We start from the raw sequence: 114,810 nt of genomic DNA, 5'->3' as shown, positions 1-114,810 counted from the left end.
AGATGTCCATCAGCCCCGCGGCCTGACGCACGGTACGCATTTCGGCAACATAGGCCTCGTTCACGTCGCGGCCCGACTGCCGGTAGAAATAGGGCCGCATCCAGAGCCCGACCTCGAGCATCTCGGCGCCATTCGCCATGTGCCAGTCGTGCATCGGCGTGCGGCGGATCGGCTTGAAATGATGGCCGACGGCGCGTCCGGCAAGCGCGCCGATCGCCACCGGCGTATAGGGCGGGCGGAAGGTCGTGGTGCCGGTCTCGGGAATCGTTGCGCCGCGCAGCGCTGCCATGGCGGCAAGTGCGGGAAAATTGCTGGTCTTGCCCTGATCGGTGCCCATGCCGAGCGTGGTGTAGCGCTTCAGATGCTCGACCGATTCATAGCCCTCACGATGGGCGAGCTCGATATCCCCGGTCGTCACGTCCATCTGGAAATCGACGAAGGCCTTTCCGCGTCCAGCGGGCAGGGCTTCGCGAAGCACGGTCGAGGCGGTCTCATCGAGATCGAGTTTCGATGGAGCGGGCACCGGCGCCGACTTGCCGCAGGAGGCTGCCGCTTCGATGCCGGCCCGATGGCCGTGCTCGACGGCAGCGGCGGTCGCATAAGCTCCTATCATTGCGCCGGCGCCGAACTGGCTGGCTGAAAAGACGCCCGGCACGAAGCCGTCAATGTCGTCGCGATAGACAGGTTTGACACCGAGGTGGGAGGTGAGATGCACGGTTGGCGACCAGCCGCCGGAGATGCAGACCAGGTCGCAGGCGGCCGAGGATTGTCCCTCCGGTCCATTGAGCGTTACGCGCCTGACGGTATGGCGGCCGTGCAGGTCGACGATGCGCGTTGCGGCCCGCACCACCACGCCGAGCCGTGCGGCTTCCGCGGCAAGTGCTGCGGGCGGGACGGCGCGCAGATCAGCAACCGTCACCTCCGCGCCGGCTGCGGCATAGTCGAAGGCGGTGCGCCAGGCACCGTCATTGCTAGTGGCGACGACGATTTTCCTGCCCGGCAGGACGGCGAAACGGTTGAGATAGGTCCGGGCGGCCGAGGCAAGCATCACGCCGGGCCGGTCATTGTTCGAGAACACGATCGGCCGCTCGATGGCGCCGGTGGCGAAAACAATCGAGCGGGCGCGCAGCATAGTGACCGTTTGCCGGGCCTCGCCGGCCGGCTTCGGATCGGTCGGATCGCGCTGTTCGACCAGTCCAAGGACATTGCCGTCATAGCTGCCGAAAGCCGTCGTCCGCTTCATCAGCGTGATGGTTTCGAAGCCCTCCAACTCGGCCGCGGCCTGCCTCAGCCATGCGGCCGCTGCGCTGTCGGACGGTTCCGCCAGAAGCTGGCCGCCAAGCAGGAAATCCTGCTCGATCAGCGCGACCCGCGCGCCGGCCGCGGCGGCCGCCCGCGCCGCCGACAATCCCGCCGGGCCGCCGCCGACGATAGCGACATCGGCGAAGGCATGATGAACCTCGTAGCGGTCGGGATCGGGGCCGGTGGCGGCTCTGCCCAGGCCGGCCGCCTTGCGGATGAAATGTTCGTAAAACATCCAGGCGCGGCGCGTCGGGCCCATGAAGGTCTTGTAGTAGAAGCCGGCGGACAGAAACGGCGCGAAAAGGCCGTTGACGCTTTGCACGTCGAAGGCAAGCGACGGCCAGCGGTTCTGGCTCTCCACGACCATGCCGTCGGCGAGTTCCAGCGTCGCCGCCGGCAGGTTCGGCTCGCGCCTGCCGGCGCTCCCGAGCGTAACCAGCGCATTCGGCTCTTCGGGCCCGGCGGAAAAAATGCCGCGCGGGCGATGATATTTGAAGCTGCGACCGACCAGGGTGACGCCATTGGCGAGCAGCGCGGAGGCGAGCGTGTCGCCGCGATACCCAATCAGCTTGCGGCCATCGAAGGTGAAATCTACCGGCACCTCGCGACTGATGCGGCCACCCGCTGGCAGGCGTTTGCGGTTCGAACTCATGCCGGTTGTTTCCTGACAGTCGATTTCCTGGCGAAGTCGACGGATGCGATCGCGTGGTTGCGGGTGTCGCGTTCGACCACCAGCCATTGCCGGCAGCCGGTCACGTGCTGCCAGAATTCACGGTGCGGGCCGGCCGGGTTTGTCCTGATATAGACGTAGCGGTACCAGGCCTCCGGATCGGCATCGTCATGGGTTGGACGCGTGACCGAGGCATCGCCGCCATAGCGGAACTCGTCATGGTCGCGCGGGCCGCAGCAGGGGCATTCGATGCGCAGCATTTTGTCCCGCCTCCTATTGCAGCCAGGCGGAAGGGCCGACACCGGCCTCATCGAGCGTGTGGCCGGTGCGGAAACGATCGAGTCCGTAGGCCGCGATCAGGGGATGCGGCTTGCCGGTGGCGATCGTGTGGGCGAAGCACCAGCCGGAAGCCGGCGTCGCCTTGAAGCCGCCATAGCACCAGCCGCCATTGAGATAGAGGCCGTCGATCGGCGTCGGGCAGATGATCGGGCTGGCATCGGGAGTCATGTCCATGACGCCGCCCCAGTGGCGCAGCAGACGGACGCGTGAAATGCACGGCATCAAAGCAATCGCCGCCTCCGCCACCTCGCGCACGACGCCGAGATTGCCGCGCTGGGCGTATGAATTGTAGCCGTCGAGATTGCCGCCGAAGACCAGTCCGCCCTTGTCGGACTGGCTGACGTAGAAATGGTCGGCGCCGTAAGCGACGACGTGATCTACCAGCGGCTTCAGCGGCTCGGTGACAAAGGCTTGCAGGACGTGGCTTTCGATCGGCAGGTCAAGGCCGGCCTTGGCACCGAGCACGGATGTATGACCGGCAACAGCGAGGCCGACCTTGCCGGCGCCGATCCGGCCTTTCGTCGTTTCGACGCCGACGATACTGTCGCGGTCGCGGAGGAAGCCTGTCACTTCGCAGTTCTGGATTATGTCGACGCCATGGCTGTCGGCGGCGCGCGCATAGCCCCAGGCGACGGCGTCGTGGCGCGCCGTGCCCGCCCGGCCCTGGAAGATGGCACCATGGATCGGAAAGCGGGCGGTGTCGGAAAAATCGAGATAGGGCACGAGACGGCGCACCTCGTCGCGGTCGAGGATATCGGCATCAATGCCATTCAGCCGCATGACATTGGCGCGGTGGCTGAAGCCGTCGAGCTGATCGGCCGAATGCGCCGTGACGAGCTGGCCGCGCTGCGAGAACATGACGTTGAAGTTCAGCGCGCGCGACATGCCCTCCCAGAGCTTCATCGAGAATTCGTAGAACTGGGTGTTGCCGTCGAGCAGGTAGTTGGAGCGGATGACGGTGGTGTTGCGGCCGACATTGCCGCCGCCGACATAGCCCTTTTCGAGTACGGCGACGTTACGGATGCCGTGGTTCTCGGCGAGGTAAAAGGCGGTGGCGAGGCCGTGTCCGCCGCCGCCGATGACGATCACATCATAGGACGGTTTTGGCTCCGCCGCACGCCAGGCGCGCTGCCAATTCTTCTGGCCGGCGAGCGCGTTGCGGAAAATCGAGAGTGCCGAGTAGCGCGCCATGCGTGCGGGCCTATCGAACGATCGGGCCGGCCGGCGTGCGGGTGAGCACTTCGGCGCCCGCGTCGGTCAAAAGCACCGTGTTGGAGACGAAGTCATTGCCGTGACCCGTTCCCATCAGCCATGACAGGATGTGGAAGCTCATCCCCGTTTCGATCTCGAGGTCGGAATCGTGTCGCAAGCCGGTCACCGAATTGCCGCCGGTCCATGACGGCGGCTGGCCGGCGCCGACAAGGTAGCCGCAGTGATGGCGGCGATAGTGGGAAAGGCCGGCCTCGTCGGCGACGGCCTGCCAGGCGGCGTAAACATCACGCGCCTTGGCGCCCGGGCGCAGCGCCTCGACGACCGCGTTGAAGGCCTTGGCGGTCACCTCCGCCATTGCGGCGTCTTCATCGCTGATGTGGCCGATGCGAACGAGCCGGCCGAGCGGGGCATGGTAGCGCGAGATGCACCCGGACAGTTCGACAAAGACCGGCTCGCCCTTGCGGTAGATTCCGTCGCCCCAGGTCGTGTGCTCTTCACCCAGGCGCGCGGCCGGGCGGATGAACGGTCCGAAGCCCGGCGCATGACCGCCGGCGCGGATCATTGCCGAAACACATTGGGCGGCGACCTCCTGTTCGGAAGCGCCATCGGAGATCGCGGCGATCGCGGCACCGGCGGCGGCGTCCGTCACCTTTGCGGCACGCCGCATCAGCGCCTGTTCTTCGGCGCTCTTCACCCGCCGCATCTCGTCGATCAGACCGGAGACATCGCTCCACGTTGCATCGGCTTGCGTCTGGAGCGCCACGGCAAGTCCATGGCTAAGGCCGGCCGTCCAGTATTCGAGGCCGATCCGCTTGCCCGACAGGCCGAGCTCCGCAAGCACCCGCGCGGCAAGGTCGGCCGCCGTTTCGCTGTCGGAGTGGCCGCGGAATTCCGCTGCCTTCACCTGCTTCTCGATCGTCACCTTCTCCATCGAGCGGGTGACCAGGACGGGGTTTCCCTGGAGTGGAACGATCAGCAGGTGAGGGGCAAAATACCCCCAGTGATCAAGCCCGGTGAGATAGAAGACGTTCTCCGGCGAGGCAAACACCGCCGCGTCGAGCTCCCGCTCGATCAGTGCAGTACGGACCTTTGCCAGGCGGCCGGCGATTTCGGCTTCGGAAAACGGATTGCGGTCCATCGGGCGTCCTCGTGCTTGTTGCCGGCTTGCTGGCGGGCATGGTCTTTTCGGCAGCCGGTTTCCCGGCCGCCATGTCAGTCGATGACGATGAGGTCGCGCGCCACGTCGCAGAGGCGTTCGCCGCCGCGTTCCGTGACGACGAACGACTCCGAGATGGCGATGCCGAAATCGTCGAGCCAGACGCCGGCCATGAAATGGAAGCACATCCCGGACTGCATCTCGGTAGTATCGCCGGGACGAAGGCTTGCGGTGCGTTCACCCCAATCGGGCGGGTATGCGAGCCCGACCGGATAGCCGACCCGGCTTTCCTTCTTCAGCCCGTTCCGTCGCAGGACTGCCTGCCAGGCGGCTTCCACCTGTTCGGCGGTGTAGCCGGGGCGCGCCTTCTCGAGGCCGGCGTCGACACCCTCGACGATTGCCTTGGCCATGTCGAGGATGGCTAGCGGCGGCTTGCCGAAATGTATGGTCCGCGTCAGCGCCGCGTGATAGCGGCGCCTCACGCCGGCAATCTCCAGAATGGCGGGGCCGCTGTCCGGCAGCGGCGCGTCGGACCACGTCAGATGCGGCGTGCTGGTGCCCTCGCCGACGGGCATCAGCGGACAGATCGCGGCATAGTCGCCGCCCGCTCCGGGCACCCCCATGATCTGCGCGTGATAGATTTCCGCAATGACATGGTTCTGAGGCACACCGGGCCGCATTTTCCCGATGGCGCGGTTCATGGCATGCGTGCAGATCGCACCCGCCTCGCGGATCAGCACCAGCTCGGCTTCGGATTTGACCAGCCGCGCCCAGTTAACGAGATCGTGGTTGTTGGCGAAATGCGCGTCGGGCAGCCCCTCGACAAGGTGGGCGTGGCAGCGCGCAGTGTAATAATGCGCGTCCATCTCGACGCCGATACGGGCCTTTCCCCAGCCGCGCGACCGGATCAGTTGGGCGAGTTCGTCATAAGGGTGTTCGACGGGCTGCTGCACCAGCCGTTCCGAGAACGGCACGATGTTTGTCTCGGGCAGGCCGGTGGTCAGGCGTGCGCTCTTGGCATCCTGCGCCCTGCCGAACCAGATCGGCCGGTCCTCCTCCAGATGGACGAGCACGCACTGCGGAACGTAGAACGACCATCCGTCATAGCCGGTCAGCCAGCACATGTTGGCTGGATCCTGACAGACGATGAGATCGAAGCCGGCTTGTTGCATGCGTGTCTTCACGCCGGCGAGGCGCTGCCCATACTCCGCTTGCGTGAATGTCCCGAAGCCCTTCGCGGTCGCCACCGAAATCCTGCCTTCCAGTACGCCGCTTGCCCTTTGATAAAATATGGGCAAGCAGGCCCAAATTGTGCACAACTCGACGTCAATTTGTTGGCTAACTACGAATTATCGCCGAATTTCCATGGTTTCTATATCTCTGCTTGCGAAATGTCTAGGGCAGTTGTATACGTCTGATCAAGCAGGCGCCGACCTCGAAGAAGGCCGCGCCCTGGGAACCATCCACAGTTGTCCAATGGGAGAAAAGCATGTTCAATTCATCGATATCGCGCCGCATGGTCGTGAAAGCGGCTGCCTGCATCGCGCTCGCCGCGACGTCATTGACCTCGCTGTCCGCTCACGCGGAAACCACCCTCGAACGGGCCAAGAAGGACGGCTACATCCGCGTCGGTTTCGCCAACGAGGCGCCGTTCGGTTACGCCACGCCAGACGGCAAGCTGACCGGCGAGGCGCCGGAAGTCGCCAAGGCGGTGCTCGCCAAGATGGGCATACCGCAGGTCGACGGTGTTTTGACCGAATTCGGCTCGCTCATTCCAGGTCTCAAGGCCGGCCGCTTCGATATCATCGCCGCCGGCATGTTCATCACCCCGAAGCGCTGCGCCGAGATCAACTACTCCGAGCCGTCCTACGGCATCGGCGAGGCTATGCTGGTGGCAAAAGGCAATCCGAAAGGCATCAAGGATTTTTCCAGCATCAAGGACAATCCGGATCTCAAGCTTGCCGTGATGGCCGGCGCCGTCGAAGGCGGCTTCGCCAAGGAAGCGGGCGTTGCCGATGGGCAGATCGTCTCCTTGCCCGACCAGTCCAGCCTGGTCGCCGCCGTCCAGTCGGGCCGCGCCGATGCTGCCGCGCTTACCGCCCTTTCGATCGCCGACATGGCCAAGAAGGCCGACGGTGTCGAATCGACCAAGCCCTTCGGCGAGGTCGCCGGCAAGTCGGTGAAAGGCCATGGCGGCTTCGGCTTCCGCAAGGAAGACACCGACCTGCAGCAGGCTTTCAACGCCGAGCTGAAGAAGTTCATCGGTTCGCCGGAGCATATCGCGCTGGTCGAGCCACTCGGCTTCGGCAAGGATTATCTGCCCAACAAGACCACCGCAGAGCTCTGCGCTGGCAAATAGGTTCCCAACTGCTGGCGGCGCGAAAGCGCCGCCCTTTTTTCCCGGGGGAATCGCATGGGAATCCGTACGCTCATTGCCATGCTGGTCATCGCGCTAGTCGTGATCGGCGCGTTGGCAACACAGGAAAGCTATAGAGTGTTCATGCCGGGGCTGCTGCAAGGCGCGGTCCTGACGGTCGAGATCGCCGTCCTCGGCAGCCTGCTGGCAATTATCATGGGCGTGCTTGCGGCACTTGCAAGGATGTATGGCCCGACGCCGCTCAGATGGCTGGCCACGGTTTACGTCGAGATCTTCCGCGGAACGTCGGCACTGGTGCAATTGTTCTGGCTGTTTTTCGTGCTCCCGCAATTCGGCGTCACGATCAACGCATTCGTTGTGGCGGTGCTGGCGCTCGGCCTCAATGTCGGCGCTTACGGATCGGAGTGCGTGCGCGGCGCGATCCAGTCCGTCGCCCGCGGCCAGTGGGAAGCGTGTACTGCATTGAACATGAGCCGCCCGCAGATGCTGCGCCGGATCATCCTGCCGCAGGCCTTTGTCGCGATGATCCCGCCCTGGGGCAATCTGTTCATCGAGCTTCTGAAATCGACGGCGCTGGTCTCGCTGATCACGCTTTCGGATCTCGCCTTCAAGGCGCAGCAAATGAACCAGAACACGTTCAAGACCATTCCGATCTTCACCCTCGTTCTTTTGATGTACCTGGCAATGTCGCTGGTTGTGACCATCGGCATGCGGCTTCTTGAAAGGCGAGCGTCGCTCGGACTGGCGCGGGGGAAGGCGGCATGATCTGGGATTGGGGATTTGCCCTGGAAATCCTGCCGGTGCTTGCCCGCGCCGCCGTCATTTCCATCGAAGCGACGCTGATCGGCTTTGCGCTTGCCGCCTCGCTCGGCCTGGTGCTGGCCGTTGTCCGCATCGCCGTGCCATGGACCAGCTGGACGATTTCGGTGCTGGTCGAGCTGATCCGCTCGACCCCGCTGCTCATCCAGATATTCTTTCTCTATTTCGTCTTTCCGAAATTCGGTGTCGTGCTCGACGCTTTCACCGCCGGGGTGCTGGCCATCGGCATCCACTACGCCGCCTATTGCTCCGAGGTCTATCGCGCCGGTTTCGACAACATCCATCGCGGCCAGTGGGAAGCTTCGATCGCGCTCAATCTCTCGTCCTGGACGACGTTCCGCGACATCATCATTCCGCAGGCGATCCCGCCGATCGTTCCGGCGCTCGGCAATTATCTGGTGGCCTTGTTCAAGGAAACGCCGTTGCTTTCCGCAATCGCCGTGATGGAACTGATGCAGACCGCCAAGATCATCGGCTCCGAAACGTTCCGCTACACCGAGCCGATCACGCTGGTCGGCCTGTTTTTCCTTGCCATGAGCCTGGTTTCGGCGGCGCTCATCCGCTCCCTCGAAGGGCTGCTCAACCGGAGGACCACCCGATGACTGAACAACCGATGGTCCGCTTCGACAATGTATCGAAACGCTACGGCACGTTAACCGTTCTCGACGGGCTCAATCTCGAAATAGCGCGCGGCGAAAAAGTCTCCGTCATCGGTCCGTCGGGTTCGGGCAAGACGACGGTGCTGCGCATGCTGATGACGCTGGAGACGATCAATGACGGCGTCATCTGGGTCGAAGGCGAGCCGCTGACCCATATGGAGAGGAACGGCAAGCTTGTTCCCGCCGATCTCGCCCACATCCGCAAGATCCGCGCCAAAATCGGCATGGTGTTCCAGTCGTTCAACCTGTTTCCGCATATGACAGCGATGCAGAACTGCATCGAGGCGCCGATAACGGTGCTCGGAATGAAGCGGGCGGACGCCGAGGCAAGAGCGGCCGAACTGCTGGAGCTGGTCGGTCTGGCCCAGAAGAAGGACCACTATCCGTCACAGCTTTCTGGCGGCCAGCAGCAGCGCGTCGCCATCGCCAGGGCGCTGGCAATGCGGCCCAAGATCATGCTGTTCGACGAGGTGACGTCGGCGCTCGACCCGGAGCTTGTCGGCGAAGTGCTGCAGGTGATAAGGCAAATCGGGCGCGAGCATGATCTCACCATGCTGATGGTCACCCATCAGATGGGCTTCGCCAAGGAGTTTTCCGACCGCGTTTGTTTCTTCTATCAAGGCAAGATCTGCGAGCAGGGGCCGCCAAGCGAACTGTTTGGTGCTCCCAAGAACGAGCGGACACGGCAATTCCTGCATGCTGTCCTGGAGGCTGGGTGACGATCGAGACAGAGGCCAAGCCGCCCACGACGGTGACCGCCGCGCCGCCGCGCCCGCTCTCCGCGCGGGAGCGGTTCGAGCGCATCTACCGGATATTGCGCGACCGCATCTGCCTGCTCGATTATGCGCCGGGAAGCCACCTGTCCGAGGAAGAACTTGCCCAGGAATTCCAGATCAGCCGCACGCCGGTCCGGCGCGTGCTGGCGCGCCTTGAATCCGAGGGTCTGGTTCAATCCGTCCACGGCGTCGGCACGATCGTCACCGACGTCGACATCGAGGAATTGCAGCAGGTCTATCATTTGCGCCTGGAGCTGGCGCTCCTCGTCGGCAAGCTTTCGCCGATTCCGCGCACGGCGGACGATCTTGACCGGATACGGGCGCTCATCGCGCGCTGCGATGCCGATATACTCAATCCCGACCAGCGCGCTTTCCTGCGCCTCAACATGGATTTTTTCTACGAGCTCACGGCGATGACCGGCAACCAGCCACTGCGCGAGATCAGCGAGCGCCTGTATTTTCAGGTCGCGCGCGTCGTCCTGAAGCTGATGCCGCAATTGGGCCTCGTCGAGGAATTCACCGCATTCCGCCGCGAAATGGAAGAGGTCCTTGCCGCGGCCGAAATCGGCGACTGGGAGTCCATCGGGCACATAAGGCGGGCGCATATCTCAATGAGCTTCCGCCGCATGATGCGCCATGCAGGCGAGGCGAATCTGGATAGAGCTACATAATCAGCCCCGTAAGATTATGCTGGTGGACTGCCGTCGAACTGGCTTCGTTTGCCAGGGAAAGCAGGCCGCCCGCCCCGATGCCGATAGAATTTGCCAGCACCGGGAATGACCGGAACGGCCCGATCCTACAGGGCCATACCTGCCCTCAGAGAGCGTCCTCATTCGGTATGTTGGCGGGGTTCCAGACGACCTCCCACAGGTGTCCGTTCGGATCGCGGAAGTATCCGGCATATCCGCCAAAGAACGTGTCCCGGGCAGGCTTGATGATCTCGGCTCCGGCGCGAGCGGCCTCATCCATCACTTGATCGACTTCTTCGCGGCGCACAACGTTGTGTCCGACTGTGAACGAGGTCGAGCTGATCGGCGCCTTGGGCAGGCCAGTGTCGTAGGCGAGGTCGTCCTGCGCCCAGATCGCGAGCTTCAACCCGCCGGACAGCGTGAAGAACGCGACGGCGCCATGCTCGAACTCGCGGCCGATGATCCCTTCCGTCGGCAAGCCGAGACCGTCGCGGTAGAACGCCAGAGAACTCTCGAGGTTGGCGACAGCGATAGTCAAAACCGAAATGCGCGGTTTCATGGCGATCTCCTCTGGTTGTCGGAGACACCAGGATAAAGTCGGGCGACAGTGACGAATTGAACAAAACGGCCAATGAAGAGCGCGACGTGGTTTCACCCGTTCTGCAGCAGGTGATGAATCTGTCGCGGGGTGCTTCCCGTCAGGCGTCGGCTCTCGCGGACAAGATGCGCCTGATCGGAATAGCCCGCCTCGGCTGCCAGGATGGCCGTGGCGCTGTTTGATTGGCTCGAAAGCCGCAGAAAGCGCTGGTAGCGGAGGATACGGTCAAGCGTCTTGGGGCCATAGCCGAAGCTCTCGTCGAAGCGCCGGCGCAACGTCCTTTCGCTCATCTCGAGTGCGCGCATCAACCAAGGGACGAGCGGCGCGTCGGGTGGCGGCCCGCGCTCGATCAGGCGATATGCCGCCTGCATGGGAACGTCTGGCGCGCGGGAGGCCGCCTCCTCGGCGACGACCTGTTCGAGCGAACAGGCCAGATCCTCGAGATTGTCGCCTGCGCGCACGCGGCTGGCGAGGCGCCGGGCTCGCGCGCCCCATAAATCGTCGAGCAACAGCCTCTGGCCGACAAGCTCGATTTGTGGCACGCCGAGCCATGCCGCCGCCGTGGCAGGATGAAAGCGCAAGCCGATCACGATCTCGCCTGCCGCCAGGACCTCGGTCTGCGGCTCCTTGTCGGGGCCGGCAATTCGGAAGCTGCCTCCGATCCATTGCAGGTCGATCGTTGCATCGGGCATGACGACGATTGGCGGTGCGCCCGCCGGGTCCATTCGATGCGCCCACACCGAAGCAAAGCTCCCGTGAAGCCGCGCCGACGCTGGACGTTGCTGAAATGAACCCGTTGCCTGCGCTGGGACGGGATCGCTCATCTCGCTCCTCTTCGGATTACCGGCGGTGAACCGACGCAGTGGCTGCGCCCGCCGTCGCTCGAGACAACAATCTGCACGACCGACAACGTCTGCCAATCGAAAACGGTTGCAAGAATCGGTTGTTTCTTCCGGCCGGAAGGAAGAGGGTAGGTGAATAATCATGTCAGATGCATCGCCTCGGCGGCGCCGTGTGAAGCCATACGTCGATGGCCGTTTTGTTCAATCCGGCAGGCGAGATGCGTGCTTATCTTTCGCCGTCGTACACCACACGAGAGGTATGCATCATGAGCAACAACAACGATCAACGGATCGACTACGTCGAATTCAACGTGAAAGACATTCAGCGGTCACGCGACTTCTACGGAAAGGCCTTCGGCTGGACCTTCACTGACTACGGCACGCAATATTGCGAGTTCAACGACGGGCGCTTGTCAGGTGGCTTCGCCGCTGGCCCAGCGAGGTCCGGAGGAGGCCCGCTCGTCATTCTCTATGCCGATGATTTGCCGGCAACGGTCAAGCGGGTCGAGGAAGCGGGAGGCACGATCGTCAGGCCGATTTATGGGTTCCCCGGCGGCCGGCGCTTTCATTTCGCGGATCCGGATGGTTACGAGCTAGCGGTTTACACCGAGGACGGCAGCAAGGAATGATCGCGTTCCTCCACCACCTTGGATTGGTTTTGCTCGGCGGCGTCTTTATCTGGGCGGGCGCCGAGCATTTCCTCAGGTTCCGGGCAGTTACAGCGTCCCTGGCCGAGCGGGGCTTTCCTGCTCCCAGGCCTCTTCTCGCGGCCGGATCGGTGCTGGAGATCGCAGGCGGCTTTTGCCTAGCAGCGGGCCTTGGTGGACCCTTTCCCGCCGCGACCTTGGCCGTATTCACCATTGCGGCGTCGTTCATGGCGCTCAACTTCTGGCGCTACAGCGGCGATGAACGCGAAGCGCTTCGTACCGGCTTCACCATCAATGTCGCCGTCTTGGGCGGGTTGATTGTCGCCGCGACCACTAGCCTGTGATCATCGTTTCGAGGCGGCGGGCCACTGGACCACGACAGAGCCATTCCACGACGCTGCGCTGCTTGGGCATTTCGTTGATGGCTTCCGCAAGGCCGATCTTCCGGCGTGACCTCCTAAACGGCCAGCTTTGAACGCGGCGCTCTGTACAAAGCCTGCGTCAGGATCGCGACGATGAATCCCATCCCCTGCGATCCTCCTCTAAGGTCCGGCGCCTTGGCTGTCACGGGTCGCCTTAGGCGCTCACGAATGCCCATGGGGCAATGTGGATGAAGGCAGCGCACCTTGTAAGCATGCAAGTTCACATTTTAGCGGCGTGAGCAGGCGGCCTGTGAAAATCCATGTTCTGATGTCGTTGCCTCCTCGGCACCGTTCCTGCGACCTATTCCTCAAAGCGACCCGTGGCGTCACGATCGCGCTCGTACCGTCTGGTGAGCGGAAACGGCGGCAACCAGGACTCGCGTCGGATGATCCAGCTTTCGTAGGTTGGCATCAGCTGGTCAGGCGCATCCAGGGACCCCAGGTTTACTTCGATTTCGTCTGCGGTGCGTCCGAAAACGGAGGAGCCGCAGCGGGGACAGAAAAACCGCCCGGCGTAGTCGCGTGTTTCGCCGTCGATCGTCACCGCATCCTCAGGAAAAATCGCGGAAGCGTGAAAAAGGGCGCCATGATGCTTGCGGCAGTCGAGACAGTGACAAAGGCCGACCCGGTATGGGCGCCCTGACGCGACAATTCGGACGTTGCCGCACAGGCAACCGCCGGTGAATCGGTCCATGCTGCGTCTCCTCCAATATCAAGCGGCCGGAATGGTTACAACGACCGGCACTGTTGTTGCAATCGCCGCGCCGCGGGCGGGGACACGTCGTTCTTCCGTGGCGATGACATTGCAGCCGCCTCTCTATGTCTTGCGCGAGCTTGCCGCCGAAAATAGGCTTTGGTTTGTCATATGGAACGAAACGGCGCGTTCCATTGAGCCGCCAACTCGGCGGCCGAGGCGATCTTGACGCCGCAGTCGGCGAGTATGCGTGCGACGGTCGCTACCAGTTCGGCGTTGGACGAGGCTATGCTGCCGTCCGGAAGGAAAAGATTGTTTTCGAAGCCGACCCGGACATGGCCGCCAAGCAACGCGGCGGCGGTCACGCACGCCGCTTCGTTGCGGCCGAAGGCGCAGACGCTCCAATGGTCGAAGCGCGGCATGTTCGCCGCGAGGAATGGCAGGAGATCGGCAGGAACGGACGCCTGTCCCGGCGTGTATCGGCCCAGCACGTAGAGAACCGGTATGCTTGCCCAGGGGATCAGTCCGCGCTGCTGCATGTCCGAAAGCCTGACGGCCTCCTCGGGCGAATAGAGGATGATCTGCGGCGCAACCCCCTCGGTGTGCAGCCAGGCCATGAAGCGCACACAGGCGAGTTCCGATCCGGCATCAGGAACGATTTCGCGAAGCGCCAACGAGACAGCTTGCGGCTTCACATCTTGTACGACGGCCATCTGTTGGGCCGGCGAATAGATACCGAGCGCTTCGGAGGTGATCTGAATTATCAAGCGGTCGCCGGCAGCACCGCGGATGGCGGCGATCGTCTGGCGGTAGGCGTCGGGGTCGAGCAGATGATTGCCGCTTCTGTCGCGGACATGGACGTGGATCATAGCCGCACCGGCATCGGCGCATTCCGCGGCCGTCCTCGCAAGTTCGGCTGGTGTCAGTGGAATCGCCGGATGGTCGGCCTTGCTGCGACGTCCCCCATTCGGGGCGACGGCTATGGCGATGCGGTCGAGACCAGTGGCCGGCTTCATGGGGACGTTCTGTGAGCGACAAGATTCATATGAATCAATCTTTGATCACACTGAAACAGACGTTGCAATCGCTGGGCTGGCGAGCTAGCAATATCCATGGACCAGGGAGAGCTTGCTGGACAGATCGTCACTGCCTTCGACGGCATGTCGGCGCAGCTTCGGTCCGCTGCGCGCTATGTCCTTGACAAGCCGTATGATGTCGCGCTGTTGTCCATGCGCGAGCAGGCCCGGCACGCAGGAGTGCAGCCGGCGACGATGACGCGGCTGGCCCAGCATCTCGGCCTTGATGGCTACGAGGCGGTACGCGATATCTACGCCGCCGCGATCCGGGACGGCGAAATCGGTTTCGCCGGCAAGGCGGGCCTTCAGGTGGCCAGCCAAAAGCTCAAGGGCGACCACGCGCTGGCGGCCGATATTCTGGATTCGATTTCCAGCCAGCTTGCCCATCTCGCCGAAAGCAGGTCGATCCACCGTCTGGTCGAGACGGCCAGGGCGCTGAGTGCGGCAAGGCGCGTCTATTGCCTCGGCCTGCGCTCGAGCCATGCGGTGGCCTGGCATCTGCATTACATCCTGTCGCTGATCGGCGAGAAGTCGGTGCTGTTGCACGGCATCGGCGGAACCGATGGCGACGCTCTGGCCCATGCGACCAAGGACGACGTGCTGATCGCCGCCAGCGTCCTGCCCTACACGCGCTTCACCATCGAGCTTGTCGAGTATGCTGCCGGCCGCGGCGTACCGGTCATTGCGATCACCGACAGCGGGGTAGCCCCCTTGGCGCTGCTTGCCGATCACCTGGTCGTCGTGCCGACCGGCAGCCCGTCCTTTTTCCACACCATGACGCCAGCTTTCATCGTTGCTGAGATCCTCGGTGCTCTTGTCGCAGGACAGGCAGGCGAGGGCGCCGTTGAATCGCTGCGACGCTTCGATGAGCAGGGCGCCGCCCTCAAGACCCACCTGAACCAGCGTGCGCCGAAGAAAATGCCCCTGAGGGACCGTCGATGACACACATTCTTCATCGAACCATCCACTCGACGCTGCCGGTCGCCGTTCGCGGCCAAGGCATCGAACTGTTCGACGCAGAGGGCAAGTCCTACATCGACGCATCGGGCGGCGCGGCCGTGTCCTGTCTCGGCCACGGCCATCCCGACGTGATTGCCGCGCTGCACGCCCAGCTTGACCGCATCGCCTACGCCCATACCAGCTTCTTCACCACCGAGGTGGCGGAGCGCTTGGCGGACCGGCTGGTCGAGGACGCGCCGAAAGGGTTGGACCACGTCTATCTGGTCAGCGGCGGCTCGGAGGCGGTCGAGGCCGCGCTCAAGATGGCCAGGCAATATTTTGTCGAGAAAGGCGAGCCGCAACGGCGCCATCTCATCGCACGCCGGCAGAGCTATCACGGCAATACGCTCGGCGCTCTCGCCACCGGCGGCAACGAATGGCGGCGCGCCCAGTTCAGGCCGTTGCTGATCGAGACCCACCATATCGACCCCTGTTACGCCTATCGCTATCAAAAGCATGGCGAAAGCGACGAAGCCTATGCGGCGCGCGCCGCCCAGCAGCTCGAAGACAAGATCCTCGAACTCGGCCCGGACGAGGTCATCGCCTTTGTCGCCGAGCCGGTGGTGGGTGCCACGCTCGGCGCGGTGCCGCCGGTCGCGGACTACTTCAAGCACATTCGCGCGATTTGCGACCGCTACGGCGTGCTGCTCATTCTCGACGAGGTGATGTGCGGCATGGGCCGTACCGGCACGCTGCATGCGTGCGAGCAGGACGGCATCGCTCCCGACCTGCTGACCATCGCCAAGGGACTCGGCGGTGGCTACCAGCCGATTGGCGCGGTGCTGCTCGGCCGGCATATATTCGATGCCTTTGCCCAAGGCTCGGGCTTCTTCCAGCATGGACATACCTATATGGGCCATCCAATGGCAGCGGCGGCCGGCCTTGCCGTGCAGGAGGTCATCCGGCGTGACGGTTTGCTCGACAACGTCAGCGCAATGGGCGCGCAGCTGGACGAACGCCTGCACCAACGCTTCGATAACCACCATCACGTCGGCGACATTCGCGGGCGGGGTCTATTCAGGGGAATCGAGCTGGTGGTTGATCGCGCCAGCAAGGAACCATTCGACCAGAGGCTTGAACTCAACGCCCGCATCAAGCGCGAAGCAATGGCCCGCGGCCTGATGATTTATCCGATGGCCGGGACGATTGATGGTGTGCGGGGCGTTCATGTGCTTGTGGCGCCGCCATTCATCATTTCCAAACAGGATATCGATCGGATCGTCGAACGGCTCGGTGAGGCGATCGACGCTGCGATCGCTTCAGCGGCCTGAGCCGCACGACGCGGACCGCCTCAACCAGTTCCAACGCGTCATCGGCGACGGGCCGGGACACCCACCAGAGAGGTAGCAACCATGTACAGTTCAATGAAAACCCTGATCGGCGCGGCGGCCTGCATGCTGCTGGCGCTGCCATCCGTCGGAGCCGAGCAGCGCTTCGTCACGGTCGGCACCGGCGGGGTCACCGGCGTCTACTACGCCGTCGGCGGCGCCATTTGCCGACTGATGAACAAGGACCGGCAGAAAACCGGCATCCGATGCTCGACGGAGTCGACCGGCGGTTCGGTCTTCAACGTCAACTCCATCCAGACGGGCGACCTCGATTTCGGCTTGACCCAATCGGACGTTCAGTACCAGGCCTATGAGGGGACCGGAAATTTCGACGGCAAGCCGTTCAAGGATCTGCGGGCCGTGTTCTCTGTCCATCCCGAGCCGTTTACCGTGCTGGCGCGGCCAGACGCCGGCGTCACCAAATTCGAGGACTTCAAAGGCAAACGCTTCAACGTCGGCAATCCCGGGTCAGGCACCCGCTCGTCCATGGAGGAGTTGCTCAAGCAGATGGGCTGGACGCTCGGCGATTTCTCGCTTGCCGCGGAGCTGAAGGCGGACGAGCAGGGCAGCGCGCTGTGCGACAACAAGATCGACGGTTTCTTCTATGGCGTTGGTCATCCTTCCGCGGCGATCCAGGATCCGACCACGGCCTGTGGTGCCAAACTCATCGCGCTGACCGGTCCGGCAGTGGACGCGCTGCTGGCAGCTCATCCGTACTATTCAGTCGCCACCATCAAGGGCGGCATGTACGCCAACAATCCGGACGACGTGACGACATTCGGCGTCCGCGCGACCGTGGTGACGAATGCCAGCACGCCCGATGAGGTGGTCTACGAACTGGTGAAGTCGGTCTTCGAAAATTTCGACGACTTCAAGAAACTGCATCCGGCTTTCGCCAATCTCGATCCCAAGGAGATGATCAAGACCGGTCTGTCGGCGCCAATGCATCCGGGCGCGGAGCGCTATTACAAGGAGAAGGGGTGGCTCTAGGCCTTCAATGCGAGGCGCCACAGGCGCCTCGCATTGCAAATAATTGTGGGGAACGATGACAGATCAAAGCCAGCGGGCGGCAGGGCCTGACCAACCCGTTATCGACATTGACAAGCTTAGCGAGATCGTCGCCGAGGCCGACACCGGTGGGCGCAAGCCGACCGGCCGCACCGCGAAGCTGATCCTCGGCGTATCGCTGGCATGGTCGCTGTTCCAGCTCTGGTATGCCTCGCCCCTTCCGTTCATGCTCAATTTTGGTGTCGTCAGCGACGGCATCGCCCGCTCCATCCATCTGGCCTTCGCCCTGTTTCTGGCGATGCTGACGTTTCCGGCCTTCAAGACCTCGTCGCGCAGCCGGGTGCCGCTGTCCGACTGGGTGCTAGGCATCGCCGGGGCGGCGTCCGCCCTCTATCTGTTGGTCTTTTACAGCGATATCGCCCATCGGCCGGGTCTTCCTACTACGGCTGACCTGGTCGTCTCGATCGCCGGCGTCCTCATCCTGCTCGAGGCCGCCCGTCGCGCCGTCGGGCCTGCCATCACCGTCATCGCGGCGAGCATGCTGATCTATATCTTTGCCGGGCCTCACCTACCTGGCCTGCTCGGCCATAAGGGCGCGACGTTATCGCGCGCAGCCTCGCAGATGTGGCTGACGTCGGAGGGGGTCTTCGGTGTTGCCCTCGGTGTGTCCACCAACGTCGTCTTCATGTTCGTTCTGTTCGGAACATTGCTGGAGCGCGCCGGCGCCGGCGGCTTTTTCATCCAGCTTGCCTTCTCGCTGCTCGGCAGATACCGCGGCGGTCCGGCCAAGGCCGGTGTCGTGGCTTCCGGCCTGACCGGCATGATTTCCGGGTCGTCGATCGCTAATGTCGTGACCACCGGAACCTTCACCATCCCGCTGATGCGCCGGGTCGGATATTCTGCGGTGAAGGCGGGCGCCATCGAATGCGCGGCCGGCGTCAATGGTCAGCTGATGCCTCCGGTGATGGGCGCCGCCGCGTTCTTGATCGCGGAATATGTCGGCATTTCCTATGCCGAGGTGGTCAAGCACGCCTTCTATCCGGCGCTGCTGACCTACGGCTCGTTGTTCTACATCGTCGATATCGAGGCGATGAAGACCGGGATGAAGGGCCTGCCGTCACGCAGCACGCACTCCGCATTTCAGGGCGCGCTGCGCGGGCTGATGGGCGTATGCGGTTTCATCATCCTCGCAGGGCTTGTCTATTACGGCATTGGCTGGACGAAGATCGTTTTCGGCACGGCCGCGACCTGGATGATCACTGCCGCGCTGATCGCCGTTTACATCGGCCTTGTCGCCTACCGGGCGCGTTATCCCGACCTGCCGCTGGAGGATCTGGAGGGCGAGATCGTCAGGATTCCCCACTTCGGCGAGACGGCACGCACCGGCCTGCATTTTCTGCTGCCTGTGATCCTGCTGATCTGGTGCCTGATGGTGGAGGAGTTGTCGCCCGGCCTGTCGGCATTCTGGGGCGCTGTCGCCCTTATGGCGCTGATCGTCACGCAGCGGCCGCTCACCGCCTTTTTCCGCAAGGACCGCGCGCTGGCGCAGCATTGGCTTCACGGTTTCGACGATCTGGTCGGTGGTCTGTCCGCCGCCGCACGCAACATGACGACGGTCGGCATTGCCACTGCGACGGCCGGCATCATCGTCGGCACGGTTCTGCTCACGGGCATCGGGCTGGTAATGACCGAGCTGGTCGAATTCATCTCGGGCGGCAGCTTCATCGTCATGCTTTTGTTCACCGCGGTGATCTGCATCATTCTCGGCATGGGCATGCCGACCACTGCAAGCTATGTCGTCGTCGCCACCTTGATGGCGCCGGTCATCGTCGATTTGGCGGCGCAGAACGATCTTGCCGTGCCGCTGGTCGCCGTCCACATGTTCGTTTTCTATTTCGGGCTGATGGCGGACGTGACGCCGCCAGTGGGCCTGGCGGCTTATGCAGCTGCGGCAATTTCCGGCGCCGATCCGGTGAAGACCGGCATTCAGGGCTTCAAGTACGAGATCCGTACCGGCCTGCTGCCGTTCATCTTCATCTTCAACACCGGACTGCTGATGATCGATCTCGAAGGTCCGTTCGATTTCGTCGCGATGGTGGTGACATCGACGCTGGCCATGGTCTCGTTTGTAGCAGCGACGCAGAATTGGATGCTCGTGCGCAACCGCTGGTACGAGACGATTGCGTTGCTTGTGGCCTGTTTCATCTTGTTCAGGCCGGGATTGTTGCTCGATCAGATGAGTGAACCGTATCGGGCAGTACCCGCCACCGAACTCAGCCGTATCGTCGACGAGACGGCCGAGGGAGGCGCGGTTCGCTTGCGCCTGACGACACTGAACCTCAACGGCGATGAGATATCGAAGCTGGTTCGGCTGCAGCTCGGGCCTGCAAATTCATCGGCCGAACGCCTGAAGGCTGCGGGCCTGGACGTCAGTGCGCTTGGCGATAGCGTGACGGTCGGCGTGGTGCGACTGGGCAGTCAGGCGGCCAAATTCGGCCTGCAGCCCGGCGACGAGATCAACCAGGTGCTAGTCCCTGCGGAACGGCCATCGCGCTATTGGTTTACCATCCCGGCCCTGTTGTTGGTCGGTCTCGTCTTCTGGGTTCAGAAGCGGCGAAGGAGGACAATCGCTCCGTAAGCGTCTTGTGAGCGGAAGAGTCTTGGCCAGCATGTCAGTAACAAGAGAACCAAACGGCGCCGCGGAACCGGCTAGCGTGGAAATGCGCTTGACGACGCACGACCGCCCCTTCGAACCGGTCGACTACGGGCTTTACGCGCTGACGGTCATTGCCTGGAGCGCATCGTGGTTCGCGATCGAACTTCAGGTCGGCAGCGGCGTGTCGAACGAGGTCAATCTGGTCTGGCGCTTCGCCATCGCCACGCTGCTGATGTTTGCCTGGGCGGGCTTTTCCGGTCGGCGGCTCCGCTTTCCGATCACCGATCATTTGCGCTTTGCTGTGCTCGGCATCCTCATCTTCTCGTCGAACTTCCTGTTTTTCTATTACGGCGCCGGCTATCTCGTCAGCGGCTTGCTCTCGGTCGTCTTCTCGCTCGCCTCGGTCATCAACATGCTGCTCGCTGCCTTGGTCGTCGGCGAGCGCCCGGCGCCGCGCATTCTCGCCGGCGGCCTCATCGGCTTCGCCGGCATAGCGCTGATGTTCTTTCCCGAAATCGCCGCCAACGGGCTTTCCGGCGGCACGTTGGTAGGCCTTCTTCTGTGCCTCTGTGGCACGCTGAGCTTCTGCGCCGGCAATCTCGTCTCCGTCGCAAACCAGCGCCGCGGCCTGCCGCTCGTTTCAACGAGCGCCTGGGGCATGCTTTATGGCACTCTGTGGTCGACGTTCCTGGCCTTCCTGCTTGGTGAGCCGTTCGTGTTCGCGACGACCGCCTCTTATATTGGCTCGCTGGTCTTCCTCGCCGTCATATCGACCGTCGTCGCTTTCGCCGCCTACCTGACGCTGCTCGGACGCATTGGCGGCGCCCGCGCCGGCTATGCGACCGTCATATTTCCCGTCTTTGCGCTTTTGATCTCCACGGCGCTGGAAGGCTATGCCTGGACCGCTTACGCGGTTGCCGGGCTCGCCCTCGTCGCCGCCGGGAACGTCCTGGTCATTCGCGGGGGACGGCGCTGACGCATGGAATGCTTGCGCAATGCCGCCGCGTTCCGGTTGTGCGGGCCGCGGTTCCATCGAGCTTGACTCTCCGCGTCCTCTGTCTAAGCTGCGGTCAATGGGTCAGACCAATGTACCAGGGTTGGCCCGGGAGGGAACTAAACGCACATGCCGATCCAGGCCGTTGAACCACGCCGGCTTTACCGACAGGTCGCCGATCAGCTCAGGCAGCTGATCGATGCCGGCGAGTTTTCCGTCGGCGACCGCCTGCCGACCGAGCGGGATCTGGCCGACCAGCTCGGAATTTCCCGCCCGACAGTCCGTGAAGCGCTGATAGCGCTGGAGGTCGAAGGCCGCATACGCATCCGCGTCGGCTCGGGTATCTACGTCACCGATCCGCCGAGCGCCGCCGCCTCCGAACCCGAAGTCGAGGAAGGCCCGTTCGAGCTGTTGCGCGCGCGCGAATTTGTCGAAGGCGCGATCGCCGCCGAAGCGGCCCTCCATGTCCGGCCTGCAGATATCGAACGGCTCGACGACGTGCTGCGACGGATGGAGGCCATGCGTCACCCCAAAAAGATGACCATTGCGCTCGACCGGGAATTTCACACCGCTGTCGCCGGCATTCTCGAGAACGCGGTGCTGGTGCGCTTCATCGGCGAGCTTTTCGACCAGCGCATGAACCCGTACTTCGAACGCCTGTCGATCCATTTCGAGACCAGCGATTCCTGGCAGGTCGCGGCAAAGGAACATCGTGCTGTGCGCGATGCAATTGCCGCGCGCGACCCCGAGCGGGCCAAGGCCGCCATGCAACAGCATCTGCGCCAGTCGCAAATCAGATTCTCACGCAATTTCGATGAGAGAGCCGCGGCCAAGGAGGTTGCGGAATAGCAGTTGGCCGGGGGGAGATCCGGCCGTCAAGTTCAACCAGGGAGGAATTAGATGCTGAGAAAATACGCAGTTCTGCTCGGTGCGATCGCCGCAATTGCCATACCCATGGCGTCGGCCTCGGCGGAAACGGTCCTGAAATGGGCGCATGTCTACGAGACGACGGAGCCCTTCCACACCGAATCCGTGTGGGCGGCCGACGAAATCAAGAAGCGCACCCAGGGCCGCTACGCCATCGACGTCTATCCGGCCTCGCAGCTTGGCAAGGAAGCAGACATCAACCAGGGCCTGATGCTCGGTACCGTCGATATCATCATTTCCGGATCGAGCTTCGCGGCGCGCGAATATCCACCGATCGGCGTCACCTATTTCCCATACACTTTCCGCGATGCCGACCATTTGCTGAAATACACCAAGAGCGACGTCTACAAGGCCCTGACCAAGGGCTATGAGGACAAGACCGGCAATCACATCGCCGCCACCACCTATTACGGGACGCGGCAGACCACCTCGAACCGTCCGATCGCCAAGTGCTCCGACATGCAGGGCCTGAAGATGCGGGTTCCCGACGTGCCGGCCTATCTGGCCATGCCGCGTGCCTGCGGCGCCAACACCGCGCCGATTGCCTTCGCCGAGGTGTATCTGGCCCTGCAGAACGGCACGGTCGAGGCCCAGGAGAATCCGCTGACCACCATCGAGGCGAAGAAATTCTACGAGGTGCAGAAGAACATCGTGCTCACTGGCCATATCGTCGATCATCTCAACACCATCATATCGGCGTCGCGCTGGGCCTCGCTTTCCGACGAAGACAAGAAGATCTTCACCGAGGTGATGCAGGAGGCTGCCGCCCGCGCCACGGCAAAGATCGTCGCCCGCGAAAAGGAACTGGTGCAGGTATTCAAGGACCGCGGCATCAGCGTAACCGATGTCGACCGTGCCGACTTCGAGAAGAATGTGCTGGAGAAGGTCACCTTCGAGGAGTTCGGCTACAACAAGGCCGATTGGGAAGCGATCCGCGCCATCAAGTAGGCCATCGGCAAATCGAATGCTTAATCAAGAGGATAGAGCGGCAATCGGATTTGCTGCTTTAACCTGCTCTTCGGTCCGGCTCCAAATTGCGCCGGACGGCCTTTTCAATCCTTGACGACCCACCAGCTTCGGGAGCCCGCGCCGATGGCCGAGGAACACCACATCGAGATCACCGTCGGAGAGATCGCGCACGCCTTCGAGGAGGTGCCGGTACACGTCGACCTGTCGGACCACGGCATCGAGGACTGGATCACGCTTGCCGTATTCTGGGGCATGGTCGTGTGTGTCTTCCTGCAGTTTTTCACCCGCTATGCGCTGAACAACAGCCTTGCGTGGACCGAGGAGATCGCCATCAACGCGCTCGTCGTCGTCGTTTTTCTGGGCGCCGCCATGTGCGTGCGCCTTTCGCGCCATATCCATGTCGACGTGCTTTACCACTATCTGCCGGAGCGCGTCGGCCGCTGGCTGGCGCTCGCCGTCGATGTTATCCGCATTGCATTCTTCGGCTACGGGTCCTGGCTGATGTGGCGCTACGTCACGATCGTGGCGCATGAGCGCATGGTCACCGTCAACCTGCCGCGGCGCTGGTTTTTCTACGCCGTACTGGCCGGGTTCGTGCTGATGCTACTGCGCTCGATCCAGGTCTTCATCGGCAATTACAGGCGCGGCTATTCGGTGCTCGAGCGTCCTGGCGCGTTCGAGACGGCGGGGGTCTGAGCGATGCTGCTTCTGGTCGGGGGCTTTCTTGTCCTGATGCTCATCGGCGTGCCGGTCGCCGTTTCGATGGCGGCCGCGTCGATCCTTTACCTCGTCATCTACGGCGTCGCGCCCGATATCATCGCGGCCCAGCGCATGATCGCCGGGGTGGAGAGCTTTCCGCTGCTCGCCGTTCCGTTCTTCATCCTGGCCGGCAACCTCATGAACATCGCCGGCGTGACCGGGCGCATCTATTCCTTCGCCCTTGCCCTGGTCGGCTGGATGAAAGGCGGCCTGGCGCAGGTCAACATCATCGGATCGGTGATCTTTTCCGGCATGTCGGGCACCGCTCTCGCCGACGCCGCCGGCATCGGCACCATCGAGATCAAGGCGATGAAGGACCACGGCTATCCTATCGACGCCGCGGTCGGGGTTACCGCCGCTTCCGCCACGCTCGGGCCGATCTTTCCGCCCTCGCTGCCCTTCGTCATCTACGGCATGATGGCCAATGTCTCGATTGGCGCGCTGTTCATGGCCGGCATCCTGCCCGGCGTGGTCATGACCGTGCTGATGATGATCACGGTCGCCATCTTCGCCCACAGGCGCGGCTGGGGCTCCGACACATCCTTCGAGCTTCGGCGGCTGGCCGAAGCTGCGGGCGAGGTGCTGGTGGTGGCTGCCTTTCCGATTGGCTGCTATGTGCTGGTGCAGCTTGGCCTGTCGATCAATATCGCGGTCGGCATAGCGCTGCTGGTGCTGATCGTGGCGGACTGGTATTTCGATTTCTCCGCGGTCATGGCGCTGATGACGCCGGTTATCCTGATCGGCGGCATGACGATGGGCTGGTTCACGCCGACCGAGGCGGCGATGGCGGCTGTGATCTGGTCGCTTTTCCTCGGGCTGGTGCGCTACCGCACGATGACGCTGCGTTTGCTTGCCAAGGCCAGCTTTGACACGATCGAGACGACCGCCTCGGTGCTTTTCATCGTCACCGCCGCATCGATCTTCGCCTGGCTGCTCACCGTCAGCCAGGCAGCACAGCTGTTCTCGAACTTCATTTTCGCGCTCACCGAAAACAAGTGGGTCTTCCTGATCCTGGTCAACATCCTGATGCTGGTGGTCGGCTGCTTCCTCGATACGATCGCCGCGATCACGATTCTGGTGCCGATCCTGCTGCCGGTCGCCGCCGTCTACGGCATCAACCCTGTGCATTTCGGGCTGATCATGACGCTCAACCTGATGATCGGGCTTTTGCACCCGCCGCTCGGCATGGTGCTCTTTGTGTTGTCGCGCGTTGCCAAGCTCTCGGTTGAGCGCACCACCATGGCGATCCTGCCGTGGCTGGTGCCGCTTATCGTGGCGCTGCTTCTGATCACCTTCATACCCGCCATCACGCTTTGGCTGCCGACCGAGATGGGCTTGATCCGGTGAGTGGCCAGGCGATTGCCGCGACGCTGTTCGGCCCGCAGGACCTGCGCGTCGTGGAGCGTCCGCTTGAACCGCTGGCACCAGGTATGGTGCGGGTGCGCTTTGGGGCAGGGGGCATCTGCGGCTCCGACCTGCATTATTTCCGCCATGCCCGTACCGGCGACTTCGTCGTCACTTCGCCGCTTGTCCTCGGCCACGAAATCTCAGGCGAAATCGTCGAGATCAACGGCGCCGCGCCCGGCCTCGGCATCGGCGACCATGTCGCGGTCAATCCGTCGCGCTGGTGCGGGCGTTGCGCGCGATGCCTGGAAGGCCGCGCCAATCTCTGCGAGAACATCTATTTCATGGGCTCGGCATCGAAGACGCCGCATATGCAGGGCGGATTCGCCAGTCTGTTCGACGCCACGCCCGCGCAATGTTTCAAGGTTCCATCTGACGTGGCCTACCAGGCGGCCGCACTTGCCGAGCCGTTGGCGGTCAGTCTGCACGCCGTCGCGCGGGTGGGCGACGTCAGGGGCCGCAACGTCGTCCTGTTCGGTGCCGGCCCCATCGGTCTCTTGACCATGCTCGCGGCCAGGCTTGCCGGCTGCGCTGAACTGACCGTCGTCGATATCGCCGCCGCGCCGCTCGCCTTCGCCCGCCGGCTTGGCGCCGACAGGACGATCGACCTTTCCGGCGGCGACGCCGAACTCCAGGCGCTTGCTGCCGGGGATTCGCTTGATGTCGCGTTCGAGATTTCAGGCACTGCCGCCGGCCTTGCCGCGGCGATCGCCAGTGTCCGGCGCGGCGGCACGGTGGTCCAGGTCGGCAATCTTCCCGGTGGCCACATCCCGCTGCCTGCCAATGCAGTAATGGCCAAGGAGATCGACCTCAAAGGCACATTCCGCTTCGGCACGGAGTTCGGCCGGGCGGTCGATCTCATCGTGTCGGGGGAGGTGGACGTCCTGAAGCTGATGACAGCGGAGCGCACGCTTTCTTGCGCCACCGATGCCTTCCGACTTGCCGCCGACCGTTCACAGAGTGTCAAGGTCGTGCTGACCGCGGACTGAATCGTGGTTCTTGCCAGATCGTTAGCAGCCATAACTCATTGCGAACGGACGAAACTCAGAACGTGCTCGACGTATATGCTCCCACCCAGGTCTCCGGTTAAACTCGGGAGCAATACCCGGCAGCTTGCTGTCAAAATTGTTGGCAGCAAATCCGCTCGCGATTAAAGCCCCTTCGTCGCGAGATTTCGTTCAGTTCGGCCATTCCTCGTCCTGCCAATCGCGCGCTGCGTGGATCACCCGCAAAATTGAAATGCTTTCTCGGCCGCCCTTGGCGGTCACGGCATAAGCGATGATGTAGGGCAGGCGACTCATAGGCTTTTCATAGGTGCCGGATACACGGCCGGGCCGCCCGGTTGCCATTTCCCCAAGCGCGGCCCCTGCGTCCAGAATCCGGTCTGCTGCCAGGCGCGCAGCGCGCGGATTATCCTGCGAAATATAGGCGATCTGTTCCTTGATGTCGTCCAGCTCACCGCGAGACCACTGAACGGCTCGCGTCACACCTTGCGGCCCGTGCCGGCATCAATCGCGGCATACAATTTCTGCCATAGCCCTATCATGGGACACGATGCGCCCAGCTTCGACATCAGCAAGGCCGCGCTTGATACCTTCAATGATTTCAAGCTCGCGATCGACTTACGCTGCGACGGCTTCACCTGCGAGGAATGACTTGCTACGCCGGGTGTCGGTTTGCGATCCGGTCGAGCTTTTCCTTTACATCGGGACTGACGCGAATTGTCATAGTGGTGCTAGCGGCCATAGCGGTGTCCTGTGTTGATCGGTGTACACCTTAGCACAGAGCGCCGCGCTGGTTCATTATCCCCTGACCGCCGAGCCGACGATCGAATCCACAAAGAAGCGCTGCAGCAAGACGAAGAGCACCAGTGGCGGGAGCACGGCAAGCGTGGCGCCAGCCATCACCAGTCCCGTGTTTAGAGCGCCTCTGTTGTAGCTGAGCAGGCGACTAAGGCCGATGACGATCGGATATTCGTGTGCATTGCCCTGTAGAACGGTCAGCGGCCAGACATAGCTATTCCAGTGATAGACGAAGGCAAACAGCGCCAGTGCCGCGATTGCCGGCGCCAGACTGAATCGAGGATGCGCAAAGTCCCTGTTTTTTGCGAGGCAATCGGCGCTTCACTGTGCAGGTACAAATAGAATGTGCGACCGTGCTGGCTTCCCAGCATCAGGATAGAGCATACGCCTGGAACCTTCATAGCCCGATGCCGCGCTTCTTTCCCAGGTTCCAATCCACGCCCCCCATATCCGAGCACACGACCCCGATGACTTGATTACCCAATCGCTTTTCGAGCGACGGCGACCAGGGCACGAGCTTGAATTCGAGTCCATTGTCGATCATCGCGAGCCGGCCTGAAGCCAGCGAGAAACGCCGCCGGTAAATCCCAGCCACATGATCGCCGTTGGCAGCCTTCGAGAACGAGAGGCCCGTCTGGGCGGCGAGGCGGGCACCGAGCGATTCCACCTCATGATCGTGTAAAGTATCGATCAGATTGCGCACAAGAATGACGCGCTGTCCCTCGCGCTTGGCCAGATCGCGGCTGACAAGGTGGTCGACCCGATCTTGCAGTGCCTGTCTTACGTCCCTACCAAAGCCGCCGTCACCGAATTCGGCAGGCTCGCGTGCAACGAGTTGGCGATCGAGCCAAGTCGCGCCGGAAGCATGGACCTGCTGTTCGATTGACAGGTCGGAGCGGACCGCGAGCGTGACCCGGCCACCGCCATTTGCACTCGCATCGCGGCACAACTCCACGACCGAGCCCGGGTCGGAGTCTCCGGCCGCATCAGGGTCATCGAAGCGAATGTGGTGCGTGCGTCCATCAATGCCATCGACGATGGCATAGGCCGCGCCGCGCCGTTCGTCATAAAGACCGCGTTCGAGCAGTCGGCCGATCACGGGCGCATCAATCCTTTCGGCGGCTAGCACATAGTCGGCCGTCCCTTTTTCTAGCCCATGCACAGTGAGGCTGCGGTGCATGCGCTTGATGATGTCGCCGCGTTCACCGAGGGCGCGCAAAGTGGGCTCGGCCTGTTCGACCACTATCCACTGGCCGGGACGGATCTCGTTCGCGAGGCCCAGGCTTTCCAGTTGCCGCAGCCGGCCGACTTTGAGCCCCAGGAACTCGTCGGGCCGGCGATCAGGATGTGGCGCGAGATCAATGATACCATGACGGTCGGCGTCACGAACAAGCTGGCGATCGAGCTGCGTCCAGCGCTCAGTGTCGACCTGGCGCTCGATGGCCCGGCGGATGTCGAGGTCCATGCGGAGCCCAAGCGTCTGGGTGAGAATGTCGCTCGCCCGATCGCGCATGCCCTGGCGGATGTAGTCCCGCGAGATGACAAGGCTCTCGCCATCGTCGGCAACGCCGCGAACGAGGATGTGAACGTGCGGATGTTCGGTGTTCCAGTGATCGACGGCTATCCAGTCGAGCCTCGTGCCGAGGTCGCGCGCCATGTCGGCCATCAGGTCACAAGCGAAGTTCTTGAGGTCGCCGAGCTCCATTGCATCGTCTGGCGAAACGATGAAACGGAAGTGATGCCGATCATCCTTGCAGCGGTCGCAGAAGGCGTCATGATCTGCATCTTTGGTGTCGGGACCGAACATCCTCGCCTTCTCACCATCACGTGTAACACCTTCGCGGCGAAGATATTTGAGATGGGTGGCGAGTGGCCCAGACCCTCTGAACTGCCGTACCACACGGGTCTTGACGACGGCGCCGCGTGACCGGTCAGAGATGAGGCGACTGGCGCGGATGCTCGCTGACCTGCCGCGGCCAAACGTTGAAGCTCGCGGGGAGGTGATCCGATCCTGGCGTGTAAGGTGACCGCCGGCGCGCTGTGTGGCCGCAAGAGCCTGGAAGATGAAGGGTCGTGCGCGCTGGCCGGCGCGGGAGCGGATGCGACCAGGGCGGACGCGAAAGCTATCGTCACGCTTCATGCTAGACGGCCACGAGGTGCGGTTTCCATTGAAACACTGAAAAATTGGGAATAGCGCACATCGCTGATTGTGCCAGCACATTGCGAAATGAGACGAAAATTGTAAGGAAAACAATCGGCCGAACCGAGCCGCACCTCGCGGCCCTTTATCCTGCCAATCTCTCTGTTCTCATCCACAGCCAACCCTTCCGCCGGAATTTCCGCGACGGAACAGGCCGGAATGCAATTGAGGAGGAACGTGGCGATCATTGCGATATGGCTAAAGAGGGCTGAGCGAATAGGCCGGAACCAGCGTGGTTCGATTGGAAATCGGTTTCACCCGGCTGTGGCTCGATCGCGGTCAGGTCCGCAACAGGATTGCCCATTGGCGACCGCATTGCAGACGAATGAATCGCCGCAAAGATCGTCTCGGCATAACCATTGCCATCCGATGCAGCGGCGTTCCGAATGTCATGGGGATGCGGAAAGATCGTTGCACGGAGTGAGCTGGCTCTGCCCCTTCCGTGCCGCGCGCGCCGCGGAGTGAGAACTGCACCATCGAGCAGCGGCGCAAGTTTCCTGACGTAGTCGACCGTCTCGCGTGGCAGCGGACGGCCGGTTAAGAGATGTTCCGTGTACCGACCAGGACCGGCATTGTAAGCGGCAAGAAAGCCGCTGCGCCCGAAGCTGTCGAGCATTTCGCGAAGATATGCTGCACCTGCAAGAATGTTGTCACGCGGTTGATACGGATCGTCACCGAGACGGTATTTGATGCGCAGTTCTTGCCACGTCGCCGGCATGATCTGCATCAAGCCCATTGCGCCCTTGCTTGAAAGCGCACGAACATCGCCGACGCTCTCAACATGCATGACGCCGCGCAGCAACTGCTCTGGAATGGCGAAGCGTTTTGACGCTTCCCGGATATGCCGCGACCACGGGCCAGCCGACAAGATCGTCGACTCGGAGTGCGCCGGCCGTTCACCACCAGAGGAAGCCGCTGCACCAGTTTCGGGCGCCACGAAGCCGAGCATCACACATGCGGCAAACGTCGTCATGCCTCTGTGGGCTGCGTCCCGCAGACCGCAGAACCGATGCGCCGCCAGCCTGCGACGGTGTTCGCTTCCGTTAAGGGCAGGGGCTCGCCAATCGAACCGGCTTTGCCAAAATTGTGATGAAATCGGCGTCCGCAGCCACAAGCAAGTGTCCGGCCCCCTCTGGGCTGCCTCGCGGGCGGTCGGGTCGAAGGGTTTGACCGGCGCGCAATGGATCAAAAGGGTTGGCGAGAAAGATTCGTCGAAGGGCTCCAGAAGCATCTGTTCAGCCTCGCCCGTCGCGCTTCGATGATCGGTTCCAGTGCAGGCTCCAGACGCTGTTCTCTGCATCGGACCGGAACAGCTTGGCGCGGATCGGCTGCGTAAAGGACGGGTCGTCAATTGAGACGGAGAGGTAATCCCCAGCCTTGTCTCCGGCGCGGTCCCAAGCCGCACCGACCGCCATCCCTTCGCAATAGATCAGATGGTCGGGCGCGTTTTCGGTTTTGGATTTCTCGGCAGGCAGGATGGCAATCTTCGCCTCGATTGTTAGCGTGGAGAGATTGCCGAAGAAGCCGTCATCATTGCGCGTGAAGGTTCCGATCTGGGTCATTGCAGTGCTCCTTTCTGAGTGTTAGTGCGCGTCGAGCCGAGCCCTCACGGCTCGCTAGCGAGGGGATCGTTGGTGATATCCAGTACCGGAGTGGTGCGCTCCGTGGTCCAGACTGGAACCGCGCGGCCAACTATCGATGAGAGCGGGAGCGGGCCGAAATAGCGGCTGTCAAAACTGTCGGCTGCACCCGGGTTCATAAGGAAGACGTCGGCCTCGGCAACGTCGCGGCAGCCCTGCCAGATGGGCAGGGATCGACCACGACTGTCACGCTCGCGCGCATGTCCATACGTCTTGCCGTTGACGATGATCATTGTGCCTTGGCGACAGACGGTTGCGCCCCCGAGTGCCAAAACATGCTTGAGGAGCGGCACATTTTTCGGCAGATAGCCGCGTCTTGCCATGAAGGCCGCCAATGGCTCGGGCGGCATGATGACGGCGATATTGGCAATACCGATTTTGTCGGCCGGCTGGACGCGATAGAGCCCGACGGGGATGCTCGCCGATGCGTTCCAGATGGACAGCGGCGGATGGCTAATCCATGCCGGCGCCGCGGCGAGCACTGCGCCGCCAACCATGGTGGCGATGATCTTTGTGCGTTTGCTCATGACTCGATCCCGGGGCGCAGCAGGAAAGCTTTACGACGCTTGCCGGTGTATGGACTCGGCTGCTCGCGTGCGGCTATCCGGCTGTGGACGTGCCGCCGTTGACGCGGCGACATGAAGGTCAGGATTTGCTGCTGTTTCGCCGCTACCAAGCGGCGCGGTTGCAATCTCCTGGCTTGCGCGTGGATGGTTTGCGACGCAGCCCAGACCAGGATGGCAGCGTTCCAAATCGTTCCCATGCCGTGCACACTTGCCGCCTCAACGCAGGTCGATTCTTCGCCCGCATGAGGGTGGATCGGTGTCAGGCGGCGGGATTTCACCAATAAGACGAGCTGCCGCGCCACGACGTCCCGCGTGCCGCGTGGAGGGAAGCCGGTTGAGGGGACATAAGACAGCGCAAATTGCTGCTGAACGGTCTCGCGATACTGCATTTTCGGTGCGCCACAGATCAGGAGCTGCGGTCGCGCCGGCCGACATAGGCGGGCGCGCGGGCTGCATGGGGTTTTGCCGGCGGAACATAGGTCGCGTTGGCATCGCTGGTGGAGGTGCGTGCGCCCAGCTCTATCCAGGCGTGCAGGTCGTTGATGTCGTAGAGAACGCGCCCGCCGACCTTCCGGTATTTTGGGCCGGTGCCGTAGGTCCGGTGCTTTTCGAGTGTGCGGACGCAGAGCCCGACGATGGGTGCTGCCTCCTTCGTGCGCAAATACTTTTGGGGCGCGTCCGCGGGACCCTTCGACATCGCTCGATCTCCATTCGGTTCTGCTGTCGTCCTGGCCTGCCGGGACGCGCGAAGTGGACCATGATCGAAATGAGGAAAGGCGAGGGAGGGCAAAGATTGGGGGGCGCGTTTTTGCTACCCCTTTGCTATCCCGAAGAAGGACTTCGGCGGCCGGACTTTTCGCTGCGGTTGTGGGGATAGAAGAGAAGATCGCGATAGCCGCCGGCGACTAAAAAAGCTGCACGGCGTAAGATAGCTCGGACCTTGTGGCGGAGATGATGATCACGCCAATCTCGCGGCACAATCGGCTCTTGCGAAAACAGCACCTCCGCGAGCTGACGATAGGTTGCACCCATGCGGTGACCATCATGTGCGCGCAAATTGAGGATATGCCTGGTCTTGGTCTGTTGCGGCAGCGCGCCGTAAGATGAACTTCCTGCCCGGCCGTTCAGTGCGCGCCAGAACCGGCGCGCTGCATCGAGCCGCGTCTCGAATGCAGCGTCGAGCGGCAGAAGGGTAGCGTTGAATTCACCGGCGCGGTCATCAGCGACGAGATGACTTTTCCCAATTAAGGTAGACCAAATAATGTGAAGGCCTTCGTCCTGCGGCCAAACGCTGGCTCCGGCAAGGCTGGAAGGTCGAACTGTTTGATGGGATGTAGATACCCGCATGACCCGGAGCACGCGCGGCGAGGCCTGTTCCGTCCAGATGATATTGTCAGCTTTCGGAAGTCCGGCACCGGCAGTTTTGAAATCGCGCGCCCCAACGGGCGGCGAGATCGGGCTGACCGGCAGGTTCTCCAGAACCAGCGAGTTGCGATGCAAGCTGGCTGCACTCTGCCACGAATTCGTCATTCCGGATCAGATACTCGGCAGCGAATTCCGTAGCCTGGTAGCTGCACATGTGTGCATACGCCGCCGGATCGGTCCAATCGCCTTGCACTGTTCCTGTCCTCTCCGCGTACCCGGATGTGAGGCGTCGGCGTCAACATTCCCGGCGGATAAGGAAGTTGAATAGTTGGAGAGTCGACAAACCATTATGCCGACTCAGCAAAGTGGAGCGCCGGCCGCGTCAGTGCGGAGCGCCGCCAGCGAGAAGATATCGGTAGCCGCTGGTCGTTATCCATCGCGCGCGGGCAAGATGGGTTTCCCAGGACCGGAACGCTCGTTCCGGCTCCTGCTCCGGGTCTATATGCAAGACGATCCTGGCCACCTCTCGCCAATCGGCATCTTCCGCCGCCGCGTCAAGCAGGCGAATGTAGGTGAGCAGACGCTCCTCGTCATAGCCGGTCAGGACCGAGGCATCCGGCGCAATGTCGGCGACATCAGGATCGAGCAGCGGTTTAAGCATGGTATTTGACCGTTCATATTTCGATCGCGATCTCGAAGGAGCCGTCCTTTAGATCGAGCACCAATCATAGCGAATAGGAACGATCATTCCTAGAACGATAGTTCCCTTTCTGGTCCCTAATCCGCCATGAATCTCAAGGAGATCATGGCGGCCAACATGCGTCGTCTGCGCCATGACCAGAACGTGACGCAGGAGGAACTGGCCGCCCGCTCTGGACTGAGCATGCGTTACGTCGGATCGATCGAGCGCGCTCGGGTCTCGGCCAGCATCAGTGTTCTTGGGAGGATCGCAACTGCGCTGAATGTGGACCCATGCGAGTTGATCAGAAAATCGGCACCGTGAGTTGACGCGGGAAACACCTCGAATTTTCGATGATCGGCGAGGCGACATGCAGGAATGAAGTCTCCAGTCGCGAACACGACAGGTAGTCGCCCCGAAGTCCGACGGAGCTCGTTGCGCAGCGACTGCGCTCATCTTGTCGTGAAAAGGAGGACGGCCCCGCCCTGTTCGTCCGGGCGGAGCCTTGGTCGGGGCTTTACTCCGCGTTGCGGCGGCCGTTGGGGCGGGACCAGATGAGGCTGTAGTCTTCGCCTTGCTCATCGTTGAAGAGGTTGGCGTAGATCGGAGCGGTGAAGCTCGGATCGTCCAGCTTCAGGCCGAGAAAGTCGCGGCCTTCATTGGAGCGCTTGGACCAGGCGGCGCCGATCTCGACCCGCCCGACGAAGACACGGTGACTGGGGGCGTTGTCGCCAGAGCGGTTGGCCTCGGGGACGATGCGGACGTTCTTGGCCTGGAGCGAGAGGGTGACGATTTCGCCGGTGAACTCGTTGTTGCCGGTCCTCTTGAAGCTTCCGATTATCGCCATGAGTTTTCTCCTTGAACTCTGTTTCGAGCCCGCACCATTGCGGCCTCAATGGCGATCGGCGGGCCGCAGGCGATCGACGCCGCATCGCTTGCGACCGCAGCGCCAGCGGAGGATGGCAGCCAAGCGACTTTGTTGTTTGGCGAGGAATGACGGCGCAGCTGGCAGGGGAAGAAAGTCGATTGGCGCCATTGCGGCTTAGGCGATCGAGGCGCAGCCGACCTTCGGCCAGATCAGCCCATTAGAGAGGCCGTTTGGAGCGGCCCACCAGATAGAGACATCAACGGAGAACCTGGCGATACCGTCGCTGGCGAAATCCTGGCTACGATGGTCACCGGCGTCGATGCTCCTCTGTACAGGCATCGCGAAGTCGCAAGCTGTTGTCAGCAACGCGCATAAGACACGCACGTGATGGTTCAAGTCACGGCTGACGTGCACCACCGGATATGCGCTATCTTTAGAACGGGTCGGAACCCCGTGGTGGATTCGAACTGTGCGTCGCGCGATGCCGTGTCAGCGACGACGCTAACAATGCGACGGGCAAAAAAAGCATCCTGCCCACGCCGGTTGTTCGGTGAGTTCGCCCAGATCCAGGCCCTGTTCGGTTGAACGGGCGTCGTTATTCGCAGCTGTGATGCCAGCTGCGACGCAGCTGAACGTTGACGGCAAGCGTGACGGCGTCGCGCGCCTTTGCTAGGGCGCGGACTTGAGTATCGCAAAAAGACGGGCGGCGCAGGAAGCCGGAGATCGGGCATCCCGGGCCAAGCACTCCAGCGAGCTGCAAATACAGTACCCGCTGCCCGATCGCGGCCGTATCGCACAATCGAAAAAAGGGTAGGGGCGGGCAGCGCTTACGTGCCGCCTCCCTTGGGGCGGAAGTCGAGGACTGGGATACCGAGCTTCTTTGCCTTGTCTGCAAGATTGTCCTGAATTCCGGTCCCGGGAAAGACGATGACGCCTATCGGCAGCGCCTCCAGCATTGCATCATTGCGCTTGAACGGGGCGGCTTTGGCATGCTTTGTCCATTCAGGGGCAAAGCCGATTTGGGGTACCTTGCGATGGTCTGCCCAACAGGAGGCGATCTTTTCGCCACCCTTCGGCGATTTCCCGTGCATCAATACCATGTCGGGATGCCTGGCGTGGACCTGGTCGAGCTTGGCCCAGATCAGCTGGTGGTCATTGAAGTCGAGCCCAGCGGTGAAGGCGATTTTCGGGCCAGGTGGCAGAAGGACTTCCTGCGAGGCGCGTTTCTTGGCGCTGAGAAAATCGCGGCTGTCGATCAGCGCAGAGGTCATGTTGCGATGGTTGACTATCGATCCGCTGCGCGGTCGCCAACTCGATCCGGTGTGGCGCTCGTAGTGCTCCGCGGCCTGATCACGCATCAGTTCGAAGGCGCTTTGGCGTTCGATCAGCGTCTGCCCTTCGGCCGTCAGGCGTTCCAGCTCGACGGATTTCACTTCGCTGCCGTCCTGCTCACGCTGGCTGCGGCGCTGCGCCTGCTCGTTGTGATCGAGTTCGCGCTCGATCCGATCTGCGGCGCGGTGAAAGATGTTGACGGTCGACCACAGAAGATCGTCGAGATCGGGCTCGAGGCGAGTGTCTTGCAGTGCCACGATGAGGGCGTCGAAGATGTCGGCGATCGCGCCGGCGACGCAGTGGCCCTCTGGAAGCGGTCGAGGATCAGGCTCATCCACGAAGGGACGGTAGCCATAGAGCTGGAGTTCGGTGAGGACGTGGTCGATGGGTGAAGACGAGTGCTGTGGTTCGTAGTCGTCATGCTCGCTCATTGGATGCTCCGCCGGTTGGACCGCGACCCTCGCGGCCTTCATGGCGACGGAAGCCGGCGGACGGGACGGACCTGCACCCGCAGCGAAGCGAAGGGCCGGAGTGTCAGCGGAGGAGGGTGAAGGCCGGCTATTTTGCTTCGCGATGGAAAGCGCTCCCTTGAGGAGCGTGCCGGAAAATAGTCGGCCGGAGACATTGCGGGGCCGAGTCGTTTGCTGGCCGATCGCCCTCTCGAAGGCCCGCAGGCGCGGTTCTCTCCGACTTCAGGAGCATCCAAGTGATGATAGCGACAGCGGACAGGCTGTTCGTTCCGAGTTATCCCGCCACTGCCATGAAACGGGCGATGTCCTGCGGGGCGAGCTGAACACGGACTGCTGCTCGAACGGCATCCAAGCCTAGCGTACAGAGATCTTCGTTGAGGTCCCCAAGTGCCGGCGAGAGCACGACCGGCTCGATCCCGGCAGCATTCGCTCTTTCGATCAAGGTGTCACGCGCGCCGTTACCGGCTGGATCGGCGTCGCGCACGATGTAGAGCCGTCTCAGTGTGAGGGGGAACAGAATGGCAGCAAGATGGGCGGCCGAGAGTGCCGCTGCCATGGCCATATCGGGCAGGATGCACCGAAGCGACAAGACGGTCTCGATGCCTTCGCCGCCCGCCATGACGTCGCCCGGTAGGCCAAAGCGAACCGCGTGACCGAGAAGATCGCCCATCGCGCGCCTCGGCGTACTGACCGGTGCCTTGCCCCTGCCGGAAGGATCAAGCCATGTGCGATGTACGCCAGTCAAATGGCCGTCGAGATCGGTAACGGAAGCGATCATCGCCGGCCAGGTCTCAGTCGGCGCTTGTTCGTCGGGCCGGTAGTAGCAGCGCGGGTGAAAACGCAGGCTTCCGGTCCCGTGCAAAGCGGCAATACTGCGGTTGTGCAGATACGCCTCTACGACCGTACCCGCAATCGGCTGCGACATCGCAAACAGCCGACGCGCTTTCTCCGACATTTCCGACGGCGCGGCCAGCAACTTCGACCGCATTGATGTCTGCTCTGGTCCGGGATGCGGTAGGCCGAGAAACGTTATTGCCTCATGGGCAACGTCCCTGAAGTCGCTCAAACCGCGGCTTTCGCGGATGATATCGAGAAGATCGCCATGCTCCCCGGTCGCCGCGTCAGTCCATTTGCCGGCTGCGCCCTTTCCGCTCTGCGAGCCGACGAGCCGCACGAACATAGAGCGACCCGGCGTGTTTCGGACATCGCCAACAAGCCAGTAGCGTCCCTCGCGATGTCCGTTCGAAAGATAGTGGCGACAAACCGCTTCGGCCTGTCGGCCCAGGCGGTGGGCCAGTTCGGACGCGTCGCGTCGGGGCATCATGCATCCTCCCGCGAGTCGATGCGCTGATAGCGCTCCAGCACCTTGCCCAGAATTGCGGGTTCGGGCGCCTGTGGCTCAGTGGGACTGGCCGACCCTGCGCGAATCTCGACGGCAAGGCGCTCGATGCAACCACTGGTCGTCTTGCGCACGAGGAGGTGCGAGTGGGTCGTCACTTCGGCTACGAGGTCAGGTAGGTCCTCGATCCAGATGTCAGCCTTGACGCGGACCTGGGACATGGAGAACTCCACGTTCTTGAAGGCAATGTCTCGCGAGGACAGAAGGGTAATTTTCTGAGGGGTAGTCGCCATCGGGATGTACTCCGAGACGGGCAGTCGAGAGCCTCTCTCTCGACCTTCAAACTCGTCATGGAGATCCCGGCACTCCTCGTCCTCTTGTGCTTGGCAGCCAACCGAGGTTGTTGCGGGGTAGCAACTCAGTGACGGCGTTCCTGTTTACAAACGCGGCTGCAACATACAAACGTGCAGCAGTAGCGATTAAGGACCACAGCGCGGCGATGAACGACGAGCGGGCCGGTCGCCCCATTGGAAGTATCTGGGTTCTTCATCACGCCTTCGGCGCTGTGGCGTGCGACACCGAGGGCATGCGGCTGAGTTCGAGAGCGAACAGAGCGCTTTTTGCGACGGGAAATCGATTTGGACGTGGTTGGTCATCACGGGCGGCTTGCCGCTAATCGTCGCCAGCAATGACGCTGCCAGCCAAGAAGCGAAGGAGGTACTCCGCTGCCCTGCTCGCCTGAACGCGGCGCGGCGCGCGCGGGCGTTGCGACGCAATAGGCCCTGCCGGCCGTATCGATACTGAAACGATGGTCGGATCCCTTTAGGAGTGTGTCTGGCCGGACTGGAAGCAGAGGCCAGCCATAGACTTGTTGCGCAACCACTCCGATTGACAGGTCGAAGGCGCCTCTTCGCCGCAGCACCTCCGGCGGGCGGTTTTCGCAGCCGGTTTTTTGGAGAAGAGTTCTCCGGCAGGACCGTGTCCAGAACGGCGAGACAGGACGGAGTGCTCAACGAGGTCGGCGAACAGCTCAGACCTAAGAACTGCTGAGGACTTCTTATGAAAATCCCCGACCAATTCGACGAGACCACACCACTGCGCGTCGAAATCGCTGCGCGAATTGCCTTTCCCGACGGCTCGATAAGCGCAGCAGGCCTACGCAAGGAACGTGACGCCGGTCGACTTGAAACGGAGCTAATCGCCGGAAAGGAATACGTCAGCTTGATGGCAATCGCGAGGATGAGGGAACTATGCCGCGGACTTCGAAAGGGCCACGCCTGGTATGGCGTGACGAAAGTTGGAAAAAAGATGGAACGCGCCGAAACAAAGCTGGATGGTTTATCCGCGATGGAACCAGCTTCATCAGCGCTGGCGGCGGCGAAAAAGGCCGTCCAGGAACTGAAGCTGAAAAGGCGCTCGCCGCCTACATTGGAAGCAAATACCACCGAGCGCGGGGAGCCGAGGACGTCTTAATTGCCGATGTGGTCAACCTCTACCTTAAAGAGGTTGCACCGAAGCACGCGACACCAGAAGAGACGGCGGCTCGGCTGGATAAGGTCCTTGATTACTTCGGGGAAAAAACTCTCGCCGCCATCAATGGCAAACTCTGCCGCGAGTACATTGCGTCGCGCCCCACCGAAGCCGCGGCGCGCCGCCAACTCGAGGATCTTCGTGCCGCCATCAACTACTACCGCAAGGAGGGTTATACAACCGCCGCACCGGTCATCACCCTGCCAGACAAGGCCGCCGCCCGCGAACGCTGGTTGACCCGCAGTGAGGCGGCCGCACTGATCTGGGCAGCTTGGCGAATGAAGCAGACATGGAAGGGCCAAGAGAGTGGCCGGCGCACTGGGCGACATCTCGCGCGCTTCATCCTCGTCGCACTTTATACAGGAACGCGCTCGGCCGCAATCTGCGGTGCCGCCATGCGCCCAACGAAAGGGCGCGGTCATGTGGACCTAGACCGCGGTATCTTCTATCGCGGTGCCACCGGCGCAAGGAAGACCAAGAAGCGCCAACCCCCTGTACCGTTGCCCGAGCGGCTGCTGGCGCACCTCCGGCGCTGGGCGCGCACTGATCTTCACATCGAGACCAAATCGCGCGGCAAAAGTGCGAACATCGGTCGCAAGATATCGCAGGATTTTGTCGTGGAATGGAATGGAAAGCCGGTGCGGTCGATAGACAAGAGCTTTAAGACGGCGCGCGAAATCGCCGGCCTAGGGCCCGACGTTACTCCGCACGTGTTCCGCCACACCGCGGCGACTTGGATGATGCAGGCCGGCACCGATCTGTGGCAGGCTGCGGGCTTTCTTGGCATTACAGTGGATGTCCTGATCGAAACTTACGGCCATCATCATCCTAATTTCTTGGCAGACGCCGCCGAGAAGATCACGAAGAAGCCGGTTTTCTCCAAGTCGCCGCAAACCGTTCCGAGTATAGCTCAAATCACAAGACACGAACGCGGTGTGCTCATCCCACAGGTTTCCCACAGAAACGGCGAAAGGAAACGCGACCAGTCGTGAGCGAACGTGGCGAAGGAGCCCAGGAACAATAACGACTTGCTGGTAAATCCACATCGTTCGGGACGATGGGATCGCACGTTCAAAACTGCCATCCGCACCCCGCTCAAAGGTCTACTCCGGCTCCCCAGGGCGCGTGCTCGCAGCCGTGCCTTGGATCGGTTTGCCGGGTCCCGAAAGCGACATTGAATCTGGGAGGATTAGAGGCAAAGATCGTGATGCCTGGCTTGACGGAGGCTTGTCTTCGAGGCCAATGAATACGCGCCTGGCCAAATCTCAAAACAGCAGCAAACGGCGCACTAGCCGCAAGCCCGGCGCACCGCTTCTGAGTGAAACTGTCAATCGGCAAGACCTTGGCGATGCCAACCATGTCGTTGTCCATCATCATTGCCGGGATCGGTTGCTCCGGGCCGCAAGACCACCAAAAAATGGCATGGTCTCGTAGGCGGGACGTATCGGCGTTTCTGGCGCGGACCTCAACCAGGAGGTCGCAATCTTTTACCATCACAAAAGCCCCATCTGAGTCGGTCAGTGGTCTATCTCTGGCTGCTACCCCGCGACGATCAAGACTGTGCTTTCCGGCGACCAATGCAGCACGACATCCTGACCTTCCGCCAGCCTGCCAGCGCCGGTGTTCTGCACAATCACCTTGAGCGTCTGGCCAGCACGCTCGACAAAGTAGGTGCTGCTATTTCCGGCGAAGATGCGCTTCGATACCTGGCCTCGCAGCAGATTCGCGTTGGCCGCATCCGGAGCCTCGGCATCGGTGAAGATGCGGATGCGTTCGGGCCGCACGGCGCAGCTTGCCTTGGCCCCAGCGGCAAGCTTGGCACCCGCGCCGGAGGCAATCGCTGTGCCGTCCGGCAGTCGGATGCCGTTGCCGGTGCTGTCGCCGCGAAGGATGTTGGCGTCGCCCAGGAAAGTGGCGGCAAACTCGCTCTTCGGCCGATCGTAGATCTCCTCGGGCGAGCCTTCCTGCACCAGCTTGCCATCGCGCAGAATGCCGATGCGGTCGCTCATCGTCAGCGCTTCTTCCTGGTCGTGGGTGACGAAGATGGTGGTGATGCCGATCTCGCGCTGGATGCGCTTGAGCTCGATCTGCATGTCGACCCGCAGCGCCTTGTCCAACGCTCCGAGCGGCTCGTCGAGCAACAACACGCGCGGCCGGATGACGATCGCGCGAGCGAGCGCAACCCGTTGGCGCTGGCCGCCGGACAGCTGATGCGGCCGGCGGCCGCCGAGCCTGCCGAGTTGCACGAGGTCGAGTGCGCGCTGTACCTCGCTGGCAATCACCGCCTTGGGCTCGCCGCGCACCGACAGGCCAAAGGCGACATTGCCAGCAACGCTCATATTGGGAAACAGGGCGTAGTTCTGGAACACCATGCCGATGCGCCGCTTCTCCACCGGCACCCGCTCGACACTTTCGCCGCCTATGGAGATGCGGCCAGAGTCGGGAAAGTCGAAGCCGGCGATCTGGCGCAGCAGCGTGGTCTTGCCGCTGCCGGAGGGACCGAGCAGGGCGTAGAAGCCGCCGTCGGCGAAATCGATAGACACATCGTCCAGCGCCTTGTGGGCACCGAAAGCGCGCGACACGTTCGCTACTTGGACGCCAGCCATTATTTCTCTCCGCCGAATTTGAAGAAGCGCGCTGTCAGCAGCATCAGCGCCATCGACACGACAATGATGACCGTCGAGACCGCATTGATCTCGGGCGTGAAACCCTTGCGGATCGCGGCGTAGATTTCGACCGGCAGCGTCGTCTGGCCCGGCGTCGACAAGAAGTAGGATACGACGAACTGGTCGAAGGACACGGCGAAGGCGAACAGCCCACCGGCAATGACGCCCGGCATGATCCAGGGCAGCGTGACGCGGTTCGTCAACTGCCATTGATTGGCGCCGAGCGAGCGCGCCGCCTCTTCCAGCTCGTGCGCGAAGGTCTGCAGTCGGGCCGACACGACGACAATGACGTAGGGAAGCGCAAGCGCGACATGGCCAAGCAGGATGGCGAACAGGCCGCGCCCAATGCCGACGCCGAAGAAGAAGATCAACATCGCCGTGCCGGTTATCAGCCACGGAATGGCGATTGGCGGAAACAGCAGCGCCTGCAGGAATTTCTTGCCGCGAAACTCATAGCGGTAGAGCGCAAGTGACGCCGCCGAGCCAAGCACGACGCAGATGATGGTAGTGATGACTGCGATTTCGACACTGTTCCAGGTGGCTGAGATAAGCTGGTCGTTCTGCCACAGCGAGACATACCATTCCGCCGTCCATTCGAACGGCAGCTGGTAGAAGGGCGAAACGTTGAAAGACATTAGCGCCATGATGATGATGGGCACATAGAGGAAGGCGAGCAATAGCCAGATGTAAAGGCGGCCGAGCCATTCGAGAACTCGTGTCGTCGCCATCACGTAGCCCTCCGCAGCACCGGCGAGGCAACCGCCAGGATGACCAGCACGACGGCCAACAGGATAAAGGAGAGCGCAGCACCCAGCGGCCAGTTGAACACGGCGACGAACTGGTCCTCGATGACAGTGCCGTAAAAGGTGCCGGTACGGCCCCCGAGAATGCGCGGTTCCATGAACGAACCAACAACCGGGACGAAGACGAGCGCTGCGCCCGCCACCAGCCCCGGCATCGACAGCGGAATGATGACTCGATTCAGCACCTGCAGCCGCGAGGCGCCGAGCGAGCGCCCGGCCTCGATCAGCGAGTCATCGATGGCCTGCAGGGTCAAGTAGCACGTCAGCACCATGTAAGGCACGTAGGAGTGCACCAGCCCGATGATGACGGCCGGATAGGAATACATTAGGTCGATGTTGATCTTGAACGGCAGCACTGCGTTCAGCGCGGTGTCGAGCATGCCTCCTTCACGCAGCACCATCGCCCAGGAGAAGATGCGCACCAGCCCGTTCGACCAGAACGGCAGGATGACGAGCAGGAAAATCGCCTCTCGGCTGCGGCCTTTCAGCACCTTGGCCAGCACATAAGCGGCGGGATAACCGATGACGATGCACCACAGCGTCACCTCGAGGCCGAGGCGCAGCGAGGCCAAAAGCAATGTCAGATAAAGGCTTTGTGAAAAGAAGGCGGCATAGTTTTCGAGCGTGAACGCCCACGGCTTTCCCGACAGCGGCAGGTCGGTCATGAAGGAGAAGAAGACCATGGCTGAGAGCGGCAGGAAGATCGCAACCGTCAGCCAGAGATAGGCAGGCGCCAGCAGTGGCAAGGCCGATCTCAATCCGCTGCGCGACGCGGCCGCAACCTGTGCTGCCATGACATCCTCCTCCCAGGATGGGGAAGCATCAGCCGACATGGATGGTCGGCTGATCCCGGCTTCTGCTGTTACTTCACGTCGACCTTGAGCTGCTGCCAGAGCGACAGATAGGTTTCGCGCTGGGCGTCTGTGATCGGCGCCTGGAACTGAATGCGCTTGGCGACTGCCGGGTCACCCATCACCTTGCGGTTGAACGCATCCCCGGGAAGTGCTTCTACAGCCTTGGTGTTGGCGGATACCGGGGCTCCGACCTTGGTGACCCATTCGACATAGAACTTCGGGTCGATCATGTAGTTGATGAAGGCCTCGGCGCCGGCGACATTCTTGGAACCGACCGGAATGGAGAAGGCGTCGAGCCAGGCGACAGCGCCCTCCTGCGGGATCACGAGCGAGACCGGCAGCTTGAAATGGGTCTTGGCGCGATCGGCCGAGCCGCTCCAATAGGTGCCGATGTCGATCTGGTTAGAGGCAGCCATCTGGTTCCAGTCGTTCTCCGAGCTCCAGAACGTCTTGATCTGCGGCATCAGCGAGGTGAGCTTCGCCTTGACCGCCTCGATATCCTTGATGTCGTTGATGTTCTGGCCGGTGGCAATGGCGCCGAACTGAACCGCCTCGACGGCATCATCACGGATGGTGACGCGGCCCTTGTGAGCGGGATCCCACATTTCGGCGATGCTCGTCGGCGGCTTGTCGAATGACTTGTCGTTGATGGCGAGCGCCGTCAGCCCCCAAACCCACGGCACCCCATAGACCTTGCCGTCATGGACAAGCATCGATGATCCGGCCTTGTCCTTGCTGATGTCGGCATAGTTCGGCAGCTTGGACGTGTCGATCGGCTGAATGAGCTTTTCCGCCATCGCCTGATCGTTGAAGGCGGCGTTGATCATGACGACATCGTAAAGGCCGGGATTGGTCCTGAGCTTGGTCAGCATCTCCTGTTCGGAATTGAAGAAGTCGTTGACGACCTTGTTGCCGGTTGCCTTTTCGAAGGCGGCTATGGCCCACGGCTCGTCGGCGCCATAGCCCTTCCAGTTGAGTACGTGCACCTCGTCGGCCCTGGCGGCCAGCGTAAGCGCCGAAGCGAAGACAGCGGTTGCCGTCAGAAAAGCAGTCAGTTTGGGCATGCGCATGTTCGTTCCTCTCATTATTGCCCGGTTGGCGGGCTTGTTATCCCATTAGGCTGTCACAAATGGGCCTCTTGCTTCCGGCCATGCACGGTCGTCGGTCGATCGTCATGGCTGAGGAATCGCTGGATCTCCTGGTCGTTCGGCGCCGACGACCCGCCATGGCGGGTGACCGAGAGCGCCGCCGCCGCATTGGCGTAACGCGCCGCTTCGAACGGCGACACGCCGTGCGACAGCGCGCTGACTAAGGCGCCGATATGAGTGTCGCCGGCGCCGTTAGTGTCTACCGCCGCGACCTTGAACCCGGGCACATCTTGGGCGGTGCCGTCGGCCAGCCGCACGAAGCAGCCTTTTGCGCCAGCGCGGACGACAACGCCTGCCGCGTTGGGGCAGTGGCTGGCCAGCAGCCGGGCAGCAATAGCCTTTACATCGCCGGTGCCGGCGATCTCAGCCGCTTCGGCGGCGTTGCAGCTCAGCCAGCTTGTGCGCGCCAGCACCCGGTCGAGAATGGTGCGCGGAATGTCTGAGATGATCGGCGTCGGATCGAAGACTAAAGGAATTTCCGCCGGCAGCACCTCGATCCAGTCGACAAGCGCCTCTCGGCTTCCCGGATAGCTAAGCGTATAGCCGGAGGTGAACACCCAGTCGCCCGGTGCGACCGAGATGAGCGCCATCATGTCAAGGCTGAGCACACTCTCCGCACCAGGCCATGAGACGAAGGTGCGCTCGGCATCGCTCGAGATCATGGCGACGCAATTGCCACTGTCCATAACCGCCGATGGCGTCGTCAGTGTCTCGATCCCCTCACTGGCTAAGGCCGCGCGCAGGAAGTCGCCATTGGGTCCGCTGCCGAGCTGGCCGCCGAACACCACCTTCATGCCGGTGCGGCTGGCCGCGACCATCATGTTGAAGCCGCCGCCGGCGACTTGTGCATAGCTTGACGCGGTCTTCTCCGTGCCCGGTGCCGGCAAGGCATCGATGCGGTAGACATAGTCGACCACCGCGCTGCCGATATGGACGAGACGCCCGCTCATGCTGCCGCCTCCTTGCCGGACCTGCTCTTCGCCGCCCGCAGGGCGACCAAGTCGGCGGCGAGCGCGCGCACCCGCCCAATGTCTAGGCCTTTGATCCGGGCGATGTGTTTCTGTGGCAATCGGGAAAAGCCAGTGCAGGCACCGGCCATGCCGGCCGCGATGGCGCCGATCGTGTCGGTGTCGCCACCGAGATTGGCGCTGATGACTGCCGCTTGCCAGGGATCGCCGCCGGCGACTTCCAGCACCGCGAATGCAGCCGGAACGGACTCCTGACTGGCGACGCCGGTGCCGACCAGATCGGTGATCAGCCGGATCGCGTCACTCGTCTCCTTGCCGCGTACGAGCTTCTGCGCCCACCCAATGCGCGCGGCGATGTCACCGCCGGTCACCCAATAGCCGAGCGTTGCTCCGTGCCTCGCCCCGGCGATGGCGCTGTCGGAAGCGGCGCGCCAGTCACCGCCAGCGATGCCGCGACTGATGGCGGCAGCGACCGCTGCGGCCGAAGCGATTGCGATTGACGTGTTGTGCGTCGCCCTGCAAGTTTCGGCCACTTTGCCGACCAATGCGTCAAGCGGCTCTGGCGGCATCATGATGCCGACCGGCGCGATGCGCATGGCTGCACCATTTGTGTCGCCGCTGCGTCCCGCTTCCTCGGCTGGCATACCGTTATTGATCGCGTCGATGGCGCGTTTGGTTGATGGTCCCAGCAGATCGTAGCTGCCGCGCGCCTTGACATCGCGTTCCCAGTCGAGCAGCGCGCTGACCCACCTCGCATGGTCGAACCGGTTACCGGATTCGACCAGGATACGGCCAAGCAGAAGCGCCTGTTCTGTGTCGTCGGTGATCGTCCCGGCCGGGAGTCCCTTCGACACCGGATGGTCGGGGAAAGGAGCAATGAAGTCCTCGACATGACCGTAGAGTTCGGCAATCCGCGCCGGCGACAAAAGCTGCGTCGGCATTCCCAGCGCATCTCCCAGTGCCCCGCCCACAAGCGCTCCCATGGCCCGATCGGTTATGCTCCCGGTGTCGTCCGGCATCTCTCAGAACCTCATATGCAGCGCAAAATGCGCCGGGTTGAGCAGGCTGGTCACATATTCGATCGGCCGGTCATCGGCGGCGCGGGTCAACCGGCGACCGCGAAGGAACGGCGTGCCTTGCGGGCAACCGAGGATTGCAGAGTCCTCGGCGTTGAGCATTTCGATGCCGACCCATTCCTCGCCATGGTCGGGAACGAGGCCCGCGCCGCGCAGCGTCTGGTGCAGCGAGCCTTCGCGCAGGCCGCGCAACGGCACGTCCTCCAGTTCCGGCGACAATGGCAGGCGGCTGCGCTCGATGGAGATGGCGTGGCCGTCGCTGGCATTGGTGCGCACCCGGTCGACAGCGATGAAAAACGGGTTTTCTATACCAAGCAGTGCGGCAAGACGGGGGTCCTCGATCACCTCGAGCCGCAGCGTCCGCGTCTCGGCGTTGGCGCCGGCGTTGGCGAGCGCCCGCGACCAACCGATGGAGTCATCAACGGGCTTGCCATCGAAGGTGACGAAAGAGCCGATGCCGACTTTGGTCGTGATCAGCCCGCGGTTGGACAGTTCCTCGAGGCCTTTGCGGACGGTGTTGCGGCTGACGGAGAAACGCTGGACGAGCTTGTTCTCGCTTTGCAGCCGGTCGCCGAAGCCGAGAACACCGGAGCGGATTTCATGTTCGAGAACGGTGGCGATCTGTTCGGGCTTGCCCGTGCCGGGAGACAGTTGAACCGAGCGCCGCTTCATATGGGTACCTGTTCAGTGATCCTGTATAATCCTGTTCATATCACGGCAGGCTTGTCAACGAGTGCCGCATGGAGCAGTTCGTGATCCCGAGTCCGGTTCAACAGGACGGCATAAGGAGCGTCAGCCTAGCGCCGCCGCAGCCGAGACGCGGGATCGACCGCTCCCGTCGAGGGGCATCGTTTAGCAGGAGCTCGCGACCAAGGTGAATTCCAGGATCGCAGTCGGATGGGAGGAAAGGATGCCACACAACGCACTAGATACGGCGCACGACGGCCGCCTCGCCATCGTTGATCTCGCGGTCGCCGCCTGGCGAGGCCGTCAAACTACTCCTGTCGAGTGAGGTGAATTACGAGGGTAAATTACCAGCCCGGACCCGCGAGAGGCAGGCGTGTCTTTCGAGAGTTGGAAAATCTTACAAATTTCGTCGGTCTGCTGCATTCTTCTTAAACATGGCCAAGACAAGCCGCTTGCCTTCGCGCACACTGTCTTCGAGCGGCTTCGCCTTCGCCAGATGCGCCGCAATCGCGCTAGCCAGCATGCAACCCGTCCCGCGCATTGATGCGACAAGACGAGGTGCGTCGAAGCGGATTGGTTCTTGATCGGAACGCAACAGAATATCGGTTGATCGAGGTCCTGATGCGTGGCCCCCTTTGATCAGCAGGCCCGGCACGCCGGCTGCCAGCAATTTCCGTCCCAGTCTCACCGCGTCGCTCTCGTCGGCTGGCGGTTCCGCACCAACAAGGAGCGCCAGCTCCAGGAGATTGGGGGTCACAAGGCAGCAAAGCGGCATCAGGTCGCGCCTCATGGCAGCGATGGCACCTGCTTCCAGAAGCGCCCGGCCGGAGCTCGAGGCCAGCACCGGATCGAGCACTGCCGGCACCTGCGGATTTTCGCGCAGCACGCCGGCAATGGCAACGACGATCTCAGCCGTTGCGAGCATGCCGATCTTAATTGCCGCCACCTTGTTGGCCTGTAGCGCGGCGCACATCTGATCGGCCACAAGATCGGGCTGCGAAGGATGGATTTCCATTACGGCTTCGTGCGTCTGCACCGTCAGCGCTGTGACAGCCAGGCAGGTGCGCACGCCAATGGAAGAGATCGTCTCGATATCACGTGCAATTCCAGCCCCACCGCTGGGGTCTGATCCGCCGACCACGAGCACATGCGGTTCTCGCCTCAGCGCCATGGCTTTGTCTTTTCGATCCATTCTCGCGTGCGCGCTTCGGGATCGGCATTCAACGTGATGTCGGTGACCACCGCCGCGCTGTCCGCACCAGCCTCGAAGACACCGTCGAGCCGGTCGGGGTTGAGGCCGCCGATGGAGACCAATGGGATCGGCGCCACTCGATGCTTCCACTCGCTGATCCGCTCGAGCCCTTGCGGCGCCCATTTCATCTGCTTCAGGATGGTGGGATAGATGGGGCCGAGCGCGATATAGTCGGGCTCGGCAGCGATGGCCGTTTCCAGTTCGAGATGATCGTGCGTGCTGAGCCCGAGCTTCAATCCGGCGTACTTAATCGCCAGCAGGTCGGCCGCAGCCAAATCCTCTTGGCCGAGATGGACGAAGTCGCAGCCTTCCTCAATGGCGAGCCGCCAATAATCGTTGACGATCAGTTGGCAACCATGGACCGCGCAGACGCCGTTCGCGCGGCGGATTTCCGTCCGCAGCGTGGCCTCGTCCCTATCCTTGATGCGCAACTGAACCAGCTTGACGCCAAGTGGCACCAGCCGTTCGATCCAGGCGGCGCTGTCGACGATCAGGTAGAAGGGATCGAGCTTCATGAGAAAACCGCCCTGCCGAATGTTGGTGTCGATGGCACCGCGACGTCGCGGGGTTCGAGCATCCCCGAGCTGAAAGCTTCTCGACCGGCGTCGACCGCCTTGCCGAACGCACGCGCCATGCCGACCGGATCGGCCGCCTTGGCGACCGCTGTGTTCAGGAGCACGGCATCAAAGCCGAACTCCATGACTGTTGCCGCGTGCGATGGCCGTCCGAGACCAGCATCCACGATCAGCGGGACATCAGGGAAATGTCCGCGCATCGAGCGCAGCGCCATGATGTTGACCGGCCCGAGGGCGGAACCGATCGGTGCGCACCAGGGCATCAAGACCTTGCAGCCCGCCGCAAGCAGCCGCTCGGCGACGACAAGGTCGTCGGTAGTATACGGGAACACCGCAAAACCGTCCTCGCACAGGATGCGGGCGGCTTCGAGCAGACCGAACACGTCCGGCTGCAGCGTGTCGTGATTGCCGATCACTTCGAGCTTGATCCAGGGCGTGCCGAAGACTTCGCGCGCCATTTGTGCGGTCGTGACCGCTTCCTTGACGGAGTGGCAGCCAGCAGTGTTGGGCAGGATTCTGACACCAAGCGACCGGATCAACGACCAGAATTTTTCGCCAGCCCTGCCGCCTGCCATTTCACGGCGCAACGAGACGGTCACCACCGAGGTGCCCGATGCCCTGACTGCATCGGCAAGGATGGCCGGCGAAGGATATTGAGCGGTGCCGAGAAGCAGGCGGGAGGGAAGCGTCGTCCCGAGAAGATCGAACATGCTAGCCTCCCTGCATGGGCGAGAGGATTTCGATCCGGTCGCCGTCGTTCAATTGGAATTCCGCCCGGCTGGCTTTGTGCACGAGGTCGTTGTTGACCGCGGTCGCGAGCCAATCGCCCTCATAGTCAAGCGCGGCAAGCAGCTCGGCCAGCGTGGTGGCGGCAACCTCATGCACTTTGCCGTTGACCATCAGTTTCATGAGCAAGCTCCACGGGTTTGTCGTGATTGAAGACAATTTCGCCCGCCAGGCGCGCCATGGCGGGGGCGAGAAGAAAGCCATGGCGATAGAGCCCGTTGATCGCGACGGTGTCTCCGCTCATTTCGACGCGCGGCAGATTGTCGGGAAAGGCTGGACGGACGCCGACACCGGTTTCAACGATCTCGGCCTCGCCAAAGGCCGGATGGAGGGCATAGGCGGTACCCAGAAGCTCCATCATGGAGCGCGCCGTGACCGGTCTGGCGGACCGGCTTTCAATCATCGTCGCACCGATCATGAACTGGGCGTCGGCACGCGGTACCGCATAGAGCGGAAAGCGCGGATGCAGCAACCGGACCGGGCGCGACAGCGAGAAGTCTGGCGTGTTTAGGATCAGCATTTCGCCGCGAACGCCGCGAAGCCTGTCATCGGCGGCTGCCATTCCCGTGCAATCGATCTGACGATCGAAACCGGAAACATGCCGGGCGTCGGTGCCGAAGTGGAATTTGACACCCATGGCTGCGAGCTTGTCATGAAGTGCTGCCATCGCCTGGCGCGGATCGAGATGGCCCTCATCGGGAAAGAGCAATCCGCGGCGAAAGCGGCCGGCTAAGTCGGGCTCCAGGAGCGCAATTTCGTCTTCGTCGACACGCCGATGGCCCGACGTGCGGCTGGCGAGGCGGTCGAGCTCGCCGGCATCACGCGGGGCGGCCACGACAAGTGTTCCGCCCCGTGTCACCTGACCCGGCAGCACCGCATCCCACCAGTCGGCAGCGTCACGTCCAAGGTCCAGCACCGGCTGCTCGGCGCTTTCACGCTCGCACCATGGCGCCAGCATGCCGCCGGCGAACCACGACGCATTGCCTCCAAGGCCATGCCGGATCTCGGCGACCGTGACCGTCGCGCCGCGGGCGGCGAGTTCGAAGGCGGCGGTGAGGCCGGCGACGCCGGCCCCCTTTATCAGCACCTTCATGACGGCTTACCTGGCTGAGGCGTGAGCGGTGCGACGGTCTCGTCCGCTGGCACGTAGAGATCGCCGCCCTCGCGGTATTTCGCCGCCATCGCCGCCATGCCCTCGTTCTGTGCCTCGGCGCGGATGTCGTGAGAGATACGCATCGAGCAGAATTTCGGTCCGCACATCGAGCAGAAATGCGCCAGCTTGTGCGCCTCCTTGGGCAAGGTCTGGTCGTGGAAGGACCGTGCGGTTTCGGGGTCGAGCGACAGGTTGAACTGGTCCTCCCAGCGGAACTCGAAGCGCGCGCGGGAAAGGGCGTCATCCCTGACTTTCGCCGCCGGGTGGCCCTTCGCCAGGTCGGCCGCGTGCGCTGCGATCTTGTAGGTGATCACGCCGGTCTTGACGTCATCGCGGTCGGGAAGGCCGAGATGCTCCTTGGGCGTGACGTAGCAGAGCATGGCCGTTCCGAACCAGCCGATCATCGCCGCGCCGATGCCGGAAGTGATGTGGTCGTAGCCCGGCGCGATGTCGGTCGTCAGCGGTCCAAGCGTATAGAACGGCGCCTCGCCACAGACGGCGAGCTGCTTGTCCATGTTCGCCTTGATCTTGTGCATCGGCACGTGGCCGGGCCCCTCGATCATCACCTGGCAATCTTTCGCCCAGGCGATCTGCGTCAGCTCGCCGAGCGTTTCCAGCTCGGCGAATTGCGCCGCGTCGTTGGCATCGGCGATCGAGCCGGGACGAAGGCCGTCGCCGAGCGAGAAGGAGACGTCATAAGCGCGGCAGATGTCGCAGATCTCCGCAAAGTGCTCGTAGAGGAAGCTTTCCCGGTGATGGTGCAGGCACCATTTTGCCATGATCGAGCCACCGCGCGAGACGATACCCGTGACCCGGTCAACGGTCAGCGGGATGTAATGCAGCCGCACGCCGGCGTGGATGGTGAAATAGTCAACGCCTTGCTCGGCCTGCTCGATCAACGTGTCGCGGTAGACCTCCCAGGTCAGGTCCTCGGCGATGCCACCAACCTTTTCGAGCGCCTGGTAGAGCGGCACCGTGCCGATCGGCACCGGCGAGTTGCGCACGATCCATTCGCGGATGTTGTGGATGTTGCGGCCGGTCGACAGATCCATCACCGTGTCGGCGCCCCAGCGGATCGCCCACACCATCTTTTCGACCTCTTCAGCCATCGACGATGTGACGGCGGAGTTACCGATATTGGCGTTGATCTTGACCAGGAAATTGCGGCCGATGATCATCGGTTCGCTCTCGGGATGATTGATGTTGGCGGGAATGATCGCGCGTCCGCGCGCCACCTCGTGGCGGACGAATTCAGGCGTGACGAAGTCGGGGATCGCCGCGCCGAAGGCCTCGCCGTCGCGCTCAAGCTTGCCGTGCAGGATCTCGCGACCAAGGTTCTCGCGGATGGCGACGAACTCCATTTCGGGCGTGATGATGCCAGCGCGCGCATAGGCAAGCTGTGTCACCGCCTTGCCGGTCTGGGCCCGGAGTGGCCGGTTGCGGACTGGAAATTCCGGTGTTAGGCGCTCGCCTGCCGCAAACCCATTGTCTTCTGGCCGGACGTGGCGGCCGTCATAGGCTTCGACATCGCCGCGCGCGGTGACCCATTCATGGCGAAGCCGTGCAAGGCCGTTTTCGATGCTGGTTTCGACAGTCGGGTCGGTATAGGGGCCGGACGGATCGTAAGCGGTCACCGGCGGCTCGCCTGCCGTCGGATGGACGGAGATTTCGCGCATCGGCACCCTGAGCTGCGGGTGGATGGTACCGGATTTGTGGATTTTGCGTGAGGCAGGCAGCGGTCCCGTCGAGACGGCGGGGGTGAGGGCATTCATCTTGAGGCTCCTTTGCTCGTTGCATTGGAGACCCAGTTCTGTGCCGGAAGGATGAAAAGACGCTTCTGTCGACCTGCCGAAACAGGACCTCGGGCGTAAACTCCCGCAAAGCGCTTGCACCGTCCCTACGCCAGTATGAACTGGATCAGGTTCAACGGGTCACTGCGCCGCGAAAGCCAGCAGTATCTCAGCCCCTTGCCGGGACTCCCCTGGTGAATGCGTGAGGTTGGACGGGACCGCTCCGGTTTGTCAAGCGCGTTCTGGCCGCGGCTGATCGGCGGCCGGTCAGACCGTGCGGAAAAAATCGTGCATGTCTCGGCGACAAGTCAAGCATCGGAGATGAAGGCAGGGACAAGGGAATCGCAAACCGTCGGACTAAAATCGATCCTGATGATCACACCTTCAATGGGCACCAAAGGTTTGCGCGTAGATCGCCTCGATTCTTCCTGCCTCGTCACTGGTCAGCGCGGCGAATTCCTTCTCGCGCGCGCGGTTCGATAGATGGCCATCATTCTGGTGAAGAAAACGGAAGAGCAGATCGGTCAACCGCTCGGGCATGTCGATAAAGGCGTCCACCTGCTGCCGGAACTGATCGTAGCGCTGCAGAAATGCGGTTTCCTCGGGAAGGTCCCGTTCGATCGTCCGCTGAACGCAAGCATAGAGGAATTCGGCGTGCGGGGTTGCATCGAAGAACCGGTAGAAATCACCGGTGTCATTCAGCACCCGGACGTTGAATTGCGGCGTCGGTTCCCATTCCACCAACGGCAGAAGGCGCTGCGAATAGCTCTCGAGCACGCCCCTGTACTCGTTGATCTGGTCCAGGATCGCGGCCGAGACGGGAAAGACCACTCCCGGCGGATTGAAGCCGCGCATGGCAAGGACGTGGTGGATTAGGTAGCGGTGAATGCGGCCGTTTCCGTCCTCGAACGGGTGAATATAGACAAAGCCGAAGGCGAGGATTGCGGCGGCTACGACTGCATCAAGCTTTTGCGCGGGGCCCTGATCGAACGCCGCCATTCCATCGATTAGCCGCGGCAGGTCCTCGGGCCGAGCGCTGATGTGATCGGGCAAGGGCGTACCGTTGTCTCGATCATGCTCACCGACGGAACCTCCTTCTTTTCGGAAGCCAAGGTTTACGAAACGAGCGTCACCAAGTACAATTCTTTGCAGGCGCAGCAGCTCATCGCGATCGATCGGCCAGCGGCCGGCTTCGCCGATGGCGCGGCCCCAGCGCTGGATGCGATCTTGCGGCGGGTGCTCGCCCTCGATCGCGTAGCTTGATCGCGAGTCTTTGAGCAAAAGAAAGGCGGCGGTCCGAGCAAGGAGGTCGCGCGGCACGTCCGCTACGATTGCCTCCGCGCGCCGCGGTAGTTCAAGGCCGATGAATTTTTCGAGAATCTTGGTGCGGAACACCAGAGGGCAGAACTCACGCGTGCCGGGGAGATTGTCCCTTACGCGATAGCGCGAAGCGGTCTTGTCGGGTCCGGGCCACTGCAGCTCGGGATCGACAACCGGAATGTATCGTCCGGCCTCCGCGTCCGGCAGATCGATACGCGCGTCCCTCAGCCATTCATATAAAAACCAGATGCGGCGGGCATAACTGCCGGTCGGGCTTTCACGGACCAGCGCCTCGATCGGCGCGGGACCGGTCACTTGGAACAGCCGCTTGAGGACGGCAAGGTCCAGTCCCTCGTACTTGAGCGCAAAGGTCAGGTGGCCTTCGAGGGTAGGATTTGGGGCATGGCGGGGGGTCATGATCCGCCAGCCATCCCGTTCGGTAATGCGATGATGCTCGCCAGTGGCGAACAACCTACGGGGCAAGGGCGCGGCGAGCCTGTAGGCTCCGATCAGGGCGCTGTACCCGGCCGGGGTCGCCGTTTCAGGAAGGCGGATTTCCTGAAAAACGGTAACAGGACCTGAAAATTGGTGCTGTTGCACCGCAGGCATGAAACGCGAATCCTTCCATTGAATTTTGGTTTAGTCGGCAAAACCTATGAAAAATGATCCTATCCCATGAAAAATGATGCCACAAGACAAATTTTCCGAAAACCGATTCTAAAACAGTGCTGAGGTCGATCAAGCAAGAACTCCGCCACCGGCTCAAGGAAGCGACTTCAGACCAAAAAGGTGAGTCCAGGAACCGCCATTCGCCCGTCTTAGTCACGAGGCCGGCACGGATGGCCCGCCTTACGTCGAGCCGGATTGCTCGAGCGCGCCGTTCGGGGCTCACTCATAGAGCGCTCCGGTGCGCGATCCCGATTTGATAGCCGCGATCACGCTCGCGACTGATCTTGGTGACGTGGCGGCGTCGGAGTAGAAAAGTGATGCAGGATCTCGGTGGCGTCGTGTGTGTGTGTGACCTGAAGTGAGTTCTCTGCGGTATGGGGGGCGGCACGCAGCGCGCGTCTTCTCGGCAAACAGATCGACGAAGCGGCACCGAAGGGAAGTTCCTGGCATTCATTCTCGCCATCGCTGCCCCAATTTGCCGATCGGACTGCCGATCGATCTCGCCCAATACTTTGCGCGCGCAAGGGCCGAAGCTGAACTGGGCGGCACCTGCTCATTCGGGAGCTGACTCATGCTTGGTGCCCGAGAGAGCTGTGCCTGATCGAATGCGTGAAATCGTAGCTCGGAGTGGAGAGGCTGACGCGGTCATCTGTCACCCGCCTTCGGGCTGTAACGGAAAGCGCGACATCGTCTCCAATGCTCGTTCCCCACGTCGAGGGGCCCAGCGGCTTGGCTACGGGGGGGACTGTCAGCTAGTGGCCGCTGGGCCTTGACGACCAGCGACCGTAAGAGGAGGCCCTGTGCTGGCTGACGAAAACTTGCGAGCAAAGCCACGGAAAAGCATCATTCGAACGAACTCTTTCGTCGAGACGAGGAGGGCAGTGAGGCGGTAGCCGCCGCTTTGAAGTTCTCCGGCAGCTGCTACGCTGGTCATTCCGAGGGTCGCAGTTGCGCTTGCGCCGTCATATCAGATAAGTCTAATAAAATACGCGCCTGGCCATCGAACGCGCCGCGGCGCCCTTGGGTCGGCGCTATTCATCGGGTGGGCATGTCGGGCACGCAAGGGAGGACGAAATGAGACTGGTTCAGTCATTTGCATTTGCTGCTGTGCTGCTTCTTTCGTCTGCATTGTCTGCGGCCGCCCACTCGGCTCGTGAGGACATCGAAGCGGCGTTGGTAAAATTCATGGACGCCTTCAACAGCGGAAACGCAGCAGCGGTAGGTCAAATGTATACCGACGATGCCGCCCTGCTGCCACCCGACGGCAAACGCGTCGATGACCGCAAGGGCGTGGAAGAATTCTGGCAGGGCGCAATCAAGGCCGGGATGAAGAATCTCACCCTGAAGGCGCTGGAAGTGGAAGAGAGCGGGAATCTCGCCTACGAAGTTGGCGCATTTACGCTCGGTGTGCCGAGCAAAGGCGGTGCCCCTTCCACCGTTGCGGGCAAGTACATTGTCGTTTGGAAAAAAGGGGACGACGGGACGTGGCGCCTGCATCGGGACATCTGGAACTTTGGTGCGGCCCAATAGATTCCGCGACCCGTGAGGCCGGCGCGCGCGACAGTTCCAACGAAAGTCCATGGCAATAGTTTATGTGACTGAATTGATTAACAAAATTGAACAGACTTGATGGGTCTGCTCATCGAGTCGGCTCTGGATCTATCGCGCTACCGATCAGGGAGGCGGTAAGATTCGAGCTCAGCAGAACGGCAATTCCGGCTGACCACCACTTGCCGGGACTAGAGCGTTCTCCGGCTCGGCGCGCCGCTGAGGGCTCTTGTTCATTTGGTCGTGGGCAATCCGCGGTTCTCCAAGAACCCGTCCATCTCGTCAAATGCCATCTGAGCCGAGACAACTAATTATCATTGGGCAAAGTAGCGGCTCAACGGCTCCAGAAGAAAGCAGCCCCCCGATGCTCGTTCAACATTCGAGCCCGCATCGGGCAAGTCTTTCCACGTCCGGGTACGCCATGCTGCTTCGACCGCCCCTTTCTTCTTGCGGATTTAGGAATTCGAGCTTTTCGGTTGTTCCGATCATCCATTTGGGAAACGATCGATGCCGGCAAGCAAGGTTTTATGGGGCCAGATACTCACCGCCTTTCTGATCGTCGTCGCGACGACATGGGGAGCAACACAGTGGACGGCAGGGCGGCTCGGCTTTCAAAGCCAACTCGGTCCGCCGTGGTTCGAATTGGCTGGACAGCCCGTTTATCCGCCGCCAGCCTTTTTCTGGTGGTGGTTTTTCTACGACGCCTACGCGCCGAAGGTCTTCCTGGAGGGCGCGGCGATTGCGGCGAGCGGAAGCCTCATGGCTATCGTCGCAGCGATCGGGATGTCGCTGTGGCGGGGGCGCGAGGCAAAGGACACCACGACTTACGGCTCGGCGCGCTGGGCGACGCGAGACGAAATCAAGGCCGCTGGGATGATCGGTCAGGATGGGGTGATCCTGGGTATGTTGGGCCGACACTATCTGCGCCACGACGGTCCGGAACACGTGCTATGTTTCGCACCGACCCGAAGCGGCAAAGGCGTCGGCCTGGTCGTGCCGTCACTACTGACCTGGCCGGGTTCGGCAATCGTCCACGACATCAAGGGCGAAAACTGGGAACTGACGGCCGGATGGCGGGCCCGTTTCGGCCACGTGCTTCTGTTCGACCCGACCAATGCTGGATCAGCAGCCTACAATCCTCTGCTGGAGGTGCGACGGGGCGAATGGGAAGTTCGAGATGTGCAGAACGTGGCGGATGTCCTGGTCGACCCAGAAGGCACATTGGAACGCCGCAACCACTGGGAGAAGACCAGCCATGCGTTGCTGGTCGGCGCAATACTGCACGTGCTCTATGCGGAGAAAGACAAGACCCTCGCAGGCGTGGCGAACTTCCTTTCCGATCCAGAGCGGCCAATCGAGGCAACGCTGCGCGCCATGATGCTGACGCGGCATTTGGGTGATGCAGGCCCGCATCCCGTCGTGGCGTCGGCTGCTCGGGAACTGCTTAACAAGTCCGAGAACGAGCGTTCCGGCGTGCTCTCGACAGCCATGAGTTTTCTGGGCCTCTACCGCGATCCAGTTGTGGCCAAGGTGACGTCATGCTGTGACTGGCGGATCGCAGACCTTGTCGAGGAGGCACGGCCGACGACGCTTTATCTGGTCGTACCGCCATCGGACATCAGTCGCACAAAGCCGCTGATGCGACTCGTGCTTAACCAGATCGGCCGCAGGCTCGCCGAAGATCTTCACGCGAAGGATCACCGGCAGCGTCTTTTGATGCTGCTGGACGAGTTTCCCGCGCTCGGCAGGCTCGATTTCTTCGAAAGCGCGCTGGCCTTCATGGCCGGGTATGGCATCAAGTCGTTCCTGATTGCACAATCGCTCAATCAGATCGAGAAGGCCTACGGACCGAACAATTCCATCCTCGACAATTGTCATGTGCGGGTGAGCTTCGCCACCAATGACGAAAGGACGGCCAAGCGCGTCTCAGACTCTCTGGGGACCGCGACCGAGTTGCGCGCCATGAAGAACTATGCGGGGCACAGATTGTCGCCCTGGCTCGGGCATCTGATGGTCTCGCGGCAGGAAACGGCGCGTGCACTGATGACGCCGGGCGAGATCATGCAACTGCCGCCGACCGAGGCGATCATTATGATCTCGGGCCAGTTCCCAATCCGGGCGAAGAAGGCACGCTACTTTGCCGACCCGCGTCTTGCCGAGCGTGTCTTGCCGCCACCAAGGACCGGAGGGACAACGCAGAACGCTCGCCCTGACGACTGGACCGACACGACACTTCTTGCTGGGCCGGAAGGCAAATCTCGCAAGCTGAGGCTTGCCAGGGATCAGCAGGACGAGGATCCGGCCAATGGCGGCATTCGCCGCCAGCCCGAGCTTCCCGAACACGAAGACATCGCGCCGGAACGAACGGCACGCTGCGACGATGAGTTCGACCTCGACAGGGACGAGCCCGATGATGACGCCGTTCGTCGCCGCAGTGTCGATCAAGCCATGAGACGCGCAGCTCGTCAGGCCGCCCTTGACCCCAATGATGGCATTGAGCTTTGAGCGCATGAAGAACGCCAAGAAAAGACGTCTGTCTGCCTATCTCGACCCTGACATAATGAGGGCACTGGCGGATTACGCTGGGCGGCGCGAGGTCTCGCTGTCACTGGTCGCCGAGGCTGCGCTCGCGTCGTTCCTGTCGCCTGATGCCGAAGAACGAAAGCAAGCGGCGATCACTCGCCGCCTCGACCAGATCGATCGACGCGTGCAGCGGGTCGAGCGGGACGTCGGAATTGCTATTGAGACGCTAGCATTGTTCGTCCGGTTTTGGCTCAACTCGACTCCAGCCTTGCCGGAATCGGCGCAAGCGGAGGCGCGCGCCAAGGGCTTGCAGCGCTACGACAATTTCGTCGATGCGCTCGGTCGCCGGCTCAGCAAAGGACCAAGGCTCAGGCAGGAGATAGCCGACGATGTCCCGCCAGTGCCGCCAGCGAGCCGATAAGGTGCGTGACGCCAGATTGAAGCGTCTCTCGGGACCGTGATCTTTCCGACGGGTTGGTATCTGCTCGCGCACCGTTCCTAAACGTGCCCACAAAGTTCGGGTGGTGAGCGAGCGGACGTCGTATGTCTGCTTTGCTCCATTCCAGACAACATTAGTCTAATTAGATCAAAACGACTATCGAATCGATTGCGCAAACGTTTCGATGGCACTATGGTTATTGTATCCGCCAGGACAGAGCGGGTTTAAAGCGCAACATCAGGGAGGAGCGCTTGCGTGTAGCACTCCGTTTGAGCCGCAATGGCAACGATGGTTGAGGTAGCCCGTCGTGCCGGGGTGTCGGTCTCAACGGTGTCACATGTGATCAACCGCACGCGCTTTGTCTCGCCTGCGAAATCGAGAGCCATTAACGAAGCGATTGCTTTGCTTGGATATCAGCCCAATGGGCTGGCGCGTTCCCTCAAGGTCGCTTCAACCAACAGCGTCGGCTTGGCGATTTCGGCGATCTCGAACCCGTATTTCACTGACATCATCTGTGCCGTGGAAGCGGAATGCGCGCGTCTTGGCCTCATGGTTTTCCTTTCCGACACGCAGGACGATCCTGATCGGGAGCTTGCGGTCGTTCGCGCCTTCCATCAACGACGTGTTGACGGCGTTATTTTGGCGCCCTCGGGTGCCCCAGAGCGAGCCACCAATTACCTTGCCGAGAAAATGGTTCCCTGCGTTCTGATCGACCGGTTTGCCGACGAACGATTTGACCAGATCGGCGTTGAGAACCAATCTGCGATGCGCGCTCTTATCGATCACGTCGCATCCTTCGGCCATCAGCGGATTGGGTTCATTGCAGGGCAGCCGGGCCTTGCTACGACTCGCGAACGTATCGATGCGTTCAAGTCAGCTTTGATGGCTAACGGACTTGCCTACGTGTCGGAATATCTGCAGCCAGGGAACGTCGACACGGCGAGCGCTACGGCGTCGACCCGCGCGATGTTGTCGTTGCCTTCGCCGCCTACGGCCTTGGTCACCGGCAACAATATGGCGACGATCGGAGCGGTCCGAGCGGTTCGCGAAAAAGGTCTCGAAATACCTCGGGATCTTTCACTTGTCGGCTTTGACGACTTCGAATGGGCCGATTGTTTTGAGCCGCAACTGACCCTTATTGCGCAGCCTTGCGCCGAAATCGGGCGGCAGGCCGCATCGCTGCTTAGCGCCCGAATTGCATCAACGGATACAGAGCCCCGCTCGGTGCGGCTTCAGGCGACGCTGCATGCCCGTCAATCCTGCGGGAGGCCGGCATGAGCGCGCCGCTTCTATCGGTGACAGGGGCCGTGAAACGCTTCGGCGGCGTTCAGGCACTACGCGGTGTCGATTTTGATCTCAAGCCAGGCGAGATCCACGCCCTGCTGGGCGAGAACGGCGCCGGCAAATCGACATTGATGAATCTGCTGTCGGGAGTTTACGCACCCGACGAAGGTACAATCCAGATTGACGGCAAGCCGGTGCGGTTCAACAACCCGCGCGAGGCGCAGACGGCCGGAATTGCGACCATTTTTCAGGAGCTTGATCTCGTTCCAACGCTCGATGTCGCGTCAAACCTCTTCCTTGGCCGCGAATTGATGCGCTCGGGCGGACTGCTCGATGTGGCGGGGATGCGCCGCGAAGCTCGCAAGCGTCTGCAAGCTATCGAACTGGCTATCGATCCCGCCGGGCTAGTCGGCGACCTCTCGATAGGGCAACGCCAGGTCGTTGCGATCGTCAAAGCGTTGTCCTATGCGACGCGGGTCCTGATCATGGACGAGCCGACGGCGGCCCTAACGGTGGGCGAGGTCGAGAGGCTGTTCGACATCATGCGCAAGCTCGCCGTCAGTGGCGTCGGCATCGTCTATATCTCCCACCGTCTGGAGGAAGTGCCGCAGATCGCGGACCGGGTGACGGTGATGCGGGACGGACGTGTAGCTGGCATCACCGATCCGCACACACCGCAGGCCGAACTGGTGCGGCTGCTCGTCGGGCGCCCACTGGACGAACTCTATCCCCAGCGCACCACGGCCGTCGGCCGGGCTCTGCTCAGCCTGCGCAATGCCAGCTTCCAGCTAGCGCGCGACAGCGCCGGCTGGCAGGCCCCGACAGGGCTTTCACTCGAGGTGCATGAAGGCGAGATCGTCGGGCTGGCCGGCATCATGGGGGCAGGGCGCACCGAGCTCCTGAGCGCGCTTTACGGCACCGGCCTTTCCGGCCAATGGGAGGGCGGCGTGGTCATTTCCGGCCGTCCGGTCAAGCTTGATTCGATCAGAGCCGCGCGCCTTGCCGGCATCGCCTTCGTCACGGACGACCGCCGTGGCAGTGGCCTAATGCTGAGGATGGCGGTTGGCCTCAACCTCGTCATGTCGGTGATCCGGCGAATATCGCCGGGCGGACTGATGTCACCGGGCCGCCAGGCCGAGGCGGTGAAACAATCGTTCGGCCAGTTCGACATTCGGCCGAAGAATCCCGACATCGCGGTCGGCGCGCTGTCCGGCGGCAACCAGCAGAAGGTGGTGCTGGCCAAGGAGATGCTTGGCAATCCCCGGCTCTTGCTGCTCGACGAGCCGACTCGCGGCGTCGATGTCGGCGCCAAGGGCGAGATCTATCAGCGGCTGCGGCAGTTGGCTGCACAAGGCCTGGGCATCCTAGTTGCCTCCAGCGAAATGCCGGAGCTGATTGGCCTGTGCGATCGCATCGTGGTGCTGCGCCAGGGGCGCAATGTAGCGGAATTCACCGGTGGCGTTGACGAGCACACCGTGATGGCAGCGGCAACTGGCAGGGAGGCGTGATGTCCGAACGGAAGATTTCGGTTGCGAGCGGTCCGGTGCTAGCCGCACCGGCCGCAAAGCATCGCGATCCACTCGCGCTGATCGTGCGCTTCCAGAGCTTGATCGGCCTGGTGCTGGTGGCGATCGGCGGCGTCATCTTCTCGCCCAGGCGCCATGGCGAGATACTGTTCCTTGCGCCCGACAACATGGCCAACATCGTGCGCGCCGTGTCGGAGACCGGCATTATCGCCATCGGCATGACCTTCGTCATTATCACCGCCGGCATCGACCTTTCGGTGGGGGCAGTGCTTGGTCTCTCCAGCGTCGTCACCGCGACGATGATGATCTCCGGCGGCTTCGGGCTTATCCCGACCATTCTCGCGGTGCTGGTAATGGGCACCGTCTTCGGCGTGATCCAGGGCACCATTTCCAGCCGCTTTCGGCTTGAGCCGTTCATCGTCACGCTCGCCGGCCTGCAGGCGGCGCGAGGTCTCGCGCTGGTCGTTTCCGGCAACCAGTACATTAATATTTCCTATGGCGAGGGGCCCGGCCTGGCGCCACCTGTCTTCGCGGTACTGGGCGAGCGCCTGTTCAACAACACAGTGCCGGTGGCGACCATCGTCTTCATCGTCTTCGCCGCGATTGCTACCTTGGTACTGAATACCACGCGCTTCGGCCGCTATGTCTTTGCCGTCGGCGGCAACGAGCGAGCGGCGCGCATTTCGGGCGTTCCGGTCTCTATGGTCAAGATCTCGGTCTACGCCATTACCGGATTTGCCGCCGCCCTTGCCGGCATCGTGCATGCGGGTCAGTTCAACTTCGGCAGCGCCAATGACGGTATGGGCTATGAGCTCACGGCCATCGCGGCCGTGGTCATCGGCGGCACCAGCTTGTTCGGCGGCGCCGGCTCGATGGTCGGCACCGTTGCCGGCACCATCATGCTCGGCGCGCTCGCCAACATCCTTCAGCTCAACAACATTACCCCCGCCATGCAGCTGCTCGCGACCGCCGCGATCATCGTTCTGGCGGCAGTGCTTCAATCCCTCGTTCGCCGCCGCGAGGGTTTGGGACGATAGGAGGCCGGCGGCAGCATTTGGAAGACCATGAAACCAAGGTCTGGCCATAGGCCCGACGAGGAGGAGAGCAAGCATGACAACGATGGAAAAAGGATCGAGGCGCGCCCTGCAGGTCGCCTTTCTGGCAGGCTCTTGCCTGTGCATGGCGGGTGCTGCCCAAGCGGCCGACCCGATGGTCAAGGCCTGCGCCAAGGACGGCCAGTTCATCATCGGCTTTTCGCAGGCGAACAATGCCGAGCCCTACCGCCAGCATGTCAATGACGAGCTGACCGCGGCGGTCAAGGATGTGCCGCAGTTCACGCTGCAGATCGCCGACGGCGCCGGCAACGTCAACACGCAGACCTCGCAGGTCGACAACTTCATAACCCAGAAAGTTGATCTGCTGTTGATCTCGCCCTTCGAGGCAGCACCCATGACCCCGGCGGTGAAGCGCGCGCTGGATGCCGGCATTCCCGTCATCGAACTAGACCGCAAAACGGTAGGCGACCCCGGCAAGGACTACACCGCCTTCATCGGCGGCGACAATTACAAGATCGCGCTCGAAGCGGGCAAGTACACCGCAAAGACCCTGCTCCCGGAAGGCGGCGAGGCGGCGGTGCTTGAAGGGCTGCCGAGTTCGACGCCAGCGGTGGAGCGGCTCAACGGCTTCAAGGACGGTGTGAAGGAGAATGCCAAAATCCAAGTGGTGGCCGAGCAGGCCGCCGACTGGGTGCCCGACAAAGCTCAGACCGCCTTTTCCGCCATGCTGCAAGCGCACCCGGACATCAAGGTGCTCTATGCCTCGAACGACATGATGGCGGCGGGTGCGCTGCTCGCAGCCAGGGGCGCGGGCAAGCAGGTCAAGATCATCGGCACCGATGGCCTGCCGGGTCCGGCCGGCGGCATCGAGGCCGTGGCCAAGGGCGACTGGGCGGCAACCTTCACCTACCCGACCGGCGCCAAGGAAGCGGTCGAGATGTCGAAGAAGATCCTGCTTGAGTGTGCTTCGTCGGTGGAGCCGACGGTGACGGTGGACACGACCGCGATCACGCCGGAAAATGCCAAGCAGATAATGGGAAACTGAGGGCCGGGCCGACAGCAGAGTTGATACGGCAAGGCCCCGGGAGTGGGCCTTGTTGTTTTTGTGAGCGAGCCGGCGTGGTCGTCGTCGGTCAAAACTCCGGCTAGATCCCGGCGGTCGAAGGACGGCAAGCAGTTGAGCGCGTAGACGGCTTCAGCCCGTCTCGCCGCGATTTCAGCTGGATCTTGCAAGCAGCCTTGTCACGGGCTCGTTTCCATTTGGTTGGCGCCAGGCACTCGCGGAAAGCGCGAAAAGCGCCTCTATTCCGGGTTAAACCCGTGACGCCGATGACCGCCACCGTCACCGCCGCCGCCCTCTCGAGAAAAACTTCGGCGCTTATGAAGATACCTCCGTCCGCAATCCGGTCGTCATCGCACGCACCGTGCTGCTGGCCTACGAGGTTTTTGTCCGGCTGTTGAAGCGCGACAGGCGGGTCGAGTTGATAGCGGAGCTCAACAAGGACGATATCGCTGCGGTCGAAGTCTCCGCATGGAGCCCAGTCTCGACCATCTCACGACGAGCTCTCTGAGCCAAAACCAAAGTCCAAGGTCGCACAGGTCTTCCGATATTCCTATCTCTGGCATTGGCACACCGGGAGGGCGCGGAGAAGGCGACAAGGACCGGCCCCGCCTGGTGCTGGCGCTGGTCGGCCCCACAAAGCACGTGGACAATACAAGTCTAGCGTTTCGCCGGCGCCAGGTGTTGCTTGCTACCTCGCGGCTGGCCTACCGCAGGTCCAGCTGCAACAGCCCGCTATAATCCTCCGTCGCCAGGAAGAAGCCCTCGTCGATAGCCTTGGCTCTGAAAGCGGGATCGTCGCCGAGGTTGCGAAATTCCGGCTTCAATGTGCCTGATGCATCGAAGTAGCGATCTCGAAAGGTCGCCCGGTCAAGCCCGGCATAGTCTTTACCCTGACCTGCGACCGTGCAGGATTTCAGTTCGGTTTGGTCGGCAGCGTCCGCCGGGAAACTCTTCCTTGCGAAATCCATGGGACCGATGCCTGGAGCAATGCTGCGGGGGAATTGCGTGACGCACCGCTTCGTCGCGTCACCCGCAGCGATCGTCAGATCGAAATAGGGAGGCCTCAGCCCCTTGGTCGCGAGGTAGGCAAAGGCACGAATGCGATTGGCTGCCTTCAACGTATCAAGGTCGGTCGTCTCCAGAATGCCGCCATCGATGGTGAGCTTTCCCGACCCGCCAAGTGCGGCAATTTGCTTCTGCAGCCAGTCTGCGTCACGATCGATCCAGGTCAGGAAATCGAGTGGCATCGCTTGCGGCTCCTTCATCTGCGGGTTCATGGATTGAGCGAGGGCCGCCGCAGTGATGAGCATCGCCAGCCCGGCCAGCGCTGCCGTAGAGAGAGGGAAGTTACGCATGTCATGCCTCCGTCCTTCTGCGTTGCCGCGAATCAGTTGTAGTGGTTGCGCGGCTTGATACCGAGCATGTCGCGCAATTGGTTCTCCGTTATGTCGTCAGGCCGCGGCGTTCCGCCGACACCGACGGTCCGCGCTTCCTCGTCCATGGAGGTATGTGGCTTTCCATCAAGCCCGTTGTAGGTGGCTGGACCCATGCCGGAAATCTGTCCCGCCTGGATGTGGGAGGCGTGGATCTGCTCATGGGCGAGCACGATGCCAGGATCGGCCGGGTTTGTCGCGACAGTGCCGGTCGATTTGTCGAACTCGCTCGACGTGCGGATACGGGCTGCCGCCGGATCGTAAGAGATGACCGCCCCTCCCGGTGTCGTCGTCGGATCCTTCGTATGATCGGCGAGATCGGTTCCGGTGCGGCCGGCCACGTTCTGGATCGTCACCGTTTCTGGGCTGTCGACAATCCTCTTGGTGAGTTCGCGCCCTGTATCCATCCCGGTACCGGGTACGAAGAAGTCCTTGACGTCGAGCCAGGCCCCGTGGAGCCAGCTTTGCGAAACTTCGCCAGTCTTGCTGTCGACTCGGGCAGTCGGGTCTGTGCGTTGGATATCCTCCTCAACTTGCCGCCGATAGGCGGCATCGCCGGCCACGATCTCCTTGAGACCTGTCGGGTCGATATAGGCCATCGGATTATTGTTGGCATAGGCGAAGAGATTGCATGATGTGGGGTTGCCGGTGCAGCGCTCAGGATCGCCGACATACAGCGGGTCGGGTGAGACGAAGCGGCCAAGGGCCGGATCGTAGTAGCGGGCACCGAAGTAGTAGAGCCCGGTATCGTCGTCGAGATATTTGCCGGTGAACCGATGGTGGGTTTTTTCGCGCGGCAACTCGCCCGAAATGTCTGTCAAGTGATCGGCCCAGGCAGGAGCCAGTACTTCTGGCTTGTGCTCGGTTCCGTATGCCCGATAGAGCATTTGCTCGACCGGGGCGCCGCCCGAGGCGATCACATAGTCGCTGCTCTCGATATGATCCTTGAGGTAATAGAACCATTTACCGGTGCCGTGCTCGAGCCGCACCAACTTGGTCGAGGCAATGTTGACATAGCTCTCTTCGCCCTTTGGGCCGACCTCGAATGTCTCCACTGGATAGAGATAAAGCTGGTCTGGCTTCGATCCGTCCGGAGCGACAATCTTCTTGTATAGGCGTCGACCGGTCTGGTCGTAGCCGTAGAAGACGTCGTTGGTCGCGGTTTGCGCTCGGATGAGCCGGCCGTTGATGTCAAAGACAGTGCCGGTAAGGTTCGGCGACGTCGCCAGCTGGCCGAAGCCATCGAAACCATATGGCTTGGACGCGCTGCCGGTCGGAATGAGGCCGGTCGCGCTGGCTGCCGCCGGGACAATCCGTGCTCCGGGATCGAGCTCGTCATTGCGGGCGAAGGTGCCGGCAGGCGAATAGCCGAATTCGGCATGCTTGCCATAGCGATCGATACTCACGAGCTCGTTCTTGAAGTCATAGTGAAAGGTGCCGGAACGGTCGACATGGGTCGCGTCGCCGGCGCCACTGCCCAGCGCATCGACGATCTGTGTGATGGAGCCGTTCGAGTTGAAAGCCATGGTCAAGTCCTGCAGCGGAACGCCTCCCGCTTGCGAGACGATATGCGTCAGGAACAGCGTCGTCGGATCGTAGGTCATCTGCGTGAAGGCGCCGAGCCGGTAGTTGACGCGCTCGACCCGTCCTTCCGGATTGTACGTGATGTTCTCGATCACTTTCTGCGGGCCGGCGAAGTCCGGATGGGATACCGTCACGGAGCGGAGATTCTTGTCCGGTCCGAGCGCGAATTTCGACGTCAGGCCGCGTGGGCCGATCGATGAATCGATCCGGCCATCAAGCGTGTGATGGAAGCGATCGGCATACTTTGCGTGGTTGATCTCCACCTCGTTGGCGGTCATGCGGCCGTTCGCGTTGTAGGCGTAGCGTTCGGCCGCATCGAACAGGCCGTTGGGATCGTGGATGATGACCTCGGTTATTTTATCGAGCGGCAACGCGATCGGCACTTCGAACCCGGCCGCAGAGGCTATCTCGACGCCCCGGTCGTAGCGGTATTCGAGATGGAGGACACCGTCGTCAACCTCTGTGAGCTTGCGGTTAAGGAAGTCGTAGGTGGACGTCTGCACGGAAGCTTCGCCGTTCACGCCGACGCGCGCGATCGCTGATTGCCGCCCGCGCGCGTCGTAGAAGGCGTACCGGTCGCCCATTCCGGGGATCGACTGGAATTCGATGTCGCCGACCGAATTGTAGATCAACCGTCGAGGCGCAGTTTCGCCCGGCAGCCAAATCTCGCTCAAATAGCCGAAGGAATCGCGCACGAAGCGGGAAATTTGCATCACGCCGTCGCCATTGGCGGCGATGAAGCCGGTCACCCCGTTCTCGTTGCTGAGCGAATATTCCTCGCTCCGCACCGTACCGTCGAACTGATCGGCATAGGTCGTTATTGTGTGCGTGCCCCAAGGCCCGAAGGTCATCTCGGAAACCTTGCCCGACGGGTAAGACTCACGCACCATGCGGCCCGTTGCGTCGTAGGTATATGTGTTGCCGATTTCGTGATCCGGACGCGGAACGTCGCCCAGCTCGAAGACCTTCTGCAGGTTCAGATCGTCGATACCGCCGAAGCTCCTGACGACGAATGGGGTCCAGCGGAAGACCAGTTTCTCGTTGCGATTGTAGAGCGCGAAGTTGCGGACCCGCACGCCCCCCTCGGCAACGCTTTCCAGGTCGGCGATCTGGTTGCCGCGGGCGTTGTAGGCGGCGAGCTCGGCAATGAATTCGCTCTCGCTTTCCGGAGTTTGGGCAGCGCTTGCGTAACGGCGCTTCGATGTCAAGATCAGTGAGGGCAGGCCGCTCTCGCCGATCTTGTAGCTGTAGAATTTCTCCGCACCGTCGGCTGCCACCTCATGGATCCTACGGCCGAGCGCGTCATAGTCGTTGGTGACGACCATGCCGAGGGGAGTCGTCATCGTTCGCACAGCTCCGGCCCGTGGCCCGTCGTAGGTCATTGACGTGATCTGGTTGAGCTCAGGCGCACCACCCGCCATCTTGGTGTGGCTCATCGGCAAGGTGCCGGTCTCTTCGTAGAGAACGGCCTCTGTCTGCCCAAGGTCGTCCGACAGCGCGGTGGTGTTGCCGAAGACGTCATAGCCCATTCTCTTGGTGAGGGTGCGGGTGGCGTTGCGGAACTGCTCGAGCGACGCCGGCAAGTTGCTGAGGCCGGAAAAGACTTCGAGTGTCCGGGTGCCCATGCGACCGCCCGCGTCGGCTAGATAGGTGAAGCTTTCACGGCTGAGCAGTCGCGTTCCGGTTAGGATACGGCGCTCGGATGCGGCGTTGACAATGCTGAGCGCGGCGAGATCGGCACGCGACTGCGCATACCCGGTCTGGGTGGTGCGGCTAAAGCCCTGAATGGTCAAATCCGCGGGTCCCGGGATATCGCGAACCTGCACAGTTTCCGAGGCGGGCATATTGAATTCGTCGAAATCGGCATACGTCTGGACCTTCACCGGGTCCTTACATTCGGGATCGGCCGGGTCCTGCTGTTCGGCGTCGCCGGCGGAACCGGTCAGCGTCTCCTTGACCTTTCTGAGATAGGACGAGCCGTCGCCACGCGAAAACGTCTCCCACACCGACGACTCGCACTTCAACATCATCCCCGTCGTCGGCAGCTTCTGGGTGCGCGTGGCGGTCGACAGCGAGTGCAGCGCCGCCGCCGACGGATCGAGCGTCTCGGTCGTCTCCGCGCTCGCGACGAGCGTCGCCTCGGGCTTCACTTCATAGGTCTTGCGGATCTTCAGTTTGCCGGCGAGGTTCAGGTCAGCCGCCGTTTCCGCGAAGGTGTAATACTGTTCGCGATCGAGGCTTGAGCGCTGCGTGACCCGCTGGCCGGCCGCGTTCTCGTCGCCGTACGCGATCCTCTCGACGTCCGAGAAGCCGATAAAACGGCGATTGATCACATCGTAAAATGGATTGTGGTAGAAATATTCGTCCGTCTGCACTTGGGCGCGAACCTGGCCGGGTATGCCCTGCGACGTGACGAGTTGCTTGGCAACGACAACGGGAAAATGCAGGTTGCGCGTCGGCTGGCCGTTGGCGCGGTCGCGCAGCATCTCGTCGATCGAAGTCGCATAGCGAATGTCGTGCCGGCGGCCGGAATCGAAGTCGACGACCGTGAGCAGGTTGGCCTTGACCAACTGCACCGTGTCGGTGCGGTTGAAGTCAATCACGACGACGGGCTTCACCTCGTCGCCGGACGGCTTCTGGAACACGATGATTTCGCTCTGGCCGTCGCCGTCGATGTCTGCGACGCGCGAAGCGAAGGTCTGCGTCGACGCGCCCAGTTGAACCCGCAGATTGAGCGCGATGCTGAGCGGATCCTTCAGGTAGGTCCCGTCGCCGAAGCCGAGCCAGACGCGCATCTGGTCAGTGCGCTCGCCCATCGACGCGAAATCGATGATGCCGTCGCCGTTGGCATCGATGTACCACATTGTGGCGAGGTTATCGCCGGGCTGCATGCCGCCAATCTTCGAGAAGCTGCCGTGACCGCAGACCGGATCGTTGATCGCGGCGTCGCCAAACAGCAGCGCATTCGGGTCCTTCGAGAACATGTTGCCCTGGTTCTCATAGAGGCAGAAGCCCTGGTCAGCCGGGCGGATGACGACGAGATCGGGCAGCCGGTCGCCATTGATGTCGACCATCCGCACATTGTTGCGGCCGAGTATCTGGCCGTCCTGACTGTTGAATGGGAACGCTTTGGTAAGCGCTCCGAAATTGACGTTGTAACCCCCATCGGCCTGCCGCCGGGTGAGATTGAGAAATATCCGCCATTCCGTGCGGCCATCAGCATTGAGGCGCGTCGTGACGATGTCGGACAGGCTGTCCATATTAACGTCGGCGAAGCGGCCGTTGCCGCCCGCGAATGTCGTTGGCGAGACGCCGGGCAGCGGGATCGAGCGGCCGAGATAAGGGAAGGTCCCGTCGGCTTTGCCGTCATAGACGTGCATCAGCCCGTCTTCGATTTCGACGATATCGACGAAGCTGTCGCCCAGGATGTCGGCAAAAGCGAAGCGATTGTCGGTGAGCCGGGGGGCGATCTGGCGCATTAGTCCAGCCTCGGTCGGACGCGACAGCACGAGTTGGCTGGTGTCGCCGAAGGCGCTGTTCAGGTCGCCGCTTCCGAGATGCACGGTCGCGCCGTCATCCTTGGTCTGCACGATGTCGACCAGTGCATCCATGTTGAGGTCGGCCAATTCGAAATTCTGCGGCGGGATGTCGCCGGCGAACGCCATTTTCGGCGCTTCGAACACGACGGGGCGCGACGCCAGTTCGGCGCTTGTCCACGACGAATAGCCGAAATGGATGTCCGGGAACTTCAGCGTCGATTGCGCCAGCGCCTCGCCGCCGGTGTCACCATACCGGTAGAGCACGCGCAGCTGGTCGAGCACATTGACCGACTGCGCGTCGATGAGCGGCGTGAGGTCGGCCTGAGCCTTCGCCAGGCAGTCCGGATGCGCCCGGACGACGAACTTCGACGTGTCACTGGTATCACGGCCGACATATCCCATGCACCATTGGGCGTAGACGGTGTCTTTGAACTTGGCCGTCACCTTGCCGTAGAGCCGGGCGTTCTCCTGTTTGCTGCCATTGGTGTGGCTTACGAGCGTCGATTGCGTCTCGATCAGCTCGAACTGATAGCTGCTCTGACCGCCGGCGAAGCTGGCCTTTGTCAGGTAGCTGCGTCCACCGAAACGCTGGTACTCGTAGCGGATGGCTTCGCGGTTGGCATTGAGCTGCAGCACCAGCGGCCATTTCGTGACATAGGGCGCGGCTACATCGAAATTGCCCTCCGCCACGGAGGAATCGCCGCTGAAGATCAGCCGTGTTCCGTTGGCGTTGATCACCTCGAAACCGGAGGAGATGGTGTCGGTGTGTAGGCCGCCCGTCAGGTCGAGCGAAAGGACGTCGAACGCGCCAGTGTGGTAGAGGATCTTGACGAAATCCTCGGCATATTCGGGCTTGTACTCCCAGACGCCGTTCTGGTTGCCGAGGAAGATGAGTCGCGCGCCCATATACGACAGGCGGGAGAAGAAATCGCCGCCTGGCTTGGTGCCGGGCACGGCCGTGCCGAGATCGTCATTGGCGGCGATCGCCTGGGTATTGAACTGCCAGCCGATACCGAGCCCGTTGCCGGTATCGCCCGCGAACTGGCTGTAGGTGAGGCTCAGTTGCGGCCCGAACTGGCCGCGCGTCGGCAGGGTGGGTAGCGGCACGGTGAAGTTCGCCGATCCCGTATTGTTGTTCAGCGTGAAGCTGCCTTCCTCCTGCGTGACAGTGCCGCCCGCAGCGGGCAACTGCACGATCGACGTCGCAGATTTGTCTTCGGCGCGGGCCGGTGAGCCGAGTACTGCGGCGCCAGCGGCCAGGGCTGCGAGGGCGGTAAGGGTCTTTATGAACATGGGACTACCTCTCCGGATGCAGGCACTACTGATGAATTTGCGGACCCACGATGATGAGCTGTAAGCAGTTCGGGCGCGGACAGATGACCGAGGGCTGGACGGCGATCGCGTCGTGCAGGTGAATGTTTCCATCGAAGATGCGCCACGGCTCGCGGTTGCAGGCTTCGGCGACTTGAGGGAGGAGCGGCTGCGGGAAGGAGCAGACCGGATTGTTGCCCAGATAGGTCTTTCCGATCACCGGATGGACGCTAGCGAAGTTCTCGATCCGATTGCCTCTCAGATCGACGACTGACAGCGCCGGAAGCGAGCCAAGGGGCAGCGCATCGAAGACCCGGTTGTTGCGCAGATCGATATCCGACAACGCCGGCATGTTCGATAGATTGCCGACATTGGTGATCTGGTTGTCGTTCAGGTAGATGTATTTGAGCCCGCTCGATCCGAAGCGCGGGATCGCGGATAGCCGGTTGGTGGCGAGGTTCAGTTTCTGAAGTCCTGTCAGCGAAGCGATCGGCGACGCGTCGGTGATCACATTGTCGAAGAGGTTAAGTTCGCCCAGCGCCCGGAAATGGACCACGGGGTTGACGGCGATGATCGATTTCTTGTTCAGAGTCAGGCTGGTCAGTGACTGCGCCCAGTTCTGCGCTGCACTGCAATCTGCGCTGTCGACGTGGTCGGCCTGCATGCGGCTGTCGAGCGCCGCCATGAAGCCGCGGGCGTCGCCGAGCGCAATAGAATCGAACCGGTAGACGATGCAGTATTCAGCGAAGCTGGCGTATTGCAGCGGCAGATTGCGCATGCCGGCATCCTCGAGCAGCGGCAGGTCCGCCAACGGCGTCACGGATTGTACGTGTGTGTTCGAGAAATAGAGCTTTGTCAGCTTGTTGAGCATCCCGATGCCGATCAGGTTCGACAGGGGATTGCCGTCGATGTTCAGTTGTTCGAGGCGGCGCAGCTGGAGGATGCCCTGGATCGAGGGGATCTGGTTGTTGCGGATCCAAAGCTTCGTCAGCCCCGGTACCGCCGACAGCGCCGAGACGTCGGACAATTGGTTGTCGGACAGGTCGATGGAGGTCAGATTTCCCATCACTGGGAAGAGCGAGACGCTGGTCAACCCGCGGTTCTTCGCATCGGCGAACTGGCGCGAACTGAGATCGTCATAGGCTCTGCCGCAAACAGTCTTGCCCGAGATCGATAGCAGCGCGTTCACTTCCGCGGTTTGCGCGGGCGTTAGAAAGTCGGTCTGGTTCCGCATCATACATGCCGACAGGAAGTCGCTCGCTTGCACGGGATTGTCGGAAAGATCGAGACTGATCAGGCCCGACAGCGCTGCCAGCGGTCTGACATTGGCGATCGAATTCTTCGACAGGTTGAGTGTGCCGAGATTGGTCAGGCCGGCAAGCGGCGAGACGTCCGTGATGGCATTGTTGGACAGGTTGAGCGAGGTGAGTTGCGGTAAGGTGGCGAGCGGACGCAGGTCGCTGACGATCTTCGACGACAGATCGAGTGCGGTGGTCGCCAGCAGCTTGTTGCCGACCACCAAGCACGTCCCGCCACCCTCCAGTTCGACCATGGCTCGTATGGTTTGCCCAAGCGGGGTCGCCGCGTCGCGGTGCAGCACGCACAGGTCAACGAAGCTCTGCCCGCCATTCGCCACGATTGGATTGCCGCTGAGATTGATGGCCAGCGTCGAGGGGAAGCTGCCGAGATTGGCGAAGGTCTCGATCTTGTTGTTGGCGAGGTTCAGACTGGTCAGGCCGCCGAGCGCGCTGAGCGGATCGAGCATGTCGCCCGTGAGGCCATTGTTGGCGATGGACAGGATCGAGAGCGCCTGCAGGAATTGCAGCGGCTCAAGGCTGGCGATCTTGTTGTCGTCGAGTGTGAGGTTCGTCAGCAACGCGAGCGCCGACAGCGCGCGGATGTCGGTGATGTCGTTGTCGGAGACGTCGGCCCGCGTCAGCGCGATCAGTGGCGCCAGGGCGTTGATGTTGCTGACGTGATTGCCGGAAATATCAAGAAAGGTCAGTGTCTTGAGCTTGGCCAGCGGCCCGAGTTCGGCGATCGAGTTGTTGCCGGCGATCGACAGGCTGGTGAGGTTCGTCAGCACCGCAATCGGCTCGAGTGATTGCACGCCCTTGCCGCTCAGGTTCAGCGTCGTGATCGATTCCAGGAAGGTCTGTGCGGTGGCGCAGGCGGCCGGGTTGCCGAGCGCGGAGACTCCGCCGGGCGTTGAATCGAGCACCGCCATCACGGTCGCCGTTTCAGCCGGCGTGCGGTCGCCCTTGATGCACCATTTCGCGAAGGTGGTCGGCTTGTTGACCAGCGGCGCGCCCGAGAGGCACGTGATGGTGTGGATCTTGCCGGCGAAGAACGGCGTGGGGTCGGCGTTCAGCGCCTGGTCGAGATTGAGCTTCAACTCGGTGACCAGCGGTGCGCAGGATGGAATGTAGAGCCGGTCGGAAAATGTCGTCGCGCCGAAGTCTGAGGGAAATTGCAAGTAGTAGATGAGGCCGCTGCCATTATCGTACGCGAACACCTTTATTGGGTATGTCTCGCCCGAGGGGCACAGCAGCGGATTGGCGGCCGGATCCGCGGCGACGATCGCGCTGTCGACGGCGGTCAACACCTCCGAGGGAACCGTCGCGAAGCCAAGTCCGCGGATCACTGCTTCCTCGTCCGCCTGGTCCTTGCAGCGGATGCGGTAGCCGCGCCCGTCGGAGATAAGCAACGGATAATGCAGCCGGTTCGCCTCCAGCGCCGGATCCTCGAACAGCACAACCTTCGGCTCGTCCGCGCGGGCCGGGCCGGCGGCGGCGGCCACGAGCATGACCAGAACAAGGAGCAGCGATTGGCCGATGCGGTTCATCTGGTTTCTCCTTTCGAGGCTCAGGCTGATCGATGCGGCCCAATCAGCCCGAACCAATGGCAGCGCTACATCTCGTCCGCGGTCTTGATGGTCCAAAAGCTCGACGGCTCGCGATCGCAAGTGAACTGAAGGGCTGGGATGTTGTTCAAGTTGCTAACCCCGCCGGCAATGATCAGGCACTTGCCTGTCTGGACGTTTTCCGCCTGAACTCCGTCGCGCGTCTCGACAAGGTTCCAACGACGCGAAGGATCGCTGTCACAGTTGAACTGCAAGGCCGGGATGTTGTCTTCGGTACTGACTCCGCCGGCAATCGTCAGGCACTTGCTTGTCCGGACGTTGGCCACCTGGAAGCCATCGCCCGTCTCGACCAGCCTCCAGCGCTGCCATTGACTGCCGTCGCAGTCGAATTGCACCGTCGGTGCATTGTTGTCGGTTCGTCCTTCCGCGACCGAAAGGCACCTTTCGGTTTGCCGGTTCACCAGCAACACTTCCGGGTCGGCCGCCCGGATGCTCCAGAACCGCGACGGATCGCGGTCGGAGTTGAATTGGAGGGCAGGGACGTTGTCATCGGTGCTCACCCCGCCGGCAATGGTCAGGCATTTGCTCGTCTGCATGTTTTCAGCCTGGAAGCCGTCGCCGGTTGCGGTCAGCTTCCAGCGCCGCGACGGATCTCGGTCGCAGTCGAATTGAAGGGCCGGTATGTTGTTGTCGGTGCTGACACCGCCGGCAATCGTCAGGCATTTTCCGGTCCGCACGTTCTGTAACTGAAAACCGTCATTCGTCTCGACCAGCTTCCAGCGGCGCCACTGGTCGCCGTCGCAGTTGAACTGTACGGCCGGCGCGTTGTTGTCGAGGCGCCCCTCGGAAACTGCCAGGCATTTGCCGGTCTGCATGTTTGCCAGCACCACGTCTCCCTCCTTGATCGCCGTGATGCAGGCTTCGAAAATTTTCCCGGTGGCCGCGGTCGATTGCTCCGGTCGACTGATGCAGACCGGATTGCCGTCCAGCGAAGGCTTGAATGGCAGGATGGCGCTGACGGACTGCACCGTGGCCAGACGGTTCGCGCGCAGGTTAAGAGAGGTGAGTTCGGTAAGGCCCATCAAGGCGCGCGCATCCGTGACGCGGTTTTTCGACAGGTCGAGCGCCGTGAGCTCTTGCAGAAACCGCAACGGCGACACGTCGGCGATCTTGTTGCTGGCCAGAACCAGTCGCGTCAGCGCCCGCGCCGAGGCGAGCGGCCGCAGGTCGGCGATCTGGTTGGAACTGAGGTCGGCGTCGGCCAAATCCTTCATCACGCCAGTCACGTTGATGTTGCTGATCCTGTTTCGCGACAGATCGAGAAAGGTAAGCTTGGTCAGCTTTTCCAGATCGCGCGTGTCGGCTATTTCATTGCCGGACAAGGTCAGGCGCGTCAGATGGGTAAGTGTCGCCAGCGGCTCGAGATTTGTCAGCCGTCGCCCGGCAAGGTCGAGCGTCGTGCTCGACGCGAGAAAGTCCTGCGCGCTTGCGCACGCCGCCGGATTGCCCAACGCGGAGGCACCGCCGGGTGTCAGCTCGAGCAGCTCCTCGACCGTCGTCTGCTGGGCAGGATCAAGGTCGTTCTTGATGCACCAACTGGCAAAGGTCGTCGGCCGTCCGACAAGCGGCGGGCCCGCCAGGCATGCGATGGTATGGACCTTTCCGGCAAAGAAAGGGGTGGGGTCGGCCTCGATCGCCTGATTGAGGTTGAGCTTTAATCCTTCGACCAACGGCGCGCAGCCGGGAATGTAGAGTTGGTCGGAAAAGGATGTTGACCCGAAATCGGTCGGGAACTGCAGGTAGTAGACGAGCCCGCTGCCGCTATCATGCGCAAAGACCTTGATCGGGTAGTGCTCGTCGGATGGGCACAACAGCGGATTGGCGGCTGGGTCGGCCGCGATGACCGCATTGTCGACGGCGCTCAGCATTTGCGACGGGACGGTTACTAAGCCCAGTCCGCGGATCACTGCTTCCTCGTCCGCCTGAACACTGCAGCGAATGCGGTAGCCGCGTCCTTCGGAGATGAGCAGGGGATAGTGCAAGCGAGTGGCGTTCAGCGTCGGGTCCTCCAACAGAACGAGCTTCGGTTCCTCGGCTCGGGCCCGACCGGCGCCGATCACCGCAAGCAGCGCCAGCAGGAGCAGCGATCGGGCTATGCGGGTCATCTGGTTTCTCCTTTCCGCTCTATTCGACCAGGCTGAAGCGGCCTGGCCCGCAGGCCCGGCTGGTATTGTCGTGTGCAATGTCGTTGCCCGGCAGCAGGAAACTGGCGCTGGAGGCGCTGTCGGCGAAACTGACCGCGCAGCGGAAGCCGGACACCGTCGAGGTGGTGAAATTCGCCGACGAACCGCGCTCGAGCTGGATGGCGGAGCCGACCGTAAGGCCAGCGGCCATGGGCGCGAGCCCGTCCGAGCGACCCGCCACGACCGCGCCGCGCAGAACTAGCGGATTGGCGGCGGCGATGTCGGTGAAGGCCATCCGCATCAGGCTGTCGGAGGTGAGCACCGCGCCGAAGCGTGCGCGCACAATGCTGGAGCGGGCAGGCGCTTGGGCCGAGATCAGCAGCCGTGCCCGAACGCCTTGGATCGCCAGCATGTCTGCTTCGACCCTGAGCCCGCGCGCATAAAGGTCCGCCAGGCACAGCGACGCGCCCCGCGCGATCGGCGACAGTCCGTCCGCCACGGTGCCGATAGTCACATCGTCGAGCGCGACCGCGCCATTCTGCGCGATCACGGCGACGACCTCGTCGGTCGTTTGAGCGGCTGCCCGCGCCAGATCGATCCGCTCGAGTTCGAGCCGCGGCAATCCATCGGCGACGATGATCACGCCTGTGGCTGACAGGATGCATGACGACGTGCCGGCAGGCACTCGGTTGGCGGTGCCGACGAGCCGCGTGCGGGCAACGCCGGGGGCCGGCGCCATGTGCACGGTCTTGAACGGCAATCCCTTCAGGATTAGCGTCTGCGGCATCTGGACCGATGCGGGCAGTTCGAGCCTGAGATTCGCCCGCCCGGCGCAATCGCCCTCGGCAGAGAATTGCGCCAGCGTCAGCGTGCCGCCATCATTGATGCGGCGAAGGCACGTATCGCCGGCCGAACCCCGACAGTCGAACCCGGTACCCGGCGCCGGAGCGGCTGTCAGCGCGCGATCCGTCTCGCCCATCCAGTCGCCAATGCCGGGGGCGGAGAGGCCGAGCGCCAACGTCAGACGCGGGCAACCCGTAAATGACAGGCTTCGCCCCTCCGCGAAGATCCAATCCAGCCGCGCATTGCCGAGGGAGTCAAGCGAGGTGATGGACAGGCCGGCTGACAGCGGGGTCAGGCCGAGGTCGATACCCGGCTGCGCGAAGGTCGAGTGCTCGCGCTGATAGCCATCGCAATTCGACAGACACAGGTCGACGAAGGGCGCCGAACGAAGCGCCGCCACCGCGTCGGCGCCGAGCAGGGTTACGGCCTCGGCCTCAGCGATGCCGAAGAATGATCGCAGCTTCTTCTCCGCCGCTTCCGCTCCGGCTGCATCGGCAATGATGTCGCGCGTCGCCTTGCCGTCAAGGCGCACAATCGGCAGGTAGGAGGGCTGCGCACCTTCGCCCGGCGGCGCGTAGCGCACGACATAGATCGTGTCGCCAATGCTTTCGGCGCTGAGGAAGGTTTCAAACCGGTGCAGACTCCAGCGCGCCGCACTCGCCACCGCTACATTCGATGTGCCGCCAAGATCGGCGCGCCCGCAATCGAACACGAAGGGTGTCCCGACATCGGGCGGCGCGACGAAGCCCTGCAGTACGCCAGGGAGTTGCAACCGCTCGCGGATGGCGAGCGCTGCCTTGATCTCCGCGCAGGCGGCGGGGACGGCGAAATAACCGCGGCCCGAGACGGCGGGGAGATAGTAGTTGCCCGATGCCTCGACATCGGCCCAGATGGCGGTCGTCGCCGGCCAGTCGATATCGAAGGCCGTGCCGGGGCATGGCAAGCGCGGCTGCGCGCCGAAGCCGTTTTCGGTCTGAAGCTTGGCGAACGTTGCCTCCGAGACGATAGCGGTGTCAGGCAGGTGCAGCAGCCGCTTCGCCTGGCCGGCGCTGGCGCAGCCGGCAAGCTCCACCGCCTTGCCGTCGAAAAGCGCGACATAGACGTCCTTGTTCTGATCGGTGACGAAAGCGTCAAGCTGCGGCTCGGCGCGGGCCACCGAAGTGCTGGCGAGAAACAGGGTGAGCAATGCGGCCGCCTGTCTCATCTCAGTTCGCTCAGGCAGCTTGCCGCACGGGTGGGGTCCATATTGACTTCGGTCATCAACGGATCGAGGCCGGCCGACTGGCACAGCTCCTTGACCGAGATCGAGTGCGGCCCCTGGAAATCGACCTTGAGAGTTCCATTGCTCATCTGCCCGTTCTGGCCGATGCACAGCGGATTGTTGGCGAGCGCCGGCCGACGGCAGGTGCGGATGACGTCTGCCATTGCGCGGCGGTTGGTCAGTTCGCAGAAGTAGATGCGGCAAAGCGCGGCGACTGCGGCGCGGTTCTCGGCGTCGGCATTGATGATGCGCTTGATGTCGGTGATCACGCCGCTCGCCTTGGCTGCGAACGCTAGGCCTTCGACGCGAGTCTTCTCGCCCGCAATCTCGCCCGACCGTTCGGTGATCTTCGGCATCAGGTTGATGTTTTCCGACGTTATGAACAGGCCGCCTTTCCAGCGGTCGAACTCGTCGAGGATCGAGGTCGCCCTCAGGATCGCTTCGCGGTAGGCGTTGTAGATCGGCCCCATCTTGGTGTCGCGCGCCGCCTCGTAAACCTGGTTTAGCGCAGCGTATTCCTTGTTCACCGCGTCGGCGCCCGCCTTGATACCGTCGATGCCGGCGCGCGAACTCTGCACCAGACCCTCGGCACGCTTCAGCTTGCGGGAAAACATCGCCGTAATCGGGCTCTCGACGCTGGCGAAGTAGTTTTCGATCACCTTGCCGGCCGCTCCGTCGGCGAAGGCATTGATCTCGGTGTCGGACAGATTGGAGATCAGGCCGCACTGGGCGTCGAAATCGGCGCTCAAGGGCCCGGCCTGGCAGGAGCTCATCTCCGCCAGTCTCTGATCGAGCGTCCGGTTCGAAGCGAGCCCGTCGGCATACTCGAACAGCGCATGATTCCATTCGATAGCATTCAAGTCAGCCTGGCTGTGCCGCCGGTCGCGGCAGAACAGCGTCTGCTCCATCCGGCTCTGGTTGCCCGAAGCGCGGTAGGCGTCGAGGTGACGCGTCGCCTCGGCGCAGGTCGCCAGACCTGAAATCAGCCCGGCAAGCTGCTGGTGGACGGGCGGCAGTCCGCGTGTCTGCGCCTCCCGCATTAGATTGGCGGCGCGTTGGCTGTCTTCGGGACTGCGGGCCGGGCGGTGGAAGACGCAGAGGCCTTGCTCGAAGGTTTTCAGCGTGCCGTCCGGAATGGCCGGCCCCTCGCAGTTTGGAGCGTCGAGAACACGCGATTCGATCGTATAGCCGGCAAGATTGTCGACGAAGAGGTCGCGCGCGGCCGCTCCCGTCGCGCCAAGCGCCAGACCGAGCGCCGCTGTGGCGATGATCGCTCTCATGGCGCGCTCGCGAAGATGAAATAGAGGGTGAACACAGCGCCGTCGAAGGGGCAGTCGCTCGGCTGCAGCGACAGCCGGTACGAGCCGATCAGCGGCGCGCCGAGATAGGGCAGGATCAGGCTTGTGTCGTTCGACGGTCCGGGTGCGCGCGGGAACTTGCGCGCCTGGTAGCGATCCTGAACCCAGTAGCGGATGATCCGGCTGATCTCGTCGCCGCTGTCGGCCTGGTTGAAAAAGGTCTGCAAGGCGACCCGCTCCGGCCCGACCGAAATGTCGGCGCGGACCTCGTTCGACCCCTTGGTCAGCGGCTTGAACACGAAGCCGCTGCCGCGGTGTTGCAAGGCGAAGCGGTTCCACTGCGCGCCAGTGCACTGGTAGTCGGTGCCGACGAAGACATCGATCAGGGTTAGGTTCTTGCGCTCGCGGAATTTGTTGGGCGCCCATAGCGCGAAATAGCCGTTCGCTTTCATCAGCCCGTCGGTCGATGCGAAGGGCGAAACCTCGAACTCGACATTCTCGTCGAGCGCCAGCTTGCGGGCGAAACCGGAATTGGCGGGCACTACGATCTGGGCGACATCGATATTGATCTGCCGCTCGTCGAAAAAGCGCTTGGCGACAATGTCGTCGATCATTGCCTGCAGCTGGGTTGCGTTGCGCACATAGACCTCGGGCACAGTCGCGGCCTCGCCGGTGAAGGCCTGCACCACTTCAAAGCGGCGGCGCATCAGGTGCATCAGCCGGTTGGCGGTCTCAAGAACGCGCCGCTTGGTCACCAGATATTCGGGAATGCCCTTCATCAGGTCGGCTACGGTGTCCTGGGTCGCGATGAACAGATTCTTGCCCGTCGCCGGATCGTCGATTTGGGTAACGAGCTTGGTCATGTCTTCTTGCTGCTTTGTCACCTCCGCCTGAATATTGCCCTGGAACTTCAGGATGCTGTCCTGGAGCGCGCGGCTCTTGAGACCGAGATCCTTGGCCTGGTTCAGGCCCGCGACGAGTTCCTCGGTGTTGCCGCGCGACTGCGTGATGCGCTGCTCGACGAAGGCGAGTTCGGCATCGTTCAGCGCCAGCATCTTGTCCCTCTGCCTGTCGCGTAGTTCGTTGATCAGGTTGGTCGAGGCATTTGATCTCTCGGCGAGGCCGGTGACGGTTGTCTGCGCAGCGCGGACGCGCTCGATGCGGCCGTTGGTTGCCGCGACCAGTTCGGCAACACGTGCATTGTCCTCGTTGAGCTGAGCTTCCGACAAGGACAGCTTGTCGAGTTCGAGATTGAGGATCGCGATCTCGTTGGTCAGCCGGTCGATCGTACGCTGCTGATCGGTGATCTGGAAACTGAGCATGTCGTTTTCGCGCGCCTGAAGATCGAGTCCGGCAAGTATTCGTTCATGGTCGGACGTGAGCCGCGCCACCTGCTCGTCGATGCCGAGATCCTGGCTCTGGCAGTCGACCGCCGCCATCGAGCCCTGCAGTGTCAGCTCCTTGATCTCTTCGGCCCCTTGCGCCAGCCGGCCGGCGAGTTGGAAATGCGTGTCGATCAGCGCCCGGGCCTTGAGCGCCTTGTCGAGGTCGAGTTCCTCATTCGCTTGGCGCAGCTGCGTGATCCTCTGCTGCAGGCCGTTGATCTGGTTGATGTTCTCCTGCGTCACCCGCCCGGTCGCGATGATCGTCGACAAGATCGACTGTGCCGCTTCGAGCGACGCCTTGACGACCTTGGAAGTGTCGATCTTGGTCGCCGCGCCGCTGGCGAGCCCGCAGGCGCAGACATTGACCTCGGGTATCGCCGCGGAGATCGCGTAGGCGGCCTGGATGGCGGTGAGCGTGATCTGCGCGGCCTGCGTCGTGCCGTTGAACGCAGCGAACCAGGCGATCACTTCGGTCAACTGGCCGTCGACCTGGTCGCGAGCTTCCTCAAGGTCCGCCTTTTTCTTGGCATAGGCGTCACGCTCGGCTTCATAGAGCTTCTTGGCGAAGTCGGTTTCCGTCTGTGTGAACGAGCCGCAACTGACGTTCGCCAGTTCCTGCGGCAGCGAGACGTTCGACGTGATCATCTGCTGGTCGGACATCAGCGGCTCGACGTCGGCGAAATCGGCGTCACCGATGACGCACTTCATCAGGAAAGCCCTGGCCTGGGTCTGTGTGGCCAAGAGCTGAGCCCTGAGGCCCGACTGTCCATCAGGGCCGCACATCTGGGCGACATACTGGTTGCGCGTGAAGGCCGGCGTCACTGTCTGGCACGGCTGTTCGCCCGCAAGCAGCGGGGTGAATGGATGAGCCGGCGCCTCTCCGATCAGGGCGAGCTGGTTCTCGATGCCGCAAAGCTGTTCGCGGTCGACGGCCCGGCGGCGCTGATAGAGATCGGTCTGGCGCAGTTGCAGTTCGGTGATAGCGTCGTTGGCGCGGGCGATCGCACCCTGGTTGTTGGTGATCTGGGTTTGGAGGATCTGCCGCTGGCGAACCGCCTGTTCGAGCTGGTTGGCGTTGCGCTCGGTCTGGCGGGCATATTCGGTGATCTGGCTCTCGAGCGAGGAAATCTGCAGATCGAGGTTCATCTGCGTCATTTCCCAATTCAGCAGCCAGCGCAGTTCGTTGCGCCGCTCGACCTCGGCCTCCTTGGAGAGGACGATGAGGTCGAGTTCCTGCCTGTCATTGATCTGACGGCGCTGGTTCTCGAACTCGGCGATCTTGGTGCCGAGCTCGATCTCCAGCGACCTGATCTGCTGGCGATAGCCGAACGTGTCTTTCTCGGCGTCGACCGCGTTGATCTCTTGCTGGACAGTGGTGGCGAAGGTCTGTGCCTCGTGCTCCAGCTTGCCGATTTTGTGGGCGATCAGGTTGACTTCCTGGCTGCGGATCGTCCGCTCCTCATCGATCGCGCGGGTCGCTTGGCCTTCCTTGTTCGCGTACCACCGCTCAACCAGCGCCTCGACATTGCGCTCGACCTCGGTCAGTCGCTGTTCGCTTTCGGCCAAGGCCTGCTGCAGTTCTTCGAACGGGATCGTCGTGAACTGCATGGGGTCGATGTTGAGGAACAGGAAACCCTTGTGCGCGCTGTCCATGCGGGCATCGAGGTCGCTCTGCTGCAGCAGCAGGTCGGCGCGCAAGTCGTCGTAGGTGGACTCGCCCGGAATATCCATCTGCGTCTCGACCAGCACCCACATTGCGGCCTCGTAATTGGTGTAGGCCTTGGAGAGGTTGGGTTGGCTGTCGAGGCCGGCGCCTCCGACAGCGCCCAACGTATCGTGGACCAGGAAGTCGAGCGCCTTGACGCGCGCCTCCGAGAGGGTCTGGTACCAGACGTCGCCGGTGTTCATAAGCAACTGGATCTTCAGCGAGGACAGCGCCGTCAACTGCCGCACGAAGCTGCGGTAACTCGCATCCGCTCCCGCCGCGGCTCCCTGGTCGTTGCCTTGTTGCCGCGCGAGAATGCGAAGACCCCTGTCGACGATCTCGATGCCTTGCCGGCCGAATTCCTGCGCCGCCTGCGGCGAAACCGGCGTGTCGTTTCGGCTGACACCGCTCGCCGAGGACAGGAAAGGCATGTCGGCGGCGAGGAACAGGCGGTAGCGCCCGAGTTGCAGATGGCAGTCGAAATCGCACACGATCGCCAGCCGCCCGGTCGCCTCGTCGCCGCAGGTCGTCAGGAACTGTTCGAGTTCGGTGGCGACTTCACCCATATATTTCACGTCGGCGCGGAAATTAGCGATCTTCAGCAGGGTCGTCAGCTCGCCGGCATGGCCGGCCGCCGCGTCGACGTCGAGCGCCATGCAGTCCTGCGCGCGCGCCATTCCCGCAGCGCCGAAGACGACGCCGGCAACCAGTCCGCAAAGCAGGAAAAACCGTCTCATGGCTGCCCCGTCGTCAGAAGAACCTCGGAAATCTGGCGCACGTGCCGGGCAAGTTCGGCCATCTGCGCCTTGGAAAGCGAAGGATTCTGGAACCGCCCGACCACCGCCCGGGCATGATTGATGCAGTCTTCGTAGGGCCCATTGATCTTCGCAGTCAGCGCGCCGGTGTCCAGCGTGAGGTCGAGCGTCGAATACGCGCCGGCCAGTCCTGCGCAGGAAGAAAGCTCTGCCGTGATCGTCGGATCCTCGACGACATGCGCGAGGCCGGACAGAGCCGTCATCACCCCTTCGATTTGTCCGACGATCTGCGCCATCCTTGCCTTACCGTCCTCGAACTCCTTCAGCGAATCCGGCTGGTTGAGGCTGGAGAGATCGACCGCCTGCAGCGTGGCGATCGTCTCGGCTGCTTTCAGCTGGTCCTCCTTGACAAGCACCATGTTGGCCTGAGCGTTGCCGAGTACTCGCTCCAACTCCATCACCTCGGCCGACTTGATCGTCACGTCCATCTCGTTGACCAGCGACTGATATTGGGTCGAAGCGGCGTTCATCAGGTTGAGCGTGTCGTCGACCTTCGTCCGGACCGCCTTGACGATCTGTTCGCGCACCCGCGTCTCGATGAGGCCGGTCGTCTCGGCCCGCCCACGCACTGGCTTGGCCGAACAGACCAGCTTTGCCAGCGCGTCCGAGCCGAGCCGTGCGCGCACCGCCCCAACCATCGGGAATAGCGGGCGCCAGGCAGCAGGCAGCGCATCCGCGCTTGCGCCCGACAAAGGTCCAGCATCGATCTCGTTCATACGCGTCAGATGCCGGCATTTCTCCTGCAAGTCGGCCCCGGAAAAGTAAAGCCGCCCGGTGATCAGATAAGCCTCGATCGCGGCTGCGTATTGTCGCCCGACGAGGGCGGCGAGCTCTTCGGCGCTATCGGTCGAGACCGGGGCGAAGAAGCGGTAGCGGCTGAGATAGATCTCCGCCCAGGCGAGGCGGCGCATCAGCACCGAGGCGTCGTCGGCCGAAAGCGGGATGACCGGAAAGCCGACGCTGCGGCTGCCGCCCGAGGGGGCAGATGCCTCGCCGATCACCTCGCCGGCGAAGGGCAGGCCGAAATCGGGCTGCGTCGCCTCGTGACTCGGTTCGACGGCGGCGGGGCCGGGGGCGAGCAGGCTGAACCGGGTCGTCTCGGGCGTCGCGTTCGAGAGCGTGGCGTTCCAGAAGCCGTCAAGTTTTTCCGATGTGTAAGCGCGCTCCAGAATCGATGCGCCGCCGGCTTCGCTGGCCAACACGCAACTGACGATGACGAATAACGCGATGTCTCGGAAGCTTGTCATCGGCAGTACCACACCCTGTCGGCTGCGCCTGCCTGGGCGCAGATGCCGGTCGCAGCGCCGTGCGCCTTCCAGTCCGCCTTAATCTTGGTGAGATCATTGAATGCGCCCTGTGCCGCGTTGTCGGCATGAACCTCGGCATCCAGTCGCCAGAAGGGCTTTGCCGGATCGGTCGGGAGCAGCACCCCGATCATATTGATGTGGAAGGCGGAGACTTTGAGAAAGTCCTCAGCGCTAGCGACGGTCTTGCGATTAAGATTGGCGTATTGCTCAGGCGTTACGTTGCCGAGCGCCCGCTTGAACTCTTCCTCCGAGACTTCGACGGAGCGCAGCATCTGCGTCGTCTTCGCTGCCAACCCGTCGAGGATCGAGGTGTTGGCGACCAGCGTCGCGCCCGCACCGCTCACCGGTCCGAAGATCTCCGCGAAAATGGTGCGGATCGCCTTCAAGTGCGTGTCGGCCGACTTAATCTCGACGCGGCGCAGCGCGATGCCCGTTTCGAGGTCTGACGCCCGACTGACGAAGCCACTCAGCGCGCCTTGCAGCGTTTCGAACGAGGAACGGGCTTCCGGCGGCGGCTGCAGGAACACCGAGCGCGCATAGCGTACGGCCTCACTGCGGGCGATGTCCTCGACGGCGGCGCGTGTGAGTGCCGATTCCGGGCAACCGGTTACGCTGCCGAGGTCGGTCAGCATCTGCGCGGCATGATAGATTTGATCCATCTGTCGCACCGTGCCGAAGGAGCCGCTGGTGGTGAACTCGGTCTCGACGCCGGACAGATAGTCGGTCAGGTATTCGCGCGCGAACTTCACCATCTCGCACTGCACGCCGGCGGCACGTTCGCGAATGTGGCGGCCGTAGAATGAGGCGCCGACGAAGTATTTCTGGTCGGGCGTCGGTTCGAACCGCTCGACGAAGAGCGACTGGACAACGGTATCGTATTCACCGCACGCATAGGTGCGTTCAAGGCATGCGGGGTCGGTCTGCAGGTCGCACTGCGATAGCGCGGGGCCGCAGATTTGCTGGGCTGCAGCGGGGTCAATTCCTTCGCCGTGCACAAGAAACGCCGCGACGATGATCGCTCGATTGAAGATGTACCTCTTCAACATAACGACCAAAGGAAAATGCACAAAAGCCTCCCCCACCGTCGAAACGGCGGCCTCATTGCTCTTTACTGGCAATATGCTAGCAGGCTACTTTTGGTATTTGTTCGCTACAGCGGAAATTGGCCGCCGAAGGCGTGGCCAATTCAAATTCAGCTTCGCTTTAAAATGCACTGCTAAAGTAAGATAGAACGGTTTGTCTGTCGATACACGTGGCTTTTTGCATTCCGTTACGGAAATGCGTGCCTAAGTGTTGATGCAGTTAACGCATCGTAAAGAGTTGTCTTTTCCGCTCTCTTGGCCCCGTCCAAGCATCGTTCGGCGCCCACGGTTCGAATGCGGGAGGTCACGATCTGGCCTTGGGCCCTAACCTCAACCAATCTGCGCGGCCTGCCAGGCAGCTAATCCAAGCCCGTGGCGGGCGCCCCAAAAACGCACCATACGCCTGCCTTCTTGGACGCTTCAAGCGGACGCACCAGAGTGGTAGGGGCACTGAACGCAACGACCGCAAAGGACCCTGCCAGGCCCGGCCATTCAGTGCGGGTCCAGTATTCGGTTTCGCTACGTGCGAGCGGCGGCAGCTTGTATTGCGCGAACGCCTCGCGCTGCCTTGGCCAGTCTGCCGAATCGAGGCTCGTCAGTTCCGCCATCGTTGGAAGCTGCCAGCCCATGTCGCCGTACGGCCCACCTTGCCCGAGCGTAGCGCAGTACCCCATCGCATCGCTGAGCGTTGCGGGTTGATCAAGCCTGTCTAGCCGGGCAACGAGGCAAGTGCGTTGGTCGACGAAAGCTTTGCCGTCATGTTCAGCGAGCAGCCAGAAATTTTGATCACTCAGCGGCTGGCGGGCTTGCTTGTGCACGATACCGCAAGGTGCGGCTTGGGATTGTGACGCTGATATGGTTGCGAAAACGGCAAGCCCTATGCTGAAAGCCGCAAGAGTGGCGATCCGAAGCATGCCTTCCTCCTCCTCCTTGGCCGCGCGTTCGACATGGCAATCGAATAAACGTACTTGAACCGGCGAACAATTGAAAGTTCCTACACTTCCCTGGTTGCCTTGTAGATGATCGAGGGCCTTGGTCCGACGAAGTGTGTGCGTGCAGCAATCCTCGAGCCGAACACCGAACGATCAATTCTGGTCTGGAAGTAATCCTCGGCCGTTTCTGCGCCGTCGAGCCAGAGAACAAGCTCGACCGCACGCGTCCTTATCTTCGGACCGCTGACCAAGCTTTCGATGTTGGTCTTCACAAGGTCACATCCGCGCAACATGCGATGGCGAGATTCAACAAAGCTCGATGACGCGAGCGACCATCTCGATCGGGAAGCGAGCATGAGGGTTGAGACCAAGCAGGGCCAGTCTGCGATGCGGTAGCGAGAAATGGCCTTCCAACGCAGAGGGCGCGTGTCTCAAGTCTACAGGGGTAAGGTTGACATAGTTGAACGACAACGGTGGCCACGCCCTATGTGACCGAAGACATCCTCACCCCACTGGCTACCGGTTACGTCGTGTGGACACTTGTCTGATCGATAGGACGATGCGCAGGCGTCAAAGCGGCAACAGCGCGTCGGGCTTCACATCACCGATCGATGCGAAACTATGCGTTTCCCTGACACCAGGAAGCAGCAGAATGACCGCTGCAGGCCAGACCCCGCGGGTGCTTACCAACTTGGAAGCGTGGACCCGCCGAAGATTGCGTATGTATCTTTGGCGGCAATGGGGAACGGCCACAACCGCTACAAGGAGCTGCGCCGTCGTGGCGTGCCAAAGCTCCGGGCCGCGGTTGCTGCCGGTTCACCGACGGGATTCTGGCGCATGTCAGGACACCCGGCAGTCCAACAGGCCCTGCCCAACCAACACTTCGAGTCGCTCGGTCTCCCCCGTCTCTATGTCTCTGTCCAAGCTTAATCCGGTCGAACCGCCGTGGTACGTGATCCGTATGCCGGGTGGTGTGGGAGAGGCGGCGCCGCGAGGGGCCCCTATCCCGATCTCCGGCCTCGTGCGGCAGGCAGGATCGGCGAAGACGAAGCGTCCCGGCCCCTCGGCCATTAGGACCCTTGGGTACAGGCCATCTGCCTCATATAGTCGGCTTCGATGACTTTCTGGTTGGCCGCCAGCCCGTTGGCGAACAACTGGTGATCGGATGCCATTTGCCGCTCGGGCTTGGAAAGTTGACGTTCTCCCGCGCAATCCCATCCAATTGCCGGGCGCGTAGGTAACGCGGATACTTCGCCAGGTCCCGAAATCACATGACACGCAGCCGCCGTCGCTGTCCGATCCTTGGACTTAAACATATCAGTAGAAAATAGCTGTAACCATCTTTCATCTTGCCGCGTATGATCCGATCATCTGCCGTGCAAGTTTGAGGACATGCAATGAACAAGGCCGCTGCTCTCGTCGTGCTTTCCCTGGTTACCATGCTGCCCGCCATGGCAGCCGCCCAGTCCTACGTGCCGGAGCTTGGGCCATCGCCGCCGCAGGATGCTGTGCAGCTGTATCCCGGCGGTATCGAGAAGGCGCTGGCCGCGCTGCCGGACATCGTCAAGAAAGTCAAGGAAGCATCCGACGTTCCCGGCTTCGCCGTGGCGGTGGTGCATGGCGGCAAAATGATCTTTGACGAGGGCTATGGCCTTCGCGACAACCGGGACGACACTTCTAAGGTCAGCAGCACCACCATTTTCCAGGTCGCCTCGGTGTCGAAGTCGATCTCGGCCACGGTGGCCGCGATCGCCATGACGAAGGACCGCAGCTTCGACTGGGACACCCCGGTCGGCAAGGTCTGGGACGGCTTCCGCCTCAATCTCGACTATGTCTCGGGCAACGCCACCATCGGCGATTTCTTCGCCCATCGCTCGGGCCTGCCGATGGCGGCGGGCGACGAACTCGAGGATCTCGGCTTCCAGCGCAAGCAGATCGTCGGGAGCCTGTGGATGGTGCCGCTCGATCCCTTCCGCATCTCCTATCACTACGCCAATTTCGGCACGACGATCGGCGCCGAGGCAGTGGCCCACGCCGAGAAACAGCCTTGGGAGCCGCTGGCCGAGAGCCTGTTGTTCGATCCGCTCGGCATGCGCTCGAGCAGCTATCGGCACGAGGACTTCATTGCCGCCGGCAAGAACCGCGCCCTGCTGCATGCGCGCGTGGCGGAGAATGTGTTCGAGCCGCTCTATGACCGCGACCCCGACCAGCAGGCGCCGGCGGGCGGCGTCTCCTCCAGCGTCCAGGATCTTGCCAAGTGGATGATCCTGCTGCTTGGCGACGGCACCTATAGCGGCCAGCCCATGATCGACCCGAAGATCCTGCAGCCCGCCATCACACCGCAGAGCGTGACCTACCGCGGCGAGACGCCCGATACGCGGGCCAGCTCCTATGGCTATGGCTTCAATGTGGCGGTGAACGCCAATGGGCGCACCACCATGGGCCATTCCGGCGCCTTCCTGCTCGGCGCCGGCACCACCTTCCAGATCTTGCCCTCGGCCGATGTGGGCATCGTCGTGCTCACCAACGGCTCCCCCGTCGGCGCCGCCGAGGCGGTCGCCGCCAGCTTCATGGACATCGTGCAATATGGCCAGGTCACCCGCGACTGGTATCCCTACATCAAGCCGCGGTTCATGGGCTACTACAAGCCGGTGGGCGACCTCGCCGGCAAGGTCAAGCCGACGAACCCCGCCAAGGCGGGCAGTCCATCCTTCTACGAGGGCCAATATACGAGCAGCTATTTCGACACCGCCACCGTGCGGGCCGATGGCGACAAGCTGATGCTCGAACTCGGCCCCAAGCCCATGCAGTTCACGCTCGAGCACTGGGACGGCGACACCTACGCCCTCACGCCCCGCGGAGAAAACGCGCCGACCGGCTCGCTGTCATCGGTGAAGTTCGTCGGTTCCTCCGGCGGCATTCGCGCGCGGGTGATGACGGTGGACTATCTCAATGAGAACGGGTTGGGGCATTTTCAGAGGTAGGGGTGGGGCGTCGGGTGCTCCATACACCCTATGCCGTCGAAAAGGCGAACCGGCCGTCTGCAAGGTGATGCCTGAGATGGCGGATTTGTGACGGTTCGCTTCCGGGCGTGGAAATCAGGAAGCCGGCATTTGCTCGCGAGCTTCCGACAAGCTACGTCGGCTTTGGCCAGCCGCTGATCCGAAGCAACCGACGGCTCCCGGCCCACAAACGCGACACTTGGGGGTTGGCTCGGCGAGAACAGCTCTTGGCGCAAGCACGACAACGCTGAATGTCGTTTCGGCTCCTCGTAAGAAGGGCGACTTACAAAGTGGCCAGGTCCGCGTCGTGCGATACGGACTGAGGTACAACTGTGATACAAATCGCTATGGAATTCTAGAAAAAATCCTTTCAAATCAACTTGCGAGGCGGTGCGGCGTTGCATCTCGACAGATATTTTGGCGTCCGACAGCGCGAAGAGGACGCTGAAATATGGCTTTATATATTTTGGTGGCGATCAGGTTTGTTGTATCGGGAAGTTTCGTACATTGAGGCGCGTTAGCAGTAAGCCGAGGGCTTGAGAATACTGCTGATCTTACTGGGTCAACTGACTTCCTAAAAGCAGAACTTTGAGCTGGGGCTCATGGCCCCGCTAGGCGCAACGGGCAGAGATCGCATCGCAGGTAAACTGCGTTCTGCAGTCTTGCGCTAAGGTATGCTTTTTCGCGGCTTGCGCGCCCGCAGCAGGGCGGCGGGGGCCGGCGTGCGCCAAACGACCTGATATGCCTCTACGACATTGTTCGCGGTTACGCTGAGGCCGGGAAGCGCGATCCAGGGCGGCGGCTGGCGCCCGAGAAGCCCGAGAATAGTGGCAATTCCGGCGGCAACACCCTGGTCGTAAGGCAGTTGCGCTGCAATGCCCTTGATCAAGCCGCCACTGGCAAGGTCGGCCGCGACATCGTTGCCGAGGTCGACGGTGGTGATCGGGATCGCCATTCCGGCATCATGGATCGCGGCGACGGCGCCGGTCGCCGGCACGTCCCAGACAGCGAACAGGCCGGCAAGATCGGGATTGGCTTGCAGCAGACCTGCGGTTGCAGCCTTCGCGTGGGAGACATCGGCAAACTTGCCGCGCACCAGCGAAAGGTCAGGCCGGTGGGCTGCCATCCATTTGCGGAAGGCGATCTCGCGCTCGTGGGTCGCGAAAAAATCAACGCCATAGGCCAGCACGCCGACCTTGCCGCCTTGGGTTACGTGCGGCGCCAGCAATTCCGCGCCGATCTGGCCCAGGCCGAAATTGTCGGCCGAGATGACGCTGACATAGTCCTTGCCGGGCAGCATGCCGGTGGGAGCATTGTCGAGTAGCAGAAGCTTCTTTCCCGCCGCCGATATGGCACGATGGTCATCGGCGGCCCGGCTGCTGCCGATCGGAATGGAAACCACCGCATCCACGGCTTCGCCGGCAAGCCGCTTCAATTCGGAAATCTGCCTGTCGATATCGAAGGCGCAGTCGATGACCTCGACCACCGCCGCGCCATAGCGGCCAAGCGTGGTGACGATCCCGGCCAGTTCCTCCTTGGCCCAGTCGCTCATCGTGGTGTGGAGAACGACGGCGACCGAAAAGTGCCGGCCGCGGGCAGCATCGGCATCCGCATCCGACAGGCCGACCTGGTCGGCCGGAACCGCTCGTTCGCCATGCGGCCCCAGGCCGGTGATTGCCATTGCTCAATCCTCCTCAGGCGCTCGCAGCGCTCGATCGATTCTGCGGATATTATGCAAGCGTCCCACCCGGTGGCCGGGGTTTGGCCGGCCTGGCGCTGGTGTCGAGTGCTGCCCGTGAGAGAAAATCCTTGAATTCGGGATGCTCACGTGGCGAGCCCAGCGTAATCCATCCCTGCAGGAATCTCGTATCGAACAGCGCTTCGGCCACGACCTGCGCGGCGCCGACCAGTCCGGCCGAACCGCCCATCTGCGAGCGCACGATGCGCAGGTCGCGCGTGACCACCGGATGCGACTGGCGATAGACCGCCTCGCGCACGGCCGCCAGCAGGATATCCCCAGTCTGGGCGACGCTGCCACCGAGCACTATCAGCGCGGGGTTGAGCAGATTGGCCATCGGCGCCAGCACCTCGCCAACCGCCCGGCCGCTGCGCCCGAGCAGGTCGATGCAAAAAGCGTCGCCTAACTGGGCGCCATGGCCGGCATCGGTGACGGTGACCTCGCCAGCACGCGCCAGTACCTCGGTCAGGTAGGGACTGCGGCCGCTTTCGGCTGCTTGGCGGGCCTCGCGGCCCAGCGCCTCGCTACCGGCGACAGCCTCGAGGTTTCCACCGTCGATGAAAGTGTAGCCGATCATGCCGGCAGCGCCTTGGGCACCGCGGTGCAGCGCGCCGTCCGAAACAACACCGGCACTGATCGACCGTCCGAGCTTGACGAAGATCATATCGGTCAGACCGATGCCGCTGCCCGATTTCAGCTCGCCCATTGTCATCGTCTGGACGCCGCTTCGCACCCAGACCGGTGCGCCAACAAGCGTGGCCAACTGCTCGACAAAGGGAAATCCATCCCAGTTCTGGAAGGCGCTCAGCGCCGGGGCAAAGAGGCGCTGACCGTCAGGCTTCTCGACCGGACCAGGCACGGCCAGCCCAATACCCCAGATGCCGCCCTCGCTACCGTGTTCCTCCAGCATCCAGGCAAACAGCGTCGCCAGCCGTTGGACCACCGGCGCGGGTCCCGCCGCCAGCTCCACGGCCTCGTGATGCTCCGCCAGCAGACGGCCGGAAAGATCGGAAATGCCGACCGCCAGCGAGGAATGATCGAGTACGGCGGCAAGGATCATGCCCATGCGCGGCCGGAAGCGAACATGGCGCGGCGCCCGTCCGCCGATCGCCGGCCCGAGTTCGCCTTCCTCGATCAACCCGATACGAAGCAGAGTTGCTAGGCGATCGGTGACGACGGCGCGTCCAAGCTCGGACTGGTTCTCCAGCTCCTGGCGGGTCGTCGCCACTCCGTTCCGCACGAGGTTGAGCAGCGAGGCCAGACTGCCATGCGCGGATTCGCTGGCGCGAGGCCGGCCAGCGGTACGACGCGGCTGGGCGGTCTCTCCGTCTGCGGTGCTGCGCTCGTCCATATCCTTGCCGCGTCTCGTTCCCTGATCCGGCGCATCACGTCTTCCATCGCGCGAGAAAGGGATCGCTTTAATGGTTGTCGTCAGGCCATTTGGCATGGGTAACGTGACCTCATTTACGGATCAAGTGGCAACTTTTGTCGTTTATCAGCAAAAGACTGCCAACTTTTGCATTTTAAATGTTGACGTATCGTGTAAGCCGCGCATAAGTTCGGCCGAGGTTCGGAGGAGAGCCTACGCCCCGACGCCAAGGACAGGGATTGCCGCACGGGCAGTCACGGCATCTCTTCAAGTCGATAATGCCGGGATCCACACGCAGCGTGGTTGCCAATCGGCTATGCTTGGAGGAGACGACATGCAGGTGAAGCTGGCCTATCATGCCAATTGCTGGGGCGCGCTCGGTGGCAATGCCGTCGGTGTCACCTCGATCACCCAGCTAACCTATCGCACCTTTGGCGACATGGAGCAGGCGATCGGCGAGATCGGCGCGGCTGGATATATTGGCACCGAACTCTTCGATGGCAATCTTCTGGACTACGAAGGCCGCTATGGTGTGCTGCGCAGTGCACTGAAGCAGTCCGGTGTCGCGCTTGTTGCCGCTTATTCCGGCGCCAACTTCGTCTTTGAAGATATCCTTGGCGAGGAATTGGCGCGCATCGAACGTGCGGCGGGTGCAGCGGCCGAACTCGGCGCTGAACATCTGGTCGTCGGCGGCGGCGCCAAGCGCGCCAACGGCCGCCAGCCCGACGATTTCAAGCGCCTCGGCGCTGCACTCGACATGGTCATCGACATCGCGGCCAAAGCGGGCCTGCGTGCGCACTACCATCCGCATCTGTCGACCATCGTCGAAGGTCCCGACGAGGTCCGCGAGGTCTTTGGGCACACCGCAATCGATTTCTGCCCCGACACGGCGCATCTGGCTGCCGCAGGCGGCGATCCGGCCGCGCAGATCCGCGAATTCAGGAACCGCATCAGCTACGTGCATCTCAAGGGCTGGCAGCGCGAGCCCTTTGCCTTCACGCCGCTCGATCGTGGAGATCTCGACATGGCGCCCATCGTCAAAGCGCTCAAGGACACCGGATATTCCGGCTGGATCGCTACCGAACTCGACGCCTGGCCCGACCCCAGGCAAGGGGCGGAACTGAGCATGAGCTATCTGAAGAAGGCCATAGGGCCGAGTTGAACCGACGGGCATAGCGCGCCTGTCACAGGGAGGAGACCTAAATGACACGTTTCAAGACAATAGCCGGAGCTTTCACAGGCGCACTGCTGGCCACTGGCCTCTACACCGCAGCCCCCGCCTTCGCCGACCCGGATTCGGCGCTGGCTGAATTGCAGAAGACGGTGCTCTCCAAGGGCCCGAACGGCGAAACCCCGGCGTCGGCGGCATCCGTCAAACTGACGGACGAAGAACTGGCAAAGATCAAGGACATGAAGGCGACGGCGGCGATCGTCATGCACTATGGGGGCAATGACTGGTCGCGCGCGCAGATCGCCGGGCTCAAGGACCAGTTCGGCAAGATGGGCATCGAGGTGATCGCCACCACCGATTCCGGCTTCAAACCGGAAAAGCAGGTCGCCGACCTCGAAACGGTGATGGCGCAGAACCCCAAGATTATCGTTTCAATCCCGACCGATCCGTCGGCAACCGCCTCCGCCTACAAGGCTGTCGCCGACAAGGGCGTGAAACTGGTGTTCATGGACAATGTGCCGACCGGCTTTGTCGCCGGCAAGGACTACGTCTCCATCGTATCCGCCGACAATTACGGCAATGGTGTCGCGGCGGCGCATCTGATGGCCAAGGCGCTGGGCGGCAAGGGCGACATTGGCCTCGTCTTCCACGCCGCCGACTTCTTCGTCACCAAGCAGCGCTATGACGGCTTCAAGAAGACGATCGCCGACAACTATCCCGACATCAAGATCGTCGTCGAACAAGGCATTGGCGGGCCGGACTTCACCGGCGACGCCGACAAGGCGGCCTCGGCGATCCTCACCTCTCACCCGACCATCAACGGCATCTGGGCGGTGTGGGACGTGCCGGCCGAAGGCGTCATCTCGGCGGCGCGCACCGCCGGTCGCGACGACCTCGTCATCACCACTTGCGACCTTGGTGAGAACGTCGCCATCAACATGGCGAACGGCGGCTTCGTCAAGGGCCTGGGCGCCCAGCGTCCGTTCGACCAGGGCGTCACTGAAGCCCTGCTCGCCGGCTACGGCCTGCTCGGTAAGGAGGCTCCGGCCTTCGTCGCCCTGCCGGCGCTCCCGGTCACCAAGGACACGCTGCTCGAGGGCTGGAAGGCCGTCTACCACGCCGAGGCGACCGACAAGATCAAGGGCAGCATGTAGCGCACCCTACGGCCGGCGCACTCCCTGCCGGCCGCTCCACTTCAGTTCCACAGGAGACTATCATGACCCGGACGCTCAACGTGGCGATGATCGGCGGCGGCTTCATGGGCAAGGCCCATGCGCTTGCCTATGCGGCGATGCCGATGTTCTTCTGGCCGGCGCCCGCCATTCCCGTGTGCAAGGTGGTGGTTGACGTCACCGACGCGCTGGCCGACGAAGGGCGTCGCCGCTACGGTTTCGAGGAATCGTCTTCAGACTGGCGGGCGGTGGTGAAGCGGCCCGATATCGACGTCGTCGACATCGTCACGCCGAACGACAGCCATGCGGCGATCGCGATCGCGGCGGCGGAAGCCGGCAAGCATATTATCTGCGAAAAGCCGCTGGCGCGCGGCGGCGACGAGGCAAAGACCATGCTCGACGCGGTGAAGAAGGCCGGCGTCATCCACATGGTCGCCTTCAACTACCGTCGCACACCGGCCGTGGCGCTCGCCCGCCAGTACATAGAGGAGGGGCGGATCGGCAAGATCCTGAACTTCCGCGGCACATATCTGCAGGACTGGTCAGCCGATCCGGATTCGCCTCTGTCTTGGCGCTTCCAGAAGAAGATCGCCGGCTCGGGCTCTATCGGCGATATCGGCACCCACGTCGTCGATCTTGCCCGCTACCTGGTTGGCGAGATCGCCGAGGTCAGCGCGCTGGTGCGCACCTACAACAAGACGCGGCCGATCCAGCGCGGCAATCTCGACAGGCTGGGGGCAGCCGAGAAGAACACCGGCGCCGCGTGGGCCGAGGTCGATGTCGACGACGAGGTGGTGACACTGCTGAAATTCGCCGACGGCGCGATCGGCTCGCTCGAGGCCACCCGAAACGCCTATGGCCGCAACAATTTCATCACCTTCGAGATCCACGGCACCAAGGGCTCGATTGCTTTCAACTACGAACGGCGCGACGAATTGCAGGTGATGTTTGCCGATGATCCTGCCGATGCGCGCGGCTTCAGGACTGTCTATTCCGGTCCGGCGCACCCTTATGGGGCAGGCCTGTGGCCAATCCCGGCGCTCGGCATTGGCTATTCCGAAACCAAGATCGTCGAGTGTTTCGATTTCTTCTCGGCCATCGCCTCGGGCAGGCAGCCTTCACCCAATTTCGAGGATGGCTATAAGACCGAGCGCGTCGCCGACGCGCTGATCGAATCCGGTGAATCCGGGCTGTGGACCACAGTGCGGTCATGAATAGTGCGGCGCCTGTTCATGCGGTGGAAATGAAGGGCGTCACCAAATCTTTCGGCGGCGTCAAGGCGCTGGTCGACGTCGACCTGCAGGTAGAGAAGGGCGAAATCCACGCGCTGCTGGGCGGAAATGGTGCCGGCAAGTCGACTATTCTGAAAGTGCTGAACGGCGTGCATGTGCCGGACACCGGCACCATTCTGGTTGACGGCAAGCCATTGACAGAGATCTCGCCCGAGGCCTCGCGCCGGGCGGGTATCGCGATGATTTTTCAGGAAATGAGCCTGATACCGACGCTGACGGTGGCACAGAACGTGTTTCTTACCCGCGAAGCCAAGGGCCCATTCGGCCTGATCGATGACCGCACCGCCGAGAAGCGCGCCGGGGACCTGTTCGACATGCTCAAGGTTGAGGTCGATCCAAAGGCGATGGTCGGCAATCTGGGCGCCGGCCAGCGGCAACTGACCGAGATCGTCAAGGCGATCTCGCAGAACGCCAAGGTGCTGGTGCTCGACGAGCCGTCGACGGCGCTCGCGGTATCCGATGTCGAGCGGCTGTTTGCCTTCCTGCGCAAGCTGAGATCGGAAGGTGTCGCCATCATCTATGTCTCGCATCGTATGGACGAGATCGCCCGCATCGCCGACCGCGCCACCATCCTGCGCGATGGCCGCCACGTCATCACGGCACCGCTGTCGGAATTACCGATCGAAGCGATGATCGAGCACATCGTCGGCAAACGCTCGCGTGGCCTGTCGGATGTGGTGCGCGGTGAATCGAGTATCGGCAAGCCACTGCTTGAGCTCGAGAATGTTTCGGGAGCGCTGAAGCCCAGGAATGCCAGCTTCGTCGTCCACAGTGGCGAGGTTGTCGGCCTTGCCGGCCTGCTCGGCTCCGGTCGTTCGGCGATCGCGCGCGTCATCGCCGGCATCGACCCGATCATCGAAGGCGAGATCCGCATCGCCGGCAAGCCGGTGGTGATCACGAGGCCAAGTGATGCTATCGAGGCCGGCGTGGCGCTGGTGCCGGAGGATCGGCTGCGCCAAGGCGTCATCGCCGACCATTCGGTCGCCTCCAACATGACGCTCGCCGTGCTCGACCGGTTGAGCAGCAACACGTTCGTGTCGAACAAAAAGGTGCGCGACGTGACCGACGATCAGGTCGCAAAACTGCGGGTCAAGACCGCGTCGCGCGACAGCGCGGTGCGTACGCTTTCGGGCGGTAACCAGCAGAAGGTCGTCATTGGCAAATGGCTTTCGACCGAGCCGGAAATCCTTGTCCTCGACGAGCCGACTTCCGGCATCGATATCGGCTCGAAGTCGGAAATAATCATGCTGGTTCGCGAGCTCGCCAAGGCCGGCAAGGCAATCGTCATGATCTCCTCCGAGCTGTCCGAGATGCTGTCCGCCTGCGACCGAATCCTCGTTATCTCGGATGGGCGTGTCATGGACGATATCAGCCGTGCCGATCTCGACGATCCGTCGGCGCCAAAAGACGATCCGGTCGCGCAGTTGCAGGCCGCCGAGCGCAAGCTGCAGATCGTCATCCAGAATGCTCTGACCAAAAGCCAGGGAGGGACACATGTCCACTAGTGCCAGCGCATCCGCACCCTCGCTCACGGCGAGGCTCGGCCTCACCAATTGGCGGCAGAACATCATCTATATCGGCTTCGTGATCATCTTCATCATTTTCGCGACCACGCTGTTCGACAAGGGCTTTCTCAATCCCAACAATCTGCTCAACATCGTGCGCCAGACGGCGATGATCGCGGTTATGGCGACGGCCATGACCTACGTGCTTTCGGCCGGCGAGATCGACCTTTCCGTTGGCGCCGTGGCCGGGCTGGCCTCCGTGACGACAGCGATGGCGATTGACGCTGGAGGACCGCTCACCGGTGTGTTGGCGGGGCTCGCCACCGGCGCCCTCGTCGGAACCTTCAACGGCCTTTTGACAACGCGGATCGGCATACCGTCGTTCCTCACCACGCTGGCCACGATGGGCATCGCCACGGGCACAGCCATGTGGATCAGCGATACGGCTGCGGTACCGATCATCTCGAAGAGCTATTCCTGGATTTTTGGCGGCGGCAATGTCGGACCGGTGCCGGTGCTGCTGATCTGGATGCTCGTGCTGGGCGCTGTCGGCCATGTCGTGCTGAGGCGAACGAGCTTCGGCCGGCGCGTGCTGGCCACCGGTGGCGGCGAGATCGCGGCGCGCTATTCCGGCATCGACACCAAGTCGATCAAATTCCGCGTCCTCATCATCTCGGCCATGGCGGCGGCGCTGGCCGGCATGCTCTATGCAGGGCGGCTGCAATCCGGACGCTTCCAGCTCGGCCAAGGCGACGAGTTGTCGGTCATCGCCGGGGCGGTCCTTGGCGGCACCAGCCTGTTCGGCGGTTCCGGCACGGTGATCGGCACGATTGTCGGCGCGCTGATGATCGGTCTCATCAACAATGGCCTGATCCTCATCGGGCTGGAGTTCAGCCAACAACTGATTGCACGCGGCGCTATCATCATTCTTGCCGTCGCCCTTAGCCAAGGAAGAAAATGAGATGATGGTCCCTTACACGGTCATCGGCACCGTCGTCGCCAAACCCGAAACCCGCGAGGAACTGCAAAAAATCCTGTCGAGTTTCGTCGAGCCGACGCGGGTCGAGGACGGGTGCATCAACTACGACCTCCATGTCGACCCGGTCGACCCATGCGTGTTCATGTTCTACGAGAACTGGCGCTCGAAGGACGACCTCAACCGGCATCTGGCGATGCCGCATCTGAAGCCGCTGTTCGGGCGCCTCGATGATCTCGTCGCACGGCCGGTCGATGTCCGTCGCTTCGTCATGCTGAGTCATATTGCAAAGCAAACCCATGACTGATCGCTTTGCCCCGATCCGCTATGGCATGATCGGCGGCGGACAAGGCGCCTTTGTCGGCGCGGTGCACGGTATTCCGGCGCGTATGGACAACGAGTTCGTGCTGGTCGCCGGCGCTCTGTCATCGAATCCGAAGCGTGCCAAGGCCTCGGCGGCCGAGCTTGGGCTGGATCCGACACGCAGCTACGGCTCCTGTGCCAACATGGCCAAAGGCGGAGGCCAAGCGGCAGGACGGCATTGAGGTGGTGGCCATCGTCACGCCGAACAATGTGCACGTGCCGGCTGCCAAGGCTTTTCTCGGGGCCGGCATCCACGTCATCTGCGACAAGCCACTGGCGACGACTGTGGCCGAGGCAAAGAGGCTGGCGGCGCTGGTCGAAAAGGCCGGCAAGGTGTTCATAACTACACGCGAGATGGTGGCCAAGGGACAGCTCGGCGATATCCGTATCGTGCAGTCGGAATATCCGCAGGACTGGCTGACCGAAGACCTGGCCGCCACCGGCCAGAAGCAGGCAGCGTGGCGCTCTGACCCGAAGCAGGCGGGTGCCTGCGGCGCGCTGGGCAATATCGGCACGCATGCCTACAACCTGGCCCGTTTCGTCTCCGGGCTGGAGCTCGATTCGTTGTCGGCCGATCTCGATGCTTTCGTGCCGGGGAGGCTGCTCGACGACAACATCAATGTGCTGCTGCGCTTCAAGCCGGTCGGCGGGTCGCACCCGGCCAAGGGAATGATCTGGGCAAGCCAGGTGGCGCCCGGCCAAGCGGCTTCACCACCAAGCTCCACGCCCGCTGCGACGGACATGGTCGGCCGCTCGGCTGTGTAGGTGTTGAGGGCCGAAAACAAACTGGGATACTCCACCCCGTCCTTTATGGGTTCACGGCCAAATCGCCGGGTTCGTTTGCCCAGCGTCCACGAAGGAGACGCGCTAGCGGACGAATCCCTATCATCCACTTCACGATCCCTACGTTCCCACCCGCTCACCGCTTGGCGCTGTCGCTGTCCGCTTCGGCCCGCGCAAGGAACTGCTCGGTCGTGGACGGAAGACGGGATTTCAGCCAATCCGCCATCGCGACTTCCTCTCGCAGATTCTCTTCGCAAGCCCGAAGAACCTCGGTTTCGCCGAGCGATCGAGCAGCGGCAATCAGGATCGTGTAGGAGGCGATTTCCATGTGCTCGAACGTGTAGCTCGCGAGCGATCCTTTCATCACCTCGTCTCCGGCGAAGACACCGCTCAGCGATTGCGCCATCGCCGTCAGTTTACCGCCAGCATCCTTCATCATGGATGAACCCTCGTCCATCCGATCGAGACAAGTCTTCAGCCGAGCAGCCTGCTGCTTGGTTTCGTCGAGGTGCTGTCGGATTCGGTCGCTCAGTTCGGGATAATTCTCAATACGGCTCAACTGCCCGTTCAACATCGTTTCAGCCTGCTCTTCCATGGCATGAGCATCTCTAAGCCATTGGACAAACCATTCGCGGGTTTCTGACATTTCGAATCTCCTTTGCGATGTAAGGAAAAACTTTCAGAAGAAGACATTGTTCCGGAATAGAATGCGTCGAACAGCCCTGACAGTCCCAGAGGATCAGTGTCTTGGCGGGTCTCAATTCACCTTGCGAAAATCCCGCAGCGATGCGTGGGGAAGACCAAGATCGCGAGGGTCGGCGCAAGGAAAACGGCCCGATCGCGACCGCTGGCGCTCCGCATTGAGCCTCGTGCCTCACCGCACCACCATAGTCACAAGGAACGCGACGGCCTCTCCGCTCGTTGATTGCTTTTCGACTCGAGCCGCCGTCATGCCCTCCACATCGATACGCAAAACGGAATACGATCCTCACAGAAGAATCCTCTCGGTCTGGTTCGTGGCCAGCGGCAAACGCTACGAGTTTGAGGAAGTGCCGCCGGAAACCTTTGCCGCGTTCCGGGCGGCGTTCGCCAAGGGCCGCTATTTCAACGACCATATCCGCAACAATTTCCGCTACCATCTGGTTGCGAGCGATAGCGACCCGGGATGACCTGACCTGCCGGTGGCTCAATCGTCCTGTCGCTCCAACCGGCGGTTGACGGATGCGTTGCCGCTGTTGCTCTAGGTTCGGTTTCGGTCCGCGCGCACTCGCAAAGCCCATCTGCCTGGTGCAAAGGCGCTTGATCGGTCCCGCCGCCCTGGCAGTGTGCGGCGGGATTTTTTCGCGCCCCAGATGGAACACCGGGGCGCGGGTAAGGTTCGGCGCACGCAGTACATCCTCCCTGATATTGCTGCAAGATCGGTGGTGCTCCGATCCAGCCCGCGTCTCCTCAATCCAGAGACGCGGGCTTTTGGCGAATGTCTGTGGATCAGCCCGCCATCAAGTGTTCCCGCTACAGGCGATCGCGTAAATTCGGAGGCTCTGTCAGCGCCTTACAAATCAGCGGAACCAAGCTGTCGCGCGCTCGCTTGTGGAGTGCGCCGACTGGCCGCCGTGCAGGGAAGTCATCAAGGCTCATTCAATCGAGCGGATCTGAATCGCCTCTAGCTGACTGAACTCCATGTCCAGGTGCATACAAATGCAGTTCGTCACGCACGAAGACGACTCTCCACGATTCTTTGATGTCGTTGGCAATGCTGTAGGCGAGGACGGTCATGGCCATCACTCCTTACCTCGGGCGTGCCTGTCTCAAAGGGAAAATTCCATCGCACGAAGTTGGAGTGGTATTGAGGTCACCCATTTTCTCCGAATCCAACGTCGCTGGCGCGCTGAAGGGTTCAAGGTCGATCTGCCGCCGGAGCTCAACTGCTGGACTATTGCTCGACCGGAAGCGCCTTGTGCTGCGGCTCAGCGTGGTGGAACACCTGTCCAAGATCGCGCGCGTCGAACGTTTGGCCGCAGACTGGGCAGCGCACAAAGTGCTTCGACTCGTCCTCTACCGGCCCGTCATGCGGCCTGCCCTCATAGCCTGTCGCGATGTTGTCGGTTCTAATCCGGGGCATCGGCAAATGCCTTTCGTCGTTTTGGCGGCCGATAGTTCTCATCAACCGGACCTTCTCACGGTCGACCGTGACCAATGGCCCGAGGTCGATCGTCACGGTGTCCTCGTCGATGCGCGTGACCTCGCCTCTTAGCTGGATTTGCTGGCCTCGGTTGACCTTGGTGTGATCGATGATGGAATGTGGAAAGTCGTAACGTGGGATCGAGACGCTTACGCGGTCCTCTGTTACCCGCCTCAGAACCGTGGCTGTAATGGCCACCTGGTCACCAACGCCTATTCCGCGAGCCATGAATTGAGTCTGGAGCGGACTGGGCGATGTTCAAGGTGTTTCTAACATACGGCACCGCAATTTGGCTCTGGCCGACTCTCGGTTGCCCGCCTCCAATTCTCCTCAGAAAGATCCCGACCGCTACCTTTTGCCGGCTGCGCCGTCGGCTCGTTGTGGGCGTATTTTTCTGGATTATCTCCGCAGAGGCCGCGGCAACACAGCTGTCGGCGTTTACTCGCCTCGAGCTCGTTCAGGCTTTCCGATAGCCGGTCCAATCACATGGAAGCAGCTCGAAAAGGGAATTTGCCAGACGCGTTTACGTTGGAGAGGCATGTCGGTCGGCGGAGATGGCCTGGTCCACGCGCAAACACCGATAGCAATTGCGAGATGTTAGTCCCATGCGCGATGGCCTTAACGCGGGCGTCACTGCGATCACGGCAAGTGGCCGGCGTCATTGGGGGCAGTTGGGGTAAATGCCAAGTAGACGCCGGCCCAGCGGGTTGGGGTCCGCCACCGGGAATAATAGTGGGCTTGGAGATTCAGGTAATTCCGTGATCACGGAAGACGAGCCTTTGCGGTCCCTCCGTTTCACTCTTCGTCTATCGAGCGCACGCGGCAGGAAAGCGTTCTGTCCAACCACTGCCGCAGCACGATGCCAAAAGGCCCCTTGGCCGTTCTCATTTCGGGTTGCCTGTGAGACATATGAGGTGGCTCAACTGGTCAGACATCAGAAAAGGTCGCGACGAGAGGCCACCTCCATAAGCTGCTCGTCAGCGCCATCGATATGCGCCCCTGTCAGGACGCTCTAAATTATTCTTGATACACGACGCGGTCTCGTCCTTCCGACTTGGCCCGGAACAGCGCCAGGTCGGCTGCGTTGATGAGATCATGGGGCGTATGGATCTCATTGGGTACCGTGGTTGCCACACCAACGCTTATGGTCACTCGCTCAGACCCGTGCGGAATGCTCAACTCTCGCACGCTCTGGACGAGCCGCTCCGCGACGATGCCCGATTGGACCAACGAGGCATCGACCATCACAACAACAAACTCCTCGCCTCCATATCGCGCAGCAAGATCCGTGGAGCGATTGCAACTGCTCTGGATCACACCGGCGACCTGCTTGAGCACCTCACCCCCCGCCATGTGGCCATGGCTGTCGTTATAGCGCTTGAAGTCTTGAAGTGATCTGCATCGATCATCAAAAGCGACAACTGACTCTGCAGTGGGGGCATCGTCAATTGAGTGCTGCCCATCCAGGGACAAGAATAAGGGCAAACGTGACCAGCGCGCCAGAGACGTACAGGATCGCTCTGACACTACCTCCCTTGGCGGCGTTTCCGCCCCGCAGGTAAACTCCCAGGTGGAGGAGGCGCATCGCGACGTGGGTCCAGACCAATATCGCCAAAGTGGCCGCTTCAACACCACCTTCATCGCTAGCGCAGCGGGCACGACAAAGGGCGCCAGCGCCTCGACCGAGTTCATGTGAACGCGGTCGATCCTATAGAGCCGGTTGTCGTCGTCTGCCGGGACTACCGGTCCTGCCAGCGCTCTTGCAAACCCCGTTTGACGAACCTGAGTAGACTGCCAATACGACAGATAGCAAATAGAGCGCGAGCACGCCGAGAAGACTTAACCAATAAGACTTCCATGTTGTCTCCACTGCCTGGAATCGCAGTGGACCAGACGGTGCTTGCGAGTGATGCTCGCAAGGGCGCGGACGGTCAGGCCGCCGCACCGGGGAAAAGGCCCTGGAACCGCCGCAGGTACAGCGGCCAGCCTTGATCGCTATCAACCCCCACGCGCACGCCCTCCCAGCCTTCGCCATGGCGCTCGAGGTTCCGGTGCTCGATCTCAACCCGGGTTCGGTTCTCCGTCTCAGCCGTGAACCTGACTTCCCATTCGCTGGTCTTGTTCAGGTCGCTCTCAATCTGCCACCGAGGACTGATGTCCCAGCTCAGAACGAGCCGGCCGGGGGGATCGTAAGCCAACACACGAGCCCAGCGGCACTCGCTGCCGTCCACGCCGCGATCGTAAACGTGGCCCCCGACCCTGGGTTCGAAGATGGTCTCTGCGATCGGCACGGCAAGAAGATTGTGCTCGCGAGGTTTGAATTTCCCGAAATCCTCGGTGAAGACCTTGAAGGCACGCGCGATAGGTGCCTCGACAACGACGAAATGCCTTACGGGCGCGGTTGCAGGAAGCTTGCTCATGGCTGGTCCTTCTTTGGGTGCTCGACGGCCAGTTTGTAGCTCCCCAGGGTCTTGCTCCAGAACTGATCGATTTCCGCGCGCAGACTTGCCAGGCCGTTTTGGTCGATACGGTATATTCGTTCCTTGCCAGAGCGCGTGTCGGCCACGAGCCCGGCATCCTTAAGTACTTTCAGGTGCTGGGAGACCGCCGGCCTGGTCACAGGCAGCACACGAGCAAGTCCGCTGACCGAACAAGGCTGTTCGACCAACAATTCGAATATCGTGCGCCTCGTCGAGTCTCCGAGCGCTGTCCAAAGTTTCGCGTTAGTGGCCACTAACGCGAACTTAAATCGATGGGCCTGCGCTGTCAAGCTGGGGTGTTCCATGTCGCGCTACTCGGTGACTAAATGTAAAGCACGCCCGCCTCGACCACCGCACGGTTACCTCAGGATTTTCCGCGGGCCTGCGGGCGACGACAAGAACCCGATAGGCCGGTACCGCCCACGGCGCGTGCACTGATGATGCCGGGCGAGATGATGCAGCTGCCGCCGACCGAGGCGATCATCATGATCTCGGGCCAGTTCCCAATCCGTGCGAAGAAGGCACGCTACTTTGCCGACCCGCGTCTTGCCGAGCGCGTCTTGCCGCCACCAAGGACCGGAGGGACAACGCAGAACGCTCGCCCTGACGACTGGACCGACACGACACTTCTTGCTGAGCCGGAAGGCAAATCTCGCAAGCTGAGGCTTGCCAGGGATCAGCAGGACGAGGATCCGGCCAATGGCGGCATTCGCCGCCAGCCCGAGCTTCCCGAACACGAAGACATCGCGCCGGAACGAACGCCACGCTGCGACGATGAGTTCGACCTCGACAGGCGCAATAACTTTGAAACAAATCCCGCCGACAAGCGTTCCAGCATAGCGGGCGGGTTGCCGGAGGACCCAATGCCCGACGATGACATCGTCATTCCCCAAGACCACGACGCTTCGCCACTTCGGGAGGAGGAGTATTATGTCGTCTGCCCGGCGTGCGGCCAGGCGTTCGATATCAGGTGTATGGCAGAGGCGCTTCATCACAACGAGCTGGGCCACGAGCCCTACGACCTCGACTCGTAGTCGGCAATGCCGACGGTCGTCGACGAACGTCGACCCTGATCGAGACCAACACCGAGTTCTCGCTCATCTGGCCGGCGTTGCCGTCCGGTCGGCCTACAACGAATCCCCGTCGCCAGGGCGGAGCTTCGCCGGCACGCTATGTCGTGACAGAAACCTTGCGGGCTTTCAGCGACGACTTGATTGCCGTTGCGGGCGTTGTCGATGCGGTTGTGGCCGTCACCGACCGGCATGGCCGTCACTGACCGGGTTGTTAACCAAGGGGACGCTTACTCCACTGCAATATGTCGCGCAGTTCCCGCGCGACGCTCCGAAGCAGACCTTTGCCGGCATCGCGGGCCGGGACGAACATGTGATCTCCACAATGCGTACCAACCGGAGCCTATCGCGATTGAAATTGCTGATCGGCTAACAGGCGCTCGTTGCAGAGAAAGGTTACGATCGGTCGCGATGCCCGGGTGCCTTCACGCGAAGGCACATGCTACGCGTCTTGGACGGGCGAGCCGCCTGTTGCCGAGAGCGGACAGCAGGTGAAGCGCGCTTGCGTTGGCCCGAATCTGACTTGCTTCACCAGTAACCCGGAAGACGCCAGGGACGCGCTGCGCTGGACGCGTGCCCTAGCCGTCGAGCTCCCATCTATCGGTTCGTCCGCTCCATCCGGCCGCACCCTTGGGCTGCTCAAAGGCGCTCGCATCTTCCCTGCGCCGACACCGGCCGCTGTATCCGGAGCGTCAACCCGCTGAAGTCCGGTTGTGCTTTCTCAGCCGAGTAATCGCCGACTTGTCGACAGTGATCACCCCGCCGCAGTCAATCCGCACAGTGAGTTTGTTCACCCCGCGATCGACGCGGGTGACGTCCCCAACAAGAACCACTCTGTCGCCGGCCCGGACTTTCGGTGGGGGATCAATCGTATAAGGATGGTCATACGAAGGAATGCTCACCCTGGCGCGCCCACTGGGGAGAATCGCGATGACGATACCTGCCAGCGCCACCTCATCGCCGACTTCAAATTCGCGAGGCATGTTAACGTGCAGCATGGTCTTCCTCCCGATGCCTTCCTAATTCACGCTTTGCTAAATTAATGCCCGGCCAACCAGGTTGGTTGCTTGCAATCGACTTCGTACGGTTCCGCACAATTCCAAGCTGGTGTGCACTCCCAGTTGGCCTCGGATCGGCCTTGTGCGTCAAAATTCTGCACAAACGGTTTGACGCTCAGGACGACCTTGGCGCGCCCGCCACGCGGTAGCGGAGCGGCGGACTTCATCGCAGTCCGGCGATGGCCATAAACGCTGAGCGTGGAGCGGAAATGAATCTTTCGCGTTCAGGTACATCGTTCTAGTAAATTCGAGGAACGCCACGCCGGAAGCAGGAATCGTGTGCTGTTCCCAAGCTCCCTCGGAAGGGAAGTTGACCACCCGCCCACCGTTAGTCTAGGTCCGGCCGGTGCGTTCCAAACGTCATAGAAGCCGGTCGATGGCTTTACTGCCACGCGGGTTATTGGAGCCGGATCATCGATGCTGGTGTCGTGCGCCTACGCGCACGTCAGGTTCGGTTTCATGCATGGGAACTTCAAGGCCAGCGACGTCATCATCGAGCAATGTTCAGCCATATGTTGTTCGCAGATGGGGTGATTGGGGTCGCTCCCAGGTCTTGGTCTGCTTCGCGCAATATGATGATCGAGAAGGGAGCAGGGCATGAAGCACTATGTCGGTCTGATGTGTCGTTGGCTGAAACCGCAATCTGTGTGGTCGACGAGGATGGTATCATTTTCCGGGAAGGAGTAGCAGCCTCGGAGTCCAAACGAGATCGCCGACTGGCTCGAGCGGCTCGATCTGAACCTGGCAAAGGTTGGGCTTGAAGCCGGCGCAACCGCAGCTTGGCTGTACAACGGCCTGATGAAACGCGGACTGGCCGCAATCTCCATCGATCCGCGGCGGCTGCGGGCTTGACCAAGACGATGCCGATCATGAACGACCGGAGTCGCCGGCTGCATGCGCATGGCTGGTTCTCCATCGTCGATGTCAAAAGTGATGAGAGCCAGGAAATCCGGATGCTTCTCTGCAACCGCCTTACGCTTCAGACGAAACAGATCGACATCGAGAACGACATCCGCGGGACACTCCGTGTTTTCGGCATCAAGTTCGCCGGTCGCATAACCTCCGGCCCTTTCGAAGGGCGCGTTCTAGAGCTGATCGAGAACACGCCTCGCCTGGCGGCCATGGTGAAACCGATGCTGATCGCCCGAGCGGCTCTTCGACAGCAATGCGCGGTGTTGCACAAGATGATGCTGGACATGGTTCGGAAGGACGAAACGTGCCGTCAGCTGATGACCATCCCTGGCGTCGGAGCGATCACCGCCGTGACCTATCTCACGACCATTGATGATCCAGCCCGTTTTGAACGTTCTCGAGACGTCGGTGCACACCTTGGCCTGACGCCGAAGAAATACGCTTCCGGTGAGGTCGACCGAAACAGCGGCATCTCCAAATGTGGTGACGTCGCGATGCGGTCTACCCCCTACCAAGCCAGTCTCGCGTTACTGACGCGCTCGACCAAGAACTCGGGCATCAGGGCGTGGGGTCTCGCAGTCGCGAAGAGACGCGGCTTTCGGCGGACAGTGGTGGCCGTCGCTCGGAAGCTCGCCATCGTCATGCATCGCGTCTGGGCGGACGGAACCGAATATCATTGGGAGAGCAAAGCCGCGACTGCCAACTGATTTGGCGTGAATCGAATTCCAGAATCTGCCTGAGGCAGAGTGATGTCCCGCAAGGACCTGGTCGAAGTGACTGCGCTGCAACGATTGTGCTCCAGTGCACGTTTCGTAGATAGCAGCCTTCGATTATCGGACCACCATCTTGAGGCGATCAAGCATCGAGCTCGTAGACAAGAGAGAGCCTCGCGGGACTTGACGTGCAGTTGGCAGAGGAAGGTTGCGGTGACAATCGCAATCAGACAAATCGTTGCACATCGAAGGCTCCGGTCGGGGTGACACCTCAACACTAAGGCAACCGGACAGACGGTGGAAAACGGCCCCAGCTTCAAAGGCTAGAACAATGCCATAAGCCTTGTGCCCTTCTTCGCACCAGGCTTCGAGCTCTTTGGCGAGCTATCCTGAGTTCGGGCAGCGTTGGTTGCCACCAGCCTCGCTGCCGTTCCGCTAATCCGGCAGCACGCCGAGCGGGCCATGTTCTAATCAATTCAGCCAACGTCGCCGGACGCCATCGGCCCCAGACGTGGTCGACGTTCGCCTCGATCAAATGCGGATAGAACGCTGCTATCTGCGAGGCGTCCACGAGTTCACCCGAAATCTCGGTGAAGACCACGATACCGTATTGCTCCGTTGCCACGGCACGGCCAAGCAGGGGTAAATCGTCTGGGGGCAGTGGATAGCGACGTCGCCTGCGTTCGGCATACCGCAATCTGGCGGCCTTATATTCCTCGGAGTCTTTGGAGGCTTCTCGTCGCCGTTTCCTCTCCTCCGGTTCTGCGCGGCCTGCGGCCCTTTCGATGCTTGGCCAATGGCGCTTCAACTCCTCGTATGAGCGGAAAGGCACCCTCCAGGCCCGCAGTTCGTCGTCCCAGCTCGCCCATGGAACGGCTCGCAGTTCCTCGAGAACCGTCCGCGAATAAGGCGTGCGGATGCGAAGGTCGTCCGCGACTTCCAGATACCGGCTCGACAGAGGATCGAAGGCGAAGGCATCCCGTCCCTTGCTGTCATCATGTGCTGCTCGTAGATCCGCCTCTTGCGCAAGCCAGCGCTGGATGCGCCGCGCTGCAGTCTTTCCTGGCACGAACCAGGTTCTGCGCTCGTCACTCCACCTGGCGCGCGGGAATCTCTGTCGAAACCGCTCAACCGCCGCACGATCGTACGGAAAGCGCGCTTCGGCGCCAGGAGTTGTCTGCGGTTCAGCAGGGGCGTCGGATTTTTCCATCAGTCAGATTGCGAAGCACAGCATGCGCGCAAACAACGCGGTGCAGCTCATTTGGGTCCAAGAACATCAGAACGTATAGTCAGACCTGCAAGGGGAAGCCGATGAGGCGATCGGTGAAACTGCTCAACACGCTAACGTGGCGAAACCTTCGCTGCGCCGGACCGTTTATATTGCTCCAGGAGAGGTCCATCCATGCCCAGAAGACATGCAAAAAACCCAACGGCCGGACTGCCAACGGGCCCTCGCTCGCGTCCCCTGAAAGGCGAGGAGACGGAAGTGAACCACATCGTCGAAACGCAAAGTATATCGCCAGCCCAGGCGCGAGAGCTTGTGCGGCGCCACGGAAACGATTGGCGTAAGATCGATGAAGCCGCCAAGTCTTACAAGGACGACAGCTAAGCACTTCCGAGGCGGGGCTTGAGGTGACGAATGACCACCGTCGCAATCTTGACGTAAAGGCTGTCGGCAACTGCCCAATGACCGCAGACGAATTGTTGCCTCCAGGAATTTAAGATGCGGAACGAGAAGTCCCTATGATGCCCGCAACGATGCTGGTTACGGCGCTTCACGGGCAAGAAGGCATCTGCTCCGCCGAGGCGACAGGGAGCGAACCCGCCGGGGCTCACCTCATACGCAGGCCGAGCGCAAGTTTGCCCCGGTGGCACAACTTCGCGCTTCCACCAGTGAAGGATCGCCGCCGCGTACTTGCCAACGGGTCGCGGCGCCGACGCGCCAGAAATGGAGTTCGAGGCGGTTGTTGCCCAGGCGCATGTCGTTCAAGGTGAGTTCCTCGATCCAGTCGGGCAGCCTGGGATCGATGTACAGTTTGCCATTAGGAGCATCGGGCTGGAAGCCGATGATCGCCTGCAGAAGCGAAAAGCAGGATCCGGCTGCCCATGCCTGCGGAACGTTCGCTCCCTTATACTGCACGGGGAAAGTCGTGGGCGTTCGCGACAATCCGGCGAACAGCTCTGGCATTCGATGTTGCATGAAGTAGATTGCGGCGTGCGAGAGAGGCGGCAGGCATTCGCGAAAAAGCCATAGCGCCGGAAGCCGAGCGCGATCAGCCCGTTGTCATGCGGCCATACAGAGCCGCGTTGATAGGAATGTGGATTGTAGGCCGGGTGATCGGCCGAAAGTGTCCGGATCCCCCAACCGCTCCACATATCCTGCCTCATCAGCCTATGCACCACCCTGGCGGCTCGTTCGGGTGGGACTATTCCCGACCAAAGACAGTGACCGGGGTTGGAAGCGACGCTCAGCACCGGCTTCTTGTCGCCATCCAACGCGAATGCGTAGAAGCCGGACGCCTCGTCCCAGAAGACCTGGTTGAATCGATCGAACAGGTTTTTGGCTTTGAGGCGAAGCTGCCCGGCACGAGCGCCATCGCCTGTGGCATCGAAGATTTCAGCCATGCGCTGCCAAGCATCATAGACATAGCCTTGCAATTCGCAAAGCGCCTTGGGTCCCTTCACCAGGGTGCCGTCGGGATAAACCAAGGCGTCACCGAGTCTTTCCAGCTCTGGTTCTCGTACCCCGCAACCGAGCGGGTTTCGTATTCCTGGAGACCGTCGCCGTCACGGTCACCATACCGGTCAATCCAATCCAGGCACTTCTCGGCCGTTGCCATGTGTCGCTCGAGCAGGCTGGCGTCACCGGCGCAACGCCAGGTATTGTGGAGCACGATAAGATACAGAGGGGTGGCATGGGCCGTGCCGTAATAGGGCGTATGGGGGATCAAATTGAAATGAGCGAGTTCGCCGCTGCGAAGCTCATGCATTATCTTTCCCGGTTCCGCATCGCGGTAGTCGTCGCGTTCGGTGGCCTGAAATCGCCCTAAAACGTCCAAGGCACCGCGCGAAAAATCTGGGTAGACCAAAGCATTCTGAAGCGAGACTATCAGGCTGTCGCGACCGAACAGGCTTATGAACCATGGTAGTCCGGCGGCCGGGACGTATTCGAGCTCGTCCGTGCCTTCGATCGGCAGCCGCAGCGCCGCCATGTCTTCGACCGCCTGATTATAGAAGCTGTGAAATTCGTCATTGGAACAGTGGAACTTCAATGCGCTGCCTTGCCATCCCGCGAGGCGTTTTGCAGCCTTCGACTCGAGGCATTTGTCAATGCAGGCTCGCGGTGCCCGATAGATTGTCTCGCCGTTGCCAAAGTTGTAAAGAAGGCAAGCATGCCATGTCGCGCCCGGTTCGAGCTCGATGTCGAAGCTGATCCGGCCATTGGCATAGACGGGCCTTGTGGCCGTCCGGCGGACCTTGACAATGACGTCTCGCTTGAAGTCCCGATTGACGTAGGAGGTACGAAGGCTCGCCGCTCTGGACAACCATTCCGTGGTGATACGTCCGCGGCGGATGATTGCGTCGGCCTTGACTTCGAAAAGATCGGCAAAGTCGCTGCGCATGGCAACTTCCAAATTGAAGCGCGCTGCCATTTGCCCGTGGTTTACGAGTTCAAAGTCCTCATGCAGCCCCCCATCCAAGGCGCGGCCGATTACCAGCCCCAGGTTGCCTGCTGGTACACGGTTCGTTTCAGTAGTGAACGCCTGATTGACCAGATAGATCTTGGCGGCGAAGTAGGCGATGTTTCCGGAATTGAGGAGGTCCCATCGTTGCCCATTGGCAAAGATCTGCCAGCTGGATATCAGGCGTGTGTCAGACGCATACAACCCGTTGTACGTCGGCCAGGCGATCTGGCCATCCGGTTCGGTGACAAGGAAGCTGCGTCCCTGGTTAATTGCCAGGCGGGGTGGTCCGACTGTGAGCTCTAGCGTCATTGGTTCAATCGTCACCCTTGATCGGCATCCACGGGAACAGATTGAACAGCCATTGTGCGCCGGCATCGCGATCTTCGGCCACGAGAACTGACGCCTGCCTTGAACGCTTGGCCCCAGACCGTCACAAAATCATCCATCGAGAGTTCGAACAATCTGCCGCCTCGAGCACCTAGCCGCGAACAGAGGCGGACAACCCTTCGACGTGTCTTCAGATCAAACTGGTGTATTCTGGGCGACTGTCAACGAGGAGAACGGCAGGCCGCGCAACGCATTTTGCACTCCATAAACGAAGGCCAGCCTAAAGCGCGCCCGTTGGCTGAGCAGAGGTGCGTCCCAGTTATATGGGGAAGCGCCGCCCGGAGCGAGGCCTACATTGGCTGCATGCTCCACGTTGCGAACGACCACTGCGGTTCTGAAAACCAGGCGAGTCCGATATTCCCACCGAGGCTAGACCCGAAGGCGTGAAGTCGCGCAGCCCAGAACGATGGACACCACATTGGCAGCACCGTCTGCACCAGAGTGTTCGAATACGGCGGCACTTCAGGGACCAGGTGGCGTGCGATGACCATTCCGTGCATGGGCAGGCAACCGTAACGGCGCGGAGCGCGCTCGACGGCGCATGCTCTCATGGTGATCGGACCCAAGTGTTGCTATCCCGGTGTTCGTGAGTGCTCGGTAGAGTGCCAGATAATCGCTGCACATGCGCTCGACCGTGAACCGCTTCTCGAACGTCTGCCGCACTCGTGCGCGATCGAGGCTGTCTATGCGCCGGAGCGCGCCCACGGCTTCCTCCACCGTATCCACGATCCATCCGGACACACCGTCATCGATGATCTCCGGGACGGCGCCACGCCGGAACGCAACCACCGGCGTACCGCAGGCCATTGCTTCGATCGTTACGAAACCGAAGGGTTCCGGCCAGTCGATCGGAAACAAAAGCGCTTTCGCATTGCCCAGAAAATCCGCCTTTTGCCGCTCATCGATCTCGCCAATGAACTCCACGTTCGAATGCCGCAGCACTTGCGGCTCGACCCTTTCCTTCCAGAACGACTGGTCCACCTTGTCGATTTTGGCGGCGATCTTCAGGGGAAACCCGGCCCGCGCTGCTATTTGTATGGCCGCTTCCGGCCCCTTTTCCGGCGAGATGCGACCGAGAAACGCAAGATAGCCGGAGGTGTTCGGGTGAAATG

The 114,810-nt window shown here is 62.0% G+C and carries 99 protein-coding genes, 4 pseudogenes and 1 riboswitch (1 of these 104 only partly in view); of the genes and pseudogenes, 38 read left to right on the top strand and 65 right to left on the bottom strand.

Features of this window, described 5'->3' with window-relative positions:
- From NKH33_RS00510 to NKH33_RS00490, 5 genes are all read right to left on the bottom strand, one after another.
- Window positions 1-1,954 carry the 5' portion of a sarcosine oxidase subunit alpha family protein gene (locus NKH33_RS00510; RefSeq protein WP_352540081.1) on the bottom strand. 1,001 nt of this gene lie to the left of the window's left edge, so 1,954 of the gene's 2,955 nt are visible here — the first part of the coding sequence; the start codon lies at window positions 1,952-1,954; the stop codon falls past the left edge of the window.
- Window positions 1,951-2,232: a sarcosine oxidase subunit delta gene (locus tag NKH33_RS00505; RefSeq protein ID WP_352470571.1), complete on the bottom strand. Its 282-nt coding sequence runs from the start codon at window positions 2,230-2,232 to the stop codon at window positions 1,951-1,953. The genes NKH33_RS00510 and NKH33_RS00505 overlap by 4 nt, the downstream gene beginning before the upstream one ends.
- A 13-nt stretch (window positions 2,233-2,245) precedes the next feature.
- Window positions 2,246-3,502, bottom strand: a complete 1,257-nt coding sequence (locus tag NKH33_RS00500) for a sarcosine oxidase subunit beta family protein (RefSeq protein WP_352470570.1) — start codon at window positions 3,500-3,502, stop codon at window positions 2,246-2,248.
- Between the two features lie 10 nt (window positions 3,503-3,512).
- The gene (locus NKH33_RS00495; protein ID WP_352470569.1) at window positions 3,513-4,661 is read right to left on the bottom strand and encodes a M24 family metallopeptidase; all 1,149 of its coding nucleotides are present in this window, start codon (window positions 4,659-4,661) and stop codon (window positions 3,513-3,515) included.
- A gap of 74 nt (window positions 4,662-4,735) precedes the next feature.
- Window positions 4,736-5,926 carry a M24 family metallopeptidase gene (locus tag NKH33_RS00490; RefSeq protein ID WP_352470568.1) on the bottom strand — a complete coding sequence of 397 codons (1,191 nt, stop codon included), beginning with the start codon at window positions 5,924-5,926 and terminating at the stop codon, window positions 4,736-4,738.
- Window positions 5,927-6,168: 242 nt separating this feature from the next.
- On the opposite strand from NKH33_RS00490, the gene ehuB reads away from it, so the two are divergent.
- Genes ehuB through NKH33_RS00465 form a run of 5 tightly spaced genes read left to right on the top strand, consistent with a single transcriptional unit; the run spans window position 6,169 to window position 9,981 of the window.
- Window positions 6,169-7,038 (top strand): ectoine/hydroxyectoine ABC transporter substrate-binding protein EhuB, encoded by an 870-nt coding sequence (gene ehuB / locus NKH33_RS00485; RefSeq protein WP_352470567.1) that lies wholly within the window; start codon window positions 6,169-6,171, stop codon window positions 7,036-7,038.
- Between the two features lie 54 nt (window positions 7,039-7,092).
- A complete protein-coding gene (gene ehuC / locus NKH33_RS00480; RefSeq protein ID WP_352470566.1) occupies window positions 7,093-7,821 on the top strand; it encodes an ectoine/hydroxyectoine ABC transporter permease subunit EhuC in 729 nt (242 codons plus the stop codon).
- Window positions 7,818-8,477, top strand: a complete 660-nt coding sequence (gene ehuD / locus NKH33_RS00475; protein WP_023674259.1) for an ectoine/hydroxyectoine ABC transporter permease subunit EhuD — start codon at window positions 7,818-7,820, stop codon at window positions 8,475-8,477. Before ehuC ends, ehuD begins: the two co-directional genes overlap by 4 nt.
- Window positions 8,474-9,253: an ectoine/hydroxyectoine ABC transporter ATP-binding protein EhuA gene (gene ehuA, locus NKH33_RS00470; RefSeq protein WP_023717024.1), complete on the top strand. Its 780-nt coding sequence runs from the start codon at window positions 8,474-8,476 to the stop codon at window positions 9,251-9,253. The genes ehuD and ehuA overlap by 4 nt, the downstream gene beginning before the upstream one ends.
- Window positions 9,250-9,981 (top strand): GntR family transcriptional regulator, encoded by a 732-nt coding sequence (locus tag NKH33_RS00465; protein ID WP_352470565.1) that lies wholly within the window; start codon window positions 9,250-9,252, stop codon window positions 9,979-9,981. The genes ehuA and NKH33_RS00465 overlap by 4 nt, the downstream gene beginning before the upstream one ends.
- A gap of 145 nt (window positions 9,982-10,126) precedes the next feature.
- Here NKH33_RS00465 and NKH33_RS00460 read toward each other — a convergent pair whose 3' ends face one another.
- Window positions 10,127-10,558 (bottom strand): VOC family protein, encoded by a 432-nt coding sequence (locus NKH33_RS00460; protein ID WP_352470564.1) that lies wholly within the window; start codon window positions 10,556-10,558, stop codon window positions 10,127-10,129.
- A 92-nt stretch (window positions 10,559-10,650) separates the two neighbouring features.
- Window positions 10,651-11,322, bottom strand: coding sequence for a helix-turn-helix domain-containing protein (locus tag NKH33_RS00455; protein WP_352470563.1), 672 nt, complete (start codon window positions 11,320-11,322; stop codon window positions 10,651-10,653).
- A gap of 380 nt (window positions 11,323-11,702) precedes the next feature.
- Here NKH33_RS00455 and NKH33_RS00450 point away from each other — a divergent pair, with 380 nt between their 5' ends.
- Both NKH33_RS00450 and NKH33_RS00445 read left to right on the top strand, forming a co-directional pair.
- Window positions 11,703-12,068 (top strand): VOC family protein, encoded by a 366-nt coding sequence (locus tag NKH33_RS00450; RefSeq protein WP_352470699.1) that lies wholly within the window; start codon window positions 11,703-11,705, stop codon window positions 12,066-12,068.
- Window positions 12,065-12,430, top strand: coding sequence for a DoxX family protein (locus NKH33_RS00445; RefSeq protein ID WP_352470562.1), 366 nt, complete (start codon window positions 12,065-12,067; stop codon window positions 12,428-12,430). The genes NKH33_RS00450 and NKH33_RS00445 overlap by 4 nt, the downstream gene beginning before the upstream one ends.
- A gap of 379 nt (window positions 12,431-12,809) precedes the next feature.
- On the opposite strand, the gene NKH33_RS00440 is transcribed toward NKH33_RS00445, so the two are convergent.
- Both NKH33_RS00440 and NKH33_RS00435 read right to left on the bottom strand, forming a co-directional pair.
- On the bottom strand, window positions 12,810-13,202 hold the full coding sequence (locus NKH33_RS00440; RefSeq protein WP_352452141.1) for a GFA family protein: 393 nt from the start codon (window positions 13,200-13,202) through the stop codon (window positions 12,810-12,812).
- A gap of 167 nt (window positions 13,203-13,369) precedes the next feature.
- Window positions 13,370-14,218, bottom strand: coding sequence for a beta-keto acid cleavage family enzyme (locus tag NKH33_RS00435; protein ID WP_352470561.1), 849 nt, complete (start codon window positions 14,216-14,218; stop codon window positions 13,370-13,372).
- A 96-nt stretch (window positions 14,219-14,314) separates the two neighbouring features.
- On the opposite strand from NKH33_RS00435, the gene NKH33_RS00430 reads away from it, so the two are divergent.
- The 10 genes from NKH33_RS00430 (at window position 14,315) to NKH33_RS00385 (ending at window position 26,311) form a co-directional block, all read left to right on the top strand.
- Complete coding sequence (locus tag NKH33_RS00430) at window positions 14,315-15,220, top strand: MurR/RpiR family transcriptional regulator (RefSeq protein ID WP_352470560.1); 906 nt, start codon at window positions 14,315-14,317, stop codon at window positions 15,218-15,220.
- The gene (locus NKH33_RS00425) at window positions 15,217-16,548 is read left to right on the top strand and encodes an aspartate aminotransferase family protein (RefSeq protein WP_352470559.1); all 1,332 of its coding nucleotides are present in this window, start codon (window positions 15,217-15,219) and stop codon (window positions 16,546-16,548) included. Before NKH33_RS00430 ends, NKH33_RS00425 begins: the two co-directional genes overlap by 4 nt.
- A 93-nt stretch (window positions 16,549-16,641) precedes the next feature.
- Window positions 16,642-17,595, top strand: coding sequence for a TAXI family TRAP transporter solute-binding subunit (locus NKH33_RS00420; protein WP_352502597.1), 954 nt, complete (start codon window positions 16,642-16,644; stop codon window positions 17,593-17,595).
- Window positions 17,596-17,650: 55 nt separating this feature from the next.
- Entirely contained in the window at window positions 17,651-20,251 is a 2,601-nt protein-coding gene (locus NKH33_RS00415; RefSeq protein WP_352540080.1) for a TRAP transporter permease, read from the top strand.
- An 82-nt stretch (window positions 20,252-20,333) separates the two neighbouring features.
- Window positions 20,334-21,245 carry a DMT family transporter gene (locus NKH33_RS00410; RefSeq protein WP_352502598.1) on the top strand — a complete coding sequence of 304 codons (912 nt, stop codon included), beginning with the start codon at window positions 20,334-20,336 and terminating at the stop codon, window positions 21,243-21,245.
- A 147-nt stretch (window positions 21,246-21,392) separates the two neighbouring features.
- Window positions 21,393-22,112, top strand: coding sequence for a FadR/GntR family transcriptional regulator (locus tag NKH33_RS00405; protein WP_352917963.1), 720 nt, complete (start codon window positions 21,393-21,395; stop codon window positions 22,110-22,112).
- A 51-nt stretch (window positions 22,113-22,163) separates the two neighbouring features.
- Entirely contained in the window at window positions 22,164-23,138 is a 975-nt protein-coding gene (locus NKH33_RS00400) for a sialic acid TRAP transporter substrate-binding protein SiaP (protein WP_023717039.1), read from the top strand.
- Window positions 23,139-23,282: 144 nt separating this feature from the next.
- Window positions 23,283-23,855: a TRAP transporter small permease gene (locus NKH33_RS00395; protein WP_352470555.1), complete on the top strand. Its 573-nt coding sequence runs from the start codon at window positions 23,283-23,285 to the stop codon at window positions 23,853-23,855.
- Between the two features lie 3 nt (window positions 23,856-23,858).
- On the top strand, window positions 23,859-25,265 hold the full coding sequence (locus NKH33_RS00390) for a TRAP transporter large permease (RefSeq protein WP_352540079.1): 1,407 nt from the start codon (window positions 23,859-23,861) through the stop codon (window positions 25,263-25,265).
- Complete coding sequence (locus NKH33_RS00385; protein WP_352470554.1) at window positions 25,262-26,311, top strand: L-idonate 5-dehydrogenase; 1,050 nt, start codon at window positions 25,262-25,264, stop codon at window positions 26,309-26,311. The genes NKH33_RS00390 and NKH33_RS00385 overlap by 4 nt, the downstream gene beginning before the upstream one ends.
- Window positions 26,312-26,500: 189 nt before the next feature.
- On the opposite strand, the gene NKH33_RS00380 is transcribed toward NKH33_RS00385, so the two are convergent.
- The 12 genes and pseudogenes from NKH33_RS00380 to NKH33_RS00325 all read right to left on the bottom strand — a co-directional run bounded on the left by NKH33_RS00380 (window position 26,501) and on the right by NKH33_RS00325 (window position 33,556).
- Window positions 26,501-26,809: a type II toxin-antitoxin system RelE/ParE family toxin gene (locus NKH33_RS00380; protein WP_352470553.1), complete on the bottom strand. Its 309-nt coding sequence runs from the start codon at window positions 26,807-26,809 to the stop codon at window positions 26,501-26,503.
- 21 nt (window positions 26,810-26,830) lie between these two features.
- Window positions 26,831-27,068, bottom strand: a pseudogene (locus NKH33_RS00375) (CopG family ribbon-helix-helix protein).
- A gap of 453 nt (window positions 27,069-27,521) precedes the next feature.
- Window positions 27,522-29,264 (bottom strand): relaxase/mobilization nuclease domain-containing protein, encoded by a 1,743-nt coding sequence (locus NKH33_RS00370; RefSeq protein WP_352917960.1) that lies wholly within the window; start codon window positions 29,262-29,264, stop codon window positions 27,522-27,524.
- Window positions 29,261-29,512, bottom strand: coding sequence for a hypothetical protein (locus tag NKH33_RS00365; RefSeq protein ID WP_352470551.1), 252 nt, complete (start codon window positions 29,510-29,512; stop codon window positions 29,261-29,263). The genes NKH33_RS00370 and NKH33_RS00365 overlap by 4 nt, the downstream gene beginning before the upstream one ends.
- Window positions 29,509-30,555 (bottom strand): lytic transglycosylase domain-containing protein, encoded by a 1,047-nt coding sequence (locus NKH33_RS00360; protein ID WP_352540077.1) that lies wholly within the window; start codon window positions 30,553-30,555, stop codon window positions 29,509-29,511. The genes NKH33_RS00365 and NKH33_RS00360 overlap by 4 nt, the downstream gene beginning before the upstream one ends.
- A 4-nt stretch (window positions 30,556-30,559) precedes the next feature.
- The gene (locus tag NKH33_RS00355) at window positions 30,560-30,886 is read right to left on the bottom strand and encodes a DUF736 domain-containing protein (RefSeq protein ID WP_023674284.1); all 327 of its coding nucleotides are present in this window, start codon (window positions 30,884-30,886) and stop codon (window positions 30,560-30,562) included.
- A gap of 44 nt (window positions 30,887-30,930) precedes the next feature.
- On the bottom strand, window positions 30,931-31,491 hold the full coding sequence (locus NKH33_RS00350) for a S26 family signal peptidase (RefSeq protein ID WP_352470548.1): 561 nt from the start codon (window positions 31,489-31,491) through the stop codon (window positions 30,931-30,933).
- Complete coding sequence (locus NKH33_RS00345) at window positions 31,488-31,919, bottom strand: replication initiator protein A (protein WP_352470547.1); 432 nt, start codon at window positions 31,917-31,919, stop codon at window positions 31,488-31,490. The genes NKH33_RS00350 and NKH33_RS00345 overlap by 4 nt, the downstream gene beginning before the upstream one ends.
- A gap of 17 nt (window positions 31,920-31,936) precedes the next feature.
- Window positions 31,937-32,227 carry a helix-turn-helix transcriptional regulator gene (locus NKH33_RS00340; protein WP_352502580.1) on the bottom strand — a complete coding sequence of 97 codons (291 nt, stop codon included), beginning with the start codon at window positions 32,225-32,227 and terminating at the stop codon, window positions 31,937-31,939.
- Between the two features lie 125 nt (window positions 32,228-32,352).
- Complete coding sequence (locus tag NKH33_RS00335) at window positions 32,353-32,877, bottom strand: DUF2285 domain-containing protein (protein WP_352470697.1); 525 nt, start codon at window positions 32,875-32,877, stop codon at window positions 32,353-32,355.
- 46 nt (window positions 32,878-32,923) lie between these two features.
- Window positions 32,924-33,109 carry a transcriptional regulator domain-containing protein gene (locus NKH33_RS00330; RefSeq protein WP_352452199.1) on the bottom strand — a complete coding sequence of 62 codons (186 nt, stop codon included), beginning with the start codon at window positions 33,107-33,109 and terminating at the stop codon, window positions 32,924-32,926.
- Window positions 33,110-33,277: 168 nt separating this feature from the next.
- On the bottom strand, window positions 33,278-33,556 hold the full coding sequence (locus tag NKH33_RS00325; RefSeq protein WP_352470545.1) for a DNA -binding domain-containing protein: 279 nt from the start codon (window positions 33,554-33,556) through the stop codon (window positions 33,278-33,280).
- A gap of 126 nt (window positions 33,557-33,682) precedes the next feature.
- Here NKH33_RS00325 and NKH33_RS00320 point away from each other — a divergent pair, with 126 nt between their 5' ends.
- Window positions 33,683-33,898 carry a helix-turn-helix domain-containing protein gene (locus tag NKH33_RS00320; protein ID WP_023674290.1) on the top strand — a complete coding sequence of 72 codons (216 nt, stop codon included), beginning with the start codon at window positions 33,683-33,685 and terminating at the stop codon, window positions 33,896-33,898.
- A 193-nt stretch (window positions 33,899-34,091) separates the two neighbouring features.
- Here the strand turns inward: NKH33_RS00320 and NKH33_RS00315 are convergent, their stop codons facing one another.
- The 4 genes from NKH33_RS00315 to NKH33_RS00300 all read right to left on the bottom strand — a co-directional run bounded on the left by NKH33_RS00315 (window position 34,092) and on the right by NKH33_RS00300 (window position 37,876).
- Window positions 34,092-34,421, bottom strand: a complete 330-nt coding sequence (locus NKH33_RS00315; RefSeq protein ID WP_352470544.1) for a DUF736 domain-containing protein — start codon at window positions 34,419-34,421, stop codon at window positions 34,092-34,094.
- A gap of 848 nt (window positions 34,422-35,269) precedes the next feature.
- A complete protein-coding gene (locus tag NKH33_RS00310) occupies window positions 35,270-36,205 on the bottom strand; it encodes an SLOG family protein (RefSeq protein WP_352470543.1) in 936 nt (311 codons plus the stop codon).
- A gap of 313 nt (window positions 36,206-36,518) precedes the next feature.
- On the bottom strand, window positions 36,519-37,565 hold the full coding sequence (locus NKH33_RS00305; RefSeq protein WP_352540154.1) for a DUF7146 domain-containing protein: 1,047 nt from the start codon (window positions 37,563-37,565) through the stop codon (window positions 36,519-36,521).
- Window positions 37,565-37,876: a hypothetical protein gene (locus NKH33_RS00300; protein WP_352502583.1), complete on the bottom strand. Its 312-nt coding sequence runs from the start codon at window positions 37,874-37,876 to the stop codon at window positions 37,565-37,567. Before NKH33_RS00300 ends, NKH33_RS00305 begins: the two co-directional genes overlap by 1 nt.
- A 957-nt stretch (window positions 37,877-38,833) precedes the next feature.
- Here NKH33_RS00300 and NKH33_RS00295 point away from each other — a divergent pair.
- Window positions 38,834-40,105 carry a tyrosine-type recombinase/integrase gene (locus tag NKH33_RS00295; RefSeq protein WP_352917958.1) on the top strand — a complete coding sequence of 424 codons (1,272 nt, stop codon included), beginning with the start codon at window positions 38,834-38,836 and terminating at the stop codon, window positions 40,103-40,105.
- A 546-nt stretch (window positions 40,106-40,651) separates the two neighbouring features.
- On the opposite strand, the gene NKH33_RS00290 is transcribed toward NKH33_RS00295, so the two are convergent.
- The 14 genes from NKH33_RS00290 to NKH33_RS00225 form a co-directional block, all read right to left on the bottom strand.
- Window positions 40,652-41,719: an ABC transporter ATP-binding protein gene (locus NKH33_RS00290; protein ID WP_352917957.1), complete on the bottom strand. Its 1,068-nt coding sequence runs from the start codon at window positions 41,717-41,719 to the stop codon at window positions 40,652-40,654.
- A complete protein-coding gene (locus tag NKH33_RS00285) occupies window positions 41,719-42,507 on the bottom strand; it encodes an ABC transporter permease (protein ID WP_352540073.1) in 789 nt (262 codons plus the stop codon). The genes NKH33_RS00290 and NKH33_RS00285 overlap by 1 nt, the downstream gene beginning before the upstream one ends.
- On the bottom strand, window positions 42,507-43,376 hold the full coding sequence (locus NKH33_RS00280; protein ID WP_352540072.1) for an ABC transporter permease: 870 nt from the start codon (window positions 43,374-43,376) through the stop codon (window positions 42,507-42,509). Before NKH33_RS00280 ends, NKH33_RS00285 begins: the two co-directional genes overlap by 1 nt.
- Before the next feature lie 68 nt (window positions 43,377-43,444).
- Window positions 43,445-44,506, bottom strand: a complete 1,062-nt coding sequence (locus NKH33_RS00275; protein ID WP_352540071.1) for an ABC transporter substrate-binding protein — start codon at window positions 44,504-44,506, stop codon at window positions 43,445-43,447.
- Window positions 44,507-44,559: 53 nt separating this feature from the next.
- A complete protein-coding gene (locus NKH33_RS00270) occupies window positions 44,560-45,534 on the bottom strand; it encodes a PfkB family carbohydrate kinase (RefSeq protein ID WP_352917956.1) in 975 nt (324 codons plus the stop codon).
- A complete protein-coding gene (locus NKH33_RS00265; protein ID WP_352540069.1) occupies window positions 45,531-46,571 on the bottom strand; it encodes an ADP-ribosylglycohydrolase family protein in 1,041 nt (346 codons plus the stop codon). The genes NKH33_RS00270 and NKH33_RS00265 overlap by 4 nt, the downstream gene beginning before the upstream one ends.
- A 3-nt stretch (window positions 46,572-46,574) precedes the next feature.
- Window positions 46,575-47,300 carry a GntR family transcriptional regulator gene (locus tag NKH33_RS00260; protein WP_352540068.1) on the bottom strand — a complete coding sequence of 242 codons (726 nt, stop codon included), beginning with the start codon at window positions 47,298-47,300 and terminating at the stop codon, window positions 46,575-46,577.
- 412 nt (window positions 47,301-47,712) lie between these two features.
- Window positions 47,713-48,486, bottom strand: a complete 774-nt coding sequence (locus NKH33_RS00255; RefSeq protein ID WP_352540153.1) for a hydroxymethylpyrimidine/phosphomethylpyrimidine kinase — start codon at window positions 48,484-48,486, stop codon at window positions 47,713-47,715.
- Window positions 48,477-49,082 carry a thiamine phosphate synthase gene (locus NKH33_RS00250; RefSeq protein ID WP_352470532.1) on the bottom strand — a complete coding sequence of 202 codons (606 nt, stop codon included), beginning with the start codon at window positions 49,080-49,082 and terminating at the stop codon, window positions 48,477-48,479. Before NKH33_RS00250 ends, NKH33_RS00255 begins: the two co-directional genes overlap by 10 nt.
- A complete protein-coding gene (locus NKH33_RS00245; RefSeq protein WP_352540067.1) occupies window positions 49,079-49,852 on the bottom strand; it encodes a thiazole synthase in 774 nt (257 codons plus the stop codon). The genes NKH33_RS00250 and NKH33_RS00245 overlap by 4 nt, the downstream gene beginning before the upstream one ends.
- Window position 49,853: 1 nt before the next feature.
- A complete protein-coding gene (gene thiS, locus NKH33_RS00240) occupies window positions 49,854-50,051 on the bottom strand; it encodes a sulfur carrier protein ThiS (protein ID WP_023679205.1) in 198 nt (65 codons plus the stop codon).
- Window positions 50,020-51,021, bottom strand: a complete 1,002-nt coding sequence (gene thiO / locus NKH33_RS00235) for a glycine oxidase ThiO (protein ID WP_352470529.1) — start codon at window positions 51,019-51,021, stop codon at window positions 50,020-50,022. Before thiO ends, thiS begins: the two co-directional genes overlap by 32 nt.
- Window positions 51,018-52,853, bottom strand: a complete 1,836-nt coding sequence (gene thiC, locus NKH33_RS00230) for a phosphomethylpyrimidine synthase ThiC (RefSeq protein ID WP_352540066.1) — start codon at window positions 52,851-52,853, stop codon at window positions 51,018-51,020. The genes thiO and thiC overlap by 4 nt, the downstream gene beginning before the upstream one ends.
- Before the next feature lie 104 nt (window positions 52,854-52,957).
- Window positions 52,958-53,074, bottom strand: a riboswitch (TPP riboswitch).
- 181 nt (window positions 53,075-53,255) lie between these two features.
- Complete coding sequence (locus NKH33_RS00225; RefSeq protein ID WP_352540065.1) at window positions 53,256-54,800, bottom strand: Fic family protein; 1,545 nt, start codon at window positions 54,798-54,800, stop codon at window positions 53,256-53,258.
- Between the two features lie 1,134 nt (window positions 54,801-55,934).
- On the opposite strand from NKH33_RS00225, the gene NKH33_RS00220 reads away from it, so the two are divergent.
- From NKH33_RS00220 to NKH33_RS00190, 7 genes are all read left to right on the top strand, one after another.
- Window positions 55,935-56,390, top strand: a complete 456-nt coding sequence (locus NKH33_RS00220) for a YybH family protein (RefSeq protein ID WP_352470526.1) — start codon at window positions 55,935-55,937, stop codon at window positions 56,388-56,390.
- Between the two features lie 525 nt (window positions 56,391-56,915).
- The gene (locus NKH33_RS00215) at window positions 56,916-58,913 is read left to right on the top strand and encodes a conjugal transfer protein TraG (RefSeq protein WP_352540064.1); all 1,998 of its coding nucleotides are present in this window, start codon (window positions 56,916-56,918) and stop codon (window positions 58,911-58,913) included.
- Between the two features lie 4 nt (window positions 58,914-58,917).
- Window positions 58,918-59,352 carry a CopG family transcriptional regulator gene (locus NKH33_RS00210; protein WP_352502910.1) on the top strand — a complete coding sequence of 145 codons (435 nt, stop codon included), beginning with the start codon at window positions 58,918-58,920 and terminating at the stop codon, window positions 59,350-59,352.
- A gap of 297 nt (window positions 59,353-59,649) precedes the next feature.
- On the top strand, window positions 59,650-60,648 hold the full coding sequence (locus NKH33_RS00205) for a LacI family DNA-binding transcriptional regulator (protein WP_352540063.1): 999 nt from the start codon (window positions 59,650-59,652) through the stop codon (window positions 60,646-60,648).
- The gene (locus NKH33_RS00200; RefSeq protein ID WP_352540062.1) at window positions 60,645-62,162 is read left to right on the top strand and encodes a sugar ABC transporter ATP-binding protein; all 1,518 of its coding nucleotides are present in this window, start codon (window positions 60,645-60,647) and stop codon (window positions 62,160-62,162) included. Before NKH33_RS00205 ends, NKH33_RS00200 begins: the two co-directional genes overlap by 4 nt.
- Complete coding sequence (locus NKH33_RS00195; RefSeq protein ID WP_352540061.1) at window positions 62,162-63,217, top strand: ABC transporter permease; 1,056 nt, start codon at window positions 62,162-62,164, stop codon at window positions 63,215-63,217. Before NKH33_RS00200 ends, NKH33_RS00195 begins: the two co-directional genes overlap by 1 nt.
- Window positions 63,218-63,290: 73 nt before the next feature.
- Window positions 63,291-64,280 carry a substrate-binding domain-containing protein gene (locus NKH33_RS00190; protein ID WP_352917954.1) on the top strand — a complete coding sequence of 330 codons (990 nt, stop codon included), beginning with the start codon at window positions 63,291-63,293 and terminating at the stop codon, window positions 64,278-64,280.
- Window positions 64,281-65,002: 722 nt separating this feature from the next.
- Here the strand turns inward: NKH33_RS00190 and NKH33_RS00185 are convergent.
- The 11 genes from NKH33_RS00185 to NKH33_RS00135 all read right to left on the bottom strand — a co-directional run bounded on the left by NKH33_RS00185 (window position 65,003) and on the right by NKH33_RS00135 (window position 88,111).
- Entirely contained in the window at window positions 65,003-65,653 is a 651-nt protein-coding gene (locus tag NKH33_RS00185; RefSeq protein WP_352502906.1) for a hypothetical protein, read from the bottom strand.
- 32 nt (window positions 65,654-65,685) lie between these two features.
- Window positions 65,686-72,147 carry an RHS repeat-associated core domain-containing protein gene (locus NKH33_RS00180; RefSeq protein ID WP_352917952.1) on the bottom strand — a complete coding sequence of 2,154 codons (6,462 nt, stop codon included), beginning with the start codon at window positions 72,145-72,147 and terminating at the stop codon, window positions 65,686-65,688.
- Between the two features lie 25 nt (window positions 72,148-72,172).
- On the bottom strand, window positions 72,173-75,010 hold the full coding sequence (locus NKH33_RS00175) for a leucine-rich repeat domain-containing protein (protein WP_352540059.1): 2,838 nt from the start codon (window positions 75,008-75,010) through the stop codon (window positions 72,173-72,175).
- 65 nt (window positions 75,011-75,075) lie between these two features.
- Complete coding sequence (locus NKH33_RS00170) at window positions 75,076-77,193, bottom strand: RICIN domain-containing protein (RefSeq protein WP_352917950.1); 2,118 nt, start codon at window positions 77,191-77,193, stop codon at window positions 75,076-75,078.
- Between the two features lie 19 nt (window positions 77,194-77,212).
- Window positions 77,213-79,258, bottom strand: coding sequence for a hypothetical protein (locus NKH33_RS00165; protein ID WP_352540057.1), 2,046 nt, complete (start codon window positions 79,256-79,258; stop codon window positions 77,213-77,215).
- On the bottom strand, window positions 79,255-80,595 hold the full coding sequence (locus NKH33_RS00160; protein ID WP_352540056.1) for a hypothetical protein: 1,341 nt from the start codon (window positions 80,593-80,595) through the stop codon (window positions 79,255-79,257). Before NKH33_RS00160 ends, NKH33_RS00165 begins: the two co-directional genes overlap by 4 nt.
- Window positions 80,592-84,440, bottom strand: coding sequence for a hypothetical protein (locus tag NKH33_RS00155; protein WP_352540055.1), 3,849 nt, complete (start codon window positions 84,438-84,440; stop codon window positions 80,592-80,594). The genes NKH33_RS00160 and NKH33_RS00155 overlap by 4 nt, the downstream gene beginning before the upstream one ends.
- On the bottom strand, window positions 84,437-85,765 hold the full coding sequence (locus tag NKH33_RS00150) for a hypothetical protein (RefSeq protein ID WP_352917948.1): 1,329 nt from the start codon (window positions 85,763-85,765) through the stop codon (window positions 84,437-84,439). Before NKH33_RS00150 ends, NKH33_RS00155 begins: the two co-directional genes overlap by 4 nt.
- A complete protein-coding gene (locus tag NKH33_RS00145; RefSeq protein WP_352470506.1) occupies window positions 85,762-86,892 on the bottom strand; it encodes a hypothetical protein in 1,131 nt (376 codons plus the stop codon). The genes NKH33_RS00150 and NKH33_RS00145 overlap by 4 nt, the downstream gene beginning before the upstream one ends.
- Before the next feature lie 374 nt (window positions 86,893-87,266).
- Window positions 87,267-87,821: an Lcl C-terminal domain-containing protein gene (locus tag NKH33_RS00140; protein WP_352470504.1), complete on the bottom strand. Its 555-nt coding sequence runs from the start codon at window positions 87,819-87,821 to the stop codon at window positions 87,267-87,269.
- Between the two features lie 80 nt (window positions 87,822-87,901).
- Window positions 87,902-88,111 (bottom strand): hypothetical protein, encoded by a 210-nt coding sequence (locus NKH33_RS00135; RefSeq protein ID WP_352470503.1) that lies wholly within the window; start codon window positions 88,109-88,111, stop codon window positions 87,902-87,904.
- A gap of 1,125 nt (window positions 88,112-89,236) precedes the next feature.
- Between NKH33_RS00135 and NKH33_RS00130 the strand changes: the two genes are divergently transcribed.
- On the top strand, window positions 89,237-90,823 hold the full coding sequence (locus tag NKH33_RS00130) for a serine hydrolase (protein ID WP_352540052.1): 1,587 nt from the start codon (window positions 89,237-89,239) through the stop codon (window positions 90,821-90,823).
- A gap of 685 nt (window positions 90,824-91,508) precedes the next feature.
- On the opposite strand, the gene NKH33_RS00125 is transcribed toward NKH33_RS00130, so the two are convergent.
- Both NKH33_RS00125 and NKH33_RS00120 read right to left on the bottom strand, forming a co-directional pair.
- Window positions 91,509-92,522: a substrate-binding domain-containing protein gene (locus tag NKH33_RS00125; RefSeq protein WP_352540051.1), complete on the bottom strand. Its 1,014-nt coding sequence runs from the start codon at window positions 92,520-92,522 to the stop codon at window positions 91,509-91,511.
- Window positions 92,523-92,571: 49 nt separating this feature from the next.
- Window positions 92,572-93,930 (bottom strand): ROK family protein, encoded by a 1,359-nt coding sequence (locus NKH33_RS00120; RefSeq protein WP_352470499.1) that lies wholly within the window; start codon window positions 93,928-93,930, stop codon window positions 92,572-92,574.
- Window positions 93,931-94,282: 352 nt separating this feature from the next.
- On the opposite strand from NKH33_RS00120, the gene NKH33_RS00115 reads away from it, so the two are divergent.
- The 7 genes and pseudogenes from NKH33_RS00115 to NKH33_RS00085 form a co-directional block, all read left to right on the top strand.
- Complete coding sequence (locus NKH33_RS00115; RefSeq protein WP_352470497.1) at window positions 94,283-95,110, top strand: sugar phosphate isomerase/epimerase family protein; 828 nt, start codon at window positions 94,283-94,285, stop codon at window positions 95,108-95,110.
- A gap of 41 nt (window positions 95,111-95,151) precedes the next feature.
- Complete coding sequence (locus NKH33_RS00110) at window positions 95,152-96,273, top strand: substrate-binding domain-containing protein (RefSeq protein ID WP_352470495.1); 1,122 nt, start codon at window positions 95,152-95,154, stop codon at window positions 96,271-96,273.
- A gap of 62 nt (window positions 96,274-96,335) precedes the next feature.
- The gene (locus NKH33_RS00105) at window positions 96,336-97,505 is read left to right on the top strand and encodes a levoglucosan dehydrogenase (RefSeq protein WP_352470494.1); all 1,170 of its coding nucleotides are present in this window, start codon (window positions 96,336-96,338) and stop codon (window positions 97,503-97,505) included.
- A complete protein-coding gene (locus NKH33_RS00100) occupies window positions 97,502-99,088 on the top strand; it encodes a sugar ABC transporter ATP-binding protein (protein ID WP_352470493.1) in 1,587 nt (528 codons plus the stop codon). Before NKH33_RS00105 ends, NKH33_RS00100 begins: the two co-directional genes overlap by 4 nt.
- The gene (locus NKH33_RS00095; protein ID WP_352540050.1) at window positions 99,078-100,049 is read left to right on the top strand and encodes an ABC transporter permease; all 972 of its coding nucleotides are present in this window, start codon (window positions 99,078-99,080) and stop codon (window positions 100,047-100,049) included. The genes NKH33_RS00100 and NKH33_RS00095 overlap by 11 nt, the downstream gene beginning before the upstream one ends.
- A gap of 1 nt (window position 100,050) precedes the next feature.
- On the top strand, window positions 100,051-100,371 hold the full coding sequence (locus tag NKH33_RS00090) for a putative quinol monooxygenase (RefSeq protein ID WP_352470490.1): 321 nt from the start codon (window positions 100,051-100,053) through the stop codon (window positions 100,369-100,371).
- Window positions 100,364-101,126, top strand: a pseudogene (locus NKH33_RS00085) (Gfo/Idh/MocA family protein); the annotation flags it as partial. The gene NKH33_RS00090 and the pseudogene NKH33_RS00085, both read left to right, overlap by 8 nt.
- Before the next feature lie 220 nt (window positions 101,127-101,346).
- Here the strand turns inward: NKH33_RS00085 and NKH33_RS00080 are convergent.
- The gene (locus NKH33_RS00080; RefSeq protein ID WP_352540049.1) at window positions 101,347-101,856 is read right to left on the bottom strand and encodes a ferritin-like domain-containing protein; all 510 of its coding nucleotides are present in this window, start codon (window positions 101,854-101,856) and stop codon (window positions 101,347-101,349) included.
- Window positions 101,857-102,160: 304 nt separating this feature from the next.
- On the opposite strand from NKH33_RS00080, the gene NKH33_RS00075 reads away from it, so the two are divergent.
- The gene (locus tag NKH33_RS00075) at window positions 102,161-102,379 is read left to right on the top strand and encodes a KTSC domain-containing protein (RefSeq protein ID WP_352470486.1); all 219 of its coding nucleotides are present in this window, start codon (window positions 102,161-102,163) and stop codon (window positions 102,377-102,379) included.
- 469 nt (window positions 102,380-102,848) lie between these two features.
- Here NKH33_RS00075 and NKH33_RS00070 read toward each other — a convergent pair whose 3' ends face one another.
- Together NKH33_RS00070 and NKH33_RS00065 are read right to left on the bottom strand one after the other, a co-directional pair.
- On the bottom strand, window positions 102,849-102,986 hold the full coding sequence (locus NKH33_RS00070; RefSeq protein ID WP_352540048.1) for a hypothetical protein: 138 nt from the start codon (window positions 102,984-102,986) through the stop codon (window positions 102,849-102,851).
- 157 nt (window positions 102,987-103,143) lie between these two features.
- Window positions 103,144-103,590, bottom strand: coding sequence for a KOW domain-containing RNA-binding protein (locus NKH33_RS00065; protein WP_352540047.1), 447 nt, complete (start codon window positions 103,588-103,590; stop codon window positions 103,144-103,146).
- Window positions 103,591-103,681: 91 nt separating this feature from the next.
- Here NKH33_RS00065 and ligD point away from each other — a divergent pair, with 91 nt between their 5' ends.
- Complete coding sequence (ligD, locus tag NKH33_RS33215) at window positions 103,682-103,993, top strand: non-homologous end-joining DNA ligase LigD (protein WP_502904274.1); 312 nt, start codon at window positions 103,682-103,684, stop codon at window positions 103,991-103,993.
- 416 nt (window positions 103,994-104,409) lie between these two features.
- Here the strand turns inward: ligD and NKH33_RS00055 are convergent, their stop codons facing one another.
- The 4 genes from NKH33_RS00055 to NKH33_RS00040 form a co-directional block, all read right to left on the bottom strand.
- Window positions 104,410-104,730 carry a GGDEF domain-containing protein gene (locus NKH33_RS00055; protein ID WP_352470483.1) on the bottom strand — a complete coding sequence of 107 codons (321 nt, stop codon included), beginning with the start codon at window positions 104,728-104,730 and terminating at the stop codon, window positions 104,410-104,412.
- Between the two features lie 106 nt (window positions 104,731-104,836).
- Entirely contained in the window at window positions 104,837-105,007 is a 171-nt protein-coding gene (locus tag NKH33_RS00050; protein ID WP_352470481.1) for a hypothetical protein, read from the bottom strand.
- A gap of 316 nt (window positions 105,008-105,323) precedes the next feature.
- Window positions 105,324-105,812, bottom strand: a complete 489-nt coding sequence (locus NKH33_RS00045; protein ID WP_352470479.1) for an SRPBCC family protein — start codon at window positions 105,810-105,812, stop codon at window positions 105,324-105,326.
- Window positions 105,809-106,162, bottom strand: coding sequence for an ArsR/SmtB family transcription factor (locus NKH33_RS00040; RefSeq protein ID WP_352470478.1), 354 nt, complete (start codon window positions 106,160-106,162; stop codon window positions 105,809-105,811). Before NKH33_RS00040 ends, NKH33_RS00045 begins: the two co-directional genes overlap by 4 nt.
- Before the next feature lie 144 nt (window positions 106,163-106,306).
- Between NKH33_RS00040 and NKH33_RS00035 the strand changes: the two genes are divergently transcribed.
- Window positions 106,307-106,906 (top strand): type IV secretory system conjugative DNA transfer family protein, encoded by a 600-nt coding sequence (locus NKH33_RS00035; RefSeq protein WP_352470694.1) that lies wholly within the window; start codon window positions 106,307-106,309, stop codon window positions 106,904-106,906.
- 728 nt (window positions 106,907-107,634) lie between these two features.
- Here NKH33_RS00035 and NKH33_RS00030 read toward each other — a convergent pair.
- A complete protein-coding gene (locus tag NKH33_RS00030) occupies window positions 107,635-107,940 on the bottom strand; it encodes a hypothetical protein (protein ID WP_352470477.1) in 306 nt (101 codons plus the stop codon).
- 657 nt (window positions 107,941-108,597) lie between these two features.
- Here NKH33_RS00030 and NKH33_RS00025 point away from each other — a divergent pair.
- Window positions 108,598-109,619, top strand: a pseudogene (locus NKH33_RS00025) (IS110 family RNA-guided transposase).
- Between the two features lie 322 nt (window positions 109,620-109,941).
- Here NKH33_RS00025 and NKH33_RS00020 read toward each other — a convergent pair.
- From NKH33_RS00020 to NKH33_RS00005, 5 genes and pseudogenes are all read right to left on the bottom strand, one after another.
- Window positions 109,942-110,835: a hypothetical protein gene (locus NKH33_RS00020; RefSeq protein ID WP_352540045.1), complete on the bottom strand. Its 894-nt coding sequence runs from the start codon at window positions 110,833-110,835 to the stop codon at window positions 109,942-109,944.
- Window positions 110,836-111,462: 627 nt separating this feature from the next.
- Window positions 111,463-111,813 (bottom strand): hypothetical protein, encoded by a 351-nt coding sequence (locus NKH33_RS00015; RefSeq protein ID WP_352470473.1) that lies wholly within the window; start codon window positions 111,811-111,813, stop codon window positions 111,463-111,465.
- An 89-nt stretch (window positions 111,814-111,902) separates the two neighbouring features.
- Window positions 111,903-112,250: pseudogene (locus tag NKH33_RS33210) on the bottom strand (amylo-alpha-1,6-glucosidase); the annotation flags it as partial.
- Window positions 112,251-112,306: 56 nt separating this feature from the next.
- A complete protein-coding gene (locus tag NKH33_RS00010) occupies window positions 112,307-113,620 on the bottom strand; it encodes an amylo-alpha-1,6-glucosidase (protein WP_352917947.1) in 1,314 nt (437 codons plus the stop codon).
- 540 nt (window positions 113,621-114,160) lie between these two features.
- Window positions 114,161-114,810 (bottom strand): glycosyltransferase (locus NKH33_RS00005; protein ID WP_352470471.1); only part of this gene is annotated, 650 nt, incomplete at its 5' end.

Origin of the sequence: Mesorhizobium sp. M1182, from assembly GCF_040318335.1 — a bacterium.
Lineage (GTDB): Bacteria > Pseudomonadota > Alphaproteobacteria > Rhizobiales > Rhizobiaceae > Mesorhizobium.
This window is presented reverse-complemented; position numbering and strand designations above follow the sequence as displayed.

Excerpts from the sequence above, each read along its gene's own strand:
- NKH33_RS00435 (WP_352470561.1), bottom strand. The coding sequence starts at position 14,218 with ATGAAGCCGGCCACTGGTCTCGACCGCATCGCCATAGCCGTCGCCCCG.
- NKH33_RS00205 (WP_352540063.1), top strand. The coding sequence starts at position 59,650 with ATGGCAACGATGGTTGAGGTAGCCCGTCGTGCCGGGGTGTCGGTCTCA.
- thiC (WP_352540066.1), bottom strand. The coding sequence starts at position 52,853 with ATGAATGCCCTCACCCCCGCCGTCTCGACGGGACCGCTGCCTGCCTCA.
- NKH33_RS00010 (WP_352917947.1), bottom strand. The coding sequence starts at position 113,620 with ATGACGCTAGAGCTCACAGTCGGACCACCCCGCCTGGCAATTAACCAG.
- NKH33_RS00405 (WP_352917963.1), top strand. The coding sequence starts at position 21,393 with ATGCCGATCCAGGCCGTTGAACCACGCCGGCTTTACCGACAGGTCGCC.
- NKH33_RS00390 (WP_352540079.1), top strand. The coding sequence starts at position 23,859 with ATGCTGCTTCTGGTCGGGGGCTTTCTTGTCCTGATGCTCATCGGCGTG.
- NKH33_RS00320 (WP_023674290.1), top strand. The coding sequence starts at position 33,683 with ATGAATCTCAAGGAGATCATGGCGGCCAACATGCGTCGTCTGCGCCAT.
- NKH33_RS00300 (WP_352502583.1), bottom strand. The coding sequence starts at position 37,876 with ATGGCGACTACCCCTCAGAAAATTACCCTTCTGTCCTCGCGAGACATT.
- NKH33_RS00170 (WP_352917950.1), bottom strand. The coding sequence starts at position 77,193 with ATGACCCGCATAGCCCGATCGCTGCTCCTGCTGGCGCTGCTTGCGGTG.
- NKH33_RS00215 (WP_352540064.1), top strand. The coding sequence starts at position 56,916 with ATGCCGGCAAGCAAGGTTTTATGGGGCCAGATACTCACCGCCTTTCTG.
- NKH33_RS00105 (WP_352470494.1), top strand. The coding sequence starts at position 96,336 with ATGACCCGGACGCTCAACGTGGCGATGATCGGCGGCGGCTTCATGGGC.
- NKH33_RS00410 (WP_352502598.1), top strand. The coding sequence starts at position 20,334 with ATGCGCTTGACGACGCACGACCGCCCCTTCGAACCGGTCGACTACGGG.
- NKH33_RS00340 (WP_352502580.1), bottom strand. The coding sequence starts at position 32,227 with ATGTCGAAGGGTCCCGCGGACGCGCCCCAAAAGTATTTGCGCACGAAG.
- NKH33_RS00275 (WP_352540071.1), bottom strand. The coding sequence starts at position 44,506 with ATGCGCATGCCCAAACTGACTGCTTTTCTGACGGCAACCGCTGTCTTC.
- NKH33_RS00165 (WP_352540057.1), bottom strand. The coding sequence starts at position 79,258 with ATGAGACAGGCGGCCGCATTGCTCACCCTGTTTCTCGCCAGCACTTCG.
- NKH33_RS00015 (WP_352470473.1), bottom strand. The coding sequence starts at position 111,813 with ATGCCAGAGCTGTTCGCCGGATTGTCGCGAACGCCCACGACTTTCCCC.
- NKH33_RS00150 (WP_352917948.1), bottom strand. The coding sequence starts at position 85,765 with ATGACAAGCTTCCGAGACATCGCGTTATTCGTCATCGTCAGTTGCGTG.
- NKH33_RS00190 (WP_352917954.1), top strand. The coding sequence starts at position 63,291 with ATGACAACGATGGAAAAAGGATCGAGGCGCGCCCTGCAGGTCGCCTTT.
- NKH33_RS00285 (WP_352540073.1), bottom strand. The coding sequence starts at position 42,507 with ATGGCGACGACACGAGTTCTCGAATGGCTCGGCCGCCTTTACATCTGG.
- NKH33_RS00325 (WP_352470545.1), bottom strand. The coding sequence starts at position 33,556 with ATGCTTAAACCGCTGCTCGATCCTGATGTCGCCGACATTGCGCCGGAT.
- NKH33_RS00155 (WP_352540055.1), bottom strand. The coding sequence starts at position 84,440 with ATGAGACGGTTTTTCCTGCTTTGCGGACTGGTTGCCGGCGTCGTCTTC.
- NKH33_RS00440 (WP_352452141.1), bottom strand. The coding sequence starts at position 13,202 with ATGGACCGATTCACCGGCGGTTGCCTGTGCGGCAACGTCCGAATTGTC.
- NKH33_RS00330 (WP_352452199.1), bottom strand. The coding sequence starts at position 33,109 with ATGTGCAGCTACCAGGCTACGGAATTCGCTGCCGAGTATCTGATCCGG.
- NKH33_RS00175 (WP_352540059.1), bottom strand. The coding sequence starts at position 75,010 with ATGAACCGCATCGGCCAATCGCTGCTCCTTGTTCTGGTCATGCTCGTG.
- NKH33_RS00070 (WP_352540048.1), bottom strand. The coding sequence starts at position 102,986 with ATGACCGTCCTCGCCTACAGCATTGCCAACGACATCAAAGAATCGTGG.
- thiS (WP_023679205.1), bottom strand. The coding sequence starts at position 50,051 with ATGAAACTGATGGTCAACGGCAAAGTGCATGAGGTTGCCGCCACCACG.
- NKH33_RS00220 (WP_352470526.1), top strand. The coding sequence starts at position 55,935 with ATGAGACTGGTTCAGTCATTTGCATTTGCTGCTGTGCTGCTTCTTTCG.
- NKH33_RS00125 (WP_352540051.1), bottom strand. The coding sequence starts at position 92,522 with ATGGCAATCACCGGCCTGGGGCCGCATGGCGAACGAGCGGTTCCGGCC.
- NKH33_RS00210 (WP_352502910.1), top strand. The coding sequence starts at position 58,918 with ATGAAGAACGCCAAGAAAAGACGTCTGTCTGCCTATCTCGACCCTGAC.
- NKH33_RS00455 (WP_352470563.1), bottom strand. The coding sequence starts at position 11,322 with ATGGACCCGGCGGGCGCACCGCCAATCGTCGTCATGCCCGATGCAACG.
- NKH33_RS00350 (WP_352470548.1), bottom strand. The coding sequence starts at position 31,491 with ATGAGCAAACGCACAAAGATCATCGCCACCATGGTTGGCGGCGCAGTG.
- NKH33_RS00365 (WP_352470551.1), bottom strand. The coding sequence starts at position 29,512 with ATGATCGCCACGTTCCTCCTCAATTGCATTCCGGCCTGTTCCGTCGCG.
- NKH33_RS00315 (WP_352470544.1), bottom strand. The coding sequence starts at position 34,421 with ATGGCGATAATCGGAAGCTTCAAGAGGACCGGCAACAACGAGTTCACC.
- NKH33_RS00310 (WP_352470543.1), bottom strand. The coding sequence starts at position 36,205 with ATGAGCGAGCATGACGACTACGAACCACAGCACTCGTCTTCACCCATC.
- NKH33_RS00335 (WP_352470697.1), bottom strand. The coding sequence starts at position 32,877 with ATGCGGGTATCTACATCCCATCAAACAGTTCGACCTTCCAGCCTTGCC.
- NKH33_RS00430 (WP_352470560.1), top strand. The coding sequence starts at position 14,315 with ATGGACCAGGGAGAGCTTGCTGGACAGATCGTCACTGCCTTCGACGGC.
- ehuA (WP_023717024.1), top strand. The coding sequence starts at position 8,474 with ATGACTGAACAACCGATGGTCCGCTTCGACAATGTATCGAAACGCTAC.
- NKH33_RS00460 (WP_352470564.1), bottom strand. The coding sequence starts at position 10,558 with ATGAAACCGCGCATTTCGGTTTTGACTATCGCTGTCGCCAACCTCGAG.
- NKH33_RS00420 (WP_352502597.1), top strand. The coding sequence starts at position 16,642 with ATGAAAACCCTGATCGGCGCGGCGGCCTGCATGCTGCTGGCGCTGCCA.
- NKH33_RS00245 (WP_352540067.1), bottom strand. The coding sequence starts at position 49,852 with ATGTTCGATCTTCTCGGGACGACGCTTCCCTCCCGCCTGCTTCTCGGC.
- NKH33_RS00425 (WP_352470559.1), top strand. The coding sequence starts at position 15,217 with ATGACACACATTCTTCATCGAACCATCCACTCGACGCTGCCGGTCGCC.
- NKH33_RS00445 (WP_352470562.1), top strand. The coding sequence starts at position 12,065 with ATGATCGCGTTCCTCCACCACCTTGGATTGGTTTTGCTCGGCGGCGTC.
- NKH33_RS00120 (WP_352470499.1), bottom strand. The coding sequence starts at position 93,930 with ATGGACGAGCGCAGCACCGCAGACGGAGAGACCGCCCAGCCGCGTCGT.
- NKH33_RS00115 (WP_352470497.1), top strand. The coding sequence starts at position 94,283 with ATGCAGGTGAAGCTGGCCTATCATGCCAATTGCTGGGGCGCGCTCGGT.
- NKH33_RS00265 (WP_352540069.1), bottom strand. The coding sequence starts at position 46,571 with ATGCCGGACGACACCGGGAGCATAACCGATCGGGCCATGGGAGCGCTT.
- NKH33_RS00195 (WP_352540061.1), top strand. The coding sequence starts at position 62,162 with ATGTCCGAACGGAAGATTTCGGTTGCGAGCGGTCCGGTGCTAGCCGCA.
- ehuB (WP_352470567.1), top strand. The coding sequence starts at position 6,169 with ATGTTCAATTCATCGATATCGCGCCGCATGGTCGTGAAAGCGGCTGCC.
- NKH33_RS00305 (WP_352540154.1), bottom strand. The coding sequence starts at position 37,565 with ATGCCCCGACGCGACGCGTCCGAACTGGCCCACCGCCTGGGCCGACAG.
- NKH33_RS00355 (WP_023674284.1), bottom strand. The coding sequence starts at position 30,886 with ATGACCCAGATCGGAACCTTCACGCGCAATGATGACGGCTTCTTCGGC.
- NKH33_RS00250 (WP_352470532.1), bottom strand. The coding sequence starts at position 49,082 with ATGAAGCTCGATCCCTTCTACCTGATCGTCGACAGCGCCGCCTGGATC.
- NKH33_RS00225 (WP_352540065.1), bottom strand. The coding sequence starts at position 54,800 with ATGCCTGCGGTGCAACAGCACCAATTTTCAGGTCCTGTTACCGTTTTT.
- thiO (WP_352470529.1), bottom strand. The coding sequence starts at position 51,021 with ATGAAGGTGCTGATAAAGGGGGCCGGCGTCGCCGGCCTCACCGCCGCC.
- NKH33_RS00295 (WP_352917958.1), top strand. The coding sequence starts at position 38,834 with ATGCCGCGGACTTCGAAAGGGCCACGCCTGGTATGGCGTGACGAAAGT.
- NKH33_RS00360 (WP_352540077.1), bottom strand. The coding sequence starts at position 30,555 with ATGCTTCTGGAGCCCTTCGACGAATCTTTCTCGCCAACCCTTTTGATC.
- ehuC (WP_352470566.1), top strand. The coding sequence starts at position 7,093 with ATGGGAATCCGTACGCTCATTGCCATGCTGGTCATCGCGCTAGTCGTG.
- NKH33_RS00255 (WP_352540153.1), bottom strand. The coding sequence starts at position 48,486 with ATGGCGCTGAGGCGAGAACCGCATGTGCTCGTGGTCGGCGGATCAGAC.
- NKH33_RS00080 (WP_352540049.1), bottom strand. The coding sequence starts at position 101,856 with ATGTCAGAAACCCGCGAATGGTTTGTCCAATGGCTTAGAGATGCTCAT.
- NKH33_RS00280 (WP_352540072.1), bottom strand. The coding sequence starts at position 43,376 with ATGGCAGCACAGGTTGCGGCCGCGTCGCGCAGCGGATTGAGATCGGCC.
- NKH33_RS00415 (WP_352540080.1), top strand. The coding sequence starts at position 17,651 with ATGACAGATCAAAGCCAGCGGGCGGCAGGGCCTGACCAACCCGTTATC.
- NKH33_RS00090 (WP_352470490.1), top strand. The coding sequence starts at position 100,051 with ATGATGGTCCCTTACACGGTCATCGGCACCGTCGTCGCCAAACCCGAA.
- NKH33_RS00100 (WP_352470493.1), top strand. The coding sequence starts at position 97,502 with ATGAATAGTGCGGCGCCTGTTCATGCGGTGGAAATGAAGGGCGTCACC.
- NKH33_RS00495 (WP_352470569.1), bottom strand. The coding sequence starts at position 4,661 with ATGGACCGCAATCCGTTTTCCGAAGCCGAAATCGCCGGCCGCCTGGCA.
- NKH33_RS00500 (WP_352470570.1), bottom strand. The coding sequence starts at position 3,502 with ATGGCGCGCTACTCGGCACTCTCGATTTTCCGCAACGCGCTCGCCGGC.
- NKH33_RS00505 (WP_352470571.1), bottom strand. The coding sequence starts at position 2,232 with ATGCTGCGCATCGAATGCCCCTGCTGCGGCCCGCGCGACCATGACGAG.
- NKH33_RS00030 (WP_352470477.1), bottom strand. The coding sequence starts at position 107,940 with ATGCTGCACGTTAACATGCCTCGCGAATTTGAAGTCGGCGATGAGGTG.
- NKH33_RS00020 (WP_352540045.1), bottom strand. The coding sequence starts at position 110,835 with ATGGAAAAATCCGACGCCCCTGCTGAACCGCAGACAACTCCTGGCGCC.
- NKH33_RS00200 (WP_352540062.1), top strand. The coding sequence starts at position 60,645 with ATGAGCGCGCCGCTTCTATCGGTGACAGGGGCCGTGAAACGCTTCGGC.
- NKH33_RS00345 (WP_352470547.1), bottom strand. The coding sequence starts at position 31,919 with ATGCAGTATCGCGAGACCGTTCAGCAGCAATTTGCGCTGTCTTATGTC.
- NKH33_RS00130 (WP_352540052.1), top strand. The coding sequence starts at position 89,237 with ATGAACAAGGCCGCTGCTCTCGTCGTGCTTTCCCTGGTTACCATGCTG.
- NKH33_RS00290 (WP_352917957.1), bottom strand. The coding sequence starts at position 41,719 with ATGGCTGGCGTCCAAGTAGCGAACGTGTCGCGCGCTTTCGGTGCCCAC.
- NKH33_RS00140 (WP_352470504.1), bottom strand. The coding sequence starts at position 87,821 with ATGCTTCGGATCGCCACTCTTGCGGCTTTCAGCATAGGGCTTGCCGTT.
- NKH33_RS00400 (WP_023717039.1), top strand. The coding sequence starts at position 22,164 with ATGCTGAGAAAATACGCAGTTCTGCTCGGTGCGATCGCCGCAATTGCC.
- NKH33_RS00260 (WP_352540068.1), bottom strand. The coding sequence starts at position 47,300 with ATGAAGCGGCGCTCGGTTCAACTGTCTCCCGGCACGGGCAAGCCCGAA.
- NKH33_RS00270 (WP_352917956.1), bottom strand. The coding sequence starts at position 45,534 with ATGAGCGGGCGTCTCGTCCATATCGGCAGCGCGGTGGTCGACTATGTC.
- ehuD (WP_023674259.1), top strand. The coding sequence starts at position 7,818 with ATGATCTGGGATTGGGGATTTGCCCTGGAAATCCTGCCGGTGCTTGCC.
- NKH33_RS00370 (WP_352917960.1), bottom strand. The coding sequence starts at position 29,264 with ATGAAGCGTGACGATAGCTTTCGCGTCCGCCCTGGTCGCATCCGCTCC.
- NKH33_RS00180 (WP_352917952.1), bottom strand. The coding sequence starts at position 72,147 with ATGTTCATAAAGACCCTTACCGCCCTCGCAGCCCTGGCCGCTGGCGCC.
- NKH33_RS00095 (WP_352540050.1), top strand. The coding sequence starts at position 99,078 with ATGTCCACTAGTGCCAGCGCATCCGCACCCTCGCTCACGGCGAGGCTC.
- NKH33_RS00045 (WP_352470479.1), bottom strand. The coding sequence starts at position 105,812 with ATGAGCAAGCTTCCTGCAACCGCGCCCGTAAGGCATTTCGTCGTTGTC.
- NKH33_RS00110 (WP_352470495.1), top strand. The coding sequence starts at position 95,152 with ATGACACGTTTCAAGACAATAGCCGGAGCTTTCACAGGCGCACTGCTG.
- NKH33_RS00395 (WP_352470555.1), top strand. The coding sequence starts at position 23,283 with ATGGCCGAGGAACACCACATCGAGATCACCGTCGGAGAGATCGCGCAC.
- NKH33_RS00185 (WP_352502906.1), bottom strand. The coding sequence starts at position 65,653 with ATGCGTAACTTCCCTCTCTCTACGGCAGCGCTGGCCGGGCTGGCGATG.
- NKH33_RS00160 (WP_352540056.1), bottom strand. The coding sequence starts at position 80,595 with ATGAGAGCGATCATCGCCACAGCGGCGCTCGGTCTGGCGCTTGGCGCG.
- NKH33_RS00075 (WP_352470486.1), top strand. The coding sequence starts at position 102,161 with ATGCCCTCCACATCGATACGCAAAACGGAATACGATCCTCACAGAAGA.